The 112,179-nt window shown below is 65.1% G+C and carries 104 protein-coding genes, 11 tRNA genes and 3 pseudogenes (2 of these 118 only partly in view); 77 read left to right on the top strand and 41 right to left on the bottom strand.

Going from position 1 to position 112,179, the window contains the following annotated elements; translation table 11 throughout:
• From KT882_RS22650 to KT882_RS22635, 4 genes are all read right to left on the bottom strand, one after another.
• A protein-coding gene (locus tag KT882_RS22650; RefSeq protein WP_228893371.1) for a diguanylate cyclase crosses the window boundary here: on the bottom strand, positions 1-1,171 show its 5' portion. Its footprint begins 191 nt before the window's first position; the window shows 1,171 of its 1,362 coding nt (coding positions 1-1,171); the start codon lies at positions 1,169-1,171; its stop codon lies beyond the left edge, outside the window.
• A 258-nt stretch (positions 1,172-1,429) separates the two neighbouring features.
• Positions 1,430-2,623, bottom strand: a complete 1,194-nt coding sequence (locus KT882_RS22645; RefSeq protein WP_161073024.1) for an aminotransferase-like domain-containing protein — start codon at positions 2,621-2,623, stop codon at positions 1,430-1,432.
• Positions 2,624-2,731: 108 nt separating this feature from the next.
• Entirely contained in the window at positions 2,732-3,193 is a 462-nt protein-coding gene (locus KT882_RS22640) for a RidA family protein (protein ID WP_161073023.1), read from the bottom strand.
• A gap of 47 nt (positions 3,194-3,240) precedes the next feature.
• Positions 3,241-4,164: a DMT family transporter gene (locus KT882_RS22635; RefSeq protein WP_228893370.1), complete on the bottom strand. Its 924-nt coding sequence runs from the start codon at positions 4,162-4,164 to the stop codon at positions 3,241-3,243.
• A 96-nt stretch (positions 4,165-4,260) separates the two neighbouring features.
• Between KT882_RS22635 and KT882_RS22630 the strand changes: the two genes are divergently transcribed.
• Genes KT882_RS22630 through htpG form a run of 3 tightly spaced genes read left to right on the top strand, consistent with a single transcriptional unit; the run spans position 4,261 to position 8,986 of the window.
• Positions 4,261-5,757, top strand: coding sequence for an aminotransferase-like domain-containing protein (locus KT882_RS22630; RefSeq protein ID WP_228893369.1), 1,497 nt, complete (start codon positions 4,261-4,263; stop codon positions 5,755-5,757).
• Between the two features lie 54 nt (positions 5,758-5,811).
• Positions 5,812-7,038 (top strand): GGDEF domain-containing protein, encoded by a 1,227-nt coding sequence (locus KT882_RS22625; RefSeq protein WP_161073021.1) that lies wholly within the window; start codon positions 5,812-5,814, stop codon positions 7,036-7,038.
• Between the two features lie 25 nt (positions 7,039-7,063).
• Positions 7,064-8,986 (top strand): molecular chaperone HtpG, encoded by a 1,923-nt coding sequence (htpG, locus tag KT882_RS22620; protein ID WP_161073020.1) that lies wholly within the window; start codon positions 7,064-7,066, stop codon positions 8,984-8,986.
• A 127-nt stretch (positions 8,987-9,113) separates the two neighbouring features.
• On the opposite strand, the gene KT882_RS22615 is transcribed toward htpG, so the two are convergent.
• The 4 genes from KT882_RS22615 to kynU all read right to left on the bottom strand — a co-directional run bounded on the left by KT882_RS22615 (position 9,114) and on the right by kynU (position 12,585).
• A complete protein-coding gene (locus KT882_RS22615) occupies positions 9,114-9,707 on the bottom strand; it encodes a CHRD domain-containing protein (RefSeq protein ID WP_161073019.1) in 594 nt (197 codons plus the stop codon).
• 112 nt (positions 9,708-9,819) lie between these two features.
• Positions 9,820-10,362: an RBBP9/YdeN family alpha/beta hydrolase gene (locus KT882_RS22610; protein WP_228893368.1), complete on the bottom strand. Its 543-nt coding sequence runs from the start codon at positions 10,360-10,362 to the stop codon at positions 9,820-9,822.
• 53 nt (positions 10,363-10,415) lie between these two features.
• The gene (gene kynA, locus KT882_RS22605; protein WP_228893367.1) at positions 10,416-11,324 is read right to left on the bottom strand and encodes a tryptophan 2,3-dioxygenase; all 909 of its coding nucleotides are present in this window, start codon (positions 11,322-11,324) and stop codon (positions 10,416-10,418) included.
• Between the two features lie 10 nt (positions 11,325-11,334).
• Positions 11,335-12,585 (bottom strand): kynureninase, encoded by a 1,251-nt coding sequence (gene kynU, locus KT882_RS22600; protein ID WP_161073016.1) that lies wholly within the window; start codon positions 12,583-12,585, stop codon positions 11,335-11,337.
• Here kynU and KT882_RS22595 point away from each other — a divergent pair.
• From KT882_RS22595 to KT882_RS22520, 16 genes are all read left to right on the top strand, one after another.
• Positions 12,584-12,895, top strand: coding sequence for a hypothetical protein (locus KT882_RS22595; protein ID WP_161073015.1), 312 nt, complete (start codon positions 12,584-12,586; stop codon positions 12,893-12,895). The genes kynU and KT882_RS22595 overlap by 2 nt on opposite strands.
• 226 nt (positions 12,896-13,121) lie before the next feature.
• A complete protein-coding gene (gene flhD / locus KT882_RS22590; protein ID WP_057157943.1) occupies positions 13,122-13,439 on the top strand; it encodes a flagellar transcriptional regulator FlhD in 318 nt (105 codons plus the stop codon).
• Between the two features lie 40 nt (positions 13,440-13,479).
• Positions 13,480-14,022: a flagellar transcriptional regulator FlhC gene (gene flhC / locus KT882_RS22585; RefSeq protein WP_161073014.1), complete on the top strand. Its 543-nt coding sequence runs from the start codon at positions 13,480-13,482 to the stop codon at positions 14,020-14,022.
• Positions 14,023-14,062: 40 nt separating this feature from the next.
• Positions 14,063-14,830, top strand: coding sequence for a class I SAM-dependent methyltransferase (locus KT882_RS22580; protein ID WP_161073013.1), 768 nt, complete (start codon positions 14,063-14,065; stop codon positions 14,828-14,830).
• 94 nt (positions 14,831-14,924) lie between these two features.
• The gene (gene motA, locus KT882_RS22575; protein WP_228893366.1) at positions 14,925-15,785 is read left to right on the top strand and encodes a flagellar motor stator protein MotA; all 861 of its coding nucleotides are present in this window, start codon (positions 14,925-14,927) and stop codon (positions 15,783-15,785) included.
• Positions 15,786-15,845: 60 nt separating this feature from the next.
• Complete coding sequence (gene motB / locus KT882_RS22570; protein WP_161073011.1) at positions 15,846-16,799, top strand: flagellar motor protein MotB; 954 nt, start codon at positions 15,846-15,848, stop codon at positions 16,797-16,799.
• A 67-nt stretch (positions 16,800-16,866) separates the two neighbouring features.
• The gene (locus KT882_RS22565) at positions 16,867-17,415 is read left to right on the top strand and encodes a chemotaxis protein (RefSeq protein WP_161073010.1); all 549 of its coding nucleotides are present in this window, start codon (positions 16,867-16,869) and stop codon (positions 17,413-17,415) included.
• A gap of 49 nt (positions 17,416-17,464) precedes the next feature.
• Complete coding sequence (locus tag KT882_RS22560) at positions 17,465-17,830, top strand: response regulator (RefSeq protein ID WP_056396897.1); 366 nt, start codon at positions 17,465-17,467, stop codon at positions 17,828-17,830.
• A gap of 38 nt (positions 17,831-17,868) precedes the next feature.
• Positions 17,869-20,067: a chemotaxis protein CheA gene (gene cheA, locus KT882_RS22555; protein ID WP_228893365.1), complete on the top strand. Its 2,199-nt coding sequence runs from the start codon at positions 17,869-17,871 to the stop codon at positions 20,065-20,067.
• A 58-nt stretch (positions 20,068-20,125) separates the two neighbouring features.
• The gene (locus KT882_RS22550) at positions 20,126-20,617 is read left to right on the top strand and encodes a chemotaxis protein CheW (protein WP_161073008.1); all 492 of its coding nucleotides are present in this window, start codon (positions 20,126-20,128) and stop codon (positions 20,615-20,617) included.
• A 78-nt stretch (positions 20,618-20,695) separates the two neighbouring features.
• Complete coding sequence (locus KT882_RS22545; RefSeq protein ID WP_161073007.1) at positions 20,696-22,402, top strand: methyl-accepting chemotaxis protein; 1,707 nt, start codon at positions 20,696-20,698, stop codon at positions 22,400-22,402.
• Between the two features lie 53 nt (positions 22,403-22,455).
• The gene (locus tag KT882_RS22540; protein WP_228893364.1) at positions 22,456-23,286 is read left to right on the top strand and encodes a CheR family methyltransferase; all 831 of its coding nucleotides are present in this window, start codon (positions 22,456-22,458) and stop codon (positions 23,284-23,286) included.
• A gap of 18 nt (positions 23,287-23,304) precedes the next feature.
• Positions 23,305-23,904 (top strand): chemoreceptor glutamine deamidase CheD, encoded by a 600-nt coding sequence (cheD, locus tag KT882_RS22535; RefSeq protein ID WP_161073005.1) that lies wholly within the window; start codon positions 23,305-23,307, stop codon positions 23,902-23,904.
• 20 nt (positions 23,905-23,924) lie between these two features.
• Positions 23,925-24,995 carry a protein-glutamate methylesterase/protein-glutamine glutaminase gene (locus tag KT882_RS22530; protein ID WP_321170286.1) on the top strand — a complete coding sequence of 357 codons (1,071 nt, stop codon included), beginning with the start codon at positions 23,925-23,927 and terminating at the stop codon, positions 24,993-24,995.
• 143 nt (positions 24,996-25,138) lie between these two features.
• Entirely contained in the window at positions 25,139-25,528 is a 390-nt protein-coding gene (gene cheY / locus KT882_RS22525; RefSeq protein ID WP_028104141.1) for a chemotaxis response regulator CheY, read from the top strand.
• 70 nt (positions 25,529-25,598) lie between these two features.
• A complete protein-coding gene (locus KT882_RS22520) occupies positions 25,599-26,813 on the top strand; it encodes an EAL and HDOD domain-containing protein (protein WP_161073003.1) in 1,215 nt (404 codons plus the stop codon).
• Positions 26,814-26,930: 117 nt separating this feature from the next.
• Here the strand turns inward: KT882_RS22520 and KT882_RS22515 are convergent, their stop codons facing one another.
• From KT882_RS22515 to KT882_RS22500, 4 genes and pseudogenes are all read right to left on the bottom strand, one after another.
• Positions 26,931-27,959, bottom strand: a complete 1,029-nt coding sequence (locus KT882_RS22515) for a porin (RefSeq protein WP_161073002.1) — start codon at positions 27,957-27,959, stop codon at positions 26,931-26,933.
• A gap of 100 nt (positions 27,960-28,059) precedes the next feature.
• Complete coding sequence (panC, locus tag KT882_RS22510; RefSeq protein WP_161073001.1) at positions 28,060-28,899, bottom strand: pantoate--beta-alanine ligase; 840 nt, start codon at positions 28,897-28,899, stop codon at positions 28,060-28,062.
• A 17-nt stretch (positions 28,900-28,916) separates the two neighbouring features.
• A pseudogene (locus tag KT882_RS22505) lies at positions 28,917-29,693 on the bottom strand (segregation and condensation protein A); the annotation flags it as partial.
• A gap of 90 nt (positions 29,694-29,783) precedes the next feature.
• Positions 29,784-29,993 carry a DUF3460 family protein gene (locus KT882_RS22500; protein WP_161072999.1) on the bottom strand — a complete coding sequence of 70 codons (210 nt, stop codon included), beginning with the start codon at positions 29,991-29,993 and terminating at the stop codon, positions 29,784-29,786.
• A 113-nt stretch (positions 29,994-30,106) separates the two neighbouring features.
• On the opposite strand from KT882_RS22500, the gene KT882_RS22495 reads away from it, so the two are divergent.
• Positions 30,107-30,997: a DMT family transporter gene (locus KT882_RS22495; RefSeq protein WP_228893362.1), complete on the top strand. Its 891-nt coding sequence runs from the start codon at positions 30,107-30,109 to the stop codon at positions 30,995-30,997.
• Between the two features lie 197 nt (positions 30,998-31,194).
• Here the strand turns inward: KT882_RS22495 and KT882_RS22490 are convergent, their stop codons facing one another.
• Positions 31,195-31,674, bottom strand: a complete 480-nt coding sequence (locus tag KT882_RS22490; RefSeq protein WP_228893361.1) for a GNAT family N-acetyltransferase — start codon at positions 31,672-31,674, stop codon at positions 31,195-31,197.
• Positions 31,675-31,680: 6 nt separating this feature from the next.
• A complete protein-coding gene (metG, locus tag KT882_RS22485; protein WP_161072996.1) occupies positions 31,681-33,849 on the bottom strand; it encodes a methionine--tRNA ligase in 2,169 nt (722 codons plus the stop codon).
• Between the two features lie 144 nt (positions 33,850-33,993).
• Between metG and apbC the strand changes: the two genes are divergently transcribed.
• Genes apbC through KT882_RS22470 form a run of 3 tightly spaced genes read left to right on the top strand, consistent with a single transcriptional unit; the run spans position 33,994 to position 36,555 of the window.
• Positions 33,994-35,082: an iron-sulfur cluster carrier protein ApbC gene (apbC, locus tag KT882_RS22480; protein ID WP_161072995.1), complete on the top strand. Its 1,089-nt coding sequence runs from the start codon at positions 33,994-33,996 to the stop codon at positions 35,080-35,082.
• Complete coding sequence (locus tag KT882_RS22475; RefSeq protein ID WP_228893360.1) at positions 35,075-36,136, top strand: WD40/YVTN/BNR-like repeat-containing protein; 1,062 nt, start codon at positions 35,075-35,077, stop codon at positions 36,134-36,136. The genes apbC and KT882_RS22475 overlap by 8 nt, the downstream gene beginning before the upstream one ends.
• Positions 36,137-36,156: 20 nt before the next feature.
• Positions 36,157-36,555: a DUF4399 domain-containing protein gene (locus tag KT882_RS22470; protein WP_161072993.1), complete on the top strand. Its 399-nt coding sequence runs from the start codon at positions 36,157-36,159 to the stop codon at positions 36,553-36,555.
• Between the two features lie 99 nt (positions 36,556-36,654).
• Here KT882_RS22470 and KT882_RS22465 read toward each other — a convergent pair.
• Positions 36,655-37,922 (bottom strand): annotated as a pseudogene (locus KT882_RS22465) (serine hydrolase domain-containing protein).
• Between the two features lie 268 nt (positions 37,923-38,190).
• Between KT882_RS22465 and gltX the strand changes: the two are divergent.
• From gltX to KT882_RS22370, 19 genes and pseudogenes are all read left to right on the top strand, one after another.
• Entirely contained in the window at positions 38,191-39,600 is a 1,410-nt protein-coding gene (gene gltX, locus KT882_RS22460; protein ID WP_228893359.1) for a glutamate--tRNA ligase, read from the top strand.
• 85 nt (positions 39,601-39,685) lie between these two features.
• Positions 39,686-39,761: transfer RNA gene (locus KT882_RS22455), tRNA-Ala, on the top strand.
• Positions 39,762-39,793: 32 nt separating this feature from the next.
• Positions 39,794-39,869, top strand: a tRNA-Glu gene (locus tag KT882_RS22450).
• A gap of 47 nt (positions 39,870-39,916) precedes the next feature.
• A tRNA-Ala gene (locus KT882_RS22445) sits at positions 39,917-39,992 on the top strand.
• A gap of 30 nt (positions 39,993-40,022) precedes the next feature.
• Positions 40,023-40,098 (top strand) — tRNA-Glu (locus KT882_RS22440).
• A gap of 33 nt (positions 40,099-40,131) precedes the next feature.
• A tRNA-Ala gene (locus tag KT882_RS22435) sits at positions 40,132-40,207 on the top strand.
• A gap of 29 nt (positions 40,208-40,236) precedes the next feature.
• Positions 40,237-40,312 (top strand) — tRNA-Glu (locus tag KT882_RS22430).
• Between the two features lie 38 nt (positions 40,313-40,350).
• Positions 40,351-40,426: transfer RNA gene (locus tag KT882_RS22425), tRNA-Ala, on the top strand.
• A gap of 30 nt (positions 40,427-40,456) precedes the next feature.
• Positions 40,457-40,532: transfer RNA gene (locus KT882_RS22420), tRNA-Glu, on the top strand.
• A gap of 157 nt (positions 40,533-40,689) precedes the next feature.
• Entirely contained in the window at positions 40,690-41,181 is a 492-nt protein-coding gene (locus KT882_RS22415) for a hypothetical protein (protein ID WP_161072990.1), read from the top strand.
• Between the two features lie 93 nt (positions 41,182-41,274).
• The gene (locus tag KT882_RS22410) at positions 41,275-42,471 is read left to right on the top strand and encodes a c-type cytochrome (RefSeq protein ID WP_228893358.1); all 1,197 of its coding nucleotides are present in this window, start codon (positions 41,275-41,277) and stop codon (positions 42,469-42,471) included.
• 14 nt (positions 42,472-42,485) lie between these two features.
• A pseudogene (locus KT882_RS22405) lies at positions 42,486-44,208 on the top strand (cbb3-type cytochrome c oxidase subunit I).
• A 366-nt stretch (positions 44,209-44,574) separates the two neighbouring features.
• The gene (locus KT882_RS22400) at positions 44,575-44,976 is read left to right on the top strand and encodes a cytochrome c oxidase subunit 3 (RefSeq protein ID WP_228893357.1); all 402 of its coding nucleotides are present in this window, start codon (positions 44,575-44,577) and stop codon (positions 44,974-44,976) included.
• Positions 44,977-44,979: 3 nt separating this feature from the next.
• Positions 44,980-45,657: a heme-copper oxidase subunit III family protein gene (locus tag KT882_RS22395; RefSeq protein ID WP_161074666.1), complete on the top strand. Its 678-nt coding sequence runs from the start codon at positions 44,980-44,982 to the stop codon at positions 45,655-45,657.
• A gap of 8 nt (positions 45,658-45,665) precedes the next feature.
• The gene (locus KT882_RS22390) at positions 45,666-45,977 is read left to right on the top strand and encodes a cytochrome C oxidase subunit IV family protein (RefSeq protein ID WP_161074667.1); all 312 of its coding nucleotides are present in this window, start codon (positions 45,666-45,668) and stop codon (positions 45,975-45,977) included.
• A 79-nt stretch (positions 45,978-46,056) separates the two neighbouring features.
• Positions 46,057-46,132 (top strand) — tRNA-Glu (locus tag KT882_RS22385).
• 93 nt (positions 46,133-46,225) lie between these two features.
• A tRNA-Glu gene (locus KT882_RS22380) sits at positions 46,226-46,301 on the top strand.
• 39 nt (positions 46,302-46,340) lie between these two features.
• Positions 46,341-47,522 (top strand): elongation factor P maturation arginine rhamnosyltransferase EarP, encoded by a 1,182-nt coding sequence (gene earP / locus KT882_RS22375; protein WP_228893356.1) that lies wholly within the window; start codon positions 46,341-46,343, stop codon positions 47,520-47,522.
• A gap of 150 nt (positions 47,523-47,672) precedes the next feature.
• On the top strand, positions 47,673-48,248 hold the full coding sequence (locus KT882_RS22370; protein WP_161074669.1) for an elongation factor P: 576 nt from the start codon (positions 47,673-47,675) through the stop codon (positions 48,246-48,248).
• Between the two features lie 66 nt (positions 48,249-48,314).
• Here the strand turns inward: KT882_RS22370 and KT882_RS22365 are convergent, their stop codons facing one another.
• Positions 48,315-50,135: a DUF4214 domain-containing protein gene (locus KT882_RS22365; protein WP_161074670.1), complete on the bottom strand. Its 1,821-nt coding sequence runs from the start codon at positions 50,133-50,135 to the stop codon at positions 48,315-48,317.
• A gap of 241 nt (positions 50,136-50,376) precedes the next feature.
• Here KT882_RS22365 and KT882_RS22360 point away from each other — a divergent pair, with 241 nt between their 5' ends.
• The 6 genes from KT882_RS22360 to KT882_RS22335 all read left to right on the top strand — a co-directional run bounded on the left by KT882_RS22360 (position 50,377) and on the right by KT882_RS22335 (position 56,107).
• Positions 50,377-51,963, top strand: a complete 1,587-nt coding sequence (locus KT882_RS22360) for an amidase (protein WP_228893355.1) — start codon at positions 50,377-50,379, stop codon at positions 51,961-51,963.
• Between the two features lie 46 nt (positions 51,964-52,009).
• Positions 52,010-52,651, top strand: a complete 642-nt coding sequence (locus tag KT882_RS22355) for a helix-turn-helix transcriptional regulator (RefSeq protein ID WP_161074672.1) — start codon at positions 52,010-52,012, stop codon at positions 52,649-52,651.
• Positions 52,641-53,609 carry an ornithine cyclodeaminase family protein gene (locus KT882_RS22350; RefSeq protein WP_228893354.1) on the top strand — a complete coding sequence of 323 codons (969 nt, stop codon included), beginning with the start codon at positions 52,641-52,643 and terminating at the stop codon, positions 53,607-53,609. The genes KT882_RS22355 and KT882_RS22350 overlap by 11 nt, the downstream gene beginning before the upstream one ends.
• A gap of 29 nt (positions 53,610-53,638) precedes the next feature.
• Complete coding sequence (locus KT882_RS22345; protein ID WP_228893353.1) at positions 53,639-54,598, top strand: threo-3-hydroxy-L-aspartate ammonia-lyase; 960 nt, start codon at positions 53,639-53,641, stop codon at positions 54,596-54,598.
• Between the two features lie 69 nt (positions 54,599-54,667).
• On the top strand, positions 54,668-55,621 hold the full coding sequence (locus tag KT882_RS22340; RefSeq protein WP_161074675.1) for a chemotaxis protein: 954 nt from the start codon (positions 54,668-54,670) through the stop codon (positions 55,619-55,621).
• A gap of 75 nt (positions 55,622-55,696) precedes the next feature.
• Entirely contained in the window at positions 55,697-56,107 is a 411-nt protein-coding gene (locus KT882_RS22335) for a hypothetical protein (RefSeq protein WP_228893352.1), read from the top strand.
• A gap of 112 nt (positions 56,108-56,219) precedes the next feature.
• Here KT882_RS22335 and trhA read toward each other — a convergent pair whose 3' ends face one another.
• Entirely contained in the window at positions 56,220-56,855 is a 636-nt protein-coding gene (gene trhA, locus KT882_RS22330; RefSeq protein WP_161074677.1) for a PAQR family membrane homeostasis protein TrhA, read from the bottom strand.
• 77 nt (positions 56,856-56,932) lie between these two features.
• On the opposite strand from trhA, the gene KT882_RS22325 reads away from it, so the two are divergent.
• Positions 56,933-57,133: a hypothetical protein gene (locus KT882_RS22325; RefSeq protein WP_161074678.1), complete on the top strand. Its 201-nt coding sequence runs from the start codon at positions 56,933-56,935 to the stop codon at positions 57,131-57,133.
• 47 nt (positions 57,134-57,180) lie between these two features.
• Here KT882_RS22325 and KT882_RS22320 read toward each other — a convergent pair whose 3' ends face one another.
• From KT882_RS22320 to KT882_RS22260, 13 genes are all read right to left on the bottom strand, one after another.
• Positions 57,181-57,582, bottom strand: coding sequence for a type II toxin-antitoxin system VapC family toxin (locus KT882_RS22320; RefSeq protein ID WP_161074679.1), 402 nt, complete (start codon positions 57,580-57,582; stop codon positions 57,181-57,183).
• Positions 57,582-57,818 carry an antitoxin gene (locus KT882_RS22315; protein ID WP_161074680.1) on the bottom strand — a complete coding sequence of 79 codons (237 nt, stop codon included), beginning with the start codon at positions 57,816-57,818 and terminating at the stop codon, positions 57,582-57,584. Before KT882_RS22315 ends, KT882_RS22320 begins: the two co-directional genes overlap by 1 nt.
• 70 nt (positions 57,819-57,888) lie before the next feature.
• Positions 57,889-58,275 (bottom strand): VOC family protein, encoded by a 387-nt coding sequence (locus KT882_RS22310; protein ID WP_161074681.1) that lies wholly within the window; start codon positions 58,273-58,275, stop codon positions 57,889-57,891.
• A 59-nt stretch (positions 58,276-58,334) separates the two neighbouring features.
• Entirely contained in the window at positions 58,335-59,747 is a 1,413-nt protein-coding gene (dbpA, locus tag KT882_RS22305; RefSeq protein WP_161074682.1) for an ATP-dependent RNA helicase DbpA, read from the bottom strand.
• A gap of 96 nt (positions 59,748-59,843) precedes the next feature.
• On the bottom strand, positions 59,844-60,068 hold the full coding sequence (locus KT882_RS22300; protein ID WP_161074683.1) for a hypothetical protein: 225 nt from the start codon (positions 60,066-60,068) through the stop codon (positions 59,844-59,846).
• Positions 60,069-60,176: 108 nt separating this feature from the next.
• Positions 60,177-61,814 carry an acid phosphatase gene (locus KT882_RS22295; protein WP_321170285.1) on the bottom strand — a complete coding sequence of 546 codons (1,638 nt, stop codon included), beginning with the start codon at positions 61,812-61,814 and terminating at the stop codon, positions 60,177-60,179.
• Between the two features lie 106 nt (positions 61,815-61,920).
• Positions 61,921-62,337 carry a YeeE/YedE family protein gene (locus KT882_RS22290; RefSeq protein WP_161074721.1) on the bottom strand — a complete coding sequence of 139 codons (417 nt, stop codon included), beginning with the start codon at positions 62,335-62,337 and terminating at the stop codon, positions 61,921-61,923.
• 19 nt (positions 62,338-62,356) lie between these two features.
• Positions 62,357-62,788, bottom strand: a complete 432-nt coding sequence (locus tag KT882_RS22285) for a YeeE/YedE family protein (protein ID WP_228893351.1) — start codon at positions 62,786-62,788, stop codon at positions 62,357-62,359.
• 204 nt (positions 62,789-62,992) lie between these two features.
• Positions 62,993-63,069: transfer RNA gene (locus KT882_RS22280), tRNA-Met, on the bottom strand.
• Between the two features lie 72 nt (positions 63,070-63,141).
• Positions 63,142-64,302 (bottom strand): methyltransferase, encoded by a 1,161-nt coding sequence (locus KT882_RS22275; RefSeq protein ID WP_228893350.1) that lies wholly within the window; start codon positions 64,300-64,302, stop codon positions 63,142-63,144.
• 105 nt (positions 64,303-64,407) lie between these two features.
• A complete protein-coding gene (locus KT882_RS22270) occupies positions 64,408-65,340 on the bottom strand; it encodes a hypothetical protein (protein ID WP_161074686.1) in 933 nt (310 codons plus the stop codon).
• 67 nt (positions 65,341-65,407) lie between these two features.
• On the bottom strand, positions 65,408-65,620 hold the full coding sequence (locus KT882_RS22265; protein ID WP_107875433.1) for a hypothetical protein: 213 nt from the start codon (positions 65,618-65,620) through the stop codon (positions 65,408-65,410).
• Positions 65,621-65,654: 34 nt separating this feature from the next.
• A complete protein-coding gene (locus tag KT882_RS22260) occupies positions 65,655-66,116 on the bottom strand; it encodes a putative metalloprotease CJM1_0395 family protein (protein ID WP_228893349.1) in 462 nt (153 codons plus the stop codon).
• A gap of 117 nt (positions 66,117-66,233) precedes the next feature.
• Here KT882_RS22260 and KT882_RS22255 point away from each other — a divergent pair, with 117 nt between their 5' ends.
• Positions 66,234-66,389 (top strand): thioredoxin domain-containing protein, encoded by a 156-nt coding sequence (locus KT882_RS22255; RefSeq protein WP_228893348.1) that lies wholly within the window; start codon positions 66,234-66,236, stop codon positions 66,387-66,389.
• On the opposite strand, the gene KT882_RS22250 is transcribed toward KT882_RS22255, so the two are convergent.
• The 3 genes from KT882_RS22250 to KT882_RS22240 form a co-directional block, all read right to left on the bottom strand.
• Positions 66,386-70,201 carry an AAA family ATPase gene (locus KT882_RS22250; protein ID WP_228893347.1) on the bottom strand — a complete coding sequence of 1,272 codons (3,816 nt, stop codon included), beginning with the start codon at positions 70,199-70,201 and terminating at the stop codon, positions 66,386-66,388. The two genes, KT882_RS22255 and KT882_RS22250, sit on opposite strands and share 4 nt — an antisense overlap.
• 13 nt (positions 70,202-70,214) lie before the next feature.
• Entirely contained in the window at positions 70,215-71,468 is a 1,254-nt protein-coding gene (locus tag KT882_RS22245; protein WP_228893346.1) for an exonuclease SbcCD subunit D C-terminal domain-containing protein, read from the bottom strand.
• Positions 71,469-71,562: 94 nt separating this feature from the next.
• Positions 71,563-74,229: a sensor domain-containing diguanylate cyclase gene (locus tag KT882_RS22240; RefSeq protein WP_228893345.1), complete on the bottom strand. Its 2,667-nt coding sequence runs from the start codon at positions 74,227-74,229 to the stop codon at positions 71,563-71,565.
• Between the two features lie 189 nt (positions 74,230-74,418).
• On the opposite strand from KT882_RS22240, the gene KT882_RS22235 reads away from it, so the two are divergent.
• The 7 genes from KT882_RS22235 to clpB all read left to right on the top strand — a co-directional run bounded on the left by KT882_RS22235 (position 74,419) and on the right by clpB (position 85,805).
• Positions 74,419-75,660, top strand: a complete 1,242-nt coding sequence (locus tag KT882_RS22235; RefSeq protein WP_161074691.1) for a winged helix-turn-helix domain-containing protein — start codon at positions 74,419-74,421, stop codon at positions 75,658-75,660.
• 22 nt (positions 75,661-75,682) lie between these two features.
• On the top strand, positions 75,683-76,672 hold the full coding sequence (locus KT882_RS22230) for a DUF2804 domain-containing protein (RefSeq protein ID WP_161074692.1): 990 nt from the start codon (positions 75,683-75,685) through the stop codon (positions 76,670-76,672).
• Positions 76,673-76,706: 34 nt separating this feature from the next.
• Positions 76,707-79,118, top strand: coding sequence for a bifunctional acetate--CoA ligase family protein/GNAT family N-acetyltransferase (locus tag KT882_RS22225; protein ID WP_228893344.1), 2,412 nt, complete (start codon positions 76,707-76,709; stop codon positions 79,116-79,118).
• Positions 79,119-79,267: 149 nt separating this feature from the next.
• Complete coding sequence (locus tag KT882_RS22220; protein WP_161074694.1) at positions 79,268-80,002, top strand: hemerythrin domain-containing protein; 735 nt, start codon at positions 79,268-79,270, stop codon at positions 80,000-80,002.
• 72 nt (positions 80,003-80,074) lie between these two features.
• Positions 80,075-82,672 (top strand): DUF349 domain-containing protein, encoded by a 2,598-nt coding sequence (locus KT882_RS22215; protein WP_228893343.1) that lies wholly within the window; start codon positions 80,075-80,077, stop codon positions 82,670-82,672.
• Positions 82,669-83,127 carry a molybdopterin synthase catalytic subunit MoaE gene (moaE, locus tag KT882_RS22210; protein ID WP_161074696.1) on the top strand — a complete coding sequence of 153 codons (459 nt, stop codon included), beginning with the start codon at positions 82,669-82,671 and terminating at the stop codon, positions 83,125-83,127. Before KT882_RS22215 ends, moaE begins: the two co-directional genes overlap by 4 nt.
• Positions 83,128-83,204: 77 nt before the next feature.
• Entirely contained in the window at positions 83,205-85,805 is a 2,601-nt protein-coding gene (gene clpB, locus KT882_RS22205; RefSeq protein ID WP_161074697.1) for an ATP-dependent chaperone ClpB, read from the top strand.
• A gap of 47 nt (positions 85,806-85,852) precedes the next feature.
• Here clpB and KT882_RS22200 read toward each other — a convergent pair whose 3' ends face one another.
• Both KT882_RS22200 and KT882_RS22195 read right to left on the bottom strand, forming a co-directional pair.
• Positions 85,853-86,227 carry a hypothetical protein gene (locus KT882_RS22200; protein WP_161074698.1) on the bottom strand — a complete coding sequence of 125 codons (375 nt, stop codon included), beginning with the start codon at positions 86,225-86,227 and terminating at the stop codon, positions 85,853-85,855.
• Between the two features lie 16 nt (positions 86,228-86,243).
• Complete coding sequence (locus KT882_RS22195) at positions 86,244-87,686, bottom strand: aldehyde dehydrogenase family protein (RefSeq protein WP_228893342.1); 1,443 nt, start codon at positions 87,684-87,686, stop codon at positions 86,244-86,246.
• Positions 87,687-87,815: 129 nt separating this feature from the next.
• Here KT882_RS22195 and KT882_RS22190 point away from each other — a divergent pair, with 129 nt between their 5' ends.
• Positions 87,816-90,692: an ATP-binding protein gene (locus KT882_RS22190; protein WP_161074700.1), complete on the top strand. Its 2,877-nt coding sequence runs from the start codon at positions 87,816-87,818 to the stop codon at positions 90,690-90,692.
• On the opposite strand, the gene KT882_RS22185 is transcribed toward KT882_RS22190, so the two are convergent.
• Entirely contained in the window at positions 90,689-91,474 is a 786-nt protein-coding gene (locus KT882_RS22185) for an AraC family transcriptional regulator (RefSeq protein ID WP_161074701.1), read from the bottom strand. The two genes, KT882_RS22190 and KT882_RS22185, sit on opposite strands and share 4 nt — an antisense overlap.
• Before the next feature lie 100 nt (positions 91,475-91,574).
• On the opposite strand from KT882_RS22185, the gene KT882_RS22180 reads away from it, so the two are divergent.
• The 4 genes from KT882_RS22180 to KT882_RS22165 all read left to right on the top strand — a co-directional run bounded on the left by KT882_RS22180 (position 91,575) and on the right by KT882_RS22165 (position 96,239).
• A complete protein-coding gene (locus KT882_RS22180; protein WP_161074702.1) occupies positions 91,575-92,783 on the top strand; it encodes an MFS transporter in 1,209 nt (402 codons plus the stop codon).
• A 37-nt stretch (positions 92,784-92,820) separates the two neighbouring features.
• Positions 92,821-93,315, top strand: coding sequence for a ribonuclease E activity regulator RraA (gene rraA, locus KT882_RS22175; RefSeq protein WP_161074703.1), 495 nt, complete (start codon positions 92,821-92,823; stop codon positions 93,313-93,315).
• Positions 93,316-93,689: 374 nt separating this feature from the next.
• Positions 93,690-94,886, top strand: a complete 1,197-nt coding sequence (locus tag KT882_RS22170) for a 23S rRNA (adenine(2030)-N(6))-methyltransferase RlmJ (protein ID WP_228893341.1) — start codon at positions 93,690-93,692, stop codon at positions 94,884-94,886.
• Positions 94,887-94,961: 75 nt separating this feature from the next.
• Positions 94,962-96,239: an EAL and HDOD domain-containing protein gene (locus tag KT882_RS22165; RefSeq protein WP_161074705.1), complete on the top strand. Its 1,278-nt coding sequence runs from the start codon at positions 94,962-94,964 to the stop codon at positions 96,237-96,239.
• A 7-nt stretch (positions 96,240-96,246) separates the two neighbouring features.
• On the opposite strand, the gene KT882_RS22160 is transcribed toward KT882_RS22165, so the two are convergent.
• The 5 genes from KT882_RS22160 to KT882_RS22140 all read right to left on the bottom strand — a co-directional run bounded on the left by KT882_RS22160 (position 96,247) and on the right by KT882_RS22140 (position 99,395).
• Complete coding sequence (locus KT882_RS22160; RefSeq protein ID WP_228893340.1) at positions 96,247-97,203, bottom strand: alpha/beta hydrolase family protein; 957 nt, start codon at positions 97,201-97,203, stop codon at positions 96,247-96,249.
• Complete coding sequence (locus tag KT882_RS22155; protein ID WP_161074707.1) at positions 97,200-97,685, bottom strand: GNAT family N-acetyltransferase; 486 nt, start codon at positions 97,683-97,685, stop codon at positions 97,200-97,202. The genes KT882_RS22160 and KT882_RS22155 overlap by 4 nt, the downstream gene beginning before the upstream one ends.
• Positions 97,663-97,941, bottom strand: a complete 279-nt coding sequence (locus tag KT882_RS22150; RefSeq protein ID WP_228893339.1) for a hypothetical protein — start codon at positions 97,939-97,941, stop codon at positions 97,663-97,665. The genes KT882_RS22155 and KT882_RS22150 overlap by 23 nt, the downstream gene beginning before the upstream one ends.
• 93 nt (positions 97,942-98,034) lie before the next feature.
• Complete coding sequence (locus KT882_RS22145; protein WP_228893338.1) at positions 98,035-98,772, bottom strand: SAM-dependent methyltransferase; 738 nt, start codon at positions 98,770-98,772, stop codon at positions 98,035-98,037.
• 11 nt (positions 98,773-98,783) lie between these two features.
• On the bottom strand, positions 98,784-99,395 hold the full coding sequence (locus tag KT882_RS22140) for a Maf-like protein (protein ID WP_161074710.1): 612 nt from the start codon (positions 99,393-99,395) through the stop codon (positions 98,784-98,786).
• A 156-nt stretch (positions 99,396-99,551) separates the two neighbouring features.
• Here KT882_RS22140 and KT882_RS22135 point away from each other — a divergent pair, with 156 nt between their 5' ends.
• The 15 genes from KT882_RS22135 to lepB all read left to right on the top strand — a co-directional run.
• Positions 99,552-100,040, top strand: a complete 489-nt coding sequence (locus tag KT882_RS22135) for a YceD family protein (protein WP_407682021.1) — start codon at positions 99,552-99,554, stop codon at positions 100,038-100,040.
• 208 nt (positions 100,041-100,248) lie between these two features.
• Positions 100,249-100,431 carry a 50S ribosomal protein L32 gene (rpmF, locus tag KT882_RS22130; protein WP_008449924.1) on the top strand — a complete coding sequence of 61 codons (183 nt, stop codon included), beginning with the start codon at positions 100,249-100,251 and terminating at the stop codon, positions 100,429-100,431.
• Positions 100,432-100,575: 144 nt separating this feature from the next.
• Positions 100,576-101,637, top strand: coding sequence for a phosphate acyltransferase PlsX (gene plsX, locus KT882_RS22125; RefSeq protein ID WP_161074712.1), 1,062 nt, complete (start codon positions 100,576-100,578; stop codon positions 101,635-101,637).
• Positions 101,638-101,653: 16 nt separating this feature from the next.
• A complete protein-coding gene (locus tag KT882_RS22120) occupies positions 101,654-102,640 on the top strand; it encodes a beta-ketoacyl-ACP synthase III (protein WP_161074713.1) in 987 nt (328 codons plus the stop codon).
• 102 nt (positions 102,641-102,742) lie between these two features.
• Entirely contained in the window at positions 102,743-103,684 is a 942-nt protein-coding gene (gene fabD / locus KT882_RS22115; protein WP_161074714.1) for an ACP S-malonyltransferase, read from the top strand.
• 11 nt (positions 103,685-103,695) lie between these two features.
• Positions 103,696-104,454, top strand: coding sequence for a 3-oxoacyl-ACP reductase FabG (gene fabG / locus KT882_RS22110; RefSeq protein WP_228893336.1), 759 nt, complete (start codon positions 103,696-103,698; stop codon positions 104,452-104,454).
• Between the two features lie 146 nt (positions 104,455-104,600).
• Entirely contained in the window at positions 104,601-104,840 is a 240-nt protein-coding gene (gene acpP / locus KT882_RS22105) for an acyl carrier protein (RefSeq protein ID WP_055936274.1), read from the top strand.
• A gap of 30 nt (positions 104,841-104,870) precedes the next feature.
• On the top strand, positions 104,871-106,115 hold the full coding sequence (gene fabF, locus KT882_RS22100; protein WP_161074716.1) for a beta-ketoacyl-ACP synthase II: 1,245 nt from the start codon (positions 104,871-104,873) through the stop codon (positions 106,113-106,115).
• Positions 106,116-106,250: 135 nt separating this feature from the next.
• A complete protein-coding gene (locus KT882_RS22095; protein WP_228893335.1) occupies positions 106,251-106,673 on the top strand; it encodes a protein YgfX in 423 nt (140 codons plus the stop codon).
• A 70-nt stretch (positions 106,674-106,743) separates the two neighbouring features.
• The gene (gene rpoE, locus KT882_RS22090) at positions 106,744-107,343 is read left to right on the top strand and encodes an RNA polymerase sigma factor RpoE (RefSeq protein ID WP_161074718.1); all 600 of its coding nucleotides are present in this window, start codon (positions 106,744-106,746) and stop codon (positions 107,341-107,343) included.
• A gap of 16 nt (positions 107,344-107,359) precedes the next feature.
• Positions 107,360-107,743 (top strand): sigma-E factor negative regulatory protein, encoded by a 384-nt coding sequence (locus KT882_RS22085; RefSeq protein ID WP_228893334.1) that lies wholly within the window; start codon positions 107,360-107,362, stop codon positions 107,741-107,743.
• Positions 107,744-107,854: 111 nt separating this feature from the next.
• Positions 107,855-109,357: a DegQ family serine endoprotease gene (locus KT882_RS22080; RefSeq protein WP_161075444.1), complete on the top strand. Its 1,503-nt coding sequence runs from the start codon at positions 107,855-107,857 to the stop codon at positions 109,355-109,357.
• A gap of 110 nt (positions 109,358-109,467) precedes the next feature.
• Positions 109,468-109,707: a glutaredoxin family protein gene (locus tag KT882_RS22075; RefSeq protein ID WP_161075445.1), complete on the top strand. Its 240-nt coding sequence runs from the start codon at positions 109,468-109,470 to the stop codon at positions 109,705-109,707.
• A 151-nt stretch (positions 109,708-109,858) separates the two neighbouring features.
• Positions 109,859-111,652 (top strand): translation elongation factor 4, encoded by a 1,794-nt coding sequence (gene lepA / locus KT882_RS22070; RefSeq protein ID WP_228893333.1) that lies wholly within the window; start codon positions 109,859-109,861, stop codon positions 111,650-111,652.
• A protein-coding gene (lepB, locus tag KT882_RS22065) for a signal peptidase I (protein ID WP_161075447.1) crosses the window boundary here: on the top strand, positions 111,649-112,179 show its 5' portion. 390 nt of this gene lie beyond the right edge of the window; the window shows 531 of its 921 coding nt (coding positions 1-531); its start codon is at positions 111,649-111,651; its stop codon lies beyond the right edge, outside the window. Before lepA ends, lepB begins: the two co-directional genes overlap by 4 nt.

The raw sequence follows: 112,179 nt of genomic DNA, 5'->3' as shown, positions 1-112,179 counted from the left end.
AGGTGATCGAGCGCGGGTGCGGCAGCTGCAGCGCTTCGACGTGGCAGCGTATCGATTCGGCCAGCGCCAGCGCGGAGTCGGCGTCGGTCTCGGCGAACAGCAGCACGAATTCCTCCCCGCCGTAGCGCGCCGCCAGGTCGGTGGCGCGCAGGGCGTGCGCGTTGATCGCTTGCGCCACCTGCTGCAGGCAGACGTCGCCGGCCGCGTGGCCCAGGCTGTCGTTGTAGAGCTTGAAGTGGTCCACGTCCAGCACCACCAGCGACAGCGGCGAGCCGCTGCGCATGGCGCGCTGCCATTCCTTTTCCAGGAAGCCGTCGAAGTGGCGCCGGTTGGCGATCTTGGTCAGCGGGTCCACCATCGCGGCGCGCTGCAGCGCGTCTTCCGACATCTTGTGGTGCGTGATGTCGTGCAGCAGGCCGATGAACAGCGGCTGGCGCATGAACATCGGCGTCAAGGTCAGGTCCATGCACACCGAGGTGCCGAACTTGTGCCGGATGATGACTTCGCGCGTGCCGTGGCTGTGCGCCGTCTCGGGATTGGCGGCGTAGCGCCCGAAGTAGTCCAGGTATTCCTGCGCCACCAGCGGGTTGAGCAGGTCGAAGATGGTCTTGCTGGCCAGCTCGTTGGGCGCGTAGCCCAGGTACTGGTCGCAGGCCGGGTTGGTAAACTGGATGCGGCCGTCCGGCTCGATGATGAGCAGGCCTTCGGCCATGGAGTTGACGATGGTGCGCAGCCGCTCGGCCTGCTCCTGCTGCGTTTCGCTGTTCATGCGGATTTGCAGCTGGGTGCGCACGCGCGCGCAAACTTCGGCCATGCGCAGCGGTTTGCCGATGTAGTCCACGCCGCCGGTGTCGAAGCCGGCCACCACGTCTTCCGCCTCGTTCTTGGCGCTCATGAAGATGATGGGGATGCCTGCGGTCAGGGGATTGGCTTTCAGCTGGCGGCAGGTTTCCAGGCCGTCTATGCCGGGCATGACCACGTCCAGCAGGATCAAGTCGGGATGCACCCGCCGGGCGATCTGCACCGCCCGCTCGCCGGAGGTGGCGACGAATGTCTGGTAGCCCTGCTCGACCATCATCTTGCGCAATACGCTCAGATTGGCCGGTGCGTCGTCGACGATCAGGATCGCTGCGTCGCGACGAGGGGAGTAACTGGAACCGCCTTTGGTCATTACTTATCGCCTGGTCGAGGGTAACTATCTGTCTAAATCATACCGCTTTGCCAATTCAAATTGTAAAAAAACATGAGTCGCCTACGAGGAAAATAGTGCGATCGTCCCTTATTTTCGGGAATGTTGTTATTGCTGCTACGAAACTAAGTAACTTTTGGTATTTTTGATGTGGCGCAAGGCGGTCCATGTTGTTATGGGGCAACAGACGCCGGGGAGGGGAGGCGTGGGCGGCGGATGCGCCCACGCGGTGCTGCGGAATTACAGGCGTTCTGCGATCAGTTTGCCCAGGATGGCCACGCCGGCGCGGATGCGTTCCGGCGGCACGGTCACGAAGGACAGGCGCAGGGTGTTGGTCTCCGGCTCGTTGGCGTAGAACGGCGCGCCGGGCACGAAGGCGACTTTTTGCTTGATGGCTTCGTCCAGCAGTTCCATGGCGTTGATCTGTTTCGGCAGCTTGACCCAGATGAACATGCCGCCTTCAGGCTTGGTCCAGGTGGCGCTGGCCGGGAAGTGTTCGGCCATGGCGTCCAGCATGCACTGGCACTGGTCGCCGTACAGGGTGCGGATGGTGGGGATGTGCTGGTCCAGGAAGCCGTCCTTGATCACTTCGTGCACCACCATCTGCGTCAGCTGCGAGGTGTGCAGGTCGGCGGCCTGCTTGGCCAGTTCCAGGCGGCGCACCAGCGCCAGCGGGGCGACCACGTAGCCCAGGCGGATGCCGGGGGTCAGCACCTTGGAGAAGGAGCCCATGTAGATCACGCCGTCCGGGTTCATGGCCACCATCTTCGGCGCCGGTTCGCCCTTGTAGCTCAGCGAGCCGTAAGGGTCGTCTTCCACCAGCGGCACGCCCAGGCGGGCGCAGGTTTCCACCAGTTCCTGGCGGCGCGCGATGGACAGGCTGCGGCCGGTCGGGTTCTGGAAGTTGGGCAGCGCGTACAGCAGGCGCGCGCCGGCGGCCACGTCGTTCAGCGACGACGGCACCAGGCCGTCCTCGTCGGTGGCGACCGAGACGAAGTTGGGGCGGTAGACCGAGAACGCCTGCAGCGCGCCCAGGTAGGACGGGGTTTCCACCAGCACTTTGCTGCCTTCGTCGATCAGCACTTTGCCCAGCAGGTCCAGCGCTTGCTGCGAGCCGGAGGTCATCAGCACTTGTTCCGGCACGATCTTGGCGCCGTTGGTCGACAGCGAATCGGCGATCCATTGGCGCAGCGGCAGGTAGCCGTCGGTCGGGCCGTATTGCAGGGCCACTTTACCGTTGTCGCGCAGTACCTTGTCGAAAGCCGCCTGCATGCGTTCCACCGGGAAGGTGGCGGGCGAAGGCAGGCCGCCGGCGAAGGAGATGATCTCGGGCTGCTGGGTCACCTTCAGGATCTCGCGGATGAAGGAGCTTTGCATCTGGCTGGCGCGCTCGGCGAACTGCCACGGGAAGGGATGGGGGTTTTCGATTTTCATACGATTGCTCTCAGAGGAAGTCGGCGGACTGGGTCCGGCCGATGAACAAGCGCGCTTGTGGCGGCCGTGAAAGAGCGGCGCCGGGTGGGCGCCGCCCGTATCTGTCAATTAGGCGATCTCGGCGATCAGTTCAATTTCAACGCACGAGCCGCGCGGAATCTGCGCCACGCCGAAGGCGGAGCGCGCATGCTTGCCGGCGTCGCCGAACACTTCGCCCAGCAGCTCGGAGGCGCCGTTGGTGACCAGGTGCTGTTCGGTGAAGTCGGGGGTGGAGTTCACCAGGCTCATCAGTTTGACGATGCGCTTGACGCGGCCCAGGTCGCCGCCGCAGGCCGCTTGCAGCGTGCCCATCAGGTCGATGGCGATGGAGCGGGCCGCCTGCTGGCCTTCCTCGGTGGTGATGTTCTTGCCCAGCTGGCCTACCCATGGGTTGCCGTCGGCTTTTTTGGCGATATGGCCGGAGATGAATACCAGGTTGCCGGTTTGCACGTACATAACGTAGGCCGCGACAGGAGCTGCCGGTGGGGCCAGGGTGATATCGAGCGATTTGAGTTTTTCGTAGACGGACATGTTTGGTATTCCAGAAAAAGGGTTGCAAGGGTAGTGCGCTAAGACCGTTATTGTACGTCTTTCTCGCTGCTGATCTGCATTTTGCGGCCCATAGCAACGACGGAAATAACGGCCAAAGCAAACAGAATATTGCTCAATTCTATAGTTTCGCCCAAAACCAGCGCCGCGCCGACGATGGACAGGAAGGGCTGCACCAGCTGCACCTGCCCCACGCGGGCCACGCCGCCCAGCGCCATGCCGCGGTACCAGAAGAAGAATCCGATGAACATGGAGAACACGGAAACGTAGGCGAAGCCGCCCCAGGCGCGGGCGCCGGCGTGCAGCATGGCGTCCCAGCTGCCGCGGCATTCCCACAGCACCACCGGCAGCACCAGCGGCACGGACAGCAGCAGCGCCCAGCTGATGACCTGCTGGCCGCCCATGGTTCTGGACAGGCGGCCGCCTTCGGCGTAGCCCATGGCGGCCAGCAGCACGGCGGCGAACACGGCCAGATCGGCCGCGTGCAGGCTGCCGCCGCTCTGCTGCAGCGCGAAGCCGGCGACCAGGGAGGAGCCGAGCACGGCCATGAGCCAGAAGCCGCGCGAGGGTTTTTCATAGCCGCGCAGGGCGGAAAACAGGGCCGTGGCCAGCGGCAGCACGCCCACCAGCACCGCGCCGTGCGAGGCGGGCAGGGTGCGCATGGCGATCGAGGTCAGCCACGGAAAGCCGATCACGCAGCCCAGCGACACCACGGCCAGCTGCGGCAGCGCGGCGCGCGGCGGCAGCGGCGCGCGCTGCCACAGCAGCCACAGTCCCGCCAGCAGCGCCGCCACCAGCGCGCGGCCCAGCGCCACGAAGGACGGCTCGAACGCCGCCACCGCCATGCGGGTGAAGGGCAGCGTCAGGCTGAAGATGGCCACGCCGGCCAGGCCGAGCAGCATGCCCCGTGTTTCGTCGGACAGGCGCGGGACGGTGGCGATCTGCGTAGTCATGGTTCGCTTTCAAAAAGGGATGGGTGTATCCTATGTGAGAACACCAGTACAGTGCCAATACACTTTCCCACATAATTCACATACTGTGATGGCGATATGACCAATACAACCCTGCAGGACGCCCCCGTGCGCGCCAAGCCGGTTCCGCTGCTGGCGCTGCTGTCCCGCGAGTCCGGCGAATCGCTGATCGACCAGATCGTGCGCTCGGTGGCCGCGCGCATCGACGACAAGCTGCTGCGCAGCGGCGCGCGCATGCCTTCCATCCGCCAGTTCGCCACCGCGCACGGCGTGAGTCCGTTCACGGTGGTGGCGGGCTACGACAAGCTGGTGGCGCGCGGCTACCTGGAGTCGCGCCGCGGCGCCGGTTTCTATGTGCGCGAGCGCTCGCCGATGAACGCGGGCGAGCGCTCCTCGCCTGCGGGCGCGGCGCTGTCCACGCTGTCGTCCCCGGCGGACGGCGACGCCAGCCAGCTGGATGTGGTCTGGCTGGTGCGCAATATGTTCCGCCAGGTGCCGCACCAGCAGATGCCCGGCGCGGGCGTGCTGCCGTCCGAATGGCTGGACGGCGCCAGCATCGCCAACGCGCTGCGCGCCATCAGCCGCCAGAACCCGGCGCAGCTGGTCAACTACGGCGTGCCGCAGGGCTTTCTGCCGCTGCGCCAGCAGCTGCAGCACAAGCTGGGCGAGCTGGAGATTGCCGCCGCGCCGGAGCAGATCGTCACCACGGCGGGCGTGACGCAGGCGCTGGACCTGGTGGCGCGCGAGTTCACGCTGCCCGGCGACACCATCTTTGTCGACGACCCGGCCTGGTTCCTGATGTTCGGCTCCTTCGCCGCGCTGGGCGCCAAGGTGGTGGGTATCCCGCGCCTGGCGGACGGGCCGGACCTGGCCCAGCTGGCGCAGCTGGCCGCGCTGCACAAGCCGCGCCTGTACGTCATCAACTCGGTGCTGCACAACCCCAGCTCGACCTCGCTGTCCGCCGCCAAGGCTTTCCAGGTGCTGCGCCTGGCCGAGGAACACGGCTTCACCGTGGTGGAGGACGACATTTATTGCGATCTGCATCCCGGCAGCGCGGTGCAGCCGGCCACGCGCCTGGCCGCGCTGGACCAGCTCAACCGCGTGATCTACCTGGGCGGCTTCTCCAAGACCATGGCGGCCAATCTGCGGGTGGGCTTTATCGCCACCAAGCCGGAATGGGCGCAGCGCCTGGCCGACCGCAAGATGCTGTCCACGCTGACCACCGGCGAGATCGGCGAGCGCGTGGTGTACAAAATCCTGTCCGAAGGCCTGTACCGCAAGCATGTGGACCGCATCCGCGCACGGCTGGACGCGCTGCGCGGGCGCACCTACCGCCAGATGGAGCGCGTGGGCCTGAAGGTGGACGTGGCGGCGCCGGCCGGCATGTTCGTCTGGGCCGACGCGGGCCGCGACACCAATGTGCTGACCGCCCACGCCATGGCGGAAAACCTGCTGCTGGCGCCGGGCAGCCTGTTCTCGCCCAGCCAGCTGCCGTCCACCCGCATGCGCCTGAACCTGGCCGCCATGCAGGACCCGGCCGTTTGGCGCTTCCTCGAGCGGGAGTTGAAAGGGTAAAATTGCTGTCTTGTCATTGCCGGAACGGCGCGCTACCGCGTCCCAAGCAGCTGAATGGATCCTAAAACCGTATATCTGATTGCAGCGCTGATGATGCTGGCGAATGGCGGCGTGCTCGGGCTGATGCATGGCGACCTGCCGCATTCGCTGCGCCCCAGCGCCGTCAGCTGGCGCGTCTCCACCCTGGTGCACGCCTGCGGCTGCCTGCTGTTCCTGGTGCAGGACCTGGCGCCGCGCGCAGTGATGCTGCCGCTGGGGAACGCCCTGTTCGTACTGGGCTTCACCGGCTACTGGCGCGCGCTGCGCCAGTTCTACGGCGCTCCGGACAGTCCCTGGATCTGGCTGCCCGCCATCGCCGGCGGCGGCGGCGTGTTCTGGTACAACCTGGTGCAGCCGGATATGGCGGCCCGCGTCGCGGTGCTGACGCTGACCTGGCTGTTCATCCTTGGCGCCTGCGTGTGGCACTTGCATTCGCAGAAGCGGCGCGCCCGCGCCAGCAGCCGCCGCGTGATGACCGGCCTGTTCGTCGGCGTGATGGTGTTCATGCTGCTGCGCCTGGCCTACTTCCTGATCGCCGGCGTGCCGCCCGGCTACCGGGTGTCCGACGGTGCTTACTGGATCAATGTCGCCTCGCCGCTGGTGGTGGCGGCCATCCCCGTGATCGGCACCACGGCCTTCCTGCTGATGTGCTCCGAGCGCATCCGCCGCCAGTGGGAGCGCGCCGCCTCCACCGACTACCTGACCGGCCTGGCGAACCGCCGCACCCTGGCTGACACCGGCGAGCGCCGCTTTGCGGCCGGCGGCGGTTTCAGCGAGGCCCGGCCAGGCATGGGCGTGGCCTTGGTCGATATCGACCATTTCAAGCAGGTCAACGACCGTTACGGCCACGCCATCGGCGACGTGGCGCTCAAGCAGGTGGCCGAGCGGCTGGAAGCGGCCTGCCGCGAGACCGAGCTGCCGGCGCGCCAGGGCGGCGAGGAGTTCGTGGTGCTGTTCGAGGCGGTGGACGCGGCCGGCGCGCGCGCCGCAGGCGAACGCCTGCGCCAGGCCGTGGCCGCGCAGCCCTTCATGGCGGGGGAGCTGAAGCTGGCCATCACCGTTTCCATCGGCGTGGCAGTGCGCGCGCCGGGCGACGCCGGCTTCGACGACCTGTTGCGCCGCGCCGACGCGGCGCTGTACGCCGCCAAGGCGGCCGGCCGCAACCGGGTAGAATGCGCTGCTCTTGAAATTGAGGGCGGTATCCCCAATTACCGGGAACCTGTGCAACACCCAACACCCTGATTAATCGAAGACTATTGAGGTAAAAATGGCTGACACCGAAAAGCAAACACTGGGTTTTCAAGCGGAAGTAAAACAGCTGCTGCAGCTGATGATCCACTCCCTGTACTCCAACAAGGAGATCTTCCTGCGTGAACTGATCTCGAACGCGTCCGACGCGTCCGACAAGCTGCGTTTTGAGGCGATCAACAACGACGCCCTGTACGGCAACGATCACGAACTGAAAATCAAGGTCAGCTTCGACAAGGCGGCGCGCACCATCACCATTTCGGACAACGGCATCGGCATGAGCCGCGATGAAGCCATTTCGCACCTGGGCACCATCGCCAAGTCCGGCACCAAGGAGTTCTTCGGCAAGCTGTCCGGCGACCAGCAGGCCGACGCGGCCCTGATCGGCCAGTTCGGCGTGGGCTTCTACTCCGGCTTCATCGTGGCCGACAAGATCACCGTTGAAACCCGCCGCGCGGGCCTGGACGCGGCGCACGGCGTGCGCTGGGAATCGGCCGGCGAGGGCGACTACTCGATCGAGCAGATCGAAAAGCCCTCGCGCGGCACCGACATCATCCTGCACCTGCGCGAAGGCGAGGACGAGCTGCTGTCGTCGTGGAAGATCAAATCCATCATCCGCAAGTACTCGGACCACATCTCCCTGCCCATCGTCATGGCCAAGGAAGAGTGGGACGAAGAGAAGAAGGAAACCGTCGTCAAGGACGAACTGGAAACCGTGAACCAGGCCAGCGCGCTGTGGGCGCGTGCCAAGTCCGACATCACGCCGGAGCAGTACGAAGAATTCTACAAGCACGTGTCGCACGACTTCGCCGCGCCGCTGACCCACACGCACAACCGCGTGGAAGGCCGCAGCGAATACACGCAGCTGCTGTACATCCCGGCCAAGGCCCCGTTCGACCTGTGGGACCGCAACAAGCGCGGCGGCATCAAGCTGTACGTCAAGCGCGTGTTCATCATGGACGACGCCGAGCAGCTGATGCCGACCTACCTGCGCTTTGTCAAAGGCGTGATCGACTCGGCCGACCTGCCGCTGAACGTGTCGCGTGAAATCCTGCAGGAATCGCGCGACGTGAAGGTGATACGCGACGGCTCGACCAAGCGCGTGATCGGCATGCTGGAAGAACTGGCCAACGCCGACGAACAGGAAAAGAAAGACAAGTACGCCACCTTCTGGACCGAATTCGGCCAGGTGCTGAAAGAAGGCGTGGGCGAGGACGCGGCCAACAAGGACCGCCTGGCCAAGCTGCTGCGCTTCGCTTCCACCAACGCCGACAGCGACGAGCAGACCGTGTCGCTGGCCGACTACGTGGCGCGCATGAAGGAAGGCCAGGACAAGATCTACTACGCGACGGCCGACAGCTACAAGGCCGCCAAGAACAGCCCGCACCTGGAAATCTTCCGCAAGAAGGGCGTGGAAGTGCTGCTGATGACGGACCGCGTGGACGAGTGGATGCTGTCCTTCCTGACCGAGTTCGAAGGCAAGGAGCTGGTGTCGGTGGCCAAGGGCGGCCTGGACCTGGGCTCGCTGGAAGACGAAGCCGAGAAGAAGGAGCACGAGGAAACGGAAACCTCGTACAAGGAACTGACCGAGAAGATGAAGGCCGCGCTGGCCGACAAGGCCAAGGAAGTGCGCGTGACCTTCCGCCTGACCGATTCGCCGGCCTGCCTGGTGGCGGACGAGCACGAGCTGTCCGGCAACCTGCTGCGCATGCTGAAGGCGGCGGGCCAGGCTGCGCCCGAGTCCAAGCCCATCCTCGAGATCAACCCGAACCACCCGCTGGTGACGCGCCTGAAGTACGAAAACGCGGACAGCACCCAGTTCGCGGACTGGTCGCACATCCTGTTCGACCAGGCGCTGCTGGCCGAAGGCGGTTCGCTGGCTGACCCGGCCACCTTCGTCAAGCGCCTGAACGAAATGCTGCTGAGCGGCGCGGCCAAGTAAGCCGCCCCGCCTGGTAAAAAGCCGGCCACCCGCGAGGGGGCCGGTTTTTTTTCGCTGAGTTGGCGGGTTACGGCCTCCGGCCTAACCCGCCCTACGCGACAAATGCCGTCAAACCATGTAGGGCGGGTTAGCCGCCAGGCGTAACCCGCCGGCGCAGCCCGAGCACTGCCGGTATGCCCAGCAATAGCATGGCCCAGGTTCCCGGCTCCGGCACCGGCGCCAGGAAGGCGCGGATCTCGCCGGCCGAGTACAGATTGCTGTGGATGTTGAGGTAGGCGGAGCCGCTGGCCAGCCCCGCGCCGAACGCCGCCTCCGCGCCCGCCGTGGTGCCGCCGTTGTTGGCCAGGAAACCCGGGCTCCAGCTGGACGCCAGCGTGGTGTCGTAGATCATCGAATAGCTGCCGCTGCTCACGCCCAGCGGGAAGCCGTTGAACGTGGGCGTTTCCGTCGCCACGCCGGCATTGCCGATGCCCGGAACCATGGTGCAGCAGTGGATGTGGGCGGCGGTGGTGGTGCCGAGCAGGCCGCTGAAGTTCATGTTCACCGTCAGCGTGTGCGCCGCGATGTCGAAGACGACCAGCGTGGAACCGGTCGCCGGCGATGGCACGGGCGGCGATTCGGCCGCGCCGCTCAGTGTGCCGCCATAGCTGACGGGCGCTGCGCTGGCGGCCGCAGCCGCCAGCGTCAAGGTGCAAATTGCCAGGCTGATTATTGTTTTCATCGCGCTACCTTTCGTTGAGAGTGGGGTAAACCAGCTTCTTAACTATAGGCCGCACGCCAAATAATGTAAAGATTGCAATATTCCAATGCTCTGCGGTATCAGCCCGTCCGGCTTAGCGCTGGGTTTGCTCGCAAAGCTCCAGCAGCAGGGCTTCACCTTCCGGCCACGGCCCGTAGCCCGCGTCGCCGTTGATATGGCCGGCGGGGCCGATGGAGACAAAGCGGCTGCCCCAGGCCTCGGCGAACTGGCGCGCGCGCGCGTCGCTCACGTACACGTCGTCGCTGCTGGAGACCACGATGCTGGGGAAGGGCAGGCGCGCCAGCTGCATGGGCTGGAAGCCGGTGGTGCAATCGGGATAGGAGGGCGCGTCGGTATCGCTGGGCGCGACCAGGAAGGCGCCGGCGATCCGGTGCCGGGAGCCGGAAGCGGCCCAGCGCGTCACCAGCGAGCAGGACAGGCTGTGCGCCGCCAGCACCGGCGGCCGCTCGCACAGCGCGATGGCCGCATCCAGTTCCGCCACCCATTCATCCCGGTCCGGCGTCTCGTAGTCGCGGTGCGGCACGCGCTGCCAGCCGTGCCTGGCTTCCCAGTGCGTCTGCCAGTGCTGCGCCCCCGAATTCCAGAGGCCGGCCAGGGTGAGTACTGCGAAATCCATGACATCTCCATGCAAAAGTTGGCAATTACGCCAGTATTGCATGGAATGCGGAATTACAGGGCGGTGCGCAGGGAGAACAGCTCGGGGAACAGCACCACGTCCAGCATCTTGCGCAGGTAGCTCACGCCGGCGGTGCCGCCGGTGCCGGTCTTGAAGCCGATGATGCGCTCGACCGTGGTGACGTGGCGGAAGCGCCAGAAGCGGAACGCGGTCTCCAGGTCCACCAGCTTTTCGGCCAGCTCGTAGAGTGCCCAGTATTTGGCCGGGTCGCGGTAGACGGCCAGCCAGGCTTCCTTGACCGACTCGTCGGCTTCCGTGGGCAGGCTGGGGTCGCGCGCCAGGCGCTCGGGGGCGATGTGCAGGCCGTTGCGGGCCAGCAGCTGGACGGCGTGGTCGTACACGGAGGGCGCGCGCAGCGCCTGCTCCAGCACGGCGTGGTTTTCCGGCGCGGTGGTGTGCACGCTGAGCAGGGCGGCATTCTTGTTGCCCAGGATGAATTCGATCTCGCGGTACTGGAAGGACTGGAAGCCCGACGAGGCGCCCAGGTAGGGCCGGATGGCCGTGTATTCGGGCGGCGTCATGGTGGCCAGCACGTCCCAGGCGTGCACCAGCTGGTCCATGATGCGGGCCACGCGGGCCAGCATCTTGAACGCGGGCGACAGCTCGCCCGCCTGCAGATTGGCGCAGACGGCGTGCATTTCATGCAGCATCAGCTTCATCCACAGTTCGCTGGTCTGGTGCTGCACGATGAACAGCATTTCATTGTGCTCGGGCGAGAGCGGGTGCTGGGCCGTGAGGATGCGGTCCAGGCCCAGGTAGTCGCCGTAGCTCATGGACTTGCTGAAGTCCATCTGGGCGCCGTGCCACTGTGCGTTGCCTGCACCGCCTGCTTCGCCGGAGGGTGCGGCTGCTGCGGGGGCGTGCATGGGGCAGCCGCTGGGAATGTCTTTGTTGTCGCTCATGGCTGCTTTCTCAGGTCACCGCGCCGCGTTCGGCGGCGACGTCGTACTCTTTATTGTCCAGTATCTGCTTCAGGATCTCGACCGCGTCCCACACGTCGGCGTAGCTGGTGTACAGCGGCGTGAAGCCGAAGCGCATGATTTCCGGTTCGCGGTAGTCGCCGATCACGCCGCGCGCGATCAGGGCGCTCATGACGGCGTAGCCGTGCGGGTGCGTGAAGCTGACCTGGCTGCCGCGCTGCGCGTGCTCGCGCGGCGTGACCAGGCCCAGCGGATGGCCGCCGCAGCGCGCCTCCACCAGTTCGATGAACAAGTCGGTCAGCGCCAGCGATTTGGCGCGGATGGCGGCCATGCTGGTCTGGCCGAACACGTCCAGGCCGCATTCCACCATGGCCAGCGAGACGATGGGCTGGGTGCCGCACAGGGCGCGGCCTATGCCGTCGGTGGGCGCGAAGCCGGGCGCCATGGCGAAGGGGGCGGCGTGGCCCCACCAGCCGGACAATGGGTGCGTGAAGGTGGCCTGGTGCTTCTTCGGCACCCAGATGAAGGCCGGCGCGCCGGGGCCGCCGTTCAGGTATTTATAGGTGCAGCCGACCGCGAAGTCGGCGTTGGCGCCGTTCAGGTCCACCGGCACCGCGCCGGCCGAGTGCGCCAGGTCCCACACCGCCACCGCGCCGCGCGCGTGCGCGAGGGCGGTCAGGGCCGCCATGTCGTGCTGGTAGCCGGTGCGGTAGTTCACATGGGTGAGCATCAGCACTGCCGTGTCGGCGTCGATGGCGGCCGGAATCTCTTCCACGCTGTCCACCAGCTTGACGGTGTAGCCGCGCTCCAGCCAGTTGGACAGACCCTGCGCCATATAGATATCGGTCGGGAAGTTGCTGCGCTCGGTGAGGATGACGCGGCGGGCGGCGCTCTTGGGCGTCTGCGCCTGCAGGTGGACGGCGGCGGCCAGCGCCTTGAACAGGTTCAGCGATGTGGTGTCGGTGACAACTACTTCATCCCCACCCGCGCCGATCAGCGGCGCCAGGCGGTTTCCCAGGCGCTTGGGCAGGTCGAACCAGCCGGCGGTGTTCCAGCTGGTGATCAGGTCTTTACCCCATTCGCGGCTAATCACGTCCTGGGCGCGGGCCAGCGCCGCTTTCGGCCGGGCGCCCAGGGAGTTGCCGTCCAGGTAGATCACGCCGGAGGGCAGGTCGAACTGGCTGCGCAGGGAGGCGAGCGGGTCTTGCGCGTCGCGGGTCAGGCAATCGTTGCGTGTGGTCATGGGATACTTGAAGCTTAATGTATATACAGGAAGGCGAAGTGTAGCAACTTTTGAGGCCGCCAGGCCGCTCCGGAATTTTTTTGAAGATTTTCAAAAAAAATTCAAAAAAACCCTAAAGTTCCCAAAATCGCTGCCGTTACCCTGTTTAAGATGCGCCGCAAAGCGCCTCCAGCAGGCCAAAAAGGCGGGCGAAAAACTTCAAAATTTTTTAAAAATTTTTGGTTTTGACCCTAAAGTTCCTGAAAACCCTGCCGTTACCGGTTTAGATGTAGCAAAAAAGAGTCATATTACCCCTCTATTTTTTGCCTGAAAACAAGGTTCTGTCTTGCAAGCAAGAATGCCTGAAACCCGCGCCAGCACTGGCGTTGCACTATGACCGCCCTGCGTTTGTCAGACAAACGCTGACAGGGTGCGTTCGCCATTTCCCGACTCCAAATACAGCCACCGTCCGCTTTTCTTGCTGTGTCCGCTCCAGCAGAATGTATCTCAACGGAAACGCAAATGCGTTACTAACGAGTGCAAACGAGGAGATGGAAATGACTGCGAACGACATGATGGCTGAGATCCGCGATGCAAACCTGAGCTACTTGATGCTGGCTCAGCAGATGATCCGCGCTGACAAAGTGACCGCCATCTTCCGCCTCGGCATCTCCGCCGACATCGCCGAACTGATCGAAGGCATGAGCAACGCCCAGATCCTGAAACTGGCAGGCGGCAACATGATGCTGGCCCGCTTCCGCTTCGACGACGGCGCCATCCTGGGCATGCTGACCAACTACAATAAAGACCGTTCGCTGGCCCAGTCGCACGCCGCCATCCTGATGGCCGGCCAGCCAGCAGAAGAAATCGCTTAAGATCCGTCTTTAAGCCCAGCCAGGTCCCCAGGAGCACACCATGAGCAAGAAAAGCGTCGTCACCGAAGCGCAGGAAATCCAGCTGGCCATCGAGCTGATCAACCTGGGCGCCCGCCTGCAGTTGCTGGAATCGGAAGTGTCGCTGTCGCGCGAACGCCTGCTCAAGCTGTACAAGGAGCTGCGCGGCGTGTCGCCGCCCAAGGGCATGCTGCCTTTCTCCACCGACTGGTTCCTCACCTGGCAGCCGAATATCCATTCCTCGCTGTTCATCAACATCCACAGCTTCCTGGTGCTGCACGCCGGCGCCACCGGCATCCAGGCCGTGATGAAGGCTTACCAGCTCTACCTCGAACAAATGCCGCCCGAACCCGGCCAGGAAGCGGTGCTGTCGCTGACCCGCGCCTGGACCCTGGTGCGCTTCTTTAATAGCGACATGCTGAAGCTGGCCCCTTGCGGCAAGTGCCAGGGCAAGTTCGTGGTCAACACCATGGACCTGCACGGTGGCTATGTCTGCGGCCTGTGCCACATGCCTTCGCGCGCCGGCAAGACCAAAAAAGCCAAAGAAGACGCGCTCGCCGCTTGAACCATCCAGTCTCCATCTTCCTCGCAAGCCGGGGCAGGGCATGATGCACCTGCGCCGGCTTGCGCGCGTCCCGGCCCTGCGCGCCGCCCTGATCCAGGCCGGCGCCTACCCGCTCACGCTGGCCGTCACCTATCTGCTGGCCACGCTGGGCCTGAAGCCCGGCCTGGCGGACGTGGCCGTGGTGCAGGGCCTGATCGCCGCCTTGCTGACCGTGCATTACGGCCTGGCCCAGTGGTGGCGCCTGATCCAGCTGCTGTTCCCGCTGGCGCTGCTGGGCGCGAGCATGCTGGCGCTGCCGCCGGCTTTCTATTTAATAGTGTTCATCGTGCTGATGGGCCTGTTCTGGTCCACCTACCGCACCCAGGTGCCGCTGTATCCGTCCGGCCCGGCCGTGTGGGCGGCGGTGGTGGCCGAGTTGCCGCCGCAGCCCGGCCTGCGCCTGATCGACATCGGCAGCGGCATGGGCGGCATGGCGCTGCACCTGGCGCGCGCGCGGCCGGACGCGCAGGTGACCGGCATCGAACTGGCGCCGCTGCCCTGGCTGTACTCGCGCCTGCGCGCCGCGCTGGCCGGCAGCCGCGCCAGCTTTGTGCGCGGCGACTACGAACTGCTCGATTTCGGCGACTACGACATGGTGTTCGCCTATCTGTCGCCGGCCGCCATGAGCGGGCTGTGGGCCAAGGCCGAGGTGGAAATGCGGCCCGGCAGCTTGCTCATCAGTTATGAATTCGAGATCCACGCCCGTCCGCCCGTCAAGACCATAGTTACCACAGAGCACGGCCCCGCGCTCTACGTCTGGCGCTTTTAACGCGTCTTTTGCTTGCCCGCTCCCCCTGTCTCACGCTATTGTAGTTCTACCTGTTAATTTAGCGTTTTTCTATCTTTTTTCGGAGCTGGCACTCTTGTTAGTCATACTTGGATATTTTGTCGTCCTCGGTTGCGTGTTCGGCGGTTTTGCCGCAGCGGGCGGCCACCTGGCCTCGCTGTTCCAGCCCGTGGAATTGCTGCAGATCGGCGGCGCCGCAATCGGCGCTTTTTTTGTGGGCAACAACAGCAAGGCCATCAAGGCCACGCTGGCGGCGGTACCCAAGCTGCTGCGCGGTTCGCGCCACACCAAAGACCTGTACATGGAGCTGATGTCGCTGATGTTCGACGTGTTGTCCAAGGTGCGCAAAGAGGGCTTGATGTCGATCGAAGGCGACATCGACTCGCCCAGCGACAGCCCGCTGTTCAGCAAATACCCGTCGGTGCTGGAAGACCACCACATAGTCGAGTTCATGACCGACTACCTGCGGCTGATGGTGTCCGGCAATATGGACGCCTTCCAGATCGAAAACCTGATGGACAACGAGATCGACACCCACCACCACGAGGGCATGGTGCCGGCCGGCGCGCTCGCCAAGCTGGGCGACGGCATGCCGGCGTTCGGCATCGTGGCCTGCGTGATGGGGGTGGTGCACACCATGGAATCGGTGGGCATTCCGCCGTCCGAGCTGGGCCTGCTGATTGCCAAGGCGCTGGTCGGCACCTCCCTGGGTATCTTGCTGGCCTACGGCTTCGTCAGCCCGCTGGCCTCGCTGCACGAGCAGAAGCTGGAAGAAGAAACCAAGATGTTCCAGTGCGTGAAAGTGACACTGCTGGCCAGCCTGAACGGCTACGCGCCGGCGCTGGCCATCGAGTTCGGCCGCAAAGTGCTGTACTCGACCGAGCGTCCTACTTTCTCCGAACTAGAGGATCACATCAAAAAATCCAAGACCAAATAAGCCCCGGCATGGCGTATTATCAGTATTATTATTGAATTATGGAAACACTAAGGAAACTCCATGGCTGACGAGGGCTTGCGGCCGATAGTAGTCAAACGCATCAAGAAGGGCGGCCATGCGCACCATGGCGGCGCGTGGAAGATCGCGTATGCCGACTTCGTGACGGCGATGATGGCTTTCTTCCTGCTGATGTGGCTGCTGGGTTCGACCACCAAGGGCGACCTGAACGGCATTTCCGAGTACTTCAAGACCCCGCTCAAGGTGGCCATGCAGGGCGGCTCGGGCAGCGGCGACAGCTCGTCCGTCATCCCCGGCGGCGGCAAGGACCTGACCCGCAAGGAAGGCCAGGTCAAGCTGGCCGACGACCCCACCGTCAGCAAGAAGACCTTCAACCTGACCGCAGCCAAGGCCGAGCTGGAGCGCCAGGAAACCGAGCGCCTGCAAAAGCTGAAGGAAAAGATCGAGGCCAAGATCGAGAGCAATCCGCTGCTGGCCAAGTACAAGAAGCAGCTGCTGCTGGACTTCACCAGCGAAGGCCTGCGCATCCAGATCGTCGACGAGCAGAACCGGCCCATGTTCGCGCTGGCCAGCGCCCAGCTGCAGCCCTACACCAAGGAAATCCTGCAGGAGATCGGCGTGGTGCTGAACGACGTGCCCAACAAGATAGGCCTGTCCGGCCACACCGACTCCACGCCGTACTTCACCGACGCCGGCTACAGCAACTGGGAACTGTCGGCCGACCGCGCCAACGCCTCGCGCCGCGCGCTGATCGCCGGCGGCATGGCCGACACCAAGATCCTGCGCGTGGTGGGCCTGGCCTCGGCGGTGCACCTGGACCGGCTCGACCCCTTCAACCCCATCAACCGCCGCATCAGCATCGTGGTGATGAACAAGAAGACCGAGGACGCGGTGTCGCGCGACGGCGCCAAGCTTGACGTCGGCACCGACACCGACGCCACCAATGCAGCTGCGGCCGCCGCGGCGGCGCCCGCGCCGGCCGCCGGCAAAAAGTAGCAACCCAAAGCAGCAACGAAGAAGTAGCAACGCCGCACCACGGCGGGTATTGAGAACGAGACTGAATATGACGAGAAAAAAAATCCTGGGTTCCCATGTAAAGCGCCTGCTGTCGGGCGTGTCGGACCACGGGAAGCGCCACCTGACGGAAGTCGAGACGGACCTGATCCAGACCAACTTGCTGCTGGAGGAGGCCATCGAGAAGCTGTCGCGCAATTTCATGGCCATCCATGAAACGGTGACGGCGCAACAGGCCGCCATTAATCTGCTGCTGGACGGCGGCTCGCCCTCGCCCGAACAGAAGGCCGAACTGTCGGCGCTGTCCGAGCAGGTGGGCACCTATGTGAACGCGGCCGTCACCAGCATGCAGTTCCAGGACATGACCAGCCAGCTGATCGACCGCACGCTCAAGCGCGTGACCGGCTTGCGCGAGTTCCTCGGCACGCTGGGCGCGCACGGCGCCGAGATGGTGCCCGACAGCGGCAGCGAGGAGATCGTGGACCTGCTGGGCAAGGTCAGCATGGCGCTGGCGATCCAGAGCCTGGAGCTGCGCAGCGTGCTGCGCAAGGCGGTAAGCCAAAAACACCTGGAAAGCGGCGACATCGAGCTGTTCTAAGCCCGCGCCGCTCCTTGAATTAACACCTTTGAAATAGCGAGAAAATATAATGGCTAAAACAATACTTGCAGTTGACGATTCCAGCTCCCTGCGCCAGATGGTGGCCTTCAGTCTGAAGGCGGCGGGCTACCAGGTGGTGGAAGCGGTCGACGGCCAGGACGGCCTGGAAAAAGCCAAGCAGCAGGCGGTGGACCTGGTGCTGACCGACCAGAACATGCCGCGCATGGACGGCCTGCAGCTGATCAAGCTGCTGCGCGAGCTGCCGACCTACCAGAAGACGCCAATTTTGATGCTGACCACCGAATCGTCCGACGAGATGAAGGCGAAAGGCCGCGCCGCCGGCGCCAATGGCTGGCTGGTCAAGCCTTTCGATCCGCAGCGGCTTATCGAGGTTGTCAAAAAAGTTATTGGCTAAGGGGCTGCCATGTGTTTAGTACTTGATGGAGTCTCGCCATGACCATCGACATTAGCCAGTTCTACCAGGTCTTTTTCGACGAGGCCGAGGAGCTGCTGGCTGAAATGGAACGGCTGCTGCTGGCGGTGGATATCGCCGCGCCCACCGAAGAAGACCTGAACGCGATCTTCCGCACCGCCCATTCCGTCAAGGGCGGCGCCGGCACGTTCGGCCTGAATGACATGACGGAAGTGACCCACATCCTGGAGACGCTGCTGGACCGCATCCGCAAGGGCGAGATGGCGCTGACCTCGGAGCACGTGGACGCCTTCCTGGCGGCCAAGGACATCCTCAAGATGCAGCTGGACGGCCACCGCCTCGGTTCGGCCGTGGACCAGGACGCCGTCGCGGACGTGCGCATGATGCTGCAATCGCTGTCGCAGGACGTGGTGGCCGCGCTGTCGCACGTGGCGCCGTCCTTCCACAGCGCGCCGCAGGAGGACGCCGTGGACCATAGCGGCGGGCGCCGCTACCGGCTGGACCTGCCGCAGATGGAGCAGCGCGAGATCAACGCGCTGTCGGCCGAGGTGGGCCTGCTGGGCGCCGTCACGACCACGCCGCTCGACGGCGGCCGCACCGCGCTGGTGGTGACCACGCACGAGAGCCTGGACGACATTATTTCGATCTGCTCCTTCATCCTCAATCCGGATGACATGAAGATTTCCGAGCTGCCCGCGCTCACGCCGGAGCAGCACGCGCTGGAGAGCGCCGAGCGCTCCCGCGTCGAGAACGACCAGGGCTACGGCTTCTTCGACCCCGAGCCGGCCAAGCCTGCCGCCGCCGCTGCCGCCGGCCAGGGCTACGGCTTCTTCCAGCCGCTGGAGCAGATCCGCGCCGACGCGGCCGCCGGCGCGGACGACGCGCGCGGCTACGGCTTCTTCGAGCCGGTGGAGGCCATCCGCGCCAAGGCCGGCATCAAGGACGAACCCGTGCCCACGCCGGCCGAGGAGGAGAAGAAGGCCGCCGTGGTGAAGAAGGAGGTCGACAAGCCGGCCGCCCACGCCGGCGCCGAATCGTCGTCGATCCGCGTGTCGATCGAGAAGGTCGACCAGCTGATCAACCTGGTGGGCGAGCTGGTGATCACGCAGGCCATGATAGAGCAGCGCGTGGACACGCTGGACCCCATGGTGCACGAGCGCCTGCTCAACAGCGTGAGCCAGCTCACGCGCAACACGCGCGACCTGCAGGAAGCGGTGATGTCGATCCGCATGATGCCGATGGACTTCGTGTTCTCGCGCTTCCCGCGCATGGTGCGCGACCTGGCGGCCAAGCTGGGCAAGAAGGTGGACTTCATCACCAACGGCGCGGCCACGGAATTGGACAAGGGCCTGATCGAGCGCATCGTCGATCCGCTGACCCACCTGGTGCGCAACTCCATCGACCACGGCATTGAAATGCCCGAGGTGCGGCGCGCGGCCGGCAAGACCGACGCGGGGCGCCTGTTCCTGTCGGCCAGCCACCAGGGCGGCAATATCATCATCGAAGTGTCGGACGACGGCGGCGGCTTGAACCGCGAGAAGATCCTGGCCAAGGCCAAGTCCTCCGGCCTGCCGGTGACCGACACCATGAGCGACGCCGAAGTGTGGCAGCTGATCTTCGCGCCGGGCTTTTCCACCGCCGAGCAGGTGACCGACGTGTCCGGCCGCGGCGTGGGCATGGACGTGGTCAAGCGCAATATCACCGCCATGGGCGGCACCGTGGACATCCGTTCGGCCAAGGGCTTCGGCACCACCATCTCGATTTCGCTGCCGCTCACGCTGGCGATCCTGGACGGCATGTCGATCAAGGTGGGCGAGGAGATCTACATCCTGCCGCTGGGCTTCGTCATCGAGTCGATGCAGCCGGCGCCGGAGGACGTGAAGGAAATCTCCGGCAAGGGCAAGGTGATCAAAGTGCGCGGCGAGTACCTGCCGTTGATCCCGCTGTACCAGATGTTCGAGATCACCCCGCGCTTCACCGACCCGGCCGAAGGCCTGGTGGTGATACTGGAGACGGAAGGGCGCAAGGCGGCCCTGTTCATCGACGACCTGGTGGGGCAGCAGCAGGTGGTGGTGAAGAACCTGGAGTCGAACTACCGCAAGGTGGCCGGCATCTCGGGCGCCACCATACTGGGTGACGGCGGCGTGTCGCTGATCCTGGATGTGGCGGCGTTGATACGCTCGTCGCGCCAACTCGCGGACGAATCCATTTTTTCGTAAATAAACCAATACACTAAGTCAGTACATCAGTAAGTAACTTAGCCAGAAGGAATCCATCATGTCAGACGCAATCCAGAACGCCGGCAACCACGATATCGCCGGCCGCGAATTCCTCGCCTTCACCCTCGGCAAAGAGGAGTACGGCATCGATATCCTGAAGGTGCAGGAGATCCGCGGCTACGAGGCGGTGACCCGCATCGCCAACGCGCCGGAATTCATCAAGGGCGTGATCAACCTGCGCGGCATCATCATTCCGGTGGTGGACATGCGCATCAAGTTCAACCTGGGCGAGCCGGTGTATGACCAGTTCACCGTGGTCATCATCCTCAACATCAACGGCCGCGTGGTCGGCATGGTGGTCGACAGCGTGTCCGACGTGACCACGCTGATGCCGGAGCAGGTCAAGCCGGCGCCGGAAATGGGTACCGCCTTCAGCACCGAGTACATGATAGGCCTGGGCACCATCGACGAGCGCATGCTGATCCTGGTCGACATCGACAAGCTGATGTCCAGCCCCGAGATGGGCCTGATCGACAAGCTGGCTGCGTAAGACCTCGCAGCAGCAGCGGCGGCGGTGAACGCCCGGAGAGGCAGCGCCGCCGCGCAATAAAAAAACAGGGAGATAGAGATGAACTTACGCGACTTTAAAATTGGTACCCGCCTGCGGCTGGGCTTCGGCAGCATTTTGCTGATCCTGGTCGCGATGGTGCTGCTGACGAACGTGCTGAACTACCGCAACAAGGGCCAGCTGCGCACCGGACTGGAACTGACCACGGCCAAGACGCTGCAGGCGGCCACCATGAAAAGCGCCATGCTGGAAACCGGCATCGCCATGCGCAATATCGGCCTGCAGTCGGACGTGAGCCTGATGCAGAAGGAGGAAAACAAGGTCAAGGAGCAGCGCAAGCGCTACGACGCGGCGCGCGAAAAACTGCAAAGCCTGGGCCTGAACGACGCGGAAAAGAAAGCGCTGAGCGATATCGCCGCGCTGGACAAGGACGTGGACGCGGCCTTCAAGGAAGCCATCGGCCAGGTGCTGGCGTTTAACAGCGAAGGCGCGGCGAAAGTGATCGCCAGCCGCATCGACCCGCTGAACCAGCAGACGCTGGCGGCCCTGAACGGCCTGGTGGACATGCAGCAGAAGGCCGCCACCAATGTGCTGGAAGGCTCGGTCTCGGCCGACACCCAGCTGATGGTGATGCTGTTCGTGATGGGCGGCGTGGCCGTGGCCATCGGCGTGTTCGGCGCCATCCTGATCACCACCTCCATCACCGGCCCGCTGCAAGGCGCGGTGACCGTGGCGCAGAAAGTGGCCGGCGGCGAACTGACCTCGCAAGTGACGGTGGAAGGCCAGGACGAGACCAGCGAGCTGCTGCAGGCGCTCAAGGATATGAACGACAGCCTGGTGCGCACCGTGTCCGACGTGCGCACCAGCACCGAGACCATTACCGTGGCCTCGCAGGAAATCGCCTCCGGCAATGCCGACCTGTCCTCGCGCACCGAGTCGCAGGCCAGCTCGCTGGAGGAAACCGCGTCGTCGATGGAGGAACTGACCTCCACCGTGAAGCAGAACGCGGACAATGCGCGCCAGGCCAACCAGCTGGCCGTCTCGGCTTCGTCGGTGGCGGTGAAGGGCGGTTCGGTGGTGTCGCAAGTGGTGGAAACCATGGGCTCGATCAAGGCTTCGTCCAGCAAGATCGTCGATATTATCGGTGTGATCGACGGCATCGCCTTCCAGACCAACATCCTGGCGCTGAACGCGGCCGTCGAGGCGGCGCGCGCGGGCGAGCAGGGACGCGGCTTCGCGGTGGTGGCCTCCGAGGTGCGCAACCTGGCGCAGCGTTCGGCCGGCGCGGCCAAGGAGATCAAGGAACTGATCGGCGATTCGGTCGACAAGGTCGATGCGGGCAGCCGCCTGGTGGACGAAGCCGGCCAGACCATGGAGCTGATTGTCACCTCGATCAAGCAGGTGGCTGATATCATGGGCGAAATCACCGCCGCCACGCAGGAACAGAGCAACGGCATCGAGGAAGTGAACCAGGCCATCACGCAGATGGACGAGATGACGCAGCAGAATGCGGCCCTAGTGGAGGAAGCCGCCGCGGCGGCCGAGAGCATGCAGGAGCAGGCGCAGAACCTGGCGCACGCGGTCAGCATCTTCAAGCTCTCGAGCGACGCGATGCATGCGCCGCGCGCCGCCGCGCCCAAGCCGAAGTTCGTTGCACCCAAGCCGGCCGCACCCAAGCCGGCAGCGCGCACCGCCGTGGTGGCAGCGCCCAAGCCCGCCAAGAAGCTGGCCTCGGCCGCGCCTGGCGACGATTGGGAAGAGTTCTAAGCAGGGCGCCCTAGCAGGCATTGTTCCAGGCAGTTCGTTTTAAGGGTTTACAAATGCCGCAATCTAAAGACACCGTCAAAGAGTTTGACTTCAACTCCAAGGACTTCGAGCGGGTCCGGGGCCTGATCTACAAGCGGGCCGGCATTTCGCTGGCCGACAGCAAGCAGGAGATGGTGTACAGCCGCCTGGCGCGCCGTTTGCGCGCCACCGGCATCTCGTCCTTCATGAAATACCTGGACGATCTGGAGGCGGGGCGGCTGGGCGACGAGTGGGAATCCTTCACCAACGCCCTGACCACCAACCTGACGTCCTTTTTCCGCGAGGCGCACCACTTCCCGCTGCTGGCCGAGCATGTGAAGAACAAGCGCGACCTGACCATCTGGTGTTCAGCCGCCTCCACCGGCGAGGAGCCGTACTCCATCGCCATGACCTTGTGCGAAGCGTTCAACACGCTCACGCCGCCGGCCACCATTATCGCCACCGACATCGACACCAATGTGCTGGCGGCCGGCGCCAACGGCGTCTACACCATGGACCGGCTGGACAAGATGTCGCCCGAGCGCCAGCGCCGCTTTTTCCTGAAGGGGAAGGGCGACAAGGAGGGCATGGTGCGGGTGCGTCCCGAGCTGCGCAATATGATCACCTTCAAGCAGCTCAACCTGCTGGGCGACCAGTGGCCGGTGACCGGCCCCTTCGACGTGATCTTCTGCCGCAACGTGATGATTTACTTCGACAAGGCGACTCAGCGTAAAATACTGTCCCGCTTCGTCCCCCTGATGAAGCCGGACGCGCTGCTGTTCGCCGGCCACTCCGAGAATTTCCTCTATGTGTCCGACTCGCTGAAGTTGCGCGGCAAGACCGTGTACGAGCTGGACAAAAGATAGAAACCCTAAGGGCGCGCCATGGATTTAGAACAATTTGCCACCAACGTCTACTACGACCGGACCTTTGACTGCGACGCCGCCAAAATCCTGCCGGGTGAATACTATTTCACCGCCAAGGACATGCTGATCGTCACCGTGCTGGGTTCCTGCGTCTCGGCCTGCATCCGCGACCGTGTGAGCGGCCTGGGCGGCATGAACCACTTCATGCTGCCGGACGGCGGCAGCGATCCGAACAGCCCGATTTCGGCCTCGGCCCGCTACGGCACCTACGCCATGGAGATCCTGATCAACGACCTGCTGAAGGCGGGCGCGCGGCGCGACAACCTGGAGGCCAAGGTGTTCGGCGGCGGCGCGGTGCTCAAGGGCTTCACCGCCATCAACGTGGGCGAGCGCAACGCCGCCTTCGTGCAGACCTTTTTGCGCAACGAGAAAATCCGCATCGTGGCCGAGGACTTGAACGACATCTACCCGCGCAAGGTGTATTTTTTTCCGCGCACCGGCAAGGTGCTGGTCAAGAAGCTGATGCAGTCGCACAACGACACCTTGGCGAAACGCGAGATCGAATACGCCAGCCGCCTGAAGAAGCAGCCGGTGGCCGGCGAGATCGAGCTGTTCTGACTTAATACGAAAGTTTTATCATGAAGATCAAAGTCCTGATCGTAGACGATTCCGCGCTGATCCGCAGCGTGATGACCGAAATCATCAACAACCAGCCCGACATGGAAGTGGTGGGCGTGGCGCCGGACCCGCTGGTGGCGCGCGAACTGATCAAGCAGACCAACCCGGACGTGCTGACGCTGGACGTGGAGATGCCGAAAATGGACGGCCTCGACTTCCTGGAAAAGCTGATGCGCCTGCGCCCCATGCCGGTGGTGATGGTGTCCTCGCTGACCGAGCGCGGCTCCGAGATCACCATGCGCGCGCTGGAGCTCGGCGCGGTCGACTTCGTCACCAAGCCCAAGATTTCCATCCAGAGCGGCATGCGCGAGTACACCGACCTGATCGCCGACAAGATCCGCGCCGCGTCCAAGGCGCGCGTGCGCGCCCGTACCATCCCGCAGGCCGGCGCCGCCGGCCAGACCGCGCTGCCGCAGCTGCGCAACCCGCTCATGTCCTCTGAAAAACTGATCATCATCGGCGCCTCCACCGGCGGCACCGAAGCCATCCGCGAATTCCTGATGCAGATGCCGTCCGACTGCCCCGGCATCCTGATCACCCAGCATATGCCGGAGGGCTTCACCAAGTCCTTCGCCAAGCGCCTGGACTCGCTGTGCAAGATCGCCGTCATCGAATCCCAAGGCAACGAGCGCGTGCTGCCCGGCCACGCCTATATCGCGCCCGGCCACTCGCACCTGACGCTGGCGCGTTCCGGCGCCAACTACATGACCAAGATCGACCAGGGCGAACCGGTGAACCGCCACCGCCCGTCGGTGGACGTGCTGTTCCGTTCGGCGGCCCAGTTCGCCGGTAAAAATGCGGTCGGCGTGATCCTGACCGGCATGGGCAAGGACGGCGCCGCAGGAATGTTGGAGATGAAGAACGCCGGGGCGTATAATTTTGCGCAGGACGAAGCCAGCTGCGTCGTGTTTGGCATGCCGAGGGAAGCGATCGCGGTCGGCGGCACCCATGAAGTGGCGCCGCTGCAGGCGCTGCCCGGCATGGTGCTTGGCTACCTGGCAACGCATGGCATGCGCGCGTTGCGCGTGTGACGAACGAAACGTCACGTTTCATGTGCTGGATGACGTATTACTGCTACTTTGTTCGCCTTAGAGCAACGAAAATGCTATGCTACAAATAGCTCGTGCTTATAGACACTATTAACAACCGCGTAAGAGAATCAACGGAGTAATTCATGGCTGATCCAAAGATGAAATTTTTAGTAGTAGACGATTTTTCGACGATGCGCCGTATCGTCCGGAATCTGTTGAAGGAACTGGGTTACGCCAATGTGGACGAGGCAGAAGACGGTGTCATGGCACTGGCCAAGCTGCGCGCGGAGCAGTTCGACTTCGTGGTGTCCGACTGGAACATGCCGAATATGGACGGCCTGACCATGCTGCAAAACATCCGTGCCGATCCCGCGCTGGCCAAGCTGCCGGTGCTGATGGTCACGGCTGAAGCGAAGAAGGAAAACATCATCGCCGCCGCCCAGGCTGGCGCCAATGGCTACGTGGTCAAGCCATTCACGGCCGCCACGCTGGACGAAAAGCTGAACAAGATCTTCGAAAAACTCGGCGCCTGATCGCCGGGGCAGGCCCGAAGGGCATGGGCTGGCGCATGCGCCGGCCTTTTTGACTTTTAGCGACCACAACATGCATCAAACCAATTACCTTGTTCGTGAACCGCTGCTGGACCCCAAGCAGCGCGTGGTCGGGTACGAACTGACGTGGCAGGGCGGCGCGGGACACGTGGCGCTGCCCACCCAGGCCGCGCTGGAAGACCTGGTGGCCTTTGTGGCGGCCGAGGTCAACAGCGAGGAGGACGGCTGGCTGCTGCGCGACAAGACGCTGTTCCTGGAAGCCGTGCCGGGCATGCTGTCGACCGACGCGCTGCACAACCTGCCGCCCGAGCACACCGTGCTGTCGCTGAAGGCGGTGGCGCTGGCCAATGCGGATACCTTGTCGGCGGTGCAGGCGCTGCGCGCCGGCGGCGTGGGCATCCTGCTGCGCGACGCCGACCTGGCCCGCGTGGGCAGCCGTTTGGGCACCATCGCCTCCTACGTGGAGGTGAAGTTCACCGGCGCCGACGTGGCCGCGCAGGCGCGCGCCTACGCCGCGCTGAAAGCGTCCAATCTGCGCATGGTGGGGCGCCCCGTCAGCACCTGGGCGGACTTCGACGCCTGCGCCGCGCTGGGCCTGGACGCCTTCGTCGGCAAGCTGCACCTGACGCCACGCCCCGGCTCGGACACCAAGGGCATGAACCCGGCGCAGACCATCATCATGCAGCTGATGCAGATGGTGAACGCGAACGCCGACATCAAGCAGCTGGAAGACGTGCTCAAGCGCGACGCCGCACTGTCCTACAAGCTGCTGCGCTACATTAATTCCGCCGGCTTCGGCGCGGGGCGCGAGATCGCCTCGCTGCGCCAGGCCATTACTCTGCTGGGCTACGCGCCGCTGTACCGCTGGCTGACGCTGCTGCTGGCCACCGCCAGCACCAGCGGCTACTCGCCGGTGCTGCTGGAGACGGCCGTGGTGCGCGGCCGCCTGGCCGAGCTGCTGGGCGTGAAGGCGCTGGGCAAGGCGGACGCGGAGAACATCTTCGTGGCGGGCATGTTCTCGCTGCTGGACCGCTTGCTGGGCATACCGATGGAGGAGGTGCTGGCCAGCATCCAGCTGTCGGACGACGTGGTGGCGGCCTTGCTGTCGCGCTCGGGCAAATACGGGCAGTACCTGGCATTGGCCGAGGCGTGCGAGCTGAACAGCAACCTGGTGTCTTCGCTGGCAGGCGCGCTGAGCCTGACGCCGGCCGAGGTCAACAAGGCCCACCTGTCGGCGCTGGCCTGGACCCAGAGCATCGCCGGCTGATCCGGCGGGTTACGGCTGCGCCTAACCCGCCCTACGCACAGCCAGGGCCATCGTTCCACCGCTTACACCGCTCACACCGTAGGGCGGGTTAGCGCAGCGTAACCCGCCAGGCTCCGCCTAGAACCGGTGCCGTATGCCCAGTGCAAAGGTATTCCCATCCGCCGCCGTGCTCAGCTTATCGTACAGATACGACGCGTACACATCGGTGCGTAAAGACAGGTTGTAATCATATCCCGCCGCCGCCGTATCGCGCCGGAAGGGTGCCTTGACGAAGGCGCGCTCATTCGCCCGCGCCCAGGCCAGCATCCACCGTCCCGCGCCCTGCGGCACGGACAGCCCCAAATGCGCGGTGCGCGTGGTGCGTCCGCTGCCTTCCTGGCTGTTGCGCGCATAAGTGGCATAAGCCTTCACCACCTTGAAGTCATACGCCGCGCCCGCGAAATAGGTGCGCTGGCTGGGCGCCGCCGTGGTGATGCCCACGCCGTTGCCGATATCCTGCGCCGCCACGGCCGCAGTCAGGCTGGCGCTGGTGTACTTCAGCACCGCCACCTTGTTGTTGCCCGGGCTGTTGGCTGCATGCTCACCCAGCCCATATTGCCCGACAAAATTGAAGCCGTTCACCACCGGCGAGGTGTAATGCACCGCATTGCTCCAGCCCGAATCCCCGGCCGACGAACTGCCGTAGGGCACGATCCACATCTGGGTCATCAGCGGCGACAGCCGCGTTGAAAAGCCATAGGGATTGAACGCCGCCGTGGTCTGGAACAGCGGGTTCGGTATGCGGCCGATCTTGGCCGCGCCCCAGCCTGCGTTCAGCCCGACATAGGCCGCGCGCGTGAACAGGCCTTCGCCCGTGGTGCGGCCTTGTTCGCCGGTGTCGGGGCGCATGAAACCCTCGATGGCGAAGGTGGCCGATTCGCCGCCGCCCAGGCTCTCCAGTCCGCCTATACCCCAGTACGAGGTGGTCATGCCGCCGGCGTTGACGACGTTGCCGCGCGCGGCCACGCCGCTGGTGGCGGAGCGGCCCAGATACACGTCGGCCATGCCGTAGATTTGAACGGTCCCGGTCTGCGCGCCGGCGGAGATGGGAAGGAGGGCAGCCAGCAGCGGGCCGCTTAACAGCAGGGTGGGGTGTGCAAACCGCATGTGGGCGTCTCGCAATGGGGGGGATGCAGCTCGGAAAGAATAGCTTAGCACGGTGGCGGCCGCCCGGGACCGCCACCGTTGTTTTGGCGACAGTGCCGGTTTAGATTTCCAGATTGTCGATCAGGCGGGTGGTGCCCAGCTTGGCGGCGGCCAGCACCACCAGCGGCGTGCCCTGCGCCAGATCGCCCGCCGCGGGCGGCTGCAGGTCGTTGCGTTTGCGGATGGAGATGTAGTCCGGCTGCCAGCCGCGCTTGGCCAGCTCTTCCATGGCCTTGTGTTCCAGCTGGAAGATGTCCAGGTGGCCGGCGCGCATTTCATTGGCGACGAAGTTCAGGCTCTGGTACAGCGCGGGCGCTTCGGCGCGCTCCGCCGGCGACAAATACATATTGCGCGAGGACAGGGCCAGGCCGTCGTCCGCGCGGTAAGTCTCGGCGGCGATGATCTCGGTGGGCAGGGCGAACTGGCGGCTCATGTTACGGATGATCATCAACTGCTGGTAGTCCTTCTTGCCGAACACGGCCACGCGCGGACGCACGCAGGAGAACAGCTTCATCACCACCGTGCTGACGCCGGTGAAGAAGCCGGGACGGAATTCGCCCTCCAGCGTGTTGCCCAGGCCGTCCGGCGGCTGCACGCGGTATTCCTGCGGCTCCGGGTACATATCCTTCTCGGTCGGCGCAAACAGCACGTACACGCCTTCCTTCTCCAGCTTCTCCACGTCGGCCTGGAAGGTGCGCGGATATTTCTCAAAGTCTTCGTTCGGGCCGAACTGCAGGCGGTTGACGAAGATGGACGCCACCACCGGGTCGCCGTGCTTGCGCGCCAGGCGCATCAGGGACAGGTGGCCTTCGTGCAGATTGCCCATGGTGGGCACAAACGCGGTGCGCAGCTGGCCGCTCAGGTGGTCGCGCAGTTCTTCTATGTCGGAAATGATTTTCATGGGTTTTCTCTTGTTGTTCAGGCCAGCGAATACGCCAGCCTTACATAGATAGGCGCGAACGGTTCGGCCTGGGTAATTTCTATCAGCGTCTCTTTGGCCAGCTCCAGCAGGGCCACGAAGTTGACCACCAGCACGGGCGGGCCGCCGGCCACGTCGAACAGGTCGGCAAACTCGATAAAGCGCTGCGACTGCAGGCGCCGCAGGATGCCGGTCATGTGCTCGCGCACGGACAGCTCCTCGCGGCTGATCTTGTGGTGCTGCACCAGCTTGGCCCGCTTGAGCAGCCCTTGCCAGGCTTCCTGCAGGTCGGCGGCGCACACGTCCGGCCAGGCCGGCGCCAGGCTTTGTTCGATATACACCTGGGTGCGCACAAAGTCGCGGCCCACTTGCGGCACGGCGTTGAGGTCGTAGGCCGCCAGCTTGATCTGCTCGTATTCCAGCAGGCGGCGCACCAGTTCGGCGCGCGGGTCGCCCGCTTCCACTTCCAGCTCGGAATGCCGCTGCGGCAGCAGCATGCGCGACTTGATCTCGATCAGCATGGCCGCCATCAGCAGGTACTCCGCCGCCAGCTCCAGGTTGGATAGCCGGATCTGGTCCACATACTTCAGATATTGCAGGGTGACCTGCGCCATCGGAATATCGAGAATATTGAAATTCTGCTTGCGGATCAGGTACAGCAGCAAGTCCAGCGGGCCCTCGAACGCCTCGAGGAAGATTTCCAGCGCGTCCGGCGGAATGTAGAGGTCGTTGGGCATTTTCAGCATCGGCTCGCCGTACAGGCGCGCCAACGCGGCGCCGTCCACTATGGCCTCGGCGCCGCTCTCAGCGGGTGCGACACTTGCTACCTCATCCGTCGGCGACATGCTGTGCCGTTCAACGCATGCTTACAGTTTGTTCTGGTAGACGTAGGCCTGCTGCTTCACGGTCGAAGCGCGCACGCGTTCCTGTTCGGACAGCGGCGTCGTGTCTTTGTCCCACAGCAGGGCGCGGCCTTCGCGCTGGCCTTGCTCGATGCCCGGATTCTTTTCTTTCAGCTGCTTGATGAACAGGGTGTGGTCCGACTCGTACATGCTGTGCTGTTTGGAGAGTTTCATATTGTGAGAATTCGTAAAAGAAGCAACGGCTATTTTACCGCGCCGCAGGCCCCGGCGGGAACTTCTCTTGCTGCCCCGGCGGGATGTCAGAGATGCAAGTAGAATCGCTCCCTATGACTCCCTACACCATATTCCTCCTTACGCTGGCCCCGCTTTTATGGGCCGGCAATGCCATTGTCGGCCGTCTTGTTCACGAGATGGTGCCGCCGATTACCCTGAACTTTCTGCGTTGGGCCATCGCCTTTTTAATATTGCTGCCGCTGGCCGGGCCGGTATTCCGGCGCGGCAGCGGTTTATGGCCCAATTGGCGGCGTTTCGCTTTATTGGGCCTGCTGGGTATAGGCATGTATAACGCCTTGCAATATCTGGCACTAAAAAGCTCCACGCCGATTAATGTCACCCTGGTGGCGGCGGGTATGCCGGTGTGGATGATGCTCACCGGCTGGATGTTTTTTGGCGCCAAAGTATCTCGCCAGCAAATGATGGGCGCGGCATTATCGATTGCCGGCGTATTGCTGGTATTGGCGCGCGGCGAGTTCCGGCATTTGCTGGAATTGCGCCTGGTGGCCGGCGATATATTCATGATATTCGCCACCATGGCCTGGTCCATTTATAGCTGGATGCTGACGCGGCCCATCGAGCCTGCGGAAATACGCTCGCAATGGGCCAGTTTCTTATTGGCGCAGGTGGGATTCGGGGTTATCTGGTCCGGTTTGTTCGCGGCTGGCGAATGGGCGATTACCGACGCCCATATTCAATGGAGCTGGATGCTCGCGGCTGCGCTGGCTTATGTGGCGATAGGCCCGGCGGTCATTGCGTTCCGCTGCTGGGGAGCGGGCGTGCAGCGTGCGGGACCGAGTGTGGCGGCTTTCTTCAGCAATCTCACGCCGCTGTTCGCGGCGATTATGTCGTCCGCTTTCCTGGGCGAGGCGCCGCACCTGTATCACGGCGCCGCTTTCCTGTTGATTGTGGGCGGCATCGTCGTTTCTTCCAGGCGGACATGACTCGTTTCTGGCACGTTCAAGCCAGAACTTGGCGCATTTTCAAGGCAAGCGACACGGCAAAGCACTAGCTGCTATGCTGTAAGGACGGAAACGAGGGGAGAACGCCATGCGCAGCCTGACCTTGATAATCGCAGCCGCCTTGATGCTGGCGGCCTGCAAGGACAAGCCGATTGAACCGATGAAGCCGAGAGTGGGGATTAGTGTTTCAGCAGGCGCCGCATGACAAAGGGCGCTGGTTCCAGCGGATTGGCGTGGGTATATTCCAGTTCCTCCGCCAATTCGAATTCAAATGCCGTATAGAAGTCGATCAGCTTGGGCTGGTCGGCGCGCACGGCCAGGCGCAATTCGTCCACGCCGGTTTCAAGGCCGAGGTGTATGACGGCTTCCAGTAAATGCTGGGATATATTGCTGCCCCGGTAGGCTGGCAATACGCCCATTCTTAATATTTCCCAGATATGCGATTCGGTTTCCAGCGGCAGCCAGCGCATGGAGCCGATAGGAATGTCGTCCGCCAATAAAATAAAACCGCCGCCGTCACGCAAATGCTGCGAAACGAGAACGGCGGTTTCACGGTGGCCACTGGAAGTGACGTTCACCTTGCCGGCCCACGCAGCGCGCGTGAGCTCGGCAATTAACTTGGCATCGTCATCCGTTGCTTCACGTACTACGATGTTCATATTGATTTAGCGAATGCGCATGCCAGGTTCAGCGCCCGGCCATGGGTTCAGGATATAAATGCCTGGATTGGTGTTTTCGTCTTGCGCCGAAGCCGCCATGACCATGCCTTCCGAAATGCCGAACTTCATTTTACGCGGCGCCAGGTTGGCCACCAGCACGGTCAATTTACCGATCAGGTCTTCCGGCTTATACATCGATTTAATGCCGGAGAATACATTGCGGTGGCGGTTTTCGCCGGCGTCCAGTGTCAGGCGCAGCAATTTATCCGAACCTTCAACGTGTTCGCAATGGACGATTTTCGCAATGCGCAGGTCGATCTTTGCAAAGTCATCAATCGAAATTTCCGGCGCCAGCGCTTCCACGCCTTCTTTGGCGACCAGCGGTTCCAGCGGCGGCGCTTTCAGCGCCTTGGCCGGTTTGGCGGCGGCCACAGGGGCTGCGCCGGCGGCGGCGATCTGGTTCTGCGCGTCGAACAGGTCTTCGATCATCTTGGCGTCCACGCGCGTCATCAGGTGGTTGTAGGCGCCGATGGTGCGGCCCAGCATAGGCTGGAAGGCTGCGCCGGTGGCCAGCTCGGTGTCCGCCCAGACCAGCTTGTCGTCGTTCAGGAACTGCGCCACGCTGGCGGCCACGCCCGGCAGCACCGGCGACAGCAGAATGGTCAGCTGGCGGAACAGGATCAGCGCGGTGGTGCACACTTCATGCAGTTCGGCCGTTTTGGCCTCGTCCTTGGCCAGCGCCCACGGCTTGTTCTCGTCCACGTACTGGTTGGTGACGTCGGCGATTTCCATGATTTCGCGCAGCGCCTTGCCGAATTCGCGGTTTTCGAAGTTGGCGGCGATGCTGGCCTGGCGTTCCGCGCCTTCGGCGTTCAGCAAGGCGCGCTTGATCCAGCCCATGGCGCTGTCGGACAGGCTGGTGGCCAGCTTGCCGTCGAACTTCTTGTTGATGAAGCCGGCGCAGCGGCTGGCAATGTTGACGTATTTGCCAATCAGGTCGCTGTTCACGCGGGCCACGAAGTCGTCGCCGGTGAAGTCCAGGTCCTCCACCTTGGAGTTCAGCTTGAAGGCGATGTAGTAGCGCAGCCATTCCGGGTTCATGCCCAGGTTCAGGTAGCGCAGCGGCGAAATGCCGGTGCCGCGCGACTTGGACATTTTTTCATTGTTCACGGTCAGGTGGCCGTGTACGTTCACTTTCAGCTTCTCGATCACCGGATGGTCGGCGAATTTCAGCATCGCCGGCCAGAACAGCAGGTGGAAGGAGACGATGTCCTTGCCGATGAAGTGGATCTGCTCGGTGCCCGGGTCGTTCAGCAGGGCGTTGAAGTCCATGCCCTTCTTGTCGCAGTAGTTCTTCAGGCTGGCCAGGTAGCCGACCGGCGCGTCCAGCCAGACGTAGAAGAACTTGCCCGGCGCGTCGGGAATCGGGATGCCGAAGTAGGGCGCGTCACGCGAAATGTCCCAATCCGCCAGCTTCTCGCCGGCTTCTCCCAGCCATTCGCTCACTTTGTTCACCATCTCCGGCTGCAAGCGGCCGGGGGTGTTGAGCCAGTCGCGCAGGAACTCGAAGCAGCGCGGGTCCGACAGTTTGAAGAAGTACTGCTCCGATGGCTTCAGGATAGGGGTGGCATTGGTGAAGACCGAGAACGGGTTCACCAGCTCGGTAGGCTGGTAGGCGGCGCCGCAGACTTCGCAGTTGTCGCCGTACTGGTCCTTGGCGCCGCATTTCGGGCACTCGCCCTTGATGTTGCGGTCGGCCAGGAACATGCCTTTGACCGGGTCGAAGAAGCGGTCCACGATCTTGGTGGCGATCAGGCCGGTGTCGCGCAGCTTGCGGTAGATGCCCTGCGACAGCTCCACGTTTTCCGGCGAGTCGGTCGAATACCAGTTGTCGAAGGCGATATGGAAGCCGTCCAGGTACTGGGCGCGGCCGGCAGCGATCTTGGCCACGAACTCCTGCGGCGTGATGCCTTCCTTCTCGGCGGCGATCATGATAGGCGTGCCGTGGGTGTCGTCGGCGCCCACAAAGTGCACTTCGCGCTGGCCGTCGCCGTCGCGCTGCATTCGCTGGAAACGGACCCAGATGTCGGCCTGGATGTACTCCATCATATGGCCGATGTGGAAGGCAGCGTTTGCGTAGGGCAGGGCAGTAGTGACGAACAGCTTGCGGGTCATGATTGATGCACTTTGTTGGTGGGAAAAAGAGCATTTTACCAGCGCTGGCGGCCCGTGCGCAGCGCATGTTGCCCGGCATGGCGGCGGCGCGCTGTTTTTCTGTCTATTTTGCGCTAGACTGCGGGATCACTTACGGAGATTCACATGAGCATCACGGTAGAAGACGTTAAAGCGGCATTGTCTAAAATTACAGACCCGAACACGGGCAAGGACTACTGCGCCTCGAAAGAGCTGCGCAACCTCAAGGTGGACGGCGCCGACGTCAGCTTCGACATCGAGCTGGGCTATCCGGCCAAGAGCCAGCTGGCCGCCATCCGCGCCAGCGTGGAGGGCGCCGTGCAGGCGCTGCCGGGCGCGGGCAAGGTGTCCGCCAATGTATACAGCAAGATTATTTCGCATACGGTGCAGCGCGGCCTGAAGCTGATGCCGAATGTGAAAAATATTATCGCCGTGGCCTCGGGCAAGGGCGGTGTTGGTAAATCGACCACGGCGGTCAACCTGGCCCTGGCCCTGGCGGCCGAAGGCGCGTCGGTCGGCGTGCTGGATGCGGATATCTACGGCCCTTCGCAGCCCATGATGCTGGGCATCAGCGGCCGTCCGGAAAGCAAGGACGGCAAGACCATGGAGCCGCTGGAAAACCACGGCGTGCAGGTGTCGTCGATCGGCTTCATGATCGATCCGGACGAGCCCATGGTGTGGCGCGGCCCGATGGTGACCCAGGCCTTGCAGCAGCTGCTGGAGCAGACCAACTGGCGCGACCTGGATTACCTGATCGTGGACATGCCGCCCGGCACCGGCGACATCCAGCTGACCTTGTCGCAGAAAGTGCCGGTCACCGGCGCCGTCATCGTTACCACGCCGCAGGATATCGCGCTGCTGGACGCGCGCAAGGGTTTGAAGATGTTCGAGAAGGTGGGCATCCCTATTCTGGGCGTGGTGGAGAACATGAGCACGCATATCTGCTCGAACTGCGGCCATCAGGAGCATATCTTCGGTCAAGGCGGCGGCGCCAAGATGTGCGCCGACTTCGGCGCCGAATACCTGGGCTCGCTGCCGCTGACCATGGCGATCCGCGAGCAGACCGACTCCGGCAAGCCTACCGTGGTGGCCGAGCCGGATGGTCCTGTTGCCGCCATCTACAAGGAAATTGCCCGCAAAGTGGCGGTAAAAGTGGCTGAAAGGGCCAAGGACATGACCAGCAAGTTCCCTAGCATCGTCATCAAGAATGATTAAGCGCGCGGCGGGACTGGGCGCGCTGGCGGCTGCGGCGCTGATCGCGGCGCAGGCGCAGGCGCAGGCGGCGCCGGGTTGGATGCCGCAGGCCAGCGGCGTTTCCGTCGAGCTGCGCGGCTTGTCCGTGGTCAGCGAGACGGTGGCCTGGGCCAGCGGCGCCAAGGGCACGGTGCTGCGCACGGTGGACGGCGCCAGCTGGACTGCCATGCAGGTGCCGGACGCCGAGAAGCTGGACTTCCGCGACATCCACGCCGTGGACGCCAACACCGCCGTGATCATGAGCGCCGGCCCGGGCGCCGCGTCGCGCATCTACCGCACCACGAACGGCGGCGCGAGCTGGCAGCTGCAGCTGACCAATCCTGACGAGCAGGGCTTCTGGGACGCGATTGCCTTCTGGGATGCGAAGAACGGCATTATGTTCGGCGACCCGGTCAAGGGCGCCTTCCAGGTGCTGCTGACGTCGGACGGCGGCGCCACCTGGCAGCCCGTGTCCGACCCGCAAGGGCTGGCGGCGCAGCCGGCCGAAGGCGCGTTTGCCGCCAGCGGCACCTGTTTGACCGTGGCGGGCAGCAGCGACGCCTGGTTCTCGACCGGCGGCGCGCAGAACGCGCGCGTGTTCCATTCGTCCGACCGTGGCCGCACCTGGCGCGCGTCGGCCGTGCCGATTCCGGCGGGCGCGGCGGCGCGCGGCATCTTTTCCGTGGGCTTCCGCGACGGCCGCGTGGGCATCGCGGCGGGAGGCGACTATAAGGAAGTCAACATGGCTGCAGTGAACGGCGCCCGCACAGAAGACGGCGGCGCGACGTGGACGGCGGCGCCCATCCTGCCCGCCGGCTATATGTCGGCGGTGATGCCGGTGCGCGGCGCGGCGGATTCCTTCGTCGCGGCGGGCCTCGCCGGTTCCGGCTACAGCAAGGACGGCGGCAGGAGCTGGACGGTGCTGGACGATACGCCCATGAATACGGTCGGTTTCGCTTCGCCTGCAGTGGGCTGGGCGGTGGGGCCGAAAGGGCTGGTGATGAAATACGCAGGGCCGATCCTCGGCAAGCAGTAGTTCACTCGACGGGAGATGACATGTACGCAAACGTGAAGCGCGCCATCGCGGCGCTGGTATTGGGCGGCATCAGCCTGGGCGCTGCGGCGCAAACGGTATCGTTCGCCGAGCCGGCGGACGGCGCGGTGGTCAGCAGTCCGTTCAAGGTGAAGTTCGCCGTCAGCGGCATGGAAGTCAAGCCGGCGGGGGAGATGGCGGCCAATACCGGCCACCATCACCTCATCATCAACGGCGGCAGCATCAAGGCGGGCGAGTCCGTGCCTTTCGATGAAAAGCACCTCCATTTCGGCAAAGGCCAGACCGAAGCGGAAGTGACGCTGCCGCCCGGCAAGTACAAGCTGACCATGCAGTTCGCCAACGGCGCGCACCAGTCCTATGGACCGGATGGGAGCAAGACTATTTCGGTTACCGTCAAATAAGGTGCCGGATGATGGCGGGTTACGGCGCCCCGCGCCTAACCCGCCCTACATGCCATACGCGCAAGCTGCGTGGCCCCACGTGAACCCGCCGCTGCGGCGCTACTCCTTGGCGCGGGTAAAAGGCATGTCAAACGAGCCTTGCGTGAAGCGCCCGCCGTCCTTGCCGGTGAACACCAGCTCCGCCTCGCTCGACTGCACGAAATAGCTGCCGCTGGGCGCCGCCAGCAGCGTTTCGCTTGCGCCTTCCTGCAGTTCGACGACCAGCCCGCCGCCCGTGCGCCGGATGGTGAAATCCCCCGCGCCCGGAATCACATATTTGCCCGGCAGGGACGCCAGCGCCTCCTCCTTCAGCGGCACATTGCGGCGCACCTTGCTCCCCATGGTCGGCCAGCCGTATTCCGCCGCGACTGCGCGCACCAGCTCATCGGCCAGTTCCGAACCGCCGTCGCCGTTGGTCATCACCACAATGCCGTCGCCGCGCTCCGTGTACGCCGCCATGCGCGCGCGGTAGCCCTCGTTGGAGCCGCCGTGGCCGAAGCTTTGCGACTGCCCGTCGCCGGAGATACCCAGGCCCAGCCCGTAGTCCTGCATGACCGGCGTCAGCATCAAATGCGTCATGGCCTGGGACAGCACGGCGTTGGACTGGCCAGCAGCCGCGCGCCGCGTTTCAATGGCGAACTTGGCCAGGTCCGACGGCGTGGTCCACAGGCCCGCCGCGGCCTGCTCCGGATAGGTGTGCGGCCCCCCGCCACCGGCTTGCCGCTGCGCTGGTGCGGCAGGGCCGCGCGCGCCAGCAGCTGCGGCGGCAAGGGCTGGGCGAAAGTGCTGTCGGCCATGCCCAGCGGCTTCAATACTTTTTCCTGCATCAGTTCGGTGAACGGCGTTTTGCTGCGCTCCACCATGACGTACTGCGCCACCTGGTAGCCGCCGCCGGAATAGCGCCAGCGGCTGCCCGGCCGCGCGTTCACATGCACGCCGCCGGTGTTGGCGGGCTTGGCGCCGTTCAGTATCTGCACCAGCGTCGGCACCGGCGCGCCGGCCGCGTAGCCGGGGAAGCCGTGCACCGTGGTGCCCGCCGTGTGCGACAGCAACTGGCGCAGCGTGACGGCGCTGTTGTCGGCGTCCTTGGGCAGCTTCCACAGCGTGGTGTAGCTGTTGACGTCGCGGTCCAGCTCCAGCTTGCCTTCCTCCACCAGCTTCAGCGCGCCCATGGCGGCCACCGGCTTGCTGATGGAGGCCGCCTGGAACAGCGTGGACGTGGTCACCGGCGCACCACCCGGCGTGACGGCGCCATAGGCCTTGGCCCATTCAACCTCGCCGCCGTGGATCACGGCAATGCTCACGCCCGGCACGCCCAGCCGCGCCATTTCATCGGCCAGCTTGCGCTTGGCGGGCGCGGCGCCTTCCAGGGTAATGGCGGGCAGCAGGCCCTGTTCTATGCTGGCGATGCGCTGTTCCAGTCCGGCGTCTGCGGCATAGGCGGGCAGGGCGCTCAGCAGTGCGATGGCGGTGTACAGGCGGGCGTGTGTGCGGGCATGTGAGTTCAAGGCGGCGTCCTTTGTTATTGGTGTGGTTCGAGTATATAGGCTTTGCCGGGTTAAAATACCCGTCTAATCAATTCGCATTCATTCAGAAATGACCACCACACCTGCAACTCCCGTCCGTACCCGTTTCGCCCCCAGCCCGACCGGCTACTTGCACCTGGGCGGCGCCCGTACCGCGCTGTATTCCTGGGCCTATGCGCGCCACTTCGGCGGTACCTTCGTGCTGCGCATCGAGGACACCGACCTGGAGCGTTCGACCCCGGAGGCGGTGCAGGCCATTATCGAAGGCATGGCCTGGCTGGGCCTGAACCACGACGAAGGCCCGTTCTACCAGATGCAGCGCATGGACCGCTACCGCGAAGTGGTGGGCCAGATGCTGGCGGCCGGCACCGCCTACCACTGCTACTCGTCGCCGGAAGAAGTGCAGGCGATGCGCGACAAGGCCACCGCAGCCGGCGAAAAACCGCGCTACGACGGCACCTGGCGCCCGGAGGAAGGCAAGATCCTGCCTGCGATTCCGGAAGGCCGCAAGCCGGTGGTGCGCTTCAAGAACCCGCTGGACGGCGAAGTGACGTGGAACGATTTCGTCAAAGGCACCATCACCATCGGTAATAAAGAGCTGGACGACCTGGTGATCGCGCGTCCGGACGGCACGCCTACTTATAACTTCTGCGTCGCCATCGACGACCTGGACATGGAAATCACCCACGTCCTGCGTGGCGACGACCACGTCAACAACACCCCGCGCCAGATCAACATCCTGCGCGCCATCGGCGCGGCGCTGCCGCAGTACGGCCACCTGCCGATGATACTGGGCTCGGACGGCGCCAAGATGTCCAAGCGCAAGGACGCCGTCAACGTCATGCAATACCCGGCCGAAGGCTATCTGCCGGAAGCGATCCTGAACTACCTGGCGCGCCTGGGCTGGAGCCACGGCGACGAGGAAGTGTTCTCGATGGAGCAGCTGTGCGCGTGGTTCGACGGCACGCACCTGAGCAACTCGGCGGCGCAGTTCAATATCGAAAAACTGAACTGGCTGAACAACCACTATATTAAGCAGGCCGACAATGCGCGCCTGGCCGAGCTGGCCCAGCCGCGCATGCTGGCCAACGGCGCCGTGCTGGAAGGCGCGCCGGCGCTGCCGGTGGTGCTGGGCTTGCTGAAAGAGCGCACCAATACGGTCAACGAACTGGCCGACGCCGCCATGCTGTTCTACCGCGAGCCGCAGCCGGAGGCCGCGCTGCTGGCCCAGCACGTGACCGATGCGGTGAAGCCGGCGCTGGCCGAGTTCGCCGAGCGCTGCAAGACCGTGGAGTGGAACAAGGCGGCGCTGGCCGCCATGATCAAGGAAGTGCTGGCCGCGCACGGCCTGAAGATGCCGCAGATCGCCATGCCGCTGCGCCTGCTCGTGACCGGCCAGCTGCAAACCCCGGCCATCGACGCGGTGCTGGAAATCTTCGGCCGCGACACGGTTGTGGCGCGCATGTCGAAGTTCCTGTAATTTATTTCTTGAAGCAGGGGCAAAGTTGCAAAAGGGTATTTGCATAATACGGAGCCTCTGCTATACTCTTGTCTCTCGCGCAAACGGGGGTATAGCTCAGCTGGGAGAGCGCTTGCATGGCATGCAAGAGGTCAGCGGTTCGATCCCGCTTACCTCCACCAGTTTGCAGAGATAGCAGTACGGTAGTTCCAAGGTCCCCATCGTCTAGAGGCCTAGGACATCACCCTTTCACGGTGAGTACCGGGGTTCGAATCCCCGTGGGGACGCCAGCTTCGCCAAGGCTGGTAAGCAGTAGGTAGTGACAATCTGTGCCAGAGGGGGTATAGCTCAGCTGGGAGAGCGCTTGCATGGCATGCAAGAGGTCAGCGGTTCGATCCCGCTTACCTCCACCAAGCACGGAAAGTTGTAACGGCAGTTCCAAGGTCCCCATCGTCTAGAGGCCTAGGACATCACCCTTTCACGGTGAGTACCGGGGTTCGAATCCCCGTGGGGACGCCAGCAATGGCAACAGTAGTAATTGTTTCTGCGCCCGGGGGTATAGCTCAGCTGGGAGAGCGCTTGCATGGCATGCAAGAGGTCAGCGGTTCGATCCCGCTTACCTCCACCAACAGCGCAGAGCATATCTGAAAGTCCAGGGTCCCCATCGTCTAGAGGCCTAGGACATCACCCTTTCACGGTGAGTACCGGGGTTCGAATCCCCGTGGGGACGCCACGTAGTTGTTGCACAGGTAGTACATTGTTTCTGCGCCCGGGGGTATAGCTCAGCTGGGAGAGCGCTTGCATGGCATGCAAGAGGTCAGCGGTTCGATCCCGCTTACCTCCACCAACAGCGCAGGAATATATCGGAAGTTCCCAGGTCCCCATCGTCTAGAGGCCTAGGACATCACCCTTTCACGGTGAGTACCGGGGTTCGAATCCCCGTGGGGACGCCAGTTCTGGCAAACATCACAAGTTGTTCGACAATCAAGCTGCCGCGTGCGGCTTTTTTTGCATTTGCGCGCAAACTTAACGAGATTGCATGTTGGCGAATCTGTTCTACACTGGACGAGGGTGGCCACCGTAGCTGCCTATCAAATCAGGGAGACGGACATGGAACTCCATTTGCACTCGCACCGCTGGGTGGCGCGCCAGCCTGACTGGGCGGCCGCAGCGGTAGCCGGCTTCGGCGCCGGCGGTATCCTCATGGTATTGGAAGTGGCCTGGGCCGCCATCGCCGGCGGGCGCGACCCGTGGCAGGTGACGCATATGGTCGCCGCCATGGTGCTCGGCTGGGACGCGCTGCAAACCACCGGCTATGCGCTTGGCATCCTGGTGGCGGCGCTGGCCGTGCACTACATCCTCGGCATCGCCTTCGGCATCATGCTGGCGGCGATCATCGCGCCCTTCCAGCTCGACTCCAGCACCGGCATGGTGCTGCTGGCCGGCGCCGTGTTCGGGCTGGTGCTGTATGTGCTGAACTTCTATGGCATGTCCGGCGCGTTCTCGTGGTTTGCTGAAATGCGCGGCTGGGCCACGGCCATTTGCCATGCGCTGTTCGGCATGTCGGCCGCCTATATTTACCGCATGATGGAAAAGCCGTAAGACACACCGTTGTTGCGTGGTTCCTTGAGCATGTTGCTGGGCATGGCTTGAAGCGAAGCATTTGACAAGCATTTCGCAAACGGGGGGCGGCTTATGGCTTTGGCACTGGCTTTGATCCTCATTGTGGTGGGTACGCTTGCGTTCCACTTGTGGAGTCCGTGGTGGCTTACGCCGCTGGCGTCGAACTGGCAGGCAATGGACGACGCGCTCATGCTGACGCTGGGCATCACGGCCGCCATCTTCGTCATTATCAATTTGTTCGTGGCCTACGCGGTGATCAAGTTCCGTCACCGCGACGGCGTGCGCGCGTCCGCCGAGCATGGCAGCAAGAAGCTGGAGTGGTGGCTGATCGGCGTGACCACGGTGGGCATCGTCGTGATGCTGGCGCCGGGGCTGGACGTGTACGCCAAGCTGATCACTGCGCCGGCCGACGCCATGCAGTTCGAGGTCATGGGACAGCAGTGGCAATGGCACTACCGGCTGCCCGGCAAGGACGGCCGCATGGGACAGACCGACGTGAGCCACATCAGCCCTGAAAACCCCTTCGGCGTGAGCGCCAAGGACCCGAACGGCCAGGACGACGTGCTGGTCGACACGCAGGAAATCCACATTCCCCTCAACCGGCCGGTCAAGGTGCTGCTGCGCTCGCAGGATGTGCTGCACGATTTCTATGTGCCGCAGTTCCGCACCCGCATGAATATGGTGCCGGGCATGGTGACTTCGTTCTGGTTCACGCCCACCCGCACCGGGCGCTTCGAGGTGATGTGCGCGCAGCTGTGCGGCATCGGCCACGCCAATATGCGCGGCTATGTGGTGGTGGAGGAGGAGGCGGCCTACGCGGCCTGGCTGGCGGCGCAGCCTACCTTTGCGGCCAGGATGCGTGCGGGCGCGGCAGGCGGCGCAGGCGTTGCGGCCGCGGCGGCAGGCGCCGGCGCGGCGGGCGCGGAAGGCGCCGGGGCGGGTTCGGCCGGAGCGGGCGCCGCCGCTGCTGCCGGCGCCGCCGGCGACACGGCCGCGCAGGGCAAGCTGCTGGCGCAGGCGCGCGGCTGCACGGCGTGCCACAGCGTGGACGGCAGCCCCGGCGTGGGGCCGAGCTGGAAAGGTTTGTACGGCAAGACCGAAACACTGGACAGCGGCAAGACCGCTGTGGCGGACGATGCCTATCTGAAGCAGTCCATCGCCGATCCCAAGGCGAGCATCGTGCGCGGCTTCCCACCTATCATGCCGCAGCAGCCGTTCACGGAGGCGGAGCTGTCGGCGATGGTGGACTACATCAAGACGGTGAAGTGACGCGGGAGCTGGCGATGGCATACGGAAGCGGACACGACGAGCATGAGTCTGGAGACGGGCATGACCATGGCCCCCAGAGCTGGGTCACGAAGTACGTGTGGAGCCAGGACCACAAGGTGATCGCGGTGCAGTATGCGCTGACGGCCATCGTGGTCGGCCTGATCGGGCTGGTGCTGTCGGACCTGATGCGGCTGCAGCTGGGCTACCCCGGCAAGTTCGCCTTTATCGACGCGTCGCGCTACTACCAGTTCATCACCATGCACGGCATGATCATGGTGGTGTATCTGCTGACCGCGCTGTTCCTGGGCGGCTTCGGCAACTACCTGATCCCGCTGATGGTGGGCGCGCGCGACATGGTGTTCCCCTTCCTGAACATGCTCAGCTACTGGTTCTACCTGCTGTCCGTGGTGATACTGATAGGCAGCTTCTTCGTGCCCGGCGGCCCCACCGGCGCGGGCTGGACGCTGTATCCGCCGCAAGCCATCCTGCAGGGCACGCCGGGCGTGGAGTGGGCATCATCGTCATGCTGATTTCGCTGGTGTGTTCATCGCAGCGGCCACCATGGGCGGCCTGAACTACGTCACCACGGTGCTGCAGGCGCGCACGCGCGGCATGACGCTGATGCGCATGCCGCTCACCGTCTGGGGCATCTTCGTGGCCACCATCCTGGCGCTGCTGGCCTTCCCGGCGCTGTTCGTCAGCGGCGTGATGATGCTGTTCGACAAAACGCTGGGCAGCAGCTTCTTCATGCCCGCCATCGTCTCCATGGGCCAGCACCTGAACCACCAGGGCGGCAATCCGCTGCTGTTCCAGCACCTGTTCTGGTTCTTCGGCCACCCCGAGGTCTACATCGTGGCCTTGCCGGCCTTCGGCATTATTTCCGACCTGGTCAGTGTGCATGCGCGCAAATGCATCTTCGGCTACCGCATGATGGTGTGGGCCATCGTCATTATTGGCGGGCTCAGCTTTGTCGTGTGGGCGCATCATATGTATGTGAGCGGCATGCATCCGCTGTTCGGTTTCTTCTTCGCCACCACCACGCTGATTATCGCCGTCCCTACCGCGCTCAAGGTCTACAACTGGACGCTCACGCTGTGGCGCGGCGACATACATCTGACCGTGCCCATGCTGTTTGCGCTGGGCTTTATCAGCACCTTCGTGCTGGGTGCGTGACCGGGCTGTTCCTGGGCAATGTGAGCGTGGATATTCCGCTGTCGAACACGTATTTTGTGGTCGCGCATTTCCACATGGTGATGGGCGTTTCGCCTGTGCTGGCGGTGTTTGGCGGCATTTACCACTGGTATCCCAAGATCAGCGGACGCATGTACAACGACGCGCTGGGCAAGCTGCATTTCTGGATTACTTTCCTGGGCGCGTATGCCATTTTCTTCCCCATGCATTACCTCGGCGTGCTGGGCATGCCGCGCCGCTACTATGCCTATGAAAACTACCAGTTCATTCCGCCGTCGGCGCAGCTGATGAATGAGTTCATCACCATCGCCCGCTGGTGGTGGGCGTGGCGCAGCTGCTGTTCATTTTCAATATGCTTACAGCACCTTCAGGGGCAAGGTGGCCGACGGCAATCCGTGGCGCGCCGCCAGCCTGAATGGCTGACGCCGCAAACCCCGCCCGTGCATGGCAACTGGGGCCGCAGCTGCCGGTGGTGTACCGCGGCGCGTATGACTACGGCCAGCAGACCGCGAGAGCGACTACATTCCGCAGAACGGGGCCGGATGACGAGCTGCATGCGTCACCCGCCCGGTGCGCCGCAGGCGGGGCGTGCCGGGGCATGGGCATCCCTGCCCGCGAGGTGCGGCATGAGCCCGGGGCGCATGCAGTCGGCTCAGGCCGTGCAGCTTGCGCTGGGCGTGCCTGACGCGCGCAAGGTGGGCCTGGTGTTCATGGCGTGGTGACGTCGCTGTTCATGCTGTTCAGCTTGCCTACGTGATGCGCGCGATGGCGATTGGCAGCCGCTGCGCTACGTGCCGTGGCAGCTGTGCTCAGCACGGCAGTGCTGGCTCTCCAGCGCCGCATGGGAAAGCGCGCGTCGCGCGGCATGCGGACGGCAACGCCCCCCGCGCCGCATCCGCTGCGGGACCCGGCGTGCGCGCGGCGCTGCTGGCGTGCGGCCTGTCGCTGGCCTTCCTGGCGGTGCAGCTGTGGGCCTGGCAGGCCATGACGGATATGCGCTTTACCGTCAACGGCAACCCGGCCAGCAGCTTCTTCTATCTGCTGACCGGGCTGCATGGACTGCACGTGGGCGGCGGCCTGGTGGCGGCTGCGCTGGCGGGTGCTGCTGCGCGGCGCAGCGCGCGGCGCGCGCCGGGCACGCCGGGTGCGCGGGCGCAGGCGGCGTTCGCTGCCAGCGCTGCGCTGTGCGCGCGCTACTGGCATTTTTTGTTGCTGCTGTGGCTGGCGCTGTTCGCGCTGATGTTCCTGGTCACGCCGGATTTCGTGCAGGTGGTGTGTGAAAGCGTCGGCATCCGGCCGCCGCAAGCGAGGTGAATCATGGATGCGTCCGGCAGTGGTGGCGTGCAGGGCTTGGTCAGCGACTTCTCGGGCGACAAGGTGGCCTACCATGTCCCCTGGGGCAAGCTGATGATGTGGATCTTCCTGCTCAGCGACACCTTTATCTTCGGCAGCTTCCTCACCGGCTACATGACGGTGCGCCTGTCGGCCACGGCGGCCTGGCCCAATCCCAGCGAGGTGTTCGCGCTGACCATCGCGGGCACGACCCTGCCGCTGATACTGATCGCCATCATGACCTTCGTGCTGATCACCAGCAGCGGCACCATGGCCATGGCCGTCAACTATGCCTACCGGGGCGAGCGCGCCATCAGCGCGCGGCTGATGCTGGCCACCGCCGTGTTCGGCGCCATGTTTGTCTGCATGCAGGCCTTCGAATGGAGCAAGCTGATCCATGAAGGCGTGCGGCCCTGGGCCAACCCCATGGGCGCGGCCCAGTTCGGCTCCTGCTTCTTCATGATCACCGGCTTCCACGGCCTGCACGTGTCGGCCGGCGTGATCTACCTGCTTATCGTGGCGCGCCGCGTGCAGCGCGGGCATTACGAACGCGGCCATGGCGGGCAGGGTGGCAAATACGACATTGTTGAAATCGCCGGCCTGTACTGGCACTTCGTGGACCTGGTCTGGGTCTTCATCTTTGCGCTGTTTTACTTGTGGTAGGAGGGGCCATGTCCACCGCTTCCGCGCAGCACCCGATCGGCATTTACTTCAAGATATGGGGCCTGCTCTTTATTCTCAGCGCCTTCTCGTATGCGGTCGATTTTTTCCACGTGCAAGGCTATCTGCGCTGGACCCTGATCCTGGTGCTGATGGCCGCCAAGGCCAGCCTTATCGTGGCCTATTTCATGCACCTGAAATGGGAGCGCCTGGCGCTGATCTACACCATCGTGATTCCGCCCACCGCGCTGCTGGTTCTGGTGTGGCTGATGATGGTGGAGGGCGACTACACCTTCTTCACCCGCATGACGCATTTCGGCTGAAGCTGCACGGGTTTTGCGCCGGGACTTGCCTTGATTTTCCAGCTTTTACCGTGCTACAATTCGCCCACGCTTTTACGACGTCCCCATCGTCTAGAGGCCTAGGACATCACCCTTTCACGGTGAGTACCGGGGTTCGAATCCCCGTGGGGACGCCAAGTCAAAACAAGTGTGCAGATGCAGCCCTGGTGCGCCGGGGCTTTTGATTTTTTAAGATCACGCTGCGATAGAATAGGTCACGACAGATTTCTGTCCCCATCGTCTAGAGGCCTAGGACATCACCCTTTCACGGTGAGTACCGGGGTTCGAATCCCCGTGGGGACGCCAAACAGAAAAAAGCCGCCTTGCGCGGCTTTTTTTCCACATATGCCTACCGAAAACCATCCCGCCGCCATGGCCACCTTAGCCCTGTTCTGCAAAGTCGTCGACAACTACGGCGACATCGGCATCTGCTGGCGCCTGGCGCGCCAGCTGCAAAGCGAGCACGGCATTGCCGTCACGCTGTGGGTGGACGATATGCGCACCTTCCAGCGCATCTGCCCCGAGGTGGATCCCGGCGCGGCGCGGCAGCGGATTGCGGGCGTGGCCGTGCGCCACTGGGATGGGCAGGACGGCGAATTCGCGCCGGCCGACATCGCCGACATCGTCATCGAATTTTTCGGCTGCGACATCCCGCCCGGCTATATCGCCGCCATGGCGCAGTGCGAACCGCGCCCGGTGTGGCTGAACCTGGAAGGACTGACGGCGGAGGAATGGGTGGAGGGCTGCCACACCTTGCCCTCGTCCCATCCGCGCTTGCCGTTGACGAAACATTTCTTCTTCCCCGGCTTCACCGCGAAAACCGGCGGCCTGCTGCGCGAGTCCGCGCTGGAAGCGCAACGGCTGGCCTTCGCGTCCGACCCCGCCGCCCAGGCCGCCTTCCTGGCGCGCTTCGGCGTGGCGCAGGCGGACATGGCCGCGCTCAAGGTGTCGCTGTTCTGCTATCCGCACGCGCCGGTGGCCGAGCTGTTCAGCGCCTGGGCGCAGGGCGGCGAGCCGGTGCTGTGCCTGGTGCCGGAAGGCGTGGCGGCGGACGCGGTGCAAGCCTTCCTGGGCGCCGAGGCCAGGGCCGGCGCCGCACGCAGCAGCGGGGCGCTCACCGTGCGCGTGCTGCCCTTTGTGCCGCAGCAGGATTACGACCAGCTGCTGTGGGCCTGCGACCTCAATTTTGTGCGCGGCGAAGACTCCGTGGTGCGCGCGCAATGGGCGGGAAAGCCCTTCGTGTGGCATATCTACCCGCAGGACGAGAACCTGCACCACAAGAAACTGGGCGCCTTCCTGGCGCGTTATGCGGCGGACGGCGCGCTGGACGCGTTTTCGCTGCGCTGGAACGGCGCGGCGCCGCCCGGCGCGGACGGCGATGTGGCGCCGGACTGGCCGGCGCTGTGGTCCGCGCTGCATGCCGCGCTGCCGGCCACCGCCGCGCGCGCCGCCGTGTGGCGGGAGCAGATCGCCGCACATGGCGACCTGGCAACAAACCTGCTGCGTTTTGCTGCGTCGCTCAAGTAGGCGGCGCAAGAAAAATCAGGTATACTGCCCGGTTACTCTATCAGGTATTTTTACTCGGTATTATTACTCGATCAAACTAGAGCTTACGGCGTTAGAAGCCAGCAGGCGACAGATGATTTTCACGCAACCCACTTTATACGTACACTCGCTATGAAACCCGCAAAAGAAATTCGTGTTGGCAACATCATCATGGTTGACGCCAAGCCTTTCATCGTTCTGCGTTCTGATGTCAACGGTTCGAGCCGCACGGGCTTCACCTACAAATGGAAGATGAAGAATCTTCTGACGAACGCTCCCCTGGAAAACGTATTCCGCGGCGACGACAAATTCGACGTGGTGGTTCTGGACAAGAAGCCAGTGACCTACTCCTACTTCGCCGACCCGCTGTACGTCTTCATGGATCAAGAGTACAACCAGTACGAGATCGAAGAAGAAAACCTGGGCGACGCACTGAACTACCTGAAAGACGGTATGGAATGCGAAGCAGTGTTCTACGACGGCAAAGCCATCTCGGTAGAACTGCCAACCACCATCGCTCGTCTGGTTGCCTACTCGGAGCCTGCAGTGAAGGGCAACACTTCGGGCAACGTCCTGAAAGAAGCCAAGATCGAAAACGCGATCGAATCCAAGCAGCACATCGTGATGGTGCCGCTGTTCGTATCCCAGGACGACGTGATCGAAATCGACACCCGTACCAACGAATACAAGCGCGTAGTACGCAACTAAGTCCCGGACTTGGCGGCGCGCTCGCTGCAAGGAAAAGCCAGGTTCCGCGGAACCTGGCTTTTTTTTTTACGCGAAGGGAACGAAGTCGATGCCGTTCTGGATCGCGCCTATCACCTGGGCATGGTTCTCCGGGCTGTCCGAGAACTGCACCAGCACGTTCGCCTGGGACGCCAAATGGTTGTCGAGCACGTTCATCCAGTAGGCGAAGCCTGCCTCGTCGGGTGCGCGGTGCAGGGTGTTGGCGTAGAAGCGCGTCACCGCCTCGGCATTGGTCGGCGCCGCGCCGTACAGCGCCAGGCCTTCGTTGGACGACATGAAGTTCTTGGCGATCAGGTCCATGGACGCGCCGCCGTCGCGCACCGCGATCCAGTAGCCCAGGCCCGGCAGATCCGGCACGCGGTCGAACACCGCCTGGTACAGGCGGTAGGCCTGGCCCGCATTGCCCTCGATGTCCAGCGCCACGTCGGCGTTGGCGAAGTGCAGGCGCTCCACGTTGCCCAGCACGTCCGAGCCGTCGCTGCCCTGCGGGTTGCTGACCAGGGCGCCGGTGGCGGTGATGGTGATGCCGTAGCCGGCGCGCGCGCCGGTGTAGACAGCCGTGTCGATGCCGCCGCCGCCGTCGATCACGTCGTTGCCGCCCAGGCCGCTGATGCGGTCGTTGCCCTGGTTGCCGATGATGCTCTCCGGGCTGGCGGTGCCGGTGACGATGGCGCCCGCCAGGCTGCCAAAGCCGGCGCCCACGGTGGTGTGCGTGATGGTGCGCGCGTCGGCCGTGGTGTTGGCGATCATCTGGTAGTTGACGAACACCGCGTCCAGGCTGCTGCTGGCCAGCGCCGCGCTGCTGGCGTAGTTGTAGTGGTTGGCGTCGCCGCCGCTGGACAAGCGCGTCAGCGCGCCGGTTTCGATATCCTTGATAAAGATGTCCGCGCGGCCGTCGCCGTCGCCCGGCGTGAAGTCCGAGGTGCTCTCGAACAGCACGTAGCGGCCGTCGTTGGACACGCTGGCGTTGCTGGAGTCGCCCAGGCCCTGCTGGCCGTCGGCGCCGGTCGACACGCGCAGCGTCACGCCAGTGGCCAGGTCCTTGCGGAACACGTCGCGGTGCGCGTTGGTGTCGCCCGCCACCAGGTTGCTGGCCTGGCTGGTGAACACCACGTAGCGGCCGTCCGCCGACACCGAGGCGTTGTCGCTGTTGCCGTTGGCGCCCGCGCCGCTGGAACTGGTGGACACGCGGGTGAGGGCGCCGCTGTCCAGGTTCTTGGCGTAGATGTCCGCGTAGCTGTCGTCGCCGGCCGCCAGGTTGGTGGCAAAGGTGGTGAACACCGCCGTGCGGCCGTTGGACGACAGGGCGGTGTCGGCGCTGGGCGCGTTGGCCTGCACGCCGGCGGCGGTGGTGGAGGCGTTCACCACCACGCCGGTTTGCGTGTTCTTGACGAACATGTCATCGGTGCCGTTGGTGTCGCTTGCGACCAGGTTGGTGGCTTTGCTGATAAAGCCCACGTACAGCCCGCTGCCCGACAGCACCGCGTTGTAGCTCGAGCCGTTGGCCTGGGCGCCGGTGGCGGTGGTGGAGGCGTTGATTAGCGCGCCGCTGGCCATGAACTTGACCATGATATTGGCGTTCCCGCCCACGGTATTCTGGAAGCTCACGGCGCCGGCGTCCCCGGCCAGCGAGGCATTGGTCTTTACGCCCGCCAGCGTGGATACCAGGGTCAGCGTGCCGGTCTGCAGATCGCGCAGATAGATGTCGCCGTCATTCAGGCTGGTGTCGCTCGGCAGCAGCGACTGGTTGGAGGAGAACGCCACGTAACGGCCGTTGGCGGAAATGCGGGCGCCGATATCGGGGGCGCTGATGTCGGTTTGCACCGTGCTAGATGTGTTTGGCAGCATGATAGTCGGATTTTTGTGAATAGTGGTTGTAGGGGTATGGCCTACAAATTGTGCATCAGACAAGCCGAGCGCCCCCGCACAGTTCCACCCGGATATTTTTTCCTTGACCGAGAGTTTGCTATTCCTTTCAAAAAGATAATCAAATTAGTAGCTCGGAAATATTTCCGCTGCTATGCTAGTGGGTTACTGCAGTTACACTTTCGCTTTACTACTCTTGGTACGCGCACTCACGGAGCTGGGTATGGATCGTAGGGGATTTGTTCGCATGGGTTTGGCCGCAGGCGCGGCCGGCATGGCAGCCAGCACGGACGCGGCGGCCAAGGCCGGACCGGGCGCCGTTCTGGACGGCGGCGTGCAGCTGCAGCAGGAGCTGATGGCGGCCAACAAGCTGACCTCGCACTCGCTCACGTCGCAATACCTGGCCCGCATCCGCAATATCGACAAGGCCGGCCCGCGCATCAACGCCATTATCGAGATCAACCCGGAAGCGCTGAAGATCGCCCGCGAAATGGACCGCGAACGCCTGCTGCGCCGTCTGCGCGGGCCGCTGCACGGCATCCCCGTACTTCTGAAGGACAATATCGCCACCGCCGACCGCATGAGCACCACCGCCGGTTCGCTGGCGCTGGCCGGCGTGCGCGCAGCGCGTGACGCCCACGTGGTGGCCCGGCTGCGCGCGGCCGGCGCCGTCATCATCGGCAAGACCAATCTGAGCGAGTGGGCCAATATGCGCTCCACGCATTCGGTGAGCGGCTGGAGCGCGCGCGGCGGCCTCACGCGCAACCCGTATTCGCTGGACCGCAATTGCAGCGGCTCGAGCTCCGGCTCCGGCGCCGCCATCGCGGCCGGCCTGGCCACGCTGGCGGTGGGCACCGAGACCGACGGCTCCATCGTTTCGCCCGCGTCGATCTGCGGCCTGGTCGGCATCAAGCCCACGCTGGGCCTGCTCAGCCGCAGCGGCATCATTCCCATCGCCCATTCGCAGGACACGGCCGGCCCCATGGCCCGCAGCGTCACGGACGCCGCGCATATGCTGGCCGCCATGGCCGGCGCGGACCCGGCCGACGCCGCCACCGCCGGCAGCCAGGCGGCCGACTACGCCGCCGCGTTGGACCGCGCCAGCCTGCAAGGCAAGCGCCTGGGTGTGGCGCGCAACTTCTTCGGCAAGAACCCGGACGTGGACGCCGAAATGGCCAAGGCGCTGCAAGTGCTGCAGGCCCAGGGCGCGCAGCTGGTGGACGTGGAAGTGCCCAACGTGAACAAGTACGACGGCACCGAAACCGACGTGCTGCTGTACGAATTCAAGTCCGACCTGGCGGCCTACCTGAAGGAATACGCGCCCAACGCGCCGGTGCGCAATATGGCCGAGCTGGTGGAGTTCAACCGCAAGCACGCGGACAAGGAAATGCCATACTTCGGCCAGGAATACCTGGAGCGCGCCGCCGCCAAGGGCGGCCTGGACGAGCAGGCCTACCTCGACGCACTGGCCAACAACCAGCGCTACTCGCGCGCCGAAGGCATAGACCAGGTCATGCGCGAACACCGTCTGGACGCGCTGGTGGCGCCCACCGACGGTCCGGCGTGGCTGACGGACTTCATCAACGGCGACCATTACAACGCCAGCTTCTCCTCGCCCGCCGCCGTGGCGGGCTATCCGCACGTGACCGTGCCGGCCGGCTATGTGCACGGCCTGCCGGTGGGCCTGTCCTTCGTGGGCGGCAGCTATACCGAAGCCAAGCTGATCGGCATGGCCTACGCCTATGAGCAGGCCACCCGCCACCGCCGCGCGCCGCAGTTCCCCGCCAGCGTGTCGCCGCAGCCGCGATAGAAAACGCCAATTTGACGGAATGTCCAATTCTGGATATTCTGTCCAAATGCGAAAACAGAAGATAGTCCGTACCGCCGAACAGCAGCTCCTGCTGGACCAGCTCAAGAACGTGGCCGAAGGCCTGGGTCAGACCCTGGCCCCGTTCTGCGAAGTGGTGGTGCACGACCTGCTCGACCCGGCGCACGCCATTGCCGCCATCCACAACAAGCTGTCCGGCCGCGATGTCGGCGGCCCGGCCACGGAGCTGGGCCTGGCCCGCATCGGGGACGCCGCCTATCCCGCCATCGTGGCAAACTACGCCAACAGTTTCGCCGACGGGCGCCAGGCCAAGAGCACCTCCATCGGCGTGAAGGACTCCAGCGGGCAGTACGTCGCCGCGCTGTGCATCAATGTGGACCTGACGATGTTCCACGGCCTGCAAGCCATGTTCGGCCAGTTCAGCCGCATCGGCGCCGGCACGGCGCCGCAGGAATCGCTGGACCCGGCCGGCGCCGACGGCATCCGGCGCCGCATCGACGACTACGCGGCGCGCCTGTCCAGCACTCCGCGCACGCTCAAGGCCGGCGAGCGGCGCGCACTGATCGAGGAACTGCGGGAGGCGGGCTGCCTGGAAGTGCGGCGCGCCATGGAAATCATCGCCCAGCATCTGGGCATTTCGAGAGCGACGGTGTACAGCTATGCCAAATAACGCGAGACTGCTGTTGATCGACAGCGTGCAGGGCGAGTCCCTGATGAACTACCGCGACGTGCTGGACGCCACCCGCGAGGCCTTCGTGCTGCACCAGCAGGAAGAGGGCCGCGTGTTCCCGCTGTTGCGCGAGCGCCTGCCGGAAGGCGTGTGGGGCATCAAGTCCGGCAACGTGGCGGGACAGAACCTGCTCGGCTTCAAGTCGTCCGGCTTCTGGCCCGGCAACCGGGAGAAGGGCGGCGAGCCGCACCAGGCCACCATCGTGCTGGTCGACCCGGACACCGGCCGCCCGCTGTGCATCATCGACGGCAACGGCGTCACCACCATGCGCACCGGCGCGGCCGGCGGCCTGGGGCTGATACAGCTGGCGCGCGCCGACAGCGCCCGCCTGTGCGTGTTCGGCACCGGCGTGCAGGCCCGCATCCAGCTGCGCTACGCGCTGGAGCTGCTGCCCTCGCTGCACCAGGTCGACTACGTCAGCTCCAGCGGCGAGCCGGATCCGGCCTTCGAGCGCCAGTTCTCCGAGCGCTGCAGCATCGCCATGGCGGCCGACCGCAACGCCGCCGTGGCGCTGGCCGACATCGTCATCACCGCCACGCCCGGGCGCGGGCCGCTGTTCAACCTGGACGCCGTGCGTCCCGGCACCCACTTCAACTGCGTCGGCGCGGACACGCTGGGCAAGCGCGAACTGCCCGAAGGCCTGCTGCAGCAAGCGCGCCTGTTCGTCGACGACCATATCCAGGCGCGCCAGATCGGCGAAATGCAATGGGCGCCCGAGCTGCCCTGCCACCAGCTGGGCGAACTGCTGTCTGGCCAGCTGCAGGCGCACCGCAAGCCGGAAGACATCACCGTGTTCGACATGACCGGCATCGCGCTGCAGGACCTCACCGTGGCGCGCCTGATCTACGAGCGCGCGCTGGCCAGGGGCGTGGGCAGCAGCGTAGCCTGGCCCTGGTAACAAGTTCACCAAACTCTGAAAAGGAAATCATGCAAGTCCTGCCTACCTACGACGACGTCGCCGCCGCCGCGCAGCGCATCGAAGGCCATGCCCACCGCACCCCGGTGCTGCGCTCGCGCACCGCCGACGAGGAACTGGGCGCGCAAATCTTCTTCAAGGCCGAGAACATGCAGCGCATGGGCGCCTTCAAGTTCCGCGGCGCCTTCAACGCGCTGTCGCGCTTCGACGCGGCGCAGCGCAAGGCCGGCGTGGTGGCTTTCTCGTCCGGCAACCACGCGCAGGCCATCGCCCTGTCCGCGCGCCTGCTCGGCATACCCGCCACCATCGTCATGCCCCAGGACGCGCCGGCCGCCAAGGTTGCCGCCACCAAGGGCTACGGCGGCAAGGTGGTGCTGTACGACCGCTACACCGAGGACCGTGAAGCCATCGGCCGCAGGCTGGCCGAGGAGGGCGGCCTGACGCTGATTCCGCCGTATGACCACCCGGACGTCATCGCCGGCCAGGGCACGGCGGCCAAGGAGCTGTTCGACGAAGTCGGCCCGCTCGACGCGCTGTTCGTCTGCCTGGGCGGCGGCGGCCTGCTGTCCGGCTCCGCGCTGGCGGCGCGCGCGCTGTCGCCGGACTGCAAAATCTACGGCGTGGAGCCGGAGGCCGGCAACGACGGCCAGCAATCGTTCCGCAGCGGCGCCATCGTCCACATCGACACGCCGCAAACCATCGCCGACGGCGCCCAGACCCAGCACCTGGGCAACTACACCTTCGACATCATCCGCCGCGACGTGGACGACGTGCTCACCGTCAGCGACGCCCAGCTGGTGGAGGAAATGCGCTTCTTCGCCGCGCGCATGAAGATCGTGGTGGAACCCACCGGCTGTCTCGGATTCGCCGCAGCGCGCGCCATGCGCGAGCAGCTCAAGGGCAAGCGCGTGGGCGTTATCATCAGCGGCGGCAATGTGGACATGGCGCGCTTCTGCGCGTTATTGGCCTAAAGGACAAGTTACGGGCCGGGCGGGCGCGGGTAGAGTCGCACCATCAACGATGAAGGCGAGGACACTAAAATGCATTCCGTACAACAGGAAGTCGACGAACGCAGCAACCTGACCGGCACCAACAAGTTCGAGCTGCTGCTGTTCCGCCTGGGCGGCGACGCCAGCGGCGACCGCAACGAGCTGTTCGGCATCAATGTGTTCAAGATCCGCGAGATCGTCGCCATGCCGCCCATCACGGCGGTGGCCGGCTCGCAGCCCCACATGCTGGGCGTGGTCAACCTGCGCGGCCAGATCATCCAGGTGCTGGACCTGCCGGCCATCTGCGGCTGTACGCCCAAGACCGGCCTGAACATCATGCTGGTCACCGAGTTCGCCCGCACCACGCAGGCCTTCGCGGTGGAATCGGTGGAAGACATCGTGCGCCTGGACTGGGGCCAGGTGCTGTCGGCCGAATCGACCGCCGTGGGCGGCATGGTCACCAGCATCGCCCGCCTGGACGGCGCCAATGGCTCGCGCCTGGCGCAAGTGCTGGATGTGGAAACCATCCTGCGCAATATGAATCCGACCGACCGTCCCGATGTGGACCCGGAAACCATAGGCCCCAACCTGAACCTGCGTCCGGGCACCATGATACTGGCGGCGGACGACTCGGTGGTGGCGCGCACGCTGATCGAGAAAGGCCTGGAAGCCATGGGCGCGCCCTTCATCATGACCAAGTCCGGCAAGGAAGCGTGGGACAAGCTGGGTCAGATCGCGGCCGCCGCCGAAGCCGAAGGCAAGACCGTGTACGACAAGATCGCCCTGGTGCTGACCGACCTGGAAATGCCGGAAATGGACGGCTTCACCCTGACGCGCAACATCAAGCAGACCTCGCGCTACGCGGCGCTGCCGGTGGTCATCCATTCCTCGCTGTCGGGCACCACCAACGAGGAGCACGTCAAGACCGTCGGCGCGGACGCCTACGTGGCCAAATTCATGGCCGAGGAGCTGGCCGCCACCATCCGCAAGGTGCTGGCGAAATAGCGCGGCACGCGGGGGAAATCGCGGTAGAATTTAAGCGGGCGCCATCCAGGGCGTCCGCCGGCCGCGATGGAACCCATGCTGCAAATCGACTTCCCGATCCGCAAAGAATGCCCGCCCGGCGCCTGCGACTGCAAGCGCGAGCAGCTGCTCGAGGACGCAGCGGCGGACATGGCCGCGCTGGCCGTGCTGCGGCTGACCAAGGAAGACGAAAAGCGGCTGATCCAGCGCATCGAAGCCGCTGAAAGCTACGAAGACCTGCAGCGCATCGGCCTGCGCCTGCAAGAGAATCTCGGCGTGGCGCTGAAGATCGCCCCGGGCGAGAACGAAGTGCGCACCGTGATGGGCCTGCAGATCGAACTGAGCATGCGCCCCGGCCTGTGCCGCAAAACCCGCGAAGCCATCCCCGCTGCGGTGCGCCGCTGCCTCAAGAAAAAACCCGCCATCATCTACGCCATCCTGGATGCGCACGACCTGTTCGGCGTCTAGCCGCAAGGCTCAGGCAAACGTAGGGCGGGTTAGGAGGCGCCAGCCGACGTAACCCGCCATGCTCAGCATGCCAATTGGCGGGTTACGAGAGCCTCCGGCTCGCTAACCCGCCCTACGCGCTGTCCGGCAGCACGAACTGCGCGATGGCCAGGTAGTGCAGGGCGCTGCCCAGCAGCACGAAAAGGTGCCAAATGCCGTGCGCGTGGCGCATTCGCGTGTCGATCACGTAAAAGATGATGCCGACCGTGTAGAACAGGCCGCCCGCCAGCACGTAGGCAAAGCCGTCATTGCCCAGTGAAGCGCGCAAAGGGAGCACCATCAGCACCGCCGACCAGCCCATGGTCAGATAAATCACCACCGACAGCCAGCGGTTCTCGCTTTTCCGCAACTCTTGCACGATGCCGACGAACGCCAGCAGCCAGACGGCTGCCAGCAAAGCCCAGCCGAGCTGGCTGTCCAGCGCCAGGCTGCAGAATGGGGTGTAGGTGCCCGCAATCAGGACGTAGATCGCGCAATGGTCGAACTTCTGCCACAAGGCCTTCACGCGGCCCATGCTGGCATGGTAGACGGTTGAGCAGGCGTACAGCAGCACCAAGCTGAAACAGTACACGCCGATGCTGACCACGCTCTGCCAGGGACCACTCTGCACCTGTCCCAGCAGATAAACCGACCCGCCGGCAGCCAGCAGCGCTCCCGCCAAATGTGTTGCCGCGTTGAACTTTTCGCCTGCTTGGGCAAACTTAACCATGATTAGCCTTAGTAAGTGTTCGGGCCATTGTAGACGCATATCAAAACCGGACCATGACTAATACGGAACACCACCCTATGCGCAAGACCCTTATCGTTTTTATCTTCGCCGCTTTGTGGCACCCATCCGTCCAAGCGGCCGCCGGGTTGCCCGCCCATCTGGCGAGCAGCTGGGGCACTGCGGAGTCCTTGTACGCGGGAAGCGCCGGGCAAACGGATATGCAGCTGGCTGTGGATGGATTTGGCTTCATGGCCGGCTCCAGTCTGGTCAAACCTTAACTTGGCTGTAGCACAAGGCACCAATCTGCTCGGACTAATGCCGAATGTCAGATACGCAACCAGTTCTCCATTTTCAAACTTGGGTATCTGGCAAAGTCTTTCTCGTTGTTGGTGACGAGGATGACATCGAGCGCGATTGCATGCGCTGCAATCAGTTTGTCGAGCTGATCCCTTTTCCTCTCTCTGGCCGCGGCTCGAACTGGGCCATAGGCTTTTGCTGCGGCCATATTGAAAGCCGCAACAGGAATGTCTTCAACCAGCGCTGCAAGATTTCGTCGTTCTCGCATGCTGTTGGCTGAAATCTCAACACCATATTCCAACTCGGCATAAGTAATCGCGGACATCACGACGTCGCCGACATAGCATTGAGAAAATCGTTCCGAGACCTGTGCTGGCTGATTCTTCATGAGATAGATACACATATTGGTATCCAGCATGTAGAGCGGCATCAGATTGGTTCCCGCTCGGCCTGCTCTTGATCGCCTCGTCCTTCAGACATGAAATCCGGGCCAAACCGTGCAAACTTCTTCAGCACACCAGTGAGCGGCCTACGGGCTGGGCGGATACGCAACTCTTCGCCCACCCGCTCTATTTCCAACTCCATATCCGTGCGCTCGTAGGCCAGTTCCGATGGGATGCGCACGGCCTGCGAATTGCCGTTTCGGAAGAGTTTGGTCGTCTTCATGGCGTCCCCACAAAGTATGTACGTAGATGTACTTTAGTCCAGATTTCAGCGCGGCGAGGAAGATGGGCGGCTACGAAGGCTGCACCAGGTTGATCAGGTTGCCGCAGGTGTCTTCGAACAGCACGCCGGTGATCGGCCCCATATTGGTGGGCTCGCCACGGAACACCACTCCCAGCTCCTTCAGGCGCGTGTATTCGGACTGGATGTCGTCGGTCAGGAAGGCGGTGGCGGGGATGCCCGCTTCGTAGAGCGCGCTCTGGTAGGCGTGCGCGGGCGGGAAGCCTATCGGCTCCAGCACCAGCTCCACGCCCTCGGCGCCTTCCGGCGAGGTCACGGTGAGCCAGCGGAAGCTCCCCATCGGGATGTCGTTCTTGACGGTGAAGCCCAGCACGCCCGTGTAGAAGGCCAGCGCCTTGTTCTGGTCGTCGACCATGATGCCAGCCAGTCCGATTCTCATGCAGCTCTCCTGATGCAGTGGTGATTAAACCAACTGTATCAGAAGACGCCGCACGGCGGTTACACTTCGATGAAGCGCATCTTGAAGTTGCGGCCCTTGAAGCTGCCGAAGTCGGCGCCTTCGCGGCTGCCCTTGGACAGGCGGTCGAACGCGTCGTAGGCCACGCGGCGGTCCAGCGCCACATAGGTCTGGAATTCGAACACGTTGATCTTGCCCACTTGTTCCTTGGCCAGGCCGGCGTCGCCGGTCAGCGCGCCCAGCACGTCGCCCGGACGCAGCTTGTCCTTCTTGCCCGCCATAATGCACAGGGTCAGGAAGGGTGCCGGATCGCCTTGCGCGTATTCGTCGTTCGGCAGGTCCTTGAGCGAGTGCCATTCCACGGCCTTGCCCTGGTATTCCTCGATCAGCTTGACCCACTTCTTTTCGTTCGGTGCGCACAGCGACAGCGCCAGGCCTTGCTGTTCCACGCGGCCGGTGCGGCCGATGCGGTGGATGTGCACTTCGGTGTCCTTGGACACGTCGACGTTGATCACCGCTTCCAGGTTGGCGATGTCCAGGCCGCGCGCGGCCACGTCGGTAGCCACCAGCACGGTGGCGCTGCGGTTGGCGAACAGCACCAGGATCTCGTCGCGCTCGCGCTGCTCCAGTTCGCCGTACAGGGCCAGCGCCGTGAAGCCGTCCTTGCGCAGCGACTCCACCAGCTCGCGGCAGTGCACCTTGGTGTTGCAGAAGGCGATGGCCGAGGCCGGCTGGTAGTGCTTGAGCAGCTTGCTCACGGCCGCGTCGCGGTCGTCAAAGCCCACTTCATAGAAGCGCTGCTCGATCTTGCTGTTGTCGTGCTGCGCCTGCACCGTCACTTCCACCGGGTCGGCCAGGAAGGCTTCGGTGGCCACGCGGATGTCGTCCGGGTAGGTGGCCGAGAACAGCAGCGTCTGGCGGCGCTTCGGGCAGGCCGACACGATGCCGGCGATCTCGTCGTAAAAGCCCATATCGGTCATGCGGTCCGCTTCGTCCAGCACCAGGGTGTTGACCATGCCCAGTTCCAGCGTCTGGCGGCTCAGGTGGTCGCGGATGCGGCCGGGCGTGCCGACCACGATGTGGGCGCCGTGTTCCAGCGAGGCGATCTGCGGACGCATCGGCGAGCCGCCGGTCAGCACCAGAATCTTCACATTGCCCACGCCGCGCGCCAGGCGGCGCAGCTCGTTGGCCACCTGGTCGGCCAGCTCGCGGGTCGGGCACATCACCAGGCCCTGGGTGGCGAACCACGCCGGGTTGATCTTGCTCAGCATGCCGATGCCGAAGGCGGCGGTCTTGCCGCTGCCGGTCTTGGCCTGGGCGATCAGGTCGCGTCCCTCCAGCACCGACGGCAGGCTCTGCGCCTGGATGGGCGTCATCTGGGTGTAGCCGAGGATGTCGAGATTGGCCAGGAAGGCGGGCGTCAGCGGCAGGCTGTGGAAGGATTCAGAACTCATGGTGGCGGACCCGGTAAAAAAGTGGGGAAGTGCGCACAGTCTAGCAGGTGCGCAGGCGGTGTCCGCTCAGGCGGACGGGCTCGTTGGGAGACGGTCTTAGCTCTGACGCCACACCGGCAAACCGGTCACGTCCAGGCCCTCTTCGCGCTGCCAGACCGGCAGGCCGCTCGTGTCGGTCGCCTCCAGCAGTTCGAGCTGTTCCTGTTTCAAGGCGGCACGACGCGTGCGCGGTGGAGGCGGGCGCTTGGGCTCGGGCTCCATCGGCGCAGCCGGCGCAAAGCCGGGCAGGTCGAAAGTCGCGTTGTCTTTTTTGTCTCTCATCTCAAAAACAAAAGCCCGGCTGCAGCAGTCGGGCTCAAATATTTAAAGCGGCACGCAGTGTAGCACAAAGCCATGCCGCCGTGGTGGGTATGATGGCCTAGCGGAAACTCAACGGAAGCTCAGCGCGCCGGTCAGGTCGCCCGGCGGGGTGGCGCCGCGCGCGGCGAAGGCCTCGTTGCGCGTCTTCAGGCCTTCCAGCAGCGGCAGGCCGTGCAGGCGGGTGAGGAAGCGCATGATGGAGGTGGTGTCGTAGAAGGTGTGGTCGACCGCGCCCTTCTTGGCGTAAGGCGACACCACGATGGCCGGAATGCGCGAGCCCGGACCCCAGCGGTCGCCCTTGGGCGGCGCCACGTGGTCCCACCAGCCGCCGTTCTCGTCGAAGGTGATGACCACCACCATGTCCTTCCACTGCGGCGACTTCTGCAGGTGGGAGATGATATTGGTGATGTGCTGGTCGCCCGATTCGATGTCCGAGTAGCCGGCGTGCAGGTTCAGGTTGCCCTGCGGCTTGTAGAAGGTGACGGCAGGCAGCTTGCCCGCCACCGCGTCGGCCAGGAATTTGTTGGACATGGGGCTGTCGCCCAGGCCGCCGTCGCGCAGGTGCTCGGCGCGCGCGGCGGTGCCGGGCGCGAACTGCGTGAAGTAGTTGAAGGGCTGGTGGTGATACTGGAAGTTGGGCTTGGGGCCGCCGCCATTGGTGTCCAGCGCCGCCTGCCACGCGCCGCCGTACCAGGCCCAGCTCACGCCCTTGCGCGACAGCAGGTCGCCGATGGTGTCGTAGCTTTGCGGCGGCTGGTAGTAGGCCTCGTCCGGATTGGCCAGGTTCTGGTCGCCGCCGGGGACCGGCTTGATCCAGCTGGGCTGGTAGGGCGGGGCCATGGTGTTGACGATGTAGCCGTCCGGCGTGATGGCGCCGTCGTTCACATACTTGGGCTTGCCTTCCAGGGCCGAGGCCGGGCTGTCCGGCGCCACGGCCAGGCGCGCGCCGGTGGGGCCGTCGGCCAGCACGGCGATCTTCTTCTTGGCCGCGCTGTTCTCGGCGTTCTTGAACTCGGCTGGACGGCCGGTGATCAGGAACTGGTGGTTCATATAGGAGCCGCCGAAGGCCGCCATGAAGAAGTTGTCGCACAGCGTGTACTGGCGCGCCAGCTGGTACAGGCCCAGGTTTTTGGACGTTTCGCCGTAGTAGCCCATCACCATGCCGCCGGTGTTGCCCCAGGCAACAAAGCCGTCGTTCTTGCCGCCGTTGATCTGCATCTGGTTCTGGTAGAACAGGTGCCACAGGTCGCGCGTGATGACCGATTCCGGCAGCGGCTTGCCGTCCGGCGTGGTCAGCTTGAATGGTGCGTTCGGCAGGCCCTTGATCTGTTCTTCCTTGATTTCATAGGTCTTGCCGCCTATGGTTTGCGAGTTCGGCACCATGCCGCCCCAGATCATGGGCAGTTGCGGCAGCACGCTGCCGTTGTAGTCTTTCTGGACCTGGTCGGCCGACAGCGTGGTGGGCATTGGCGAGGCGAGGCCGGGGAAGTCGGCGAACAGGTTGTTGAAGCTGCGGTTCTCCAAGTAGATGACAACCACGTTCTTCACGTGCGCCTTCAGCTTGGCGTCCAGCGAGCCGGCGGCCGGTTTCTTGGCCGGCGCGGCGCCGGTGATGCCGGGCACGGTGCTGGCGATGCCGGTGGCTGCGGCGGCCTGGAAAATGCGTCGGCGCGACGGATTGGCTGGAAGATTGTTGTTGTCGCTCACGCGCGGCTCCTCATGAAAGATTTTCAAGCGGCAAAGTTTATCACCGCAGAGGGGAAAAGCCGTTGGCAGTTTTGTAAAACGGCTTGTTACATTAGGCCGCTTCGCCTCAGCCGCGTTTGCGTTCCACCAGTTCAAAGATGGCCATCCCCGCCAGCATGGCTGCGGTGAAGATCAGCGGCTTGGCGCCGCCGCTGGCCAGCGAAGCCAGGGCCGGGCCGGGGCAATATCCCGCCAGGCCCCAGCCGACGCCGAACGCCAGGCTGCCGATGACCAGCCTGCGGTCTATCATGCTGGCGGTGGGCAGGCGCATGGGCTGGTCCAGCAGCGACTTGCTGCGCTTGCCCGCCAGGCGGAACGCCACCAGGCCCACGCCGATTGCGCCGCCCATGACGAAGGCCAGCGAAGGGTCCCAGCGGCCCGCCAGGTCCAGGAAGCCGGTCACCTTGGCAGGATTGGTCATGCCGGAAACGATCAGGCCGATGCCGAACAGCAGGCCCACGAGCAGGGCCATCAAAATATTCACGATGCGCATGGTGTCCTCCTCAGGCCAGCAGGTGGCGCAGCACGAACACGGTGCCGAAGCCGGCGCCCATGAAGGCCAGGGTGGCCACCAGCGAGCGCGGCGACAGGCGCGACAGCCCGCACACGCCATGGCCGCTGGTGCAGCCCGCGCCGTAGCGCGTGCCCACGCCCACCAGCAGGCCGGCCACGACCAGCACGGCGGTGCCGGCGTCGCTTTGTACCTCGGGCAGGGGAAGCGCCAAGCCGTAGGCCAGCGGCGCGGCGACCAGGCCGGCCAGGAAAGCCAGCCGCCACGTGGTATCGCCCTTGGGCCAGGACAGCAGCCCGCCCAAGATGCCGCTGATGCCGGCGATGCGCCCGTTGAACAGCACGAACAGTGCGGCGGCCAGTCCGATCAGTACGCCGCCAGCCAGGCTGGTCCAAGGGGTGAAGTGCGCCCAGTCGATTTCCATTGTGTCGCTTCCGGTGTGATTGCGTGTTTTGAGACTCGAATCCGTCATGGTAATGCAACTCGGCGGTGTTGAAGTGCGCCGTGTCGTGGAATATTGCGTCCATGCTGCCCGGCGGGCTGGATGCGCATAGGGTGGCGTCAAGATGCGCCCCCGGAAAAGCAAAAAGCCGCTGATTCCTGTTAAGAATCAACGGCTTGCTATGTCTGGTTGCGGGGACAGGATTTGAACCTGTGACCTTCGGGTTATGAGCCCGACGAGCTGCCAGACTGCTCCACCCCGCGTCTGAGGCCCGAATTATATACAAGCCTGTTTCATTCCGCAAGGGTGAATTTTATAAATGAATTTTCTGGCCCTTACGCAGCGGCCAGGCGCCACAGCGAGGTGACCTCGGCGGCGCGGGCTGCGTGCAGCGGGTCGGCGGCGTCGGCGGCGCGGGCATGGGTTGGACGCACGTCGTGGCGCTCCAGCACCTTCAGGCCGGCGGTGGCGATCCACTCCATCAGCTGCTCGCGCGGACGCAGGCCCAGGTGCTCGGCCAGGTCGGACAGGATCAGCCAGCCTTCGCCGCCCGGCGTCAGGTGCTCTTTCAGGCCGCCGAGGAAGCCGCGCAGCATGGCGCTGTCCGGGTCGTACACGGCGTGTTCGATCGGCGAGCTGGGGCGGGCCGGCACCCACGGCGGGTTGCACACCACCAGCGGCGCGCGGCCTTCGGGGAAGAGATTGGTTTTCACCAGATCCACCTGGCGGCTCAGGTCCAGGTTGTGCAGGTTTTCGCGCGCGCAGCTGAGGGCGCGCTGGTCCTGGTCGGTGGCCACCACGCGCTCAATGCCGCGCCGCGCCAGCACGGCCGACAGCACGCCGGTGCCCACGCCGATGTCGAACGCCAGCTTGGCGTTTTTCGGCAGCGGCGCTTCGTTCACCAGCGCCACATATTCGCCGCGCACCGGCGAGAACACGCCGTAGTGCGGGTGGATGCGTTCGCCGAGCGCGGGAATCTCCACGCCGTTGCGGCGCCATTCGTGCGCGCCGATCACGCCCAGCAGTTCGCGCAGCGACATGGCGAAGGGATGCTCGCCACGGCCGTAGGCTTCGTTGCAGGCCAGTTTCACGTCCGGCGCGCGGCGCAGCGGGATGCTGTAGTCGGCCTCGAACGGCACCAGCAGCATGGCCAGCGTGCGGCCGCGCTGCGATTGCGCCTGGCGGTGCAGGTGGAAGGCTTCGGTGGGCGTGGCCGGCACTTTGGGCGCCTTGGCTTTTTTGCCTTTGCTGCCCTTGTGGTCGGCGCGGCGGGCCAGCGCTTGCAGCAGCTGGCGCGCGTTCTGGAAGTCGCCCTTCCACAGCAGCGCCGTGCCTTCGCAGGCCAGGCGGTAGGCCGTGTCGGCGTTGGTGGTGTCGTCGGCGATGACGATGCGCTTGGGCGGCGCCATGCCGCTCTCGGAGCGCCAGAGGGCCGAGTGGTCCGTGCCGTTTTCGGTCCAGTGGATGTATTGTGCTTCGGGAGTGGCTGCGGTCATGGAATCTTCAATCTTGTAGGTAAACGGCAGAACCGCCGCGCTGGGGCGGCGGTTCTGTATCAGCGGCTATTATACGCGGCGCGCCGGCGCTGCCGGCGCGGAGGATCAGGCGGCGGCTTGCTGCGGTTCGGTTTCCGCCGCTGGAATGACAGGTGCGGCAGGCGCGGCTTCGGCTGCGGAGGCCGCTGCGGCTGCGGCAGCCTCAGGCACGCTGCCCGGCGCCTTGGCCAGCACATTGGCCGGCGTTTCCTGCGTGCCGTAAGCGTGGGCGACGGCTTTGGACTTGCCGGTTTGCGGGCCGTAGGTGTCGAGCTGCTCGGTGCTGTTGACCAGGTTGAGCAGGCGCAGCGACAGCGTGCCCAGTTTTTGCTGCTCGCCAGGCTGCTTCTTGTCTTCCTGTACCACGTCGCTCTTGAGCGGTTTGTCGAACAGGCGGAACAGGTCTTGCAGGCTGCCGGGGAACTTGATGTCCGGGAACTCCACGGCCGGCAGCGGATCGGCTGCCGAGCGCGCCGCTTTGGCTGCATCGGCTGCGCCATCGGCGGCGGTGCTCTGGCTGGCGCTGGCTTGCAGCGCGTAGTCGTACTGGACTTCCACTTCGAAATCGAAAGTGCTGCCGTCGGCGGTGGTGATGGTGCCTTTGCCGAGGAAGTGCGAACTCTCCGTCAGGCTGAACGCGGCCGACTTGCTGCTGCCGCCCGCGCCCTGGCTTTGCTGCACGCCCGCCGCAAAGCTGGACGAGGATTCCAGGCTGACCGAGTCAAACGAGACGGTGGCGCCCTTGGCGCTGTCGCCAAACAGCTGCTGGGCGAAGCTGCCGAGCAGGTTTTGCGCCAGATCCACCGTGGAATTGCCCAGGGAATCGACGCGCTGCTGCAGGTCGATGCCGTTCTTGGACAGGGACACTAAATCATTCTGCGCCTTCTCCAGCAGGGAGGAATTGCCAACGCGCAAGTTCTTGCTGTCTGTTTGCTGGTTAGCAAGAGACAGGCTGGCGGGCTGGAGCTGGCGTGAGCTCAGGGGAGAGATAGTGGACATCGCGGCACCTATTAACGGGTTTCCTGTTCTAACGGCATAAAACCCGAATTCTTTAGCGCCGCCGTGCTCAATGGTGGTGCGACCAGCTGCCGTCCGGCGAGGCCAGGTACGATTGCACGGCGTCTTTTTGGCCGGTGGCGTGGCGTTTTACCTCGCCGCACTGGCAGATGCCCTGGTAAGGCTGGATGTGGGAGCAGGCCGATACTTTCTGCAGGAACACTTGTACCGATTTGTTGCATTTCACGCATTTAAACGTCAGCGTGCGGGGGGCTTTCAGCATGGGAGGCTCGCGGAAAAAAGGGAGGATTCTAGCATTAAGCGTAGACGTCGACGGCGCCGCCCGCCGCCCGCTCCGGCCCGCCTGGCGCGTAGGCCCGCTCCAGTTCGGCGCGCGCCTGCTGTTCCAGCTGCTGGGCGCGGGCGGCCACGGCGCGGTCCTGGGACGATGGTTCTGCCGGCGCCAGCGCGGCGGCCTGGATGGTGCGGGCGCGGGCCACGGTTTCCTGCGGGGTGGAGCCGGGCGAGGTGTCAATGTTCACTTCGCCGCCCACCGCGTAGTTCACGCCGTTGGCGCCGCGCTGGTAGGTGTAGCTGGGGCCGGAGGTGGCCAGGCCGCCGGCGGCCGACAAATGGGCCAGTTCATGCTGGCGCACTTCCGTGTCGCGCTGCTTGAGCTTGGCTATCTGCGCCAGCTGTTCGGGCGACAGCTGTACCCTGGCCTGCGCGCTGGCGGGCGCGGCCGCACTGGAAACGGAGGAGATGGCGCTGATGCTCATGGCCATTCCATCTTAGCAAAAAGCGTAACAAAGTGTTGTATTCGGCGCTGGGCGGTCAACTGAATGGTCAGGGCCGCGTTGAACGCTTATCCGAACCGTTGCTTAAAGAGGCTAGCTGTGGAACAGAAGAAACATCCTACGAAGGAAGCCGTGCGACAGTGGATGCGTAACAAGATCGAGGAGCGCCGCCCGCCGCCCGACCCGCAGCAGGTGCGGCGCGAGCTGGGCTGGGACATGGTGAAAGTCGAGCGCGGCGAGCTGCCCGTGCGTTAGGACGCCAGCACCGAGACCACGCTCTTGCCGCCCGCCGAGGGCTGCACCAGGATGCGGGTGGAAATCCGCTCCGTCATTTCCTGCACGTGGGAGATCACGCCGACCTTGCGCCCCATCGCCTGCAGCCCGTCCAGCGCGTCCATGGCGACGCGCAGGGTCTCGGCGTCCAGGCTGCCGAAGCCTTCGTCGATGAACAGCGATTCCACCCGCACCCGGTTCGACGACAGCGAGGCGAGTCCCAGCGCGAGCGCCAGCGAAACCAGGAAGGATTCGCCGCCGGACAGCGAGTGCACCGAGCGCATTTCGCCGCCCATGTCCTGGTCGCGCACCAGCAGGCCGAGCGAGGGGCCGCTGTTGTGGTTGATGCGTTCGAGCTGGTAGCGGCGCGCCAGATGGCCCAGGTGGGCGTTGGCGTAGCCCAGCAGCACGTCCAGCGTGAATTGCTGGGCGTAGTTGCGGAACTTCTTGCCGTCGGCTGAGCCGATCAGTTCGCTCAGGCGCGCCCAGCGCTGTTCGATGGCTTCCTGCCGTTCAATGTCCCCCAGCATGGCGTGCGCGCGCTGGCGCTTGTCGTCGTCCTGCGCGATGCCGAGACGGTGCGCGGCGGCCTGGTCGTAGGCCAGCTTGCGTTCGGCCGATAGCTGGTCCAGCGCTTGCGCCAGCGTTTCCATGGTGCGGGTGGCGCCGTCCGCTTGCGCCGGGGCGCTTTCCAGATGCTGCTGGCGCTGGAGCTGGCGTTCCTTCAGCACGGTGGCGGCGTTGGCCGCTGCCTGGGCGAGTGCTTGCAGCGCCTGGCGTTCAATGCGGATGGCGTCCGCCGGGCGGAAGAGCAGGGCGAGCAGCTCTTCCAGCGTGATGGCGCTGTCGGCCAGTTCGGCGAGGTCTATGGTTCCGGTCTCGGGCGCGGCCTGCTGGTGGTTGAAACTGTCCAGCCAGGCGGCGAGGCGGGCGGCGGCGGCTTCGGCGGCGGCGTGCAGGGCGTCCAGTCGGGCGGCCGACTGGGCGATGGCTTCTTCGGCGCGCGCGTGCTGCTGCGCTGCCTGCTGGCCCGCTTGCTGCTGGGCTGCGTGGCGTGCGCGCGCGGTGTCGATTGCCGCTTGCAGCAGCAGTTCCACGTCGCGCACTTCCTTGCCGCCCCAGAGGTCCATGCGCTGTTCCTGCATGGCTTGCAGGCCGGCGTCGGCGGTGCTGAAGGCGGCGCGGGCGGTGTCGGCGTCGTGGCCGGTCTTGGCCTGGGCGGCGGCCAGGGCGTGCAGTTCAGCGTCCAGCGCGGCGAAGGCGTGTGCGCGTTCGTCAAGCTGGGTGCGCTGGGTTTGCCATTGGCGGGCCTCGGCGCGCCGCGCCTCGTAGAAGCGCGCGGGGCCGGACTTCCATTCGTCCTTCCAGCCTTCGTTCGGCAGCTCGGTGCTGTTGAAAGCCGCGTCCAGTTCGTCCAGCAGGCCGCTCAGTTGCAGCGCCACTTCGATGCGCTTGTCTTCCAGTGCCTGGTATTCGGCGGTCGACTGCGCCAGGGCGGTATGCGCGGCGGCTGCGGCTGCTTGCTGGCGGGCGTGTTCGGCGGTGGCGGTGTCGCAGGCTTGCTGCGCGGCGTCGCGCGCGGCGCTGGCCCGGCGCTGGGCCAGTTCCTGCTCGCCGATCAGCTGCAGCGCGTCGCGCGCGTTGGACAGCTCGGTGGAGAACCAGGCTGCAGCTTCGGCGCCTGCAGCGGCTTCGGCTTCAGCCGCCAGCGGGTGGGCGCTCCAGGCGGCGCGGGCGCGGGCCAGGGCTTCTTCCAGCGCGTGCTGTTCGGTGGCCAGCAACGCCAGCCGCTCGACGCTGTTTTGCGCGGTGGTGCGCTGGTAGGTTTGTTGTTCGATGTTCTTTTGCAGCTGCTCGCGGCAATGCGTTACCTCCGCTTGCAGGCTGGCGTGCATGGCGGCCAGGGCGCCGTCGTCGTGGCGGTAGGGGTGTTCTTCCGCGCCGCAGACCGGGCAGGGCAGGTCGTCCTGCAGTGTGGCGCGCAGCGTTTCCACGCTTTCCGCGCACGCGGCTTCGGCCAGTTTCAGTGAGCGCTCGGCCTGGCCGAAGGTCGCCATCAGGATAGCGTGCTGCTGCTGCGCCTCGGCCAGATGCTGTTCCGCCGCTGCCTTGCTGCGCTGCTGCTGCGCGGCGTCGCCGTCGAGTTGCGCCTTGCGCTGCTGGCGCGCGTCCAGCTCGGACCATGCTTTTTCGCCGGTGGCCAGCAGGTCGCGCCGCTGTTCCAGTGCGCGGCGGCGGCCGTGCATGGCCTCCGCGTCAAACGCCGCCAGCGCGGCGATGGCTTGCTGGCGCTGCGCTTCCAGCGCTTGCAGGCGTTCGGCGGCGCCGTCCAGGCCCGCCGTGGCGCGCGCCGCTTCTTCGCGGTGGTGGCTGGCTTGCCGCTGCACCGCCGCCAGCGCGTAGCTGTGCTTTTCGGCCTGCGAGGCGGCTTGCCCGGCCTGCACGAACAGCACGTCCCACTTCTGCCATGACTCGGCCAGCGCCTGCCATTGCTGGTGGCGCGCCAGCCATGCTGCGCCTTGCTCCTGCGCGGCGCTGAGCTGGCGGTGCTCGGTTTGCTTGTTCTGCAAGGCGCTGCGGGCCTGCTTGTCGGCCTGGCTGGCGGCTTCCAGCGCGGCGCTTGCATGCCGGTGGGCGGGCAGCATGGCTTCGATGCGCGCGTCCAGCGCCTTGGCCAGGTCCAGCTTGGGGCCGGCGCCGCGTTGCGCCGCTTCAGCTTCGCCCACCGCCGCTTCGGCTTGCAGCAGCACGGCTGCCGCATGGGCTTGCGCTTGCAGCGCCTGTTCGGATTCCAGCTTGCGCGCCGCCAGCGCCGCTTGTGCGGCCTCGATCTCGCCTTCGATGCGGGTGATGTCGGCGGCGAGCGGGCGCGCAGGCTGCACGGCGTCCAGCTGCTCCAGCGCGGCGCGGCGCGGCGCGGCCGCTTCCACATCGGCCAGGCGCTCCTGCAAGGCTTGCTGCGCTTGCAGCTCGCTTTGTTCCAGCCTTTGCGCCTGCTGGTGCCAGCGCAGTTCCTGTTCCAGCACCGCTTTTTGCGCGTCGAATTGCGCCACCACGGCGTCCGCCTGCGTGCTTTGTGCTTCCAGCGTGGCGCGTTCCTCGCCGCTGAGCGGCTTCTGGTCCGCCAGGCGGCCGGTCAGGCGCTGCAGCGCCGCCTGTTCCAGCTTGGCGCGCTCGAAGGCGCGCATGGAGATTTCGCTGTAGACGGCGCTGCCGGTCAGCGTCTCCAGCAGCTCGCCGCGCTCGTTGTCGTCCGCTTTCAGGAAGGTGGCGAACTCGTTTTGCGCCAGCAGCACGGCGCGCGTGAACTGCTCGAACGACAGGCCGATGCGCTTCTCGATTTCGGCTTTCACTTCGGTCTTGGTGCCGCCCACCGGCAGCAGGTCCGGCAGTTGCAGCAAACTCATTGCCGTCGGCTGCAGCGCGCCCTCGGCCTTGTTGCGCGAGCGGCGCACGCTCCAGCGCGCGCGGTAGCGGTGGTTGTCGCTGCCGACGAAATCGACTTCCGCGTAGCCGTCGGCCACGCCCCGGCGCAGCAGGTTGCGCGTGTCCTGGGTGGTCACGGTTTCGGCGCCCACGTCCGGCAGCATGCTGCGGCCCAGGGCTTTGAGCAGGCGCGGCGTGGCGTCGTACAAGGCCAGGCACAGCGCGTCGAGCAGGGTGCTTTTGCCCGCCCCGGTGGGGCCGCTGATGGCGAACAGGCCGGCCGAGGCCAGCGGCTCCTGTTCAAAGTCCACACTGAATTCTCCGGCCAGCGAGGCCAGGTTTTTACCGCCGATTCTGAGGATGCGCATAGATATTCTTGGTTCAGGCGCCGGGCAGCATAAGCTCGGCAAAGGCACTCAACTGGTCCGCCGGCGCTTCGTTGCCGAAACGCTGGAGGTAGAGGCGCTTGAAGATGTCGTCCGGCTGCAGCTTGTCCAGCTGGTCCAGCGTCAGCGCGGCGTCGTCGAGCGAGGGTGCGCGGCTGGGCGTGGAGGTTTCGATTTTCGCCAGGCGGAAGGGCTTGCCTTCCAGCGCGGCTTCCACGCGCGCGCGCATGCCGGGCTGCGGCGCGTCCAGCAGCACGCGCACTTCCAGGAAAGGCCAGGCTTCGGGCGGCAAGGTGGTTTCGCCGGGCAGGGCGGCCAGCGCTTCCAGCACCTGTTCCAGCGGGACGGGTTTGGCGGGCACGCGCATCAGTTCCACCGCGCGCGGCACGGGGATGGCGCTTACTTCGCAGGGCGCGCCGGCGGCGCCGATGTCCACGCGCAGGATCTGGTGGCGGTAGCCGGTTTCGGCGAAGGACAGCGGAATGGGGCTGCCGCAGTAGCGTATGCGTTCCTGTTTGCCCACCGCTTGCGCCAGGTGCAGGTGGCCCAGCGCGGCGTAGGCGATGGACGGGTCGAAGATCCCGGTTGGCAGCATCTCGGTGCCGCCGATGACGATGCGGCGCTCGGAGTCGTTCGACATCTGCCCATCCACCATGTGGCAGTGCCCCATGGCGACGATGGACTGGCCGGGCTGGAGACGCGACTGCGCCACTTCGTAGGCTTGCTGGTAGAGCAGGGCGATGCCGGCCAGGTAGGGATCGGCGGCGGGCTGGCCGTCTTGTTCAAGCACCGGCTGGCACGGCACGTCGCCGGGGCGCAGGAAAGGCACGGCCAGGCACCAGGCCTCCACCGCGCCGCTCTTGCCGGTCAGCGGCAGCACCAGGCGTTCCACGTCGATCTGGCCGTCCGCGCCGCGCGGCACGTTGCCGATCACCTGCGTGCCGTGCGCTTCGAGCAGCGGGCCGGGGGCCTCCAGGCGGCCCGGCGAGTCGTGGTTGCCGGCGATGACGATGAGGTCGAGCTGCGGCGCGCGCGCCCTGGCCTGCTGCAGGAAGCGGTACAGCTGGCGCTGGGCGGCGGACGAGGGGTTGGCGTTGTCGAACACATCGCCCGCGATCAGCAGCGCGTCGGCCTGCTCGGCGACGATGGTGTCGAGCAGCCAGTCGAGGAAGCACTGGTGCTCGTAGCCGCGTTCAAAATTGTGGAGCGACTGGCCCAGATGCCAGTCGGAGGTGTGCAGCAGACGCATGGATTGCCTGGATAGGGGATAGGTAGGGCCGAAAAGCGCTCAATATAGCCTAAACTCGGCCCTTGCGAGTTGCGGCGGATCTAACTGCGGACGTTCAGGCTGCATTCGGGGTGGCGTGCAGCGCGGGCAGCGCCGACAGCACGGGCGCGGCGCGGTAGGTGTTGCGGCCGGCCTGCTTGGCCTGGTACAGCAGCATGTCGGCCCGGTTCAGCAGCTCGGCCGGGGTGACTTCCTCGCCCTGGTAGAAGGTCAGCCCTATGCTGGTGGAGACCGACACGGTGGCCGCGTCCAGCTCGAACGGCGCCTGCATGGTGGTGACGATCTTGGCCGCCAGGTTCTCCGCGTCCTCGGTGCGCGCCAGGCGCTCGACGATGATGGTGAACTCGTCGCCGCCCAGCCGCGCAATGGTGTCGCTGGCGCGCATGGCGTGCGTCAGGCGCGCCGAGAACACCTTCAGCAGCGAGTCGCCCACGCTGTGGCCGTAGGTGTCGTTGACCGGCTTGAAGCGGTCGATGTCCATATACATCACCGCCATCATGGTGTTGTTGTCGCGGCTGGCGGCCATGGCGTTGTTGAGCTCCTGCAGGAAGCCGGCGCGGTTGGTCAGCCCGGTGAGCGCGTCGATCTGCGACAGCTTGAGCAGGCGCTGCTTCTCGCGCTTTTGCGCCGTGATGTCCTGCCGCATGACGTGGAAGCCCACCACGCTGTAGCCGCCTTCGTCGAACTGCGGAATGTAGATCACCTCGAAGCTGCGCACGATGCTGTGGCTTTCGTCGTCCTCCTCGAAGGACAGCGTTTCGCCCGCCAGCGCGCGCTGCACGTAGGGCTGCAGATACTGGTAGCGCTCTTCGCCCACCGTTTCGCGGATGGTGCGGCCCACCATGCCGACGCCGGACTGGCTGAATTCGCGCTCGTAGGCCAGGTTGTTGAAGCGGTAGACTTCGTCCTCGTCCACATAGGCGATCATGGCGGGCAGGGTGTCGGTGATGGTGCGCAGGCGCGCTTCGCTCTCGCGCAGCGCCATGACGGACTTGCGCATCAGCGTGATGTCGTCCAGCGTGCCGACAAAGCCGTCGATGCGGCCGTCGATGATGATGGGCGCCACCTTCATCGACGTCCACACCACTTTGCCGTCCGGGTGCACGCAGCGCAGCGTGTCCTGGAAGGGCTGCAGCGTGTCGCGCAGGTGGCGGATGGCGGCGCTCAGCACCTCGCGGTCATTCGGATGCACGCCCACCATCCAGGCGTCTCCCAGGGCCTGCTCGCGCGTCAGCCCGGTGATGGCTTCGAAAGTGCGGTTGACATAAGTACAATGTCCGTTGGCGTCCGCGCGGATCAGGCCCAGCGGCGAGGCGTCGTTGACGGCCTGGAGTTCGGCCTGGTTCTGGCGCATTTTCAGTTCGTCGCGCTTGCGCGAGGTGATGTTGCGGGTGGTGACGGTCACGCCGTCGTCGATGGCCACGATCTGGTGGCGCAGCCAGCGCGGCTCGCCGGGCAGGTTGCGGGTCTCGAATTCCTCCTCCAGCGGCTGGCCGGTTTCCATCACCGCGCGGTAGCGGTCCAGGAAGCCTTCCTTGCGCCAGTTCGGCACCAGTTCGCCGATGCGCTGGCCCAGCAGCGTGTCGCGCGGCAGCTCCAGCATGCGCGCGCCGCGCTCGTTCACGTCGACCAGCGTGAAGTCCACCACCTCGCCGCGCGCGTGCGAGCGGCAGGCTTTCAGCAGGAACACCGCGTCCAGGCTGGCGTCGGCCGCCGCGCGCAGCTTCTGCTGGGCCTCGGTGGCCGCCAGCATGCTGCGGCGCAGGCGCCGGCTTTGCTGCATCAGCAGCGCGGCGAAGGCGCACACCAGCACCGAGGCCAGCGTGGCCAGCACAAAGTAGATGCGGCGCTGGTTCTCGAAGCGCACCATGGACGAACTGACCGTGTTGCCCACCACCGCCGTCAGCGAGTAGCGCGGCATGTCGCGGTAGCTATAGATGCGCTCCACGCCATCCAGCGGCTGCTTCAGGGTCAGCTCGTCGGCGCTGCCGTAGGCGTCGGTGCTGGTGGTGGTGAAGTCGATGGCGTCGCTGATGTACAGGTGTTCCTCGATGCGGCCGATGGCCAGGCCGGTGTCGCGGCTGGTCAGCATCACCAAGCCGTTGGGCTCCACGTGCAGGCGGTCGTAATCCTCCACGAAGTAGGCCGGGTCCACCATCAGCATGATGACGCCGGCAAACTGGCCCTTGGCGTCGTTCAGGCGCCGCGCAATCTGGATCTGCCACTTCTTGGTCTTGGGCTCGACCATGGGGTTGGAGGCGAGCGCCGCGTCGTCCAGGGCCAGCCCCAGTATCTTGAACATCGGGTCGGCGCTGATGTCCGGGCTGAAGAAGCCGTTGCGGCTTTCCAGCAGCTTGCCGTCGGGGAGGTAGAGGGCGATGGGCAGTTCCAGGCGCGAGGGCATGAGCGAATCGAGCAGGCCGCCCTTGCGGGTGAACTCGGGCAGGCGCAGCGTGCCGCCGGTTTCTTCGTATTTGAGTTTGAACAGCTGGGTGGCGTGCTCGGTCTGGCGCAGCAGGTGGCTGGTGTGTTCGGCCAGGGTGCGGGCCAGCGTCTGGCTATGCAGCACGGCCTCGTGGCGCGCGCTGTGGTACTCCTGCCGCACCTGGTAAGCCACGGCGCCCCACATGGACAGCAGCAGCCCAAGGGCAAACGCAGGCAGCAAAACTGCCCGGTAGGTTTTGCGCAGGAAGCGCCGGACTGGGTTATCTGATCTTATCAATTGGTCGCCTTGGGGCTTTTGGGGTAACGCAGTCTCCATTGGGGGATATTTTGCACGCAAATTCGGCGCTTGGGGTCCAGGCAAAACCAAAATAAATCCGCCGGGCAGGGAAAAGTGATAAAACGCCAATGGAAAGCGCGTTTTCTTTTAGAATGGCGGGCTGCGTTTAACCATGGAAGGGCCACGCTTTTGACCGAATTGACACTCAGCCTGGCGGCGGCGCGCGCCCTGCATCTGGCGGCGCAGGGGCTGTTGCAGCCGCGCCGCAGAAAAGCGCGCAAAGCCGACGTGCTGGAGGCGATACGGCAGATGGGCGTGCTGCAGATCGACACCATCCACGTGGTCGCGCGCAGTCCCTTCCTGGTGCTGTGGAGCCGCCTGGGCGACTATCCGCAGCCCTGGCTGGAGGAACTGCTGGCCGAGGGCGCGCTGTTCGAGTACTGGGCCCACGAGGCCTGCTTCGTGCCGGTGGAGGACTACGGCCTGTACCGCCACCGCATGATAGACCCCGGCTCCATGGGCTGGAAGTATTCCGAGACCTGGATGGCCGAGCGGCGCGCCGACGTGGACGCGGTGCTGGCCCACATCCGCGCCAACGGCCCGGCGCGCTCCTCGGACTTCGAGCGCACCGACGGCAAGGGCGGCGGCTGGTGGGAATGGAAGCCGGAAAAGCGCTCGCTGGAGGTGCTGTTCACGGCCGGCCAGCTGATGATAGCGCGGCGCCACAACTTCCAGCGCGTGTACGACCTGGCCGAGCGCGTGCTGGAACGCTCGCTGCCGGGATGGGACGACAGCCGCATGCCCGCCATGGACGAAACGCGCCGCACCTTCGTGCTGAAAACGGTGAAGGCGCTGGGGCTGGCCAAGGCGTCCTGGATCGCCGACTACTTCCGCACCAGGCCGCCGCGCCTGGACCCGGAAACGCTGGTGGCCGAAGGCGCGCTGCTGCGCGCCCGCGTGCAGGGCTGGGACGAGCCGGTCTACATCCACCCGGACCATGCGGCGCTGGCCGCCAGCGCGGCGGACGGCGGGCTGTCGGCCACGGCGACCGTCATCCTGTCCCCGTTCGATCCGGTGGTGTGGGACCGCCGCCGCGCCCTGGAATTGTTTGATTTCGACTATCGCCTTGAATGCTACACGCCGGCCGATAAGCGCCGCTACGGCTATTTCACCCTGCCCATCCTGCGCCGCGGCGCGCTGGTGGGGCGGGTGGACGCCAAGGCGCACCGGCGCGAGGGCGTGTTCGAACTGAAGTCCGTGGCCCTGGAGCCGGGCACGCGCGCCAGCGAGCGCTTTGTGCGCGACGTGGCGGCCGCCTTGCGGCGCTGCGCCAACTGGCACGGCTGCCCGCAGTTGCGGGTGCAAAGCGCCGAGCCGGCGGAATTTGCCGCCGTGCTGCAGGCCGAACTGGATAGCGACCGGATAGCATGATGAAGACCGCATTGGAGACTGCATGACCCTGCCCGCCGCACCCGCCAGCCTGATCGGCGCCGACGGCCAGCCCCTGTTTGGCCGCTATGCCGGCATGGCCGGGGGATTCGACTGGAGCGCGCTGGCGGCCCCGCACGCGCGCAACGCCTTGTGGCGCGGCTTCCACCACAAGCGCTGGCACTACGTGGCGCTGTCCACCGAGCAGGTGTTCTGCGCCGTGGCCATTGTGGACCTGGGCTGGATAGGCACCTGCTTCGCCTACGCCTTCGACCGCGACGACGGCGACATGCTGGCCAATTTTTCGCAGGACGGCCTGCCGCTCACGGCGGCCCGGGTGGCGGCGCACGCCGGCGGCCGCAGCACCTTCAAGGTGAAGCAGACTTACATCAATATCGAAGCGCTGGACGCGGGCCGCTACAAGCTGGAGCTGGACTGCCCCTACCTGGTGATAGACGCCGAATTCGGTCCCGCCAGCGCGCCGCCGCTGCTGGCCAGCGGCCCGGTCAAGAACGGCTCGGTGCACGCCACGCAGAAGTCGGCCGGCATGCCGCTGTCGGGCGAGGTGAAACTGTGGCGCGGAGAGTACGATCTGGCCGGCGGCGTGGCCAGTTTCGACTATTCCAACGGCCTGCTGGCGCGCAACACGGCCTGGCGCTGGGCGTCGGCGCATAATCTGGAACTGGGTTTCAATTTGCAGGCCGGCTATTTCGGCGGCCACGAGAATGCGCTGTGGCTGGACGGCCAGGTGCACGCGCTGGGGCCGGCCCATTTCATCTACGACCAGGCCGACCCGCTGGCGCGCTGGCATATCTTCACCGAGGACGACCTGCTGGAGCTGTTTTTCACGCCGGAAGGCGCGCGCCGCCAGGACAAAAACCTGGTGGTGGCGGCCAGCCGCTATGTGCAGCCCATAGGCACTTTTACCGGCTGGGTGCGCAGCAGCGCGGACCAGCCGAAACGCATGGTGACGCAGCTGGTGGGCGTGACCGAAGACCATACCTCGCGCTGGTGAGCCCGGACGGGCGCGCGGGCTGAAAGGACGGCCGATGAGCATCAGGAATTTCAACAGTCTGTTCGACCCCGGCTCGGTGGCCGTGATAGGCGCTTCGCTGCGGCCGGGCAGCCTGGGCGCCATCGTGCTCACCAATATGGCCGAGGGCGGCTACGCGGGCGCGCTGTGGCCGGTCAATCCCAAGTACGACGAACTGCTGGGCGTGCGCTGCTACAGCAAGGTGTCGGCCCTGCCCAATGCGCCGGACCTGGCCATCATCTGCACCCCGCCGGCCACGGTGCCGGGCCTGATCGCCGAGCTGGGCGCACGCGGCACACGCGCCGCCGTGGTGCTCAGCAAGGGGCTGGACGAGACCCGCAGCGGCGGCAAGAGCGCGCGCCAGGCCATGCTGGAGGCGGCCAAGCCGCACCTGCTGCGCATCCTGGGGCCGGGCGGGGTGGGCCTGCTGGCGCCGCACAGCGGCCTGAACGCCAGCCTGGCCGAAGGCGGCGCCAAGGCCGGCAAGATCGCCTTCGTGTCGCAGTCGGACGCGCTGATGGCGGCGGTGCTGGACTGGGCGCGGCTGCACGGCATCGGCTTTTCCAAGTTCGCCTCGCTGGGCGAGCGCGCCGACATCGACCTGGGCGACCTGCTCGACTTCCTGGCTGACGACAGCGACACGGCGGCCATCCTGGTCTACATGGAAAACCTGGCCTGCGCGCGCAAATTCATGTCGGCGGCCCGCCTGGCCGCGCGCGCCAAGCCGGTGATCGTGCTCAAGGCGGGACGCGACGCCAGCGACCCGGTCTACGACGCCGCCTTCCGCCGCGCCGGCATGCTGCGCGTGCATTCCACCGAAGACCTGTTCGACGCGGCCGAAACGCTGGCGCATGCGCGCGCATTGCGCGGCGAGCGGCTGGCCATCGTGGCCAACGGCGGCGCCCTGGGCACCATCGCCACCGACGCGCTGGCCTATGCGGACGGCAAGCTGGCGCCGCTGTCGCCCGAGACCGTCAAGCTGCTGCGCGCGGCCCAGCCCGAGGTGGCCGCGCACGGGGCGTCCGCGCCGCAAAATCCGTTCCAGCTGGGCGGCGCGGCCACGCCCGAGCAGTACGTGGCGGCCTTCGAGGCGCTGCTGCGCGAGCCGCAGGTGGACGCCGTGCTGCTGATCCATGCGCCCGCCACCGGGGTGGACGCCAGCCGCATCGCCGCGCTGCTGGCGCCGCTGGCGCGCGGCTCGGGCAAGAACGTGCTGTCTTGCTGGCTGGGCGGCGCTTCGGTGGCGGGCGCGCGCCGCGTGTTCGCCGAGGCCGGCCTGCCGAGCTACGACACGCCGGAGCAGGCGGTGCGCGGCTTTATGCAGATGGCGCAATACCGCCGCAACCAGGAATTGCTGATGGAAGTGCCCGGCCAGTTTCCGCCGGGTAGCAAGCCGGAACGCGCCGCCGCGCGCGCCGTCATCGCCGCCGCCATGGCCGAGGGGCGCCAGGTGCTGGAGCCAGAGGAAACCCGCGCCGTGCTGGGCGCCTACGGCATCCGCATGGCGGAGCAGGGCAGCGCGCCGCCGCCGCATAGCGACGAGCTTGCCATCGGCGTGCATGACGATCCCTCGTTCGGTCCGGTGATCAGCTTGTCGCGCGGCGGCCCGGCCGGCGCGCGCGCCCGAGCGGATGCCCGCGTGATCGGCCTGCCGCCGCTCAACATGGTGCTGGCGCGCGATTTGCTTGAACGTTCCGGCCTGGGCGACGGCGGCGATGCGGTCTGCCACACGCTGATACAGGTGTCCGACCTGGTGGCAGACACCTGCGAACTGGCCAGCCTGAGCATAGATCCGCTGCTGGCCGGGCGGGACGCGAACGGGGGCGGGGACGGCGGCGTGCTGGCGCTGGGCGCGCGCATCACGCTGGGCGCGCCGCGCGCCAGCTACCGTCTTGCCATCCGCGCCTATCCGCAGGAGCTGGAGCAGGAAGTGCAGTGGCAGGGAGGGCCGCTGACGCTGCGCCCGATCCGGCCCGAGGATGCGCCGCAGCATGTCGAATTTTTTGCCAGGATAGATCCGGACGATGTGCGCCTGCGCTTCTTTTCCGCCATGCGCGAACTGCAGCCGGCGCAGCTGGCGCGGCTCACGCAAATCGACTATGACCGCGCCATGGCCTTTATCGCCACGCGCGTCGGTAGTGGGGGCCGGCCCGAAACACTAGGGGTAGTAAGGGCTGTTGCAGACCCCGACAATCAGCATGCCGAATTCGCTATTTTGGTGCGTTCGGACTTGAAGGGAAAGGGGCTTGGCGCTATTCTGTTTCAAAAGCTGGTCGAATATTTCCGCAGCCGAGGCACTGCGGCGATAGTCGGCGAAGCGTTGTCTGAAAATGGCGGTGTCCAGCAGCTGGTCCGGCGCTTCGGCGGCACGGTCAGTCCGTCGCCGGAACCAGGGATGGCCAATTTGCTGCTCAAGCTGCAAGCATAGCGATTCGCCTAAGCTGCGCTTGGAGGCAAACCGCATCACCAAGCTCTAATAACGGGACAGTTTGTGCTAGATCAAAGTCCCGGTCGTCGCGTTTATTTACACTTTTACTTCCGCCTCGTCGCATTGTGTGATTTCAGCTTGGAGTAAGAATGTTAACGGCCACCTACACCTTGGTTGCTCTGTCCGTCGAGCAAGCCAACATCCGCGTCAGTTTGCTTTCGTTCCAAAAATACGTGCAGTCCACCCTGCTGCGCCAGAACAGCCTGACCTTGTCGCAGCTCGAGTTCGCGTGCGAATCGCTGAACCGCCTGTACCAGGCTTGCCATTGGCGCAAGATTGAGATGTATCTGATCCCGGCCATCCGCCAGGCCACCGAGCAGGCCAACCAGCTGCTGGAGGAGCTCAACCGCCTGAACGACGTGGCGCTGGGCGTGATCCGTTCCTTGCAGCAGCAGGTTTCCGAGTCGAAAGACGAGTCGGAGCAGCGCGTGCAGGAAATCTGCTCCGGCATCGACGCCTTCTGCGAGTCGCTGCTGCAGCGCCTGGACAAGGAGGAGAAGGAACTGTTCGCCGTGGCGCGCACGGCCATAGGCGGCGAGGCCTGGTTCGCCATCGCCAACCAGTTCCTGCTGCACGACGCCAACGTCGCCGAAGCGCGCCGCTGCAAGGGCGGCCAGCTGCACCTGGTGCAGACGCCGGCGGCCAGGCCGCGCGCCGCGCAGGGCCGGCAAAGCGGGCAGGACGTGATGGACGACGCGCTGCTGCCGGCGCTGGCTGTGCTGCCCGTGGTGCTGCCGGACGAGGAGCTGGATCCGAACATCGCCGTGTCCGAACTGGTGCGTCCGCGCCGCCAGCGGCCGCTCAGCCGCGCGCTGGCGGACTAGCAAATAAATAGGGGGCAAAGAATTTGGCGTTCCTTTGCTATCATGGTGGTTTTGATACAGCGATAGCCCATCATGTTCGAATTCCTCTTCAAGCGCCCCGGCGATGCACCCAACGGCCAGCCGGCCGACGCCGGGCAGGCTTCCGCCGCCGTGGCTGCGTCCGTGCAAGCTGAGCAGACCGCATCGCGCCGCGCCGCGCAGGCCGAGCGCGCCAAGGCGCTGGCCGAGGACGAGGCTGCCGCCGTCGAACTGATCTTGCAGAGTGAATTTGCCGACGTGCGGCTGGCCGCGGCCGCGCACGTGGTGTCGCAGCCTGCACTGGAGCAGGTGCAGCAGGCCATGCGCAACACCGACCGCCGCGTGGCCAAGCTGATGCAGTCGCGCCTGGACGCGATCCGCCACCAGCAGGCCGAGCAGCGCCAGGCCGAAGCTGCCATCGCCAACGCGCGCAAGCTGCTGGCCGACGAAAAACTCACGCCCAACCAGGTTGCCGAGCTGGACCGCTTGTGGAAGGTGATCGCCGCCACCCCGGCGCTGGCGGAGGAATTCAACGGCGTGCGCGGCGCGCTGGGGCAGCGCCTGGAAGACCAGGTCAATTTGCAGCGCGCCGCGCTCGATGCGCTGGCCGCCGTGCGCCGCGTGGCGGCGGGCCAAGCGGACGCCGCCGAACTCGATGCGCTGGCCGAGGAACACGCCAAACATGTGGCCGCGTCCGAAAAAGGCGCTTTGCCGCGCAATCTGCTGGGCGATTTTGAGACCGCCATGAGCGAGGCGCGCGCCAAGCTGGCCGCACAGGCGGCCCGCAGCGCGGCGCAGGCCGGCGCCGAAGCCGAAGCCGGCGCCGCAGCGGCCGCCGCCGATGACGCAAGCGCTTTGCAGGCTGTTGCCGGCGTCAATGCTGCCAACGGCGCCGCCCATGCCAACGCGGCCGGCAGCGATCCTGCCGAGGCTGCAGGCGAGCCCGGCGCAAAGCCGCACGCCGCCGCTGGCGCCGCCAACGGCTCAGCCAAGCCGGCCGAACAGCGCCACGCCAAACCGCGCGACCTGTCGCCCGCCGCGCAGGAAGCCGCCCGCGAAGCCAACAAACGTTTCATGGCCACGCTGGACGCCATGGAAGCAGCGCTGGCCGAAGGCCAGCTGCACATTGCCAACGATCATGACAAGGCGCTGAAGGAGACCAAGACCGGCCGCCTGAGCACGGCCCAGGCCGACCGCCTGGCCCACGTGCGCGCCGACCTGAAGCGCCTGGGCGACTGGGCGCGCTGGGGCGGTAACGTTTCGCGCGAGGAACTGGTCAAAGCCGTGGAAGACCTGAAAGGCCAGCAATTGGCCATGGCCGAGCTGGCCAAGAAAGTGGGCAGCATGCGCGAGCGCTGGAAAGCGCTGGACGTGGTTTCCGGCGCGGCGCCGAAAGGCTTGTGGGAGCGTTTCGACACCGCCTGCACCGCCGCCTACGCGCCCGCCGCCGCCCACTTCAAGCACCTGGCCGACGAACGCCACACCAACGCCGCCAAGGGCCAGGCGCTGATCGCCGAGGTCGAGGCGCTGCAGGCCAAGTCCGCCGCCGGCGAACCCGACTTCAAGGCGCTGGCCGCCGCATCGCAGCGTTTCCGCCAGGCCTGGGGCCGTTTGGGGGCCATTGACCGCAAGGAAAAGAAAAAGCTGGACACCGCTTTCGGCAGGGCCATGGACGCCATGCTGGCCCCGCTGGAGAACCAGCGCAGCATCGAAGTGGCGTGCCGCGAGCAGCTGATCGAGGAAACCGCCAAGCTGAATCCGTCCGACCGCCACACGCTGGACACGCTGCGCATCCTGCAGGAACGCTGGCAGGAGCACGCCAAGGCGCTGCCGCTGGAGCGCAAGCAGGAGCAGGCGCTGTGGCAGCGCTTCCGCGCCGCCTGCGACGCCATTTTTGCCGCCCGCAAGGAATCCGCCCACGCCGCCGACCATGAGCGCCGCGCCCATCTGCACGCCCGCGAGGCAATCTGCGCGCAGCTGGAGCAAGCCACCTTCAGCGGCGACGACAAGGCCCAGCAGGCCGCCATCACCAAGGCCCTGCGCGACGCAGCCAGCGCCTGGCACGCGTCCGGCCAGGTGCCGCGCGCCAGCGAGCCGAAGATCGAAGCGCGCTACAAGGCCGCCGTCGCCGCCGTGCAAGCACAGGGCGACGCCATCCGCAAACGCGCCGGCGCCGCCCAGGCCAACGCGCTGCGCGACAAGCTGCGCCTGGCCCAGGCGCTGGAGGCCGAGCTGGCCGGCGCAAACGGCGTCGATGCCGCCGGCTGGGACGAGCGCTGGAAAGCCTTGCCCGCCCTGGCCAATGAATATGAGCGCGCGCTGCACACCCGCTTTGCTTCCGCGCTGGCCGCGTCGGCGGAGGAGGGCAAGCGCAGCGCCTACGCCGGCCAGCTGGAGGCCTCCCGCGCCAAGCTGCTGCAGGAAGTGCTGCGCCTGGAGATTGTGGCCGGCGTGGACGGCGGCGCCGAGTTTGCGCGCGAACGCCTGAAAATGCAGGTCGAAGTGCTGCAATCGTCGCTCAAGTCCGGCCAGAAGCCGATGACGCAGGCGGCCCAGTTCCTCCAGCTGTGCGCCATGCCCGCGCTGGCGGACGCCCGCACCGCCACCCGCATTGAACAGCTGTTCCGCCGCATAGGCGCGGAGGCTAAATGACGCAGGTACGGGTGCAGGCGGAGGACTTCGATGTTGCCGCCGAAGTGGCGCAGCTGCGCGCCGGAAACGCCAAAGTGGGCGGCATCGTCACCTTTGTGGGCACCGTGCGCGACCTGAATGAAGGCGCGGACGTGGCGGAAATGGAACTCGAGCACTATCCGGGCATGACGGAGCAGTCGATCGAAGCCATTATCGAGCAGGCCAAGGCGCGCTGGCCCATCTACGGCGCGCTGGTAATCCACCGCATCGGCCCGCTCAAGCCCACCGAGCAGATCGTGCTGGTGGCGGTCACCTCCGCCCATCGCGGCGAGGCCTTTGCCGCTTGCGAGTTCATCATTGATTTCCTCAAGACCGAAGCGCCGTTCTGGAAAAAAGAGCAAACCCCCGAGGGCGCCCGCTGGGTCGACGCCCGCGTCAGTGACGACGCCGCCTTGAAGAAATGGACGGTTTCTTGATGTAGATCAGAATGCTCGCCTTGAAAACCGCTTGCGCAACCCAATTTGCACAGTAGACCAATTCAGGAGCATTCGACATGCGGCAAGACAAACTCACTACCAAACTTCAGGAAGCCCTGGCCGACGCGCAAAGCTTGGCCGTGGGTAACGACAATCCCTATATTGAACCAGTACACCTGCTGGTCGCCCTGGTCAACCAGGACGACGGCAGCGCGCGTTCGCTGCTGCAGCGCGCCGGCGTCAACGTCAATGGTCTGACCAATGCGCTGAAATCCTCGCTGGAGCGCCTGCCCAAGGTGTCCGGCACCAGCGGCGACGTGCAGGTCAGCCGCGAGCTGATGGGCGTGCTCAACCTGGCCGACAAGGAAGCGCAGAAGCGCGGCGACCAGTTCGTGTCCAGCGAAATGATCCTGCTGGCGCTGGCGGACGACAAGTCGGACGCCGGCAAGCTGGCGCGCGAGAGCGGCCTGACCCGCAAGGCGCTGGAAGCGGCCATCGACACCGTGCGCGGCGGCGGCAAGGTGGATTCGCAGGAGGCCGAAGGCCAGCGCGAGGCCCTGAAAAAATACACGCTGGACCTGACCGAGCGCGCCCGCGCCGGCAAGCTGGACCCGGTGATCGGCCGCGATGATGAAATCCGCCGCGCCATCCAGGTGCTGCAGCGCCGCACCAAGAACAACCCTGTGCTGATCGGCGAACCGGGCGTGGGCAAGACCGCCATCGTCGAAGGCCTGGCGCAGCGCATCGTCAACAATGAAGTGCCGGATTCGCTGCGCGGCAAGCGCGTGCTGTCGCTGGACATGGCGGCCCTGCTGGCGGGCGCCAAATACCGTGGCGAGTTCGAGGAACGCCTGAAATCCGTGCTGAAGGAACTGGCCATGGACGAAGGCCAGACCATCGTCTTCATCGACGAGCTGCACACCATGGTGGGCGCGGGCAAGGCCGAAGGCGCCATGGACGCGGGCAATATGCTCAAGCCTGCGCTGGCGCGCGGCGAGCTGCACTGCGTGGGCGCGACCACGCTGGACGAGTACCGCAAATACATCGAAAAAGACGCCGCGCTGGAGCGCCGCTTCCAGAAAATCCTGGTGGACGAGCCGACCGTGGAAGCCACCATCGCCATCCTGCGCGGCCTGCAGGACAAGTACGAGCTGCACCACAAGGTCGCCATCACCGACGCCGCCATTATCGCGGCGGCCGAACTGTCGCACCGCTACATCACGGACCGCTTCCTGCCCGACAAGGCGATTGACCTGATCGACGAGGCGGCCTCCAAGATCAAGATCGAGATCGACTCCAAGCCGGAAGTCATGGACAAGCTGGAACGCCGCCTGATCCAGCTGAAGATCGAGAAGGAAGCCGTGAAGAAGGAAAAGGACGAGGCCTCGCGCCGCCGCCTGGACCTGATCGACGAGGAAATCCTCAAGCTGCAGCGCGAGTACAACGACTTCGAGGAAATCCTGAAGGCCGAGAAGGCCAATGTGCAGGGCACCACGCACATCAAGGAGGAGATCGAGCGCATCAAGCAGCAGATGGAGGAAGCCACGCGCGCCTCCAACTGGCAGCGCGTGTCCGAACTCCAGTACGGCAAGCTGCCGGAGCTGGAGTCGCAGCTCAAGCAGGCAGAGAACGCGGGCGCGGCGCCGGACAGCGCGGACAAGCCCAAGCTGCTGCGCACCCAGGTGGGCGCGGAGGAAATCGCCGAAGTGGTGTCGCGCGCAACCGGCATTCCCGTGTCGCGCATGATGACGGGCGAGCGCGAGAAGCTGCTGCACATTGAAGAGAAGCTGCACGAGCGCGTGGTGGGCCAGGACGAGGCCATCAACGCGGTGGCGGACGCCATCCGCCGTTCGCGCGCGGGCCTGGCCGATCCCAACCGTCCATACGGCTCCTTCATGTTCCTGGGGCCGACCGGCGTGGGCAAGACCGAGCTGACCAAGGCGCTGGCGTCCTTCCTGTTCGACACCGAGGAGTCGCTGATCCGCCTGGACATGAGCGAATTCATGGAGAAGCACTCGGTGGCCCGCCTGATCGGCGCGCCGCCCGGCTACGTGGGCTACGACGAGGGCGGCTACCTGACCGAAGCGGTGCGCCGCAAGCCTTACAGCGTGATCCTGCTGGACGAGGTGGAGAAGGCGCACCACGACGTGTTCAACGTGCTGCTGCAAGTGCTGGACGACGGCCGCATGACCGACGGCCAGGGGCGCACGGTGGACTTCAAGAACACCGTCATCATCATGACGTCGAATCTCGGTTCGCAGAAGATCCAGTCCATGGAGGATTCCGATCCTGCGCTGGTGAAGCTGTCGGTGATGGCCGAGGTGCGCTCGCACTTCCGTCCCGAGTTCATCAACCGTATCGACGAGATCGTGGTGTTCCACGGCCTGGACGAGAAGAATATCGGCTCCATCGCCAAGATCCAGCTGCATATCCTGGAGCAGCGCCTGGCGCGCATGGACATGGAGCTGGCGGTGAGCGACGCGGCGCTGCAGAAGATCGCAGAGGCGGGCTACGATCCGGTGTATGGCGCGCGGCCGCTCAAGCGCGCCATCCAGCAGCAGATCGAAAATCCGCTGTCGCGTTTGATACTGGAAGGCCGCTTCGGCCCGAAAGACACCATCCGCGTGGACGAACGCAACGGCGCGCTGGTCTTCGAAGCCGAAGCCGCCGCCGCATAAGCCGCGTAGGGCGGGTTAGCGGGGCTCCGCCCCGCGTAACCCGCCAATCAGCCAGCCTCCCGCTCCCCAAAATCCTCCACCTCATACCGGTCCAGGAAACGCCTCGGCTCACGCCGGGGCAGGCCGCTGTCGGCCATCGCGAAGCGCAGCCGGTCCGCTTCCAGCTGCTCTATCGTGCGCCGCACGTAGGCGCCCAGCGACTGGCGCGTGGTGCACTTTTGCCACATCGGATAGCGTCCGCTGACGCGGTAGCCGTCCAGGTATTCAATCTCAAAATCGCACTCGAAATAATCCTGCGGCCCGGTGGCCCAGCTGCGCAGCAGTTTGTCGGCAGACACGAAGGAGCCCAGTACCGCCGTCACATGGGCGCGCTCCTGGTGGATGCGGATTTTGGCGATTCCTACTTTTTCGTCATAGTGCATGGCATGCTCGCGAAGGTCAGTGCCGCATTTCGCCGTCAACCTGGCGCCACAGATGCAGCGGGTTGGCGTCCTGCAGCGCGGCGGGCAGCAGGCTGGATGGAACATCAAGATAAAACACGGGACGCAGAAAGCGCGCCATCGCCTGCGCGGCGGTGGCGCCGCTGAACACCGGCATGGAGGTGAAGCTGTTCACATTCACATGGCGCGCCATGCGTTCGAGCTGCGGCATCAGGCGCGCGGCCAGGGCGGTGTCGCCGCTGTCCATGTGCAGGCTCGCCACCAGCTGGGGACCCAGGCGCGCGGCCACCGCCATCAGTTCGTCGGGGCAGGCGCAGCGCAGCAGCAGCCCGGCCGGACCGGGACGGTCTTCCGCCAGCACCGGCGCGGCCAGCAGGCTGCAAGCCTCCGCCTCGGCGAATACGGCCCGCGCCAGCGGCAGGTTCCGCGCCTCGCCCTCATCGTCGCCCTTGCCCTCGGCCAGCAAGTCCACGTGCCCGCTGCGCAGCAGCCGTTCGACCGTGCCGGCATGATCCTGCCGCGCACCGCCGGCCAGCGCCACCGGCGGCAGGGCCTGTATGCCGTCGATAATGGTCTCCCGCAAATCGATATAGCCGTCGCCCTCTATCGCCACCACCATGCCCGGCTTGAACTGGCGGTGCCCGGTGCAAGGGCTGAAGTGCTTCAGCAACTGCTGGCCCAGGTGCTCGGCGCGCGCATTGAGCGCATGCGGCAGGATGAAGACGGGATTGCTGCCGGCCGTCTCCAGCAGCACTGGCACGGGCTCGCTGCGGTCCAGGCTGCGCCGCATCAGCGCCATGCCTTCGGCGCGGTTGCCGGAGAACGTGGCGGCCTTGATGTCGGGATGGCAGAGCAGCGCGCCGGCGCTGGCGGCGCTGGGCGCCACCAGGCTGTACACGCCTTGCGGCAAACCGCTGGCCCGCACCGCCGTGGCAATGGCTTCGGCCAGCAGCGCGCAGGTGCGCGGATGGCTGGCGCTGCCGCGCACCAGGACCGGGCAGCCGGCAGCCAGGGCGGACAGCGCGTCTGCCGCAGCGGCCGCATACACCGGGGCGGCGCAGTCCGTGCCGGTGCCCAGCACCGCCACCGGCCCCAGCGCGATATTCTGCACGCGCTGGCCGGGCGGCGCGGTTTCTATGGCCGCCCCCAGCCAGTGATGGCGGCGCAGCACCGCGCTGCAGGCACGCAGTTGTTGTAGCAGTGCATCATGTTCTATGGCAATAGCGGATGGGCTGGCGCCCAGTTCGGCGGCGGCGCTGGCGGCCACGGCCTCGCGCGCGCTGCCCACGTGCAGTGAGATCAGCTCCAGCAGGCGGCAGCGCTCCTCCACACTGCTGTGGCGCAGCGCCTCGGCGGCTTCTTCGGCGCGGCGTGCTGCCGTGTCCAGGCTGGTCCAGGCGAACTGCGGCAGCGGGACGGCGGAGGTGTTCGGGTTGTTCACTAGGGCATGCCTTTGAAGGTCTGTGGCGCTCGAATATTGTAAAAACTATTCCGTGCAGCAGTTAATAAATTCTTGTAAATTGGCGTTAAATATCCATAAGGGATAGGCGCCGGCCATACCGACGATTGAATGACCTCCAACCACACAGCCATCCTGTTTGGCGCCTATCGCCTGGTGCCGTCCGAACGCGCGCTTTTTGAGGGCGGGCAGCCGGTACGCCTGAGCGGGCGCGCTTTTGATTTGCTGCTGGCGCTGCTGGAACGGCCCGGCGAAGTGCTCAGCAAGGACGAGCTGATCGCCCGCGTGTGGCCCAGCACCTGCGTCGAGGAAGGCAATCTGCGGGTGCATATCGGCGCGCTGCGCCGGGCGCTGCGCGATGCCAGCGGCAGCCAGTACGTGGAGAACGTGGTCGGGCGCGGCTACAGCTTTGTGGCGCCGGTGCGGCGCGTTGCGCAGGATGCAGGCGGGGCGGCGGAGCGGCCGGCGCATCCGCCCGGCGTGCAGGCCGGGCCGCAGCCGGAGCCACAGCCAGTCGCGCATCCGGCGCCGGCCTCTATATCCCCATTCCGCATCATCGGCCGCGACGACACGCTGCGGCATCTGGCCGTGCAGGTGCCGCAGCGCCGCCTGATCACCCTGGCGGGGCCGGGCGGCATCGGCAAGACCACCGTGGCGCTGGCCGCCGCCGAAGCGCTGGCGCCCGGCTTTGCGCATGGCGCCATCCTGGTCGACCTGGCGCCGCTGACCGGCGGCGCGCAAGTGACCAGCGCACTGGCTTTGGCGCTGGGCATGCCCGCCATGTCCAGCGATCCGCTATCTACGCTGGTGGCGCACTTGCACGCCATGCACGTGCTGCTGGTGCTCGACAATTGCGAGCACCTGATCGACAGCGTGGCCGCCCTGGCCGAGCGCCTGCTGCGCCAGGCGCCGCGCGTGCACATGCTGGCCACCAGCCGTGAGCCGCTGCGGGCGGATGCCGAATGGGTGCACCGCCTGCCGCCGCTGGCGCTGCCGCCCGTGCCGTCCGGCCACGGCACGGCGGCGCTGGCGCTGCTGGCGGCCACGCCTGCGGTGCAGTTGTTCGTCGAACGCGCCACGGCCTGCATGGACAGCTTCCGCCTGCATGAGGACAACGCCGCCGCCGTGGCCGACATCTGCCGCCGGCTGGACGGCATACCGCTGGCCATCGAGCTGGCGGCGGGGCGGGCCGAGTTCTTCGGCGTGCACGGCCTGGCTGCGCGCCTGGAGGATTGCTTCACTGTGCTCAAGCGCGGCCGCCGCACCGCCTTGCCGCGCCACCAGACGCTGCGCGCCACGCTGGACTGGAGCTACGACATGCTGGGCGCAGCCGAGCAGGCCGTGCTGCGCCGCTGCGCCATTTTCCGCGCGCCGTTCACGCTCGACTGCGCGGCGGATGTGGCGCAAAGCGGCGGCATCAGCGCGGAGGAGGTACTCGACTGCATCGCCAACCTGGCCGCCAAGTCGCTGCTGAGCGCAGACGGCGGCGCGGCGCAATTCCGCCTGCTCGGCACCACGCGCGCCTACGCGCTGGACAAGCTGCGCGCCAGCGGCGAACTGGCCGTGGTGGCGCGGCGCTACGCACAGCGTTGCCGCGACTTCCTGCGGCCGGCGCAAGCAGAGCTGGAGCGCCAGCCCTTGCAGGCCTGGCTGGCTACTTACGGCCGCAGCATCGACCACGTGCGCGCCGTGCTGGACTGGACCTTGAACGCGGACGGTGCGGAAGGCGACCTTGCACTGGGCCTGGAGCTATGTGCCCTGTCAGGCCCGCTGTGGTATCAGCTGTCGCTGATGGACGAATACCGCAGCCGCTTGCAGCAGGCGCTGGAACTGGCGCGGCAGGCGGGCGCGGACGCGCTGGCGCCGCAGCTGGAAATGCCGCTGGCGCTGGCCCTGGGCCACGCGCTGCTGCACACCGGCGACCAGGCCGACAACGCCGCGCGCACGCAGGCGTTCGCGCGCGCGCTCGAGCTGGCGCAGCAGACCGGCGACAACGCCAGCCGCATGGGCGCGCTGTGGGGCTGCTACATCGACGCCATCTTCAACGGCGACTACCAGCTGGCGCTGGGCTACGCGGAACGCTTCGGCGTGGCGGCGGCCGGCGCCGGCGGCGAGCTCCATCAACTGGCGCACGCCCGCATGCTGGCGCGCACCATGCACTACCTCGGCCACCAGGACCGCGCGCGCCGCCATATTGAATTCGTGGCCCGGCACCCGCTGGACCGCGCGCGCCTGTCCCACGGGCGCGGCTTCCAGCTGGACCAGCACATCTCCACCATGGCCATCCACAGCCGCGTGCTGTGGCTGCAAGGCCAGCCCGAGCAAGCGATGGAAGTCGCGCGCGCCTGCGTGGAGACCGGCCTGCAGGCGGGCCACGGCATTTCACTGTGCTTTGCGGTGCTGGCCGGGTGCACCATCTTCACCTGGTGCGGCGACGAAGCGGAAGGCCAGCGCTGCACCGGCTTGATGCTGGACCACGCCCAGCGCTGCGCGCTGCCGCAATGGCATTTCTGGGGCGAAGGCTACGCCATGGCGCAGCGCCTGCTGCACGGACAGCCGCCAGGGGAAAAGGAAGTGTTCGTGCTGCAGCAGGACCGGCACTGCGGCAATCTGCAGGTGGACGTGCTGGCCACGCTGCATCCGCGCCTGCTGACGGCGCGGGCGATCGCGCGCGCGGAGGCCGGCTGCGCAGGCTGGAGCCGCGCCGAAGTGATGCGCTGCCAGGGCGAGGCCTTGTTCCGCGCCGGAGCCGTGGAGCAGGCCGGGCAGCTTTTCACGCTTGCGCTGGCCATCGCTGCGGAGCAGGGCGCGCTGGCCTGGGAGCTGCGCGCCGCCACCAGCCTGGCGCACCTGCGCAGCGCGCAAGGCCGGCGCCAGGAAGCGCGCGCCCAGCTCGAAGGCATCTACAGCCGCTACACCGAAGGCCACGCCACGCGCGACCTGCAAACCGCGCGCGCCCTGCTCGATGAACTCGCGCGGCCCAACTAAGAAAAAAACGCCGACGGCGTCGTCCCGAACGTCTTCTTGAACATCGCCGAAAACGCCGACTGGCTGGCATAGCCCAGCTGCTCCGCCACCTGGGCCAGCGGCAGTCCGCGCGCGATCAGCGGCGCCGCGTGGGCCAGCCTGACCTGCTGCCGCCACTGGCCAAACGTCAGCCCCAGCTCGCGCTCGAACAGGCGCGCCAGCGTGCGCTCGGACGCGCCCACCTGCCGCGCCCAGTGTTCCAGCGTCTGCGGCGCGCCCGGGTCTTCCATCAGCGCGGCGCACAGCACCTTCAACCGCTTATCCTCCGGCATCGGCACGCGGATGGGACGCGTGGCCGAGCGCCCCAGCTCGTCCAGTATCAGCTCCGCCAGCAGCGGCTCGCGCGGCGTGGCCAGGTCCAGATCCAGGTGCTCCAGCGCCACGATCAGTTCGCGCAGCAAACTGGACACCTCCAGCACCTGGCACTCCGTGCCCGCGAACGGCGCCCGTTCGGCCAGCACGCACAGTGGCCGCAGGCGCGCCTTTTCCAGCACCGTCACCGCGTGCTCCACGTGCGGCGCGATCCAGATCGCCCGCAGCGGCGGCACGATCCAGCTGCTGTTGTTGGCCGTTACCCGCACCACGCCCTCCAGCGCATACGTCACCTGGCCCCATTCATGGCTGTGCGGCGCCATGAATTCGTCCGCCTCCAGGTCGCGCGCGCGCAGCGTGACCGGGCGCGCCGCGCTGGGCTCGTTGCGGGGATGATAATGGTTGGTATGGGTGACGATGGGGATAAGCATGGCACGCCTTGGCAGAATCGCGACAAAAGATGTCAGCCTATCTTAAATCAGCCGCCGCCGGATTGCTACACTGGAATTCACACACAACCCTGGAGTCAGCATGAGCACCGCTAGCTTGCGGCAGGACGCGCGCGTGATAGGCCTGGTCGGCTTCGCGCACGGCACCTCCCACTTTTACCACCTGATCCTGGCCGCGCTGTTCCCGTGGCTCAAGCCCGAATTCAATCTGTCGTATGCCGAGCTGGGCCTGCTGATGACGGTGTTCTTCGTCGTCTCCGGCATCGGCCAGGCGCTGGCCGGCTTCGTGGTCGACCGCTTCGGCGCGCGCGCCGTGCTGTGCTCCGGCATTGCGCTGCTGGGCGTGTCCGCGCTGGCGCTGGCCGCCGCGCCCAACTACGCCATGCTGCTGGCCGGCGCCATGCTGGCCGGCGTGGGCAACAGCGTGTTCCACCCGGCCGACTACACGCTGCTGAACCAGCGCGTGTCCAAGGCGCGGCTGGCGCACGGTTTCTCGGTGCACGGCATCAGCGGCAATATCGGCTGGGCGCTGTCGCCCCTCTTCATGACCTTCGTCACCACCCTGTCGGGCTGGCGCACCGCGCTGCTGTGCGCCGCCGCGCTGCCCTTCATCGTGCTGCTGGTGCTGTTCCTGAACCGCCACGCGCTGCGGCCCGACCCCATTGCGCCCGCCGCGCCGGGGCAGGCGGCAGGCGGCTCGCTGGCCTTCCTGGGCCTGAGGTCGGTGTGGATGTGCTTCGCCTTCTTCTTCATCACCGCGCTGGCGCTGGCCGGCATCCAGAGCTTCGCCTCCACTGCGCTGGTGTCGCTGTACGGCATGTCGCTGGGTTGGGCCACCTCCGCCTACACCGCCTACATGGCGGCGTCGGCGGCGGGGATGGCGCTGGGCGGCTTCCTGGGCGCGCGCAATACCAACCATGACCGCACCATCACCGTCGCCTTCGGCGCGGCCGCCGCGCTGGCCGTGCTGCTGGCGCTGGCCGTGGTGCCCGCGTGGATGGCGGTGGTGCTGATGGGCGCCATCGGTTTCGCCTCCGGCATCGCCGGGCCGTCGCGCGACCTGCTGATACGCGCCGCCGCGCCGCCCAATGCCACCGGCCGCGTGTTCGGCGTGGTGTATTCGGGACTGGACAGCGGCCTGTCGGTCGGCCCGCTGGTGTTCGGCGCGCTGATGGACGCGCATCAGCCATCCTGGGTGTTTGTGCTGATAGGCGGCTTCCAGGCCATGGCGATCGCCACGGCGGTGGGCGTGGGCAGCAATACCCGCGCGCTGCGTTTGCAAAAGGCTTAGAATCGTCGCTGATTGCCAACTTCAAGCCGGAGATTCCATGAGCTTTGCCACCACCGACCTGTGCGATGACCATGCGGACCTGCTCGAGAGCGGCGTGCTCGCCGTGCTGCCGCCCGTGTACCAGCACTTTGGACAGCACAGGAAATTCAGCGGCCCCGCCACCACGCTCAAGGTATTCGAGGACAACGCGCTGGTGCGCAGCACGCTGGAGACGCCGGGCAACGGCGGCGTGCTGGTGGTCGATGGCGGCGGCAGCCTGCGGCGCGCGCTGGTGGGCGGGCAGCTGGGCCTGCTGGCGCAGGACAATGGCTGGGCCGGCATCGTGGTGTACGGCTGCATCCGAGACACCGATGAAATCAACGCCTGCGCGGTCGGCGTGCGCGCGCTGGGCGCCCATCCGCAGAAAAGCGCCAAAGCCGGCGCCGGCGCGCGCGATGTGCGCGTCCACATCAGCGGCGTCGCCGTCCGCCCCGGCGACTGGATCTACGCCGACGCCGACGGCATCCTCGTCTCCCAGCAACAACTGGCCTAAGCGCCTGTGCAAGCCGGGACTTGCCCGGCCATAAAAGAAAATGGCCGCACGCGTTGAGGCAACGGTGCGGCCGATTCGTTTGCACCGCTTGTCCGGACAAGCGGCGAAACGGGCCTAGCCCCACGCCGTAACAACCGGATACCGCTTTCAGCGTCGACATCATCCGGTTCCACGCGGCGCCAGGCTGCTGTGGTTTTTAAAGTACCTTTAGATTAGCAGACTCTTTCCATTAGTCTCATTGAATTTTCTTAAGATAACTTACATTCCAATTGGGAAAGTTAGATGTCTTGGGAGTATCTTCTTGCAAAGGCAGGTGGGGAACGCATTAGGTATAATGCACCCTTGCAGCATCCATCTTTAAGGAATTCCCCACCATGTTCAGTTACCGCCACGCCTTCCACGCCGGCAATCACGCCGATGTGCTCAAGCATTTCGTGCTGGTCCAGCTGCTTCAGTATATGAATCAGAAGGACACCGCTTACAGCTACATCGACACCCATGCCGGCGCGGGCGTGTATGCGCTGGACGGCAATTTCGCCTCCAAGAACGCCGAGTACGAAACCGGCATCGGCCCGCTGTGGGAGCGCACCGATCTGCCGCCGGCGCTGGCCGAATATGTGGACCTGATCAAGGCCATGAACCCGAGCGGCAAGATGCGCTACTACCCCGGCTCGCCGTACTGCGCCGACCAGGTGGCGCGCGAACAGGACCGCCTGCGCCTGTACGAGTTGCACCCGGCCGACTCCAAGATCCTGACCGACAACTTCCGCAAGCTCGACGAGCACAAGGCGGCGCAGGGCATCCGCTCCTCCGTGCGCGGCAAGCGCGTGCTGGTGACGCGCGGCGATGGCTTCCACGAATTGAAGGGCCTGCTGCCGCCGCCGTCGCGCCGCGGCGTGGTGTTGTGCGACCCGCCCTACGAGGACAAGCAGGACTACCGCAAGGTGGTGGACATGCTGAACGACGCCACCAAGCGTTTCCCGGCCGGCACTTACGCGATCTGGTATCCCATCCTGCAGCGCATCGAAGCGCGCAACTTCGCCGAGCGCATGAAGCACATCAAGGGCACCGAATGGCTGAACGTGATGCTGACCATCCGCACCCCCGGTCCGGACGGCTTCGGCGGCCTGCACAGCAGCGGCATGTTCATCGTCAACCCGCCGTTCACGCTGGAGGCCACGCTCAAGGAAGTGATGCCCTACCTGGTGGAAGTGCTGGGCGAGGACACAGGCGCCAGCTTTGTGCTGGAAACGGGCAACGCCGCCACCGCCCCGCGCGCCGCTTCGCTGCAGCAGGCCGAGAACAATCCGCGCGGTGGCTTGCGCGCGCCGGTCTCGCCACGCGCCATCGGCCCCGGCGGCAGCTTGCGCGGCAATAACGCGCCTGCGCCGCGCGGCAGCCTGCGCACTTCGTCGCGTCCCGGCACGCCTGGCGCAGGTACAGGTACGGGACGTCCCGGTTCGCCCGGCGCCAGCTACACCCGTCCGGCCGGCGCCAAGCCGGTCGCCAAACTGGGCACCGATGGCCCGCGTACTGGCGCTCCACGCAACACCAAGCCGCGCCGCCCTTAGTTTGCGTTAATAAATGTTGGCAAGACTCTATCAATGGGTATAGTCTTAGCATAACAACGCAGATTGGGGCAGCCCATGACCATCGCTTCGCCGCTACAGATTGCGCCTGCGCTCGCCAACCATTTTTACCTGGCGCGCCAGCCCATACTCAACCGCAGCCAGCGCCTGGTTGCCTATGAGCTGTTGTTCCGCAACGCGGACACGGACCGGGCCGACGTCACGGACGACGCTTCCGCCACCGCCTCCGTGATTGCCCACGCTTCCGAGCTGGGCATGGGGCATGTGGTGGGCGACCAGATGGCCTTCGTCAACGTCGACACGGTCGGCCTGATGAGCGACTTCATCCGCTTCCTCCCGAATGACAAAGTCATCCTCGAAATCCTGGAAACCGTGCAGGCCACGCCCGCCGTGGTCGAACGCGTGCGCGAGCTGAAGGAAGCCGGCTTCCGCTTCGCGCTGGACGATGTGGTGGCCGAGTCCGAGGACGTCAGCACGCTGCAGCCGATGATGGATGTAATCAAGGTCGACGTGCACCACATGGAGCCCGCCCGCCTGAGTGCGCTGGCCGGGTCCATGCGCAACTCCAGCCAGAAGCTGCTGGCCGAAAAGGTCGAGACGATAGAAGAGTTCCATCAATGCATGGATCTCGGCTTTGAATATTTCCAGGGCTATTATTTCGCCCGCCCGGTGATTTTGAGCGGCAAGAAGATCACGCCGTCCCAGCTCTCCATCCTCAACCTGCTGAACCTGCTCAATTCGGACGCCGACCAGCGCGAGATCGAACACAGCGTCAAGCACGACCCGCTGATCACGCTCAACCTGCTGCGCCTGGTGAACACGCCTGCCGTGGGCGCGCGCTTCCGCATCAATTCGGTGGGCCACGCGCTGATCGTGCTGGGCCGCCGCCAGCTGCAGCGCTGGCTGCAGATACTGCTCTACGTGCGCACCGGGCAGAAGCCCGAGTTCGACTCGCCCCTGCTGCAAATGGCCACCACGCGCGGCAAGACGCTGGAACTGATGGTGGAGCACCTGCGTCCCGGTCAGCGCACCAGCGCCGACATCGGCTTCACGGTGGGCGTGATGTCGCTGATGGATACGCTGTTCTCAGTGCAGATGAGTGAAATACTGGACAGCGTGAACGTGCTGGACGAGGTGCGCGGCGCCTTGCTGACGCGGCACGGCGACTACGGCCGCCTGCTCACGCTGATCGAGCACATCGAACACCTGCAGGACGGCGATCCCGCCGTGCTGGGCCGCATGCTCAGCGACATGCATCTGTCGCCGGCCGAACTGTACGCCATCCAGGTCGCGGCCTTCGAGTGGGTCAACAGCTACACCAGCGGCATACACTGACAGCGCCTTATCGGGCGTAGGCCTTGCGCTCCCCTTTGAACCACTGCGCCAGTGCGGCGATGAAATCTTCAATATTCGACTTGTCGCCCGCCTTCAGGCTGTGGCCGGCGTTCCTGTATTCGACGAACTGGAAATCCCTGGCGGGCCGCTGCGCAAAATAGGTCTTCAGCAGCCGTCCCGATTCCACCGGTTCGGCATCGTCTTGCTCGCCCATGGCGACGACCATGGGAATGTCGAGCTGCGCGTATTCGGCCAGCGGATCATGGAACAGATGCGAACTCCAGTAACTGTAAGGGTGGCCGAAGAATTCCTTGCTTAAAGAATCCGGCTCGGCGGCGATGGCGGCGAACTCCGCTTCCAGCCGCTTTCTGGTGAAGTCCGCATACGGCGCCACGCCGCGGTCGGCGAAGGCCAGGAAGCCGTCGGCCTGCTTCATGCCGCCGGCGCCGATGACCGCCAGCCAGCCGATTTTCCTGCTGCGCGCGGCGACCATGGGTGCAACCTGGCCGCCCTCCGAAAAGCCCAGTATGGCCAGCGAGCGCTCTTTGGCCGCTTGCAGGCTCGGTTCCTGCGCGATGAACTCCAACGTGTCCGCCACGCGGCGGTCCAGGGTGTCGGCGCGGTTGTAGGCCTCGGAGCAACTGCCGGGTTCGCCGCTGTCGCCTTTCGCGATATGCGGCTTTTCCAGGAAATACAGATTCAGGGTGCTGGGGTAGTTCTTGAAGTACTTGGCAAAGCGCCCGCTGTAGTCGTTGCAGCCGGAGCCGCTTACCAGCACGATGGCGGGCGAACCGGGCGGCGCGCCGGTGTCGTGCAGCCGGTAGTAGCGGCGGGCTTCCCCCTTGATCTGTATGCTGGCCTCGTCGAGCAGGCGTTCCGCGCTGGCCGGCACGGCGGCGGCCAGCAGAGCTGCCATCAAGGCCGGCAGGGCGATCCGGGACAGGTGCGGGCGGACAGCCGTCACGCCAGCCACTCCATTTTCTGCACCGTGATCTCGGGGAAGCTGGCCAGCGGCTCCCAGACCGGCAGGAAGGCAAAGCCCAGCTTGCGGTAGAAGGCCGAGGCGCGCGCATTCTCCGGCGACACGTCGAGCACCACGCGCTGGTGGCCGTCCGCCACGGCGCCGGCCTGCACGGCTTGCACCAGCGCGGCGGCGGCCGGCGTGCCCCGATAGGCGGGCTGGACCCACATGCCGATCAGATTGCATTCCTGCTGCGCGCTGACGGCGCGGGCCGCCATGCCGATGGCGTTGCCGGTCTCCGCGTCGAAGGCGAGCAGGAACTCGGTGCCGTTGCGGCCCGAGGCGCGTTCCTGCCATTGCGCGTCCGTGTAGGCGGCGGCGCTGGCGTGGCTCACGCCGAATGCGGTGGGGGCGTCCAGCAGGGCCGCGAGGCGGATGGCTTTCAGCGTTTCCCAGTCTGCTTCAGTTGTAGGTCGAATTTTCATAGGGCGGCGCGGCGGACGATTTTTTCTTGCGCGTGAACGCGACGAGGAGGCCGAATGGCCAGGATACGAACAGCAGCGTCTGCCAGCGGGAAAACGCCTGGTATTCCTCTTCGGTATGGGTGACGTGGCCCTTGCCGCAATAGGGGCCGTCCTGGCATGGCTTGAATGGCGCGTCCGGAAAGGTGAGCAGGCCGTACAGCAGCAAGACGATGCACCATCCGGTGACGAGCCGCGCAACGATGTCCGATAGCTTCATGGCGCTCCGTGCTTTGTGGAAAGGCCTCTAGCTTAGCAGCAGGGGCACGCGCCAAAATTCACGGATTGTCACTATTTGTTACCGGCAGCGCCCTTATTGGCCCAGGATCAGGAACACGGTGGGTTTTTTGTGGAAGTCCGGCGCCTTGCCCGCCGCGAGCAGGCCTTTCCATTGCGCGCCCGTCATGGTGCGGATGGTTTCGGACGGCAGGCTGATGTCGGTGGCCACGCACATCAGCGTGCCGCCGGCGCAGCTGGCCACCAGCGCTTCCAGCATGGCCGCGTTGCGGTAGGGCGTCTCGATGAACAGCTGGGTCTGCTTCTCGCTGCGCGAGCGCGTTTCCAGTTCCTTGATGCGCTTGGCGCGCTGCGCCGCGTCCGTGGGCAGGTAGCCGTTGAAGGCGAAGCTTTGGCCGTTCAGTCCGCTCGCCATGACGGACAGCAAAATGGACGACGGCCCCACCAGCGGCCGCACCGGAATACCGTGCTGGTGCGCCAGGCGCACCAGGTCGGCGCCGGGGTCGGCCACGGCGGGCACGCCCGCTTCCGACACCAGGCCGGCGTCCTGCCCGGCCAGCAGCGGCTCCAGCAGGCCCAGCAGCGCCTGCTGCGGCGTGTTCACGTTCAGTTCGCTGATCCTGATTTCCTGCAGCGGGCGCGACAGCGGATGCTGCGCCCCCACCAGCTTCAGGAAGGCGCGCGCGGTCTTGGCGTTCTCGGCCACAAAGTAGCCGAGCGCGGCGGTGGTGGCCTGCACGTGTTCGGGGATGACGTGGGACAGCGCCTCGGTCTCGCCGAGGGTGTTGGGGATCAGGAAGAGGGTGCCTGGCATGTTGTAGCTTCTTATTGGATGTGGAAAAAGGATACGCCGGCCCGGCGCAGCATGCCGGTCAGCGCGATCAGCGGCAGGCCGGTCAGCGCGGTCGGGTCGCTGCTGTCGATGCGCTCCAGGATGGCGATGCCCAGCGCTTCATTCTTGGCGCTGCCCGCGCAGTCGTAGGGCTGCTCGATGCGCAGGTAAGCGTCCAGCTCGTGGTCGGGCAGGTCGCGGAACTTTACGACGGTCTGGATGTCTTCTATATAGGACTGGCTGTTGCGGCCATCCCACAGGCAAAGCGCGGTGTGGAACACCACTTCGCGGCCGCGCATTTTCTGCAATTGCGCCAGCGCGGCGGCGTGGCTGCCCGGCTTGCCGATTTGCTCGTCGTCCAGCGTGGCCACCTGGTCGGAGCCTATCACCAGGCAGCCGGGGTGCTTCGCGGCCACGGCGGCGGCTTTTTCGCGCGCCAGGCGCAGCGCGGTGGCGCTCGGCGTTTCGCCGGGCAGGGGGCTTTCATCGATGTCCGGCACGGCCACGTCGAATGGCAGTTGCAGGCGGGATAACAGTTCCTTGCGGTAGGCGGAGCTGGAAGCGAGGATGAGGCGGGGCGCGGAAGAAATCTGTTCGGTAGGCATCTGGTTTACTGGCCCTGTGCGGGAAATTGTTATATGCTCTGTGCGCCGTGGTTCAGCGCTGCCGCAAGCGCCTTTGCGGCAGCGGTTTGCGTGAAAGCTTTTGACGGCTTGGTGAAAACCCTGCTATTATCGCAGGTTTTCCGGGGAATGCAGGCCATGAGTGTGATTGACGCGTTTGACTTTTGCCGCAGCAACGGAAGCCGCAGCGGCGTAACGCCGGTTGCTGAAATGGCCCGCCTGGCCAAGGAATGCGCGGATGCGTCCGGCTCTGTCACCTGGCAGGTCGCGGGCGGTACCAGCAAGCACGGCTTCCCGCAGATGCGCTTGACGGTGGACGGCACGGTGCAGCTGGTTTGCCAGCGCTGCATGCAGCCCTATGCCCACCACTTGGCGTCCTCGACGCTGCTGATGCTGGGCAAGGACGACGAGCAAGCCGACGAGATCGAACAGATCGTCGATGATGAAACGGTGGACGTGATCGTGGGCACCCGCGACATGGACCTGATGTACCTGGTGGAAGATGAGGCGCTGCTGGCTCTGCCGCACACGCCGAAACACGATGTATGTCCGGATACGGCGCTGCTCGACTCTCTGCAGTCCGAGAAGAAGTCGCCGTTTGAAGGTCTGAAAGACCTCAAGAAATAAGTAAAACCCGTTATACCGAATAAGCAGTAAGTAAGGAACGTGTCAAAGCGCGTGCAGGCAGTCGAGTATTGCGAGTATTGGCATTGTGTAGTTAGTAGGGCCGGTCGTTTGATCGGCGTTGGCAAATTTTGCCGCTGGGATACTCGATTCGCATGTATTTGCAGGTCGAATGTGTTAGAATTTTAGAACTTATGTATTAGGAGTCATCATGGCAGTTCAGCAGAACAAGAAGTCCCCATCCAAGCGCGGTATGCACCGTTCGCACGATTTCCTGGTTGCACCGCAACTGGGCATCGAGCCAACCACCGGTGAAACGCACCTGCGTCACCACATCAGCCCTAACGGTTTCTACCGTGGCCGTAAAGTGCTGAAGACCAAAAACGACGAGTAATCGACGTTTTTACCAGAATAAGAGCGGTGCGACGTGGTATTTACTGACGTGGCGCCGCTTTTTTCTTTTCCTCGGCGGCTGAGCCAGCCTGTCAAACTTGCATCTCTGCAGCCCTGATACACTCAGGCGCGCATTTGTCCCACAATGACAATCAAAATATCTATCGACTGCATGGGCGGAGATCACGGCCTGTCTGTCACCATTCCTGCCGCCATATCCTTTCTGAAGCGTGAGGCGCAAGCCGAGCTGATCCTGGTTGGCCTGGAAGACGCCATCCGCGCGGAGCTCAAGAAGCACCACGCCGACGCGCACCCCCGCATTTCCATACACCACGCCTCCGAGCAGGTCGCCATGGACGACCCGCTGGAGGTCGCCCTGCGCCGCAAGAAGGATTCCTCGATGCGCGTGGCGGTCGAGCAGGTCAAGGACGGCAAGGCCCAGGCCGCCGTCTCGGCCGGCAACACCGGCGCCCTGATGGCCGTGTCGCGCTATGTGCTCAAGACCATGGCCGGCGTCGACCGTCCCGCCATCTGCTCCATCATGCCCAACCAGAAGGGCGGCCCCACCTATATGCTGGACCTGGGCGCGAATGTCGACTGCGAACCGCACCATTTGCACCAGTTCGCCATCATGGGCTCGGTGCTGGTCCATGCCATGGAAGGCATCGCCCGGCCCACCATCGGCCTGCTCAACGTGGGCACCGAGGACATCAAGGGCAATGAAGTGGTCAAGCTGACCAGCAAGCTGCTGCAGGCCGACCACGAGCGCGGCGCGCTCAACTTCTACGGCAACGTGGAAGGCAACGACATCTTCAAGGGCACCACCGACCTGGTGGTATGCGACGGCTTTGTCGGCAACGTCACCCTGAAATCGGTGGAAGGCGTGGCGCGCTTCTTCAAGGACGTGCTGACCTCCGAATTCAAGCGCAATATCTTCACCATGCTGGGCGCGCTGATTGCCAGCAGCGCCCTGAAGGCCATCAAGAGCCGCCTCAATCCATCCCGCTACAATGGCGCCAGTCTGCTGGGCCTGCGCGGCCTGGTTTTCAAAAGCCACGGCGGCGCCGACGCATATTCATTTGAATGGGCGATCCGGCGAGCGTATGATGCTGCAAAAAATGATGTGCAGGCGCAGTTGTCGACCATGATCGCCGAGCTGATGCCACGTAGCACGGAGACTACACAGGAGCCCAGCTCCGTCACCTGAAAGTGGATGGAAACGCATGACTTTGTATAGCAAAATTATTGGCACCGGCAGCTATCTGCCTGAAAAACGAGTGACCAACGCAGACTTGGCGGCCCAGCTGGCCGCCAAGGGGATAGAGACGTCCGACGAGTGGATTTCCAGCCGCAGTGGCATCTCCGCTCGTCACTACGCGGAGCCCGAGCAGGCGTCGTCCGACCTGGCCGTGCATGCGGCCCGCCACGCGCTGGAAATGGCCGGCATGGGCATCGACGATATCGACCTGATCATCGTCGCCAGCTCCACGCCGGACTTCTTCGGCAGCTTCCCCAGCACCGCCTGCATCGTGCAGCGCAAGCTGGGCCAGACCACCAACGGCGCCGCCGTGGACGTGCAGGCCGTGTGCAGCGGCTTCGTCTACGCCGTCTCCACCGCCGACGCCTTCATCCGCGCCGGCGTGCACAAGAACGTGCTGGTGATCGGCGCCGAAGTATTCTCCCGCATCCTGAATTTCGAAGACCGCACCACCTGCGTGCTGTTCGGCGACGGCGCCGGCGCCATCGTCATGACCGGTTCGGACGAGCCGGGCATCCTGGCCACCAAGCTGCACGCGGACGGCCGCCATTCGGACATCCTGAGCATCCCGGGCAGCCTGGCCGGCGGCGCGGTGGCGGGCAGCTCCTACCTGTACATGGACGGCCCTGCGGTATTCAAGCTGGCCGTCAGCGTGCTGGAGAAGGTGGCGCACGAAGCGCTGGAACACGCCGGCATGACGTCGGACCAGATCGACTGGCTGGTGCCGCACCAGGCCAATATCCGCATCATGAACGGCACCGCCAAGAAGCTGGGCCTGCCGCTGGACAAGATGATCGTCACGGTGGACCAGCACGGCAACACCTCGGCGGCATCGATCCCGCTGGCGCTGGACCAGGCGGTGCGCGACGGCCGCATCAAGAAAGGCCACAACGTCATGATGGAAGGCGTGGGCGGTGGTTTCACCTGGGGTGCTGTCCTGGCGCGGATGTAATGTAAAATACGGCCCGTTTTAGAATTAGTGTTCTAAATCCGGGGCCGGACCCGCCGGGTCTGACCCCAGAATAGGCATCTGCTTAATAAATAAGAGACAAATATGAATAAATTTGCATTTGTATTCCCGGGCCAGGGCTCGCAAGCCATCGCCATGATGGACGGCTTCGCCGGCAACCCGGTGGTGGCCCAGACCATCGCCGAGGCGTCGGACGCGCTGGGCTTCGACCTGGGCAAGCTGATGGCCGAAGGCCCGAAGGAAGAACTCGACCTGACCACCAACACCCAGCCCGTCATGCTGACGGCGGCCGTGGCCGTGTACCGCGCCTGGATCGCCGCCGGCGGCCCGGTGCCGTCGGTGGTGGCTGGCCACAGCCTGGGTGAATACTCGGCGCTGGTCGCTGCGGGCGTGATCTCCTTCAAGGACGCGGTGCCGCTGGTGCGCTTCCGCGCGCAAGCCATGCAGGAAGCCGTGCCGGTAGGCCAGGGCACCATGGCCGTGGTGCTGGGCCTGTCGGACGACGACGTGCGCGCCGCCTGCGCCGAAGCCGCCGCCGAGAATGCTGCGGAAGTAGTGGAGCCGGTCAACTTCAACGCGCCTGCGCAAGTGGTCATCGCCGGCCACACCGCCGCCGTTGAACGCGCCTGCGAAATCGCCAAGGCCAAGGGCGCCAAGCGCGCCATGAAGCTGCCGGTGTCGGCGCCGTTCCACTCCTCGCTGCTCAAGCCCGCTTCGGACCGCCTGCGCGAGTGCATGGCCGGCCTGAACTTCTCGGCGCCGCAGATCGCCCTGATCAACAATGTGGACGTGGCCGTGCTGAACGACCCGGCCAGTATCAAGGACGCGCTGGTGCGCCAGGCCGCGAGCCCGGTGCGCTGGGTGGAAACCATGCAGAAAGTGGCCGCCGACGGCATTACGCAAGTGGTCGAGTGCGGCCCCGGCAAGGTGCTGATGGGCCTGGCCAAGCGCATCGATCCTGTGCTGGTGGGCGACGCCATCACCGACCAGGCATCGCTGGACCGCGTACTGAGCACCTTCAAATAATAAGGAAGAACATGAATCTGGCAAATCAAGTTGCGCTGGTAACGGGCGCATCGCGCGGCATCGGCAAGGCCATCGCCACCGAGCTGGCCAAGCAGGGCGCGCGCGTGATCGGCACCGCCACCACGGAAGCGGGCGCCGAAGCCATTTCGGCCTACCTGGCCGAGATCGCTCCGGAAGCGGAGAGTGTGAAAGGTAAAGGCCTGGTGCTGGACGTGACCGATGCGGCGCGCTGCGCCGAAGTGATCGACGAAATCACCAAGACCTGGGGCGCGGTCGCCATCCTGGTCAACAACGCCGGCATTACCCAGGACAACCTGGCCATGCGCATGAAGGACGAGGAATGGGACAGCGTCATCGCCACCAACCTCAGTTCCGTGGGCCGTTTGTCGCGCGCCGTGCTGCGCGGGATGATGAAAGCCAAAAGTGGGCGTATTATTAACATCACCTCGGTGGTGGCATCGTCCGGCAACCCGGGTCAAATGAATTATGCGGCGGCCAAGGCCGGCGTGGAAGGCATGAGCCGCGCCCTGGCGCGCGAGATCGGCAGCCGCAACATCACCGTCAACTGCATCGCCCCCGGTTTTATCGACACCGATATGACCAAGGCGCTGGGCGATGAGCAGCACGCCGCACTGCTGACGCAGATCCCGCTGGCCCGGCTGGGCAAGCCGGAAGACATCGCGGCAGCCACCGCTTTCCTCGCTTCGCCGCAGGCCGCCTACATCACCGGCACCACCCTGCACGTGAACGGCGGGATGTATATGAATTGATGGCGAAAACGCGGAATTTAGCCGCGTTTTCACTGTCTTTTAGCAGTGATTTCGGCACAAATAGCAGCAGGTGCCGAAATTAGTTTTTCAGCGCGCAAACCTGATAAAATGCGCGCTTTCCGTAACAAACACATTGGAGCCATAACATGTCGGATATCGAACAACGCGTTAAGAAAATCGTCGCTGAGCAACTGGGCGTCGCAGAAGCAGACATCAAAACCGAATCGTCTTTCGTGGACGACTTGGGTGCTGACTCCCTGGACACCGTTGAACTGGTGATGGCTCTGGAAGACGAGTTCGAAATGGAAATCCCTGACGAACAAGCTGAAAAGATCACCACCGTGCAGCAGGCGATCGACTACGCAACCGCGCACGTCAAGGCCTAAGCCTGCCCCGATCGACTCCAGGAGAATCGCTTGAGTTCTAAAAACCGTCGTGTAGTGGTCACCGGCCTCGGCTGCGTGTCCCCCGTCGGCAATAGCATTGCCGAAGCGTGGAGCGCCGTCACTGAGGGCAAGTCCGGGATTGCCAACATCACCAAGTTTGATGCGCAGCCATTCACTACCCACTTCGCCGGTGAGGTAAAGGGCTTCAATATCGAGGATTACATCCCCGGTAAGGAAGCGCGCCATATGGATACTTTCATCCACTTTGGCATGGCGGCCGGCATTCAGGCGGTGCAGGATTCCGGCATCGTCGTCACCGAGGAAAACGCCGACCGTATCGGCGTGATCATCGGTTCCGGCATCGGCGGCTTGCCGATGATAGAAGAGCAGAAGGAAGACTACGACAAGCGCGGTCCGCGCCGCATCTCGCCTTTCTTCGTGCCTGCTTCGATTATCAACATGATCTCGGGCAACCTGTCGATCAAGTACGGCATGCGCGGTCCCAACCTGGCGATCGTCACGGCCTGCACCACCGGCCTGCACAGCATCGGCGCCGCTGCTCGCCTGATCGAGTACGGCGACGCAGATGTGATGGTGGCGGGCGGCGCGGAATCGACCGTGTCGCCGCTGGGCATGGGCGGTTTCGCCTCGGCCCGCGCCCTGTCCACCCGCAATGACGACCCTGCGACCGCTTCGCGGCCGTGGGACCGCGACCGCGACGGCTTCGTGCTGGGCGAGGGCGCCGGCGTCATGGTGCTGGAAGAGTACGAACACGCAAAAGCGCGCGGCGCCAAGATCTATGCAGAAGTGCATGGCTTTGGCATGACCGCCGATGCTTACCACATGACGTCGCCGCTGGAAGATGGCAGCGGCGGCAGCAAGGCAGTGATTGCCGCCCTGAAGAACTCCGGCCTCAACCCGGATCAGGTGCAGTACGTCAATGCCCACGGCACCTCGACCCCATTGGGCGACCAGGCCGAAGTGGTTGGCATCAAGCGCACCTTCGGCGACCACGCCAAGCAGATGGTGGTGTCCTCGACCAAGTCGATGACCGGCCACTTGCTGGGCGGCGCCGGCGGCCTGGAAGCGGTGTTTACGGTATTGGCCATCCACCATCAGGTGGTGCCGCCTACCATCAACATCTTCAACCAGGACCCTGCGTGCGACCTGGACTTCTGCGCCAACGTGGCGCGCGATATGAAGATCCAGTATGCGGTGAAGAACTCGTTCGGATTCGGCGGCACCAACGGTAGCCTCGTGTTCGGAAAAGTTTGAACTTTTTAGCCTCGCTCCGGTCGAACCGGAGTGAGCGCTGAGACGGTGCCGGCGCCCGCCGGCACCTGTCGCCCGGCTCCGCCGGCGCTTCTGCTGTACCCCTCCCATAGTTGGCACCCCCAGGCTTAACGCGTCATGTCGATTGCGGTAACTGCTGTCGTGCGTCCTTCTTTCTGCCTGCGCCTGCTGCAGGCGGGCTTCGCCGCGTGCACGCTGGCCGTGGCCTGCTTCCAGCCTCCCCATATCGCCATTTCTTGCGTTGCGGCAAGCCTTTGGGCCTTGTATTGCGCGCTGCGCGGGACCAAAACGCATCGGCTTGATATTTCCGGTATTGGGCAAATCCGGCTGGCGGTATACCTGCTGTCAGCGGATGGCACGGCGCCAGCGGCGGTGGCCTTGCAGGCGGGATCGGCCTGCTGGCCGTGGCTGCTGTTGCTGCGGCTGCGCCAGGACAGCGGCGCGGTCACGGTGCTGCTGGTGCTGCCCGACAGCGTGGCGGCCGGGCAGTTCAGGGCGCTGGCCCTGGCGTGCCGGGCCTGCGCGGCAAAAAAACTTTGAACTTCTTGCCGCGCGCTTGTTCTATAGCAGTAAGAGCTGGCGCGCTGCAGAATACCGGGGAACAGCTGCAATGACAGAGCGCGAGAGCGATCAGTTGCTGGTCGAACGAGTCCAGGCGGGCGAGCGGCAGGCATTCGACTTGCTGGTGGCTAAGTATCAGCGTAGGCTGATGAGGCTGGTTTCGCGCATCGTGCACGATCCTGCGGAGGCGGAAGATGTGGTCCAGGAGACGTTCATTAAAGCGTACCGCGCCATCCGGCGTTTTCGGGGCGACTCGGCCTTTTATACCTGGCTGTACCGCATTGGCATCAACACCGCCAAGAACTTCCTGGCCAGCCAGAGCCGCCGCACGCCGACCTCCACCGAGAACGACGCCGAGCAGGCTGAATCCTTCGACAGCGGCGAGCAGCTGCGCGACATCAACACGCCCGAGTCGGTGCTGGCCAGCCAGCAGATCGCGCGTACCGTGAACGCGGCGATGGACGCGCTGCCGCTGGATTTGCGCACGGCCATCGTACTGCGCGAAATCGAGGGGCTGAGCTACGAGGAGATCGCGGACATCATGTCCTGCCCGATCGGCACCGTGCGCAGCCGCATCTTCCGCGCGCGCGACGTGATTGCCGAGCGGCTCAAACCGCTGTTGGACATGCCGCTGGACAAACGCTGGTAAGCAAACGGGAACGCCGATGGAAACGCTGAAACCACTGCACGAACTCATTTCCGCCATGGCCGACGGCGCGCTGGCGGCCCACGAGGCCGAGCTGGCGCTGGCCGCGCTGACCGAGCCCGAGGGCAGGGCGGCCTGGCAGGCCTACCAGCTGATCGGCGACGTGCTGCGCAGCGACGCCAGCGGCGCCGAGCTGGGCGATGGTTTCAGCGCGCGCCTGGCGGCCCGGCTCGACGTCGAAGTCGCGCCGGCGCCCGGCCGCGCCGCGCCCGCGTCCCCGCCGGCACCTGCGCCCGCCGCCGCCCCGGCCGCCGCTTCCACCCCGGCATCGGCGCCGGCATCCCCCCAGGCGCCGGCCGCATCGCCGGCCCTGGCCGCCACAGTGCCGGACACGGCGGTCTAAGCGTCCCCTCTTGAAAAACCTTGCCGTTCGCAATATCTTGTGCGAGCGGCAACGGCCGTTTTCGCTTATATTGACTGAATATCCGCTGAACCCACACGCATGATGACCTCCATGAAAAACAATTTCCCTGCAGGTAGTAAAACCGTATCCGCGCTGGCGCTGAGCGCAGCTGTCCTGTTTGCCCCGGCCGTGGCCGGCCTGGCGCCCGTGGCGCAGGCCGCCGGGCCGGTGGTGGCGGGTTTGCCCGACTTTGCCGACATGGTTGAAAAAGTCGGCCCGGCCGTGGTCAACATCCGCACCACCGAGCGCCTCAAGCTGAGCCAGGGCCGCAACGGCCAGCCCGGCGAAGAGGAAATGCAGGAATTCCTGCGCCGCTTCTTCGGCGGCGCCGTGCCCACGCCGCGCCAGCCCGGCCAGACCCCGCGCGGCCGCCGCGGCGCCCCGCAGCAGGATGACCAGGAAGTGCAGCGCGGCGTCGGTTCCGGCTTCATCACCACGGCGGACGGCTATGTGCTGACCAACGCCCACGTGGTCGACGGCGCCGACGAGGTCTACGTCACGCTGACCGACAAGCGCGAATTCAAGGCCAAGGTGCTGGGCGCGGACGCCCGCACCGACGTGGCGGTGCTGAAAATCGAAGGCAGCAAGCTGCCCTACCTGACCATAGGCGACTCCGGCAAGATCCGCGTGGGCGAATGGGTGGTGGCCATCGGCTCGCCGTTCAACCTGGAAAACACGGTTACCGCCGGCATTATTTCCGCCAAGTCGCGCGACACCGGCGACTACCTGGCCCTGATCCAGAGCGATGTGGCGGTGAATCCCGGCAATTCCGGCGGCCCGCTGATCAATATGCGCGGCGAGGTAATCGGCATCAATTCCCAGATCGCCACCCTGTCCGGCGGCTACAACGGCATTTCCTTTGCCGTGCCCATCGACGAAGCCATGCGCGTGGCGGACCAGCTGAAGAAATCCGGCAAGGTCACGCGCGGACGCATCGGCGTGCAGATCGGCCAGCTGAGCAAGGAAGTGGCCGAGTCGCTGGGCCTGAAGGAAGCGCAGGGCGCCGAGGTGACCATGGTGGAGCCGGGCGGTCCGGCCGACAAGGGCGGCATCAAGGCCGGCGACATCATCCTGAAATTCAACGGCGCGGCCATCAGCCGCTCCACCGACCTGCCGCGCATGGTGGGCGGCACGGCGCTGGGCAGCAAGGCCGTGGTGACCGTGTGGCGCAAGGGCCAGCAGGTGGACATCCCTGTCACCGTGGTGGAGCTGGAGGCGGACAAGACCGCCGCCAAGGCCAGCCCGGCCGAGAAGAAGAAAAAGGCCGAGGAGCCCGCCAACGCGCTGGGCTTCAAGGTGGCCGACCTGACCGCCGCGCAGAAGAAGGAGCTGGCGGTGGAGGGCGGCGTGATGGTGGAGGCAACCGAAGGCGCCGCCGCCAACGCCGGGCTGCGCGAAGGCGACGTGCTGCTGCAGATTAACAATGTGGAGATCAAGGACGCCAAGCAGTTCAACGCCGTGGTGGCCAAGCTCGACGTCAAGCGCGCCCACGTGGTGCTGGTGCGGCGCGGCGAGGTGGCGCAGTTCATTTCCCTGCGCCCAAGCGCGAAGTAATAGCGGCGCTTGGCGGGTTACGGCTGCGCCTAACCCGCCCTACGGTCTTCACGAGGCGCGTAGGGCGGGTCAGTGCGCAGCACGTAACCCGCCGGCTCCGCCCGAGACCGATGCACTTTACCCTCTACTCCCGCTCCTACTGCCACCTGTGCCAGGACATGCTGGACGCCCTCAACGCCCTGCAGACCCCCGAACGCCCCTTCACCGTCGAGGTCATCGATGTGGACGCCGACGAGGCCCTGGTGGCCCGTTTTGACGAGCTGGTGCCCGTCCTGTACGCCGATTTGAACCAGCCGGAACTGTGCCACTACTTCCTCGACGAAAGCGCGGTGAAAACCGCTTTGGCATAAAACCGGGCTTTCCCCTCTGAAATCCGGTAAAATGCCGGGTTTGGAAGCTCTTGTTTCCTTGCTGTGATAGTAATAAAAAGCGCTCGCCAGGGGCCATCGTCCCGCCTGGAGCGCTACTCGCCACGTCCCTACACGCTTTTAGATTTGTTTAATGAACAACATACGCAATTTCTCCATCATCGCCCACATCGACCACGGTAAATCGACCCTGGCCGACCGCATCATTCAATTGTGCGGCGGCTTGTCCGAGCGCGAGATGGAGTCGCAAGTGCTCGATTCGATGGATCTGGAGCGCGAGCGCGGCATCACCATCAAGGCCCAGACCGCAGCGCTGCAGTACAAGGCGCGCGACGGCAAAATCTACAACCTGAACCTGATCGACACCCCCGGCCACGTCGACTTCTCCTATGAAGTCAGCCGTTCCCTGTCGGCCTGCGAAGGCGCGCTGCTGGTGGTGGACGCCTCGCAAGGCGTGGAAGCCCAGACCGTGGCCAACTGCTACACCGCGCTCGACCTGGGCGTGGAAGTGGTGCCGGTGCTGAACAAGATCGACTTGCCGAACGCCGACCCGCCGAGCGCCATCGCCGAGATCGAAGACGTGATCGGCATCGAGGCGGGCGACGCGGTGCACTGTTCGGCCAAGACCGGCATGGGCGTGGACGACGTGCTCGAATCCATTATCGCCAAAGTGCCGCCGCCGAAAGGCGACCCGGACGCGCCGCTGCAGGCCCTGATCGTCGACTCCTGGTACGACGCCTACGTGGGCGTGGTGATGCTGGTGCGCGTGGTCAACGGCACGCTGAAGCCGAAGGACCGCATCAAGCTGATGGCCACCGACTCGCTGCAGCTGGTGGAGGACGTGGGCGTGTTCGCGCCGCGTTCGCTGTCGCTGCCGCAGCTGTCGGCCGGCCAGGTGGGCTTCATCATCGCCGGCATCAAGGAGCTGAAGGCCGCCAAAGTGGGCGACACCATCACCCTGGCCAACCGCCCGGCGCCCGCGCCGCTGCCCGGCTTCAAGGAAGTGCAGCCGCAGGTGTTCGCTGGCCTGTTCCCGGTGGAAGCCAACCAGTACGACGCCCTGCGCGACGCGCTGGAAAAACTGAAGCTGAACGACGCAGCGCTGATGTACGAGCCCGAAGTATCGCAGGCGCTGGGCTTCGGCTTCCGCTGCGGCTTCCTGGGCCTGCTGCACATGGAAATCGTGCAGGAGCGCCTGGAGCGCGAGTTCGACCAGGACCTGATCACCACCGCGCCCACCGTGGTGTACGAAGTGGTGATGCGCGATAACAGCATCGTCAAGGTGGACAACCCGTCTCGCATGCCGGAAACGACCAAGATCAACGAGATCCGCGAGCCCATCGTCACGGTCAACCTGTACATGCCGCAAGAGTACGTCGGCTCGGTGATCACGCTGTGCATCGGCAAGCGCGGCGTGCAGATGGACATGAGCTACCACGGCCGCCAGGTCAAGCTGGTGTACGAAATGCCGATGGGCGAGATTGTGCTGGACTTCTTCGACAAGCTGAAATCCACCTCGCGCGGCTACGCTTCCATGGACTACGAGTTCAAGGAATACCGCACCTCCGACGTGGTCAAGGTCGACATGCTGATCAACGGCGAGAAGGTCGACGCGCTGGCCATCATCGTCCACCGCTCGAACAGCGCCTACCGCGGCCGCCAGGTGGCCGCCAAGATGCGCGAACTGATACCGCGCCAGATGTTCGACGTGGCCATCCAGGCCGCCATCGGCGTGAACGTGATCTCGCGTGAAAACGTGAAGGCGCTGCGCAAGAACGTGCTGGCCAAGTGCTACGGCGGCGACATCAGCCGCAAGAAGAAGCTGCTGGAGAAGCAGAAAGCCGGTAAAAAACGCATGAAGCAGGTGGGCTCGGTGGAGATTCCACAAGAAGCATTCCTGGCAATCTTACAAGTGGACGATAAATGAACCTGCAAGCTGTGCTGAGCAATTTCGCCTTGATCCTGTTTATCCTGATGGTGGTAACGGGAGTGATCTGGTTTCTGGACGTGTTCTACCTGGCCAAGCAGCGCCGCGCCGCGGCGGACCGCGCGCTGGCCGAGTACGACGCCCGCACGGCCAAGCTGACCGCCGACGGCATCAAGGTCGACAACGCGGCCAACCGCGCCGGCATCGAAGCGGCGCAGCTGCGCCAGCCTACCTGGATCGAGTACTCGGGCAGTTTCTTCCCGGTGATCGCGCTGGTGTTCTTCCTGCGCTCCTTCCTGTACGAGCCGTTCAAGATCCCGTCCTCGTCCATGGTGCCGACCCTGCTGGTGGGCGACCTGATCCTGGTGAACAAGTTCACCTACGGCGTGCGCCTGCCCATCATTAACAAAAAAGTCATCGAGCTGAACGACCCTCAGCGCGGCGACGTGATGGTGTTCAAGTATCCGCGCGACATGAGCCAGGACTACATCAAACGGGTGATCGGCGTGCCGGGTGATAAAATCACC

The sequence above is a fragment of the Pseudoduganella aquatica genome, from assembly GCF_020865585.1.
GTDB lineage: Bacteria > Pseudomonadota > Gammaproteobacteria > Burkholderiales > Burkholderiaceae_D > Rugamonas > Rugamonas aquatica_A.
This window is presented reverse-complemented; position numbering and strand designations above follow the sequence as displayed.

Excerpts from the sequence above, each read along its gene's own strand:
- KT882_RS22645 (WP_161073024.1), bottom strand. The coding sequence starts at position 2,623 with ATGAAAATCGAAAACCCCCATCCCTTCCCGTGGCAGTTCGCCGAGCGC.
- KT882_RS22640 (WP_161073023.1), bottom strand. The coding sequence starts at position 3,193 with ATGTCCGTCTACGAAAAACTCAAATCGCTCGATATCACCCTGGCCCCA.
- KT882_RS22635 (WP_228893370.1), bottom strand. The coding sequence starts at position 4,164 with ATGACTACGCAGATCGCCACCGTCCCGCGCCTGTCCGACGAAACACGG.
- KT882_RS22630 (WP_228893369.1), top strand. The coding sequence starts at position 4,261 with ATGACCAATACAACCCTGCAGGACGCCCCCGTGCGCGCCAAGCCGGTT.
- KT882_RS22625 (WP_161073021.1), top strand. The coding sequence starts at position 5,812 with ATGGATCCTAAAACCGTATATCTGATTGCAGCGCTGATGATGCTGGCG.
- htpG (WP_161073020.1), top strand. The coding sequence starts at position 7,064 with ATGGCTGACACCGAAAAGCAAACACTGGGTTTTCAAGCGGAAGTAAAA.
- KT882_RS22615 (WP_161073019.1), bottom strand. The coding sequence starts at position 9,707 with ATGAAAACAATAATCAGCCTGGCAATTTGCACCTTGACGCTGGCGGCT.
- KT882_RS22610 (WP_228893368.1), bottom strand. The coding sequence starts at position 10,362 with ATGGATTTCGCAGTACTCACCCTGGCCGGCCTCTGGAATTCGGGGGCG.
- kynA (WP_228893367.1), bottom strand. The coding sequence starts at position 11,324 with ATGAGCGACAACAAAGACATTCCCAGCGGCTGCCCCATGCACGCCCCC.
- KT882_RS22595 (WP_161073015.1), top strand. The coding sequence starts at position 12,584 with ATGGGATACTTGAAGCTTAATGTATATACAGGAAGGCGAAGTGTAGCA.
- kynU (WP_161073016.1), bottom strand. The coding sequence starts at position 12,585 with ATGACCACACGCAACGATTGCCTGACCCGCGACGCGCAAGACCCGCTC.
- flhD (WP_057157943.1), top strand. The coding sequence starts at position 13,122 with ATGACTGCGAACGACATGATGGCTGAGATCCGCGATGCAAACCTGAGC.
- flhC (WP_161073014.1), top strand. The coding sequence starts at position 13,480 with ATGAGCAAGAAAAGCGTCGTCACCGAAGCGCAGGAAATCCAGCTGGCC.
- KT882_RS22580 (WP_161073013.1), top strand. The coding sequence starts at position 14,063 with ATGATGCACCTGCGCCGGCTTGCGCGCGTCCCGGCCCTGCGCGCCGCC.
- motB (WP_161073011.1), top strand. The coding sequence starts at position 15,846 with ATGGCTGACGAGGGCTTGCGGCCGATAGTAGTCAAACGCATCAAGAAG.
- KT882_RS22565 (WP_161073010.1), top strand. The coding sequence starts at position 16,867 with ATGACGAGAAAAAAAATCCTGGGTTCCCATGTAAAGCGCCTGCTGTCG.
- KT882_RS22560 (WP_056396897.1), top strand. The coding sequence starts at position 17,465 with ATGGCTAAAACAATACTTGCAGTTGACGATTCCAGCTCCCTGCGCCAG.
- cheA (WP_228893365.1), top strand. The coding sequence starts at position 17,869 with ATGACCATCGACATTAGCCAGTTCTACCAGGTCTTTTTCGACGAGGCC.
- KT882_RS22550 (WP_161073008.1), top strand. The coding sequence starts at position 20,126 with ATGTCAGACGCAATCCAGAACGCCGGCAACCACGATATCGCCGGCCGC.
- KT882_RS22545 (WP_161073007.1), top strand. The coding sequence starts at position 20,696 with ATGAACTTACGCGACTTTAAAATTGGTACCCGCCTGCGGCTGGGCTTC.
- KT882_RS22540 (WP_228893364.1), top strand. The coding sequence starts at position 22,456 with ATGCCGCAATCTAAAGACACCGTCAAAGAGTTTGACTTCAACTCCAAG.
- cheD (WP_161073005.1), top strand. The coding sequence starts at position 23,305 with ATGGATTTAGAACAATTTGCCACCAACGTCTACTACGACCGGACCTTT.
- KT882_RS22530 (WP_321170286.1), top strand. The coding sequence starts at position 23,925 with ATGAAGATCAAAGTCCTGATCGTAGACGATTCCGCGCTGATCCGCAGC.
- cheY (WP_028104141.1), top strand. The coding sequence starts at position 25,139 with ATGGCTGATCCAAAGATGAAATTTTTAGTAGTAGACGATTTTTCGACG.
- KT882_RS22520 (WP_161073003.1), top strand. The coding sequence starts at position 25,599 with ATGCATCAAACCAATTACCTTGTTCGTGAACCGCTGCTGGACCCCAAG.
- KT882_RS22515 (WP_161073002.1), bottom strand. The coding sequence starts at position 27,959 with ATGCGGTTTGCACACCCCACCCTGCTGTTAAGCGGCCCGCTGCTGGCT.
- panC (WP_161073001.1), bottom strand. The coding sequence starts at position 28,899 with ATGAAAATCATTTCCGACATAGAAGAACTGCGCGACCACCTGAGCGGC.
- KT882_RS22500 (WP_161072999.1), bottom strand. The coding sequence starts at position 29,993 with ATGAAACTCTCCAAACAGCACAGCATGTACGAGTCGGACCACACCCTG.
- KT882_RS22495 (WP_228893362.1), top strand. The coding sequence starts at position 30,107 with ATGACTCCCTACACCATATTCCTCCTTACGCTGGCCCCGCTTTTATGG.
- KT882_RS22490 (WP_228893361.1), bottom strand. The coding sequence starts at position 31,674 with ATGAACATCGTAGTACGTGAAGCAACGGATGACGATGCCAAGTTAATT.
- metG (WP_161072996.1), bottom strand. The coding sequence starts at position 33,849 with ATGACCCGCAAGCTGTTCGTCACTACTGCCCTGCCCTACGCAAACGCT.
- apbC (WP_161072995.1), top strand. The coding sequence starts at position 33,994 with ATGAGCATCACGGTAGAAGACGTTAAAGCGGCATTGTCTAAAATTACA.
- KT882_RS22475 (WP_228893360.1), top strand. The coding sequence starts at position 35,075 with ATGATTAAGCGCGCGGCGGGACTGGGCGCGCTGGCGGCTGCGGCGCTG.
- KT882_RS22470 (WP_161072993.1), top strand. The coding sequence starts at position 36,157 with ATGTACGCAAACGTGAAGCGCGCCATCGCGGCGCTGGTATTGGGCGGC.
- gltX (WP_228893359.1), top strand. The coding sequence starts at position 38,191 with ATGACCACCACACCTGCAACTCCCGTCCGTACCCGTTTCGCCCCCAGC.
- KT882_RS22415 (WP_161072990.1), top strand. The coding sequence starts at position 40,690 with ATGGAACTCCATTTGCACTCGCACCGCTGGGTGGCGCGCCAGCCTGAC.
- KT882_RS22410 (WP_228893358.1), top strand. The coding sequence starts at position 41,275 with ATGGCTTTGGCACTGGCTTTGATCCTCATTGTGGTGGGTACGCTTGCG.
- KT882_RS22395 (WP_161074666.1), top strand. The coding sequence starts at position 44,980 with ATGGATGCGTCCGGCAGTGGTGGCGTGCAGGGCTTGGTCAGCGACTTC.
- KT882_RS22390 (WP_161074667.1), top strand. The coding sequence starts at position 45,666 with ATGTCCACCGCTTCCGCGCAGCACCCGATCGGCATTTACTTCAAGATA.
- earP (WP_228893356.1), top strand. The coding sequence starts at position 46,341 with ATGCCTACCGAAAACCATCCCGCCGCCATGGCCACCTTAGCCCTGTTC.
- KT882_RS22370 (WP_161074669.1), top strand. The coding sequence starts at position 47,673 with ATGAAACCCGCAAAAGAAATTCGTGTTGGCAACATCATCATGGTTGAC.
- KT882_RS22365 (WP_161074670.1), bottom strand. The coding sequence starts at position 50,135 with ATGCTGCCAAACACATCTAGCACGGTGCAAACCGACATCAGCGCCCCC.
- KT882_RS22360 (WP_228893355.1), top strand. The coding sequence starts at position 50,377 with ATGGATCGTAGGGGATTTGTTCGCATGGGTTTGGCCGCAGGCGCGGCC.
- KT882_RS22355 (WP_161074672.1), top strand. The coding sequence starts at position 52,010 with ATGCGAAAACAGAAGATAGTCCGTACCGCCGAACAGCAGCTCCTGCTG.
- KT882_RS22350 (WP_228893354.1), top strand. The coding sequence starts at position 52,641 with ATGCCAAATAACGCGAGACTGCTGTTGATCGACAGCGTGCAGGGCGAG.
- KT882_RS22345 (WP_228893353.1), top strand. The coding sequence starts at position 53,639 with ATGCAAGTCCTGCCTACCTACGACGACGTCGCCGCCGCCGCGCAGCGC.
- KT882_RS22340 (WP_161074675.1), top strand. The coding sequence starts at position 54,668 with ATGCATTCCGTACAACAGGAAGTCGACGAACGCAGCAACCTGACCGGC.
- KT882_RS22335 (WP_228893352.1), top strand. The coding sequence starts at position 55,697 with ATGCTGCAAATCGACTTCCCGATCCGCAAAGAATGCCCGCCCGGCGCC.
- trhA (WP_161074677.1), bottom strand. The coding sequence starts at position 56,855 with ATGGTTAAGTTTGCCCAAGCAGGCGAAAAGTTCAACGCGGCAACACAT.
- KT882_RS22325 (WP_161074678.1), top strand. The coding sequence starts at position 56,933 with ATGCGCAAGACCCTTATCGTTTTTATCTTCGCCGCTTTGTGGCACCCA.
- KT882_RS22320 (WP_161074679.1), bottom strand. The coding sequence starts at position 57,582 with ATGCCGCTCTACATGCTGGATACCAATATGTGTATCTATCTCATGAAG.
- KT882_RS22315 (WP_161074680.1), bottom strand. The coding sequence starts at position 57,818 with ATGAAGACGACCAAACTCTTCCGAAACGGCAATTCGCAGGCCGTGCGC.
- KT882_RS22310 (WP_161074681.1), bottom strand. The coding sequence starts at position 58,275 with ATGAGAATCGGACTGGCTGGCATCATGGTCGACGACCAGAACAAGGCG.
- dbpA (WP_161074682.1), bottom strand. The coding sequence starts at position 59,747 with ATGAGTTCTGAATCCTTCCACAGCCTGCCGCTGACGCCCGCCTTCCTG.
- KT882_RS22300 (WP_161074683.1), bottom strand. The coding sequence starts at position 60,068 with ATGAGAGACAAAAAAGACAACGCGACTTTCGACCTGCCCGGCTTTGCG.
- KT882_RS22285 (WP_228893351.1), bottom strand. The coding sequence starts at position 62,788 with ATGGAAATCGACTGGGCGCACTTCACCCCTTGGACCAGCCTGGCTGGC.
- KT882_RS22275 (WP_228893350.1), bottom strand. The coding sequence starts at position 64,302 with ATGACCGCAGCCACTCCCGAAGCACAATACATCCACTGGACCGAAAAC.
- KT882_RS22270 (WP_161074686.1), bottom strand. The coding sequence starts at position 65,340 with ATGTCCACTATCTCTCCCCTGAGCTCACGCCAGCTCCAGCCCGCCAGC.
- KT882_RS22265 (WP_107875433.1), bottom strand. The coding sequence starts at position 65,620 with ATGCTGAAAGCCCCCCGCACGCTGACGTTTAAATGCGTGAAATGCAAC.
- KT882_RS22260 (WP_228893349.1), bottom strand. The coding sequence starts at position 66,116 with ATGAGCATCAGCGCCATCTCCTCCGTTTCCAGTGCGGCCGCGCCCGCC.
- KT882_RS22250 (WP_228893347.1), bottom strand. The coding sequence starts at position 70,201 with ATGCGCATCCTCAGAATCGGCGGTAAAAACCTGGCCTCGCTGGCCGGA.
- KT882_RS22245 (WP_228893346.1), bottom strand. The coding sequence starts at position 71,468 with ATGCGTCTGCTGCACACCTCCGACTGGCATCTGGGCCAGTCGCTCCAC.
- KT882_RS22230 (WP_161074692.1), top strand. The coding sequence starts at position 75,683 with ATGACCCTGCCCGCCGCACCCGCCAGCCTGATCGGCGCCGACGGCCAG.
- KT882_RS22225 (WP_228893344.1), top strand. The coding sequence starts at position 76,707 with ATGAGCATCAGGAATTTCAACAGTCTGTTCGACCCCGGCTCGGTGGCC.
- KT882_RS22220 (WP_161074694.1), top strand. The coding sequence starts at position 79,268 with ATGTTAACGGCCACCTACACCTTGGTTGCTCTGTCCGTCGAGCAAGCC.
- KT882_RS22215 (WP_228893343.1), top strand. The coding sequence starts at position 80,075 with ATGTTCGAATTCCTCTTCAAGCGCCCCGGCGATGCACCCAACGGCCAG.
- moaE (WP_161074696.1), top strand. The coding sequence starts at position 82,669 with ATGACGCAGGTACGGGTGCAGGCGGAGGACTTCGATGTTGCCGCCGAA.
- clpB (WP_161074697.1), top strand. The coding sequence starts at position 83,205 with ATGCGGCAAGACAAACTCACTACCAAACTTCAGGAAGCCCTGGCCGAC.
- KT882_RS22200 (WP_161074698.1), bottom strand. The coding sequence starts at position 86,227 with ATGCACTATGACGAAAAAGTAGGAATCGCCAAAATCCGCATCCACCAG.
- KT882_RS22190 (WP_161074700.1), top strand. The coding sequence starts at position 87,816 with ATGACCTCCAACCACACAGCCATCCTGTTTGGCGCCTATCGCCTGGTG.
- KT882_RS22185 (WP_161074701.1), bottom strand. The coding sequence starts at position 91,474 with ATGCTTATCCCCATCGTCACCCATACCAACCATTATCATCCCCGCAAC.
- KT882_RS22180 (WP_161074702.1), top strand. The coding sequence starts at position 91,575 with ATGAGCACCGCTAGCTTGCGGCAGGACGCGCGCGTGATAGGCCTGGTC.
- rraA (WP_161074703.1), top strand. The coding sequence starts at position 92,821 with ATGAGCTTTGCCACCACCGACCTGTGCGATGACCATGCGGACCTGCTC.
- KT882_RS22170 (WP_228893341.1), top strand. The coding sequence starts at position 93,690 with ATGTTCAGTTACCGCCACGCCTTCCACGCCGGCAATCACGCCGATGTG.
- KT882_RS22165 (WP_161074705.1), top strand. The coding sequence starts at position 94,962 with ATGACCATCGCTTCGCCGCTACAGATTGCGCCTGCGCTCGCCAACCAT.
- KT882_RS22155 (WP_161074707.1), bottom strand. The coding sequence starts at position 97,685 with ATGAAAATTCGACCTACAACTGAAGCAGACTGGGAAACGCTGAAAGCC.
- KT882_RS22150 (WP_228893339.1), bottom strand. The coding sequence starts at position 97,941 with ATGAAGCTATCGGACATCGTTGCGCGGCTCGTCACCGGATGGTGCATC.
- KT882_RS22145 (WP_228893338.1), bottom strand. The coding sequence starts at position 98,772 with ATGCCAGGCACCCTCTTCCTGATCCCCAACACCCTCGGCGAGACCGAG.
- KT882_RS22140 (WP_161074710.1), bottom strand. The coding sequence starts at position 99,395 with ATGCCTACCGAACAGATTTCTTCCGCGCCCCGCCTCATCCTCGCTTCC.
- KT882_RS22135 (WP_407682021.1), top strand. The coding sequence starts at position 99,552 with ATGAGTGTGATTGACGCGTTTGACTTTTGCCGCAGCAACGGAAGCCGC.
- rpmF (WP_008449924.1), top strand. The coding sequence starts at position 100,249 with ATGGCAGTTCAGCAGAACAAGAAGTCCCCATCCAAGCGCGGTATGCAC.
- plsX (WP_161074712.1), top strand. The coding sequence starts at position 100,576 with ATGACAATCAAAATATCTATCGACTGCATGGGCGGAGATCACGGCCTG.
- KT882_RS22120 (WP_161074713.1), top strand. The coding sequence starts at position 101,654 with ATGACTTTGTATAGCAAAATTATTGGCACCGGCAGCTATCTGCCTGAA.
- fabD (WP_161074714.1), top strand. The coding sequence starts at position 102,743 with ATGAATAAATTTGCATTTGTATTCCCGGGCCAGGGCTCGCAAGCCATC.
- fabG (WP_228893336.1), top strand. The coding sequence starts at position 103,696 with ATGAATCTGGCAAATCAAGTTGCGCTGGTAACGGGCGCATCGCGCGGC.
- acpP (WP_055936274.1), top strand. The coding sequence starts at position 104,601 with ATGTCGGATATCGAACAACGCGTTAAGAAAATCGTCGCTGAGCAACTG.
- KT882_RS22095 (WP_228893335.1), top strand. The coding sequence starts at position 106,251 with ATGTCGATTGCGGTAACTGCTGTCGTGCGTCCTTCTTTCTGCCTGCGC.
- rpoE (WP_161074718.1), top strand. The coding sequence starts at position 106,744 with ATGACAGAGCGCGAGAGCGATCAGTTGCTGGTCGAACGAGTCCAGGCG.
- KT882_RS22085 (WP_228893334.1), top strand. The coding sequence starts at position 107,360 with ATGGAAACGCTGAAACCACTGCACGAACTCATTTCCGCCATGGCCGAC.
- KT882_RS22080 (WP_161075444.1), top strand. The coding sequence starts at position 107,855 with ATGAAAAACAATTTCCCTGCAGGTAGTAAAACCGTATCCGCGCTGGCG.
- KT882_RS22075 (WP_161075445.1), top strand. The coding sequence starts at position 109,468 with ATGCACTTTACCCTCTACTCCCGCTCCTACTGCCACCTGTGCCAGGAC.
- lepA (WP_228893333.1), top strand. The coding sequence starts at position 109,859 with ATGAACAACATACGCAATTTCTCCATCATCGCCCACATCGACCACGGT.